This window comes from Paraburkholderia caffeinilytica (assembly GCF_003368325.1).
Taxonomy (GTDB): Bacteria; Pseudomonadota; Gammaproteobacteria; order Burkholderiales; family Burkholderiaceae; genus Paraburkholderia; species Paraburkholderia caffeinilytica.
This window is the reverse complement of record NZ_CP031466.1, coordinates 573,153-688,495: the sequence shown is the minus strand read 5'-3', so window position 1 is coordinate 688,495 and position 115,343 is coordinate 573,153. Positions and strand designations below refer to the sequence as shown.

At 63.0% G+C, this 115,343-nt stretch carries 100 protein-coding genes and 2 pseudogenes (2 of these 102 cut by a window edge); 37 read left to right on the top strand and 65 right to left on the bottom strand.

The features are described 5' to 3' along the window. Positions 1 to 115: the 5' end (the start) of a MocR-like pyridoxine biosynthesis transcription factor PdxR gene (pdxR, locus tag DSC91_RS03080; protein WP_115776775.1), read on the bottom strand. The gene continues 1,364 nt to the left of window position 1, outside the view; the window shows 115 of its 1,479 coding nt (coding positions 1-115); its start codon is at positions 113 to 115; its stop codon lies beyond the left edge, outside the window. Between the two features lie 160 nt (positions 116 to 275). Then, positions 276 to 1,817: a peptide MFS transporter gene (locus DSC91_RS03075; protein WP_115779663.1), complete on the bottom strand. Its 1,542-nt coding sequence runs from the start codon at positions 1,815 to 1,817 to the stop codon at positions 276 to 278. Positions 1,818 to 2,785: 968 nt separating this feature from the next. Here DSC91_RS03075 and DSC91_RS03070 point away from each other — a divergent pair. The 9 genes from DSC91_RS03070 (at position 2,786) to DSC91_RS03030 (ending at position 11,062) form a co-directional block, all read left to right on the top strand. After that, positions 2,786 to 3,358 carry a cupin domain-containing protein gene (locus tag DSC91_RS03070; protein WP_115776774.1) on the top strand — a complete coding sequence of 191 codons (573 nt, stop codon included), beginning with the start codon at positions 2,786 to 2,788 and terminating at the stop codon, positions 3,356 to 3,358. A 181-nt stretch (positions 3,359 to 3,539) separates the two neighbouring features. Next, positions 3,540 to 5,156, top strand: coding sequence for a peptide ABC transporter substrate-binding protein (locus DSC91_RS03065; protein WP_115776773.1), 1,617 nt, complete (start codon positions 3,540 to 3,542; stop codon positions 5,154 to 5,156). Positions 5,157 to 5,172: 16 nt separating this feature from the next. Next, complete coding sequence (locus DSC91_RS03060; protein ID WP_115776772.1) at positions 5,173 to 6,111, top strand: ABC transporter permease subunit; 939 nt, start codon at positions 5,173 to 5,175, stop codon at positions 6,109 to 6,111. 3 nt (positions 6,112 to 6,114) lie between these two features. Further along, positions 6,115 to 7,029: an ABC transporter permease gene (locus DSC91_RS03055; RefSeq protein ID WP_115776771.1), complete on the top strand. Its 915-nt coding sequence runs from the start codon at positions 6,115 to 6,117 to the stop codon at positions 7,027 to 7,029. Position 7,030: 1 nt separating this feature from the next. Next, the gene (locus DSC91_RS03050; protein WP_115776770.1) at positions 7,031 to 8,026 is read left to right on the top strand and encodes an ABC transporter ATP-binding protein; all 996 of its coding nucleotides are present in this window, start codon (positions 7,031 to 7,033) and stop codon (positions 8,024 to 8,026) included. Further along, complete coding sequence (locus tag DSC91_RS03045) at positions 8,023 to 9,099, top strand: ABC transporter ATP-binding protein (RefSeq protein WP_115776769.1); 1,077 nt, start codon at positions 8,023 to 8,025, stop codon at positions 9,097 to 9,099. Before DSC91_RS03050 ends, DSC91_RS03045 begins: the two co-directional genes overlap by 4 nt. Positions 9,100 to 9,314: 215 nt before the next feature. Beyond that, entirely contained in the window at positions 9,315 to 10,124 is an 810-nt protein-coding gene (locus tag DSC91_RS03040; RefSeq protein WP_115776768.1) for a hypothetical protein, read from the top strand. Between the two features lie 21 nt (positions 10,125 to 10,145). Continuing rightward, entirely contained in the window at positions 10,146 to 10,613 is a 468-nt protein-coding gene (locus DSC91_RS03035) for an Imm50 family immunity protein (protein ID WP_115776767.1), read from the top strand. A gap of 83 nt (positions 10,614 to 10,696) precedes the next feature. Continuing rightward, on the top strand, positions 10,697 to 11,062 hold the full coding sequence (locus tag DSC91_RS03030; RefSeq protein ID WP_162831322.1) for a hypothetical protein: 366 nt from the start codon (positions 10,697 to 10,699) through the stop codon (positions 11,060 to 11,062). Between the two features lie 142 nt (positions 11,063 to 11,204). On the opposite strand, the gene DSC91_RS03025 is transcribed toward DSC91_RS03030, so the two are convergent. After that, on the bottom strand, positions 11,205 to 12,083 hold the full coding sequence (locus DSC91_RS03025; RefSeq protein WP_115776765.1) for an IclR family transcriptional regulator: 879 nt from the start codon (positions 12,081 to 12,083) through the stop codon (positions 11,205 to 11,207). A gap of 303 nt (positions 12,084 to 12,386) precedes the next feature. Here DSC91_RS03025 and DSC91_RS03020 point away from each other — a divergent pair, with 303 nt between their 5' ends. From DSC91_RS03020 to DSC91_RS02990, 7 genes and pseudogenes are all read left to right on the top strand, one after another. After that, positions 12,387 to 13,478: an ABC transporter ATP-binding protein gene (locus DSC91_RS03020; protein ID WP_115776764.1), complete on the top strand. Its 1,092-nt coding sequence runs from the start codon at positions 12,387 to 12,389 to the stop codon at positions 13,476 to 13,478. Next, the gene (locus DSC91_RS03015) at positions 13,471 to 14,385 is read left to right on the top strand and encodes an ABC transporter permease (RefSeq protein ID WP_115779662.1); all 915 of its coding nucleotides are present in this window, start codon (positions 13,471 to 13,473) and stop codon (positions 14,383 to 14,385) included. Before DSC91_RS03020 ends, DSC91_RS03015 begins: the two co-directional genes overlap by 8 nt. Before the next feature lie 51 nt (positions 14,386 to 14,436). Beyond that, entirely contained in the window at positions 14,437 to 15,231 is a 795-nt protein-coding gene (locus DSC91_RS03010) for an ABC transporter permease (protein ID WP_115776763.1), read from the top strand. A 23-nt stretch (positions 15,232 to 15,254) separates the two neighbouring features. Next, a pseudogene (locus DSC91_RS38135) lies at positions 15,255 to 15,584 on the top strand ((2Fe-2S)-binding protein); the annotation flags it as partial. A 182-nt stretch (positions 15,585 to 15,766) separates the two neighbouring features. Then, the gene (locus DSC91_RS03000) at positions 15,767 to 17,200 is read left to right on the top strand and encodes an FAD/NAD(P)-dependent oxidoreductase (protein WP_115776761.1); all 1,434 of its coding nucleotides are present in this window, start codon (positions 15,767 to 15,769) and stop codon (positions 17,198 to 17,200) included. Then, positions 17,193 to 18,320, top strand: a complete 1,128-nt coding sequence (locus tag DSC91_RS02995; protein ID WP_115776760.1) for an NAD(P)/FAD-dependent oxidoreductase — start codon at positions 17,193 to 17,195, stop codon at positions 18,318 to 18,320. Before DSC91_RS03000 ends, DSC91_RS02995 begins: the two co-directional genes overlap by 8 nt. 78 nt (positions 18,321 to 18,398) lie before the next feature. After that, positions 18,399 to 19,445, top strand: coding sequence for an ABC transporter substrate-binding protein (locus tag DSC91_RS02990; RefSeq protein ID WP_115776759.1), 1,047 nt, complete (start codon positions 18,399 to 18,401; stop codon positions 19,443 to 19,445). A gap of 117 nt (positions 19,446 to 19,562) precedes the next feature. Here the strand turns inward: DSC91_RS02990 and DSC91_RS02985 are convergent, their stop codons facing one another. From DSC91_RS02985 to DSC91_RS02920, 14 genes are all read right to left on the bottom strand, one after another. Then, positions 19,563 to 19,862, bottom strand: coding sequence for a hypothetical protein (locus DSC91_RS02985; RefSeq protein WP_115776758.1), 300 nt, complete (start codon positions 19,860 to 19,862; stop codon positions 19,563 to 19,565). Between the two features lie 60 nt (positions 19,863 to 19,922). Continuing rightward, a complete protein-coding gene (gene panE / locus DSC91_RS02980; RefSeq protein WP_115776757.1) occupies positions 19,923 to 20,858 on the bottom strand; it encodes a 2-dehydropantoate 2-reductase in 936 nt (311 codons plus the stop codon). Between the two features lie 204 nt (positions 20,859 to 21,062). Next, positions 21,063 to 22,028, bottom strand: coding sequence for a nucleoside hydrolase (locus DSC91_RS02975; RefSeq protein WP_115776756.1), 966 nt, complete (start codon positions 22,026 to 22,028; stop codon positions 21,063 to 21,065). Continuing rightward, a complete protein-coding gene (locus tag DSC91_RS02970; RefSeq protein ID WP_115776755.1) occupies positions 22,025 to 22,414 on the bottom strand; it encodes a cytidine deaminase in 390 nt (129 codons plus the stop codon). The genes DSC91_RS02975 and DSC91_RS02970 overlap by 4 nt, the downstream gene beginning before the upstream one ends. Positions 22,415 to 22,429: 15 nt before the next feature. Beyond that, on the bottom strand, positions 22,430 to 23,707 hold the full coding sequence (locus tag DSC91_RS02965) for a NupC/NupG family nucleoside CNT transporter (protein WP_115776754.1): 1,278 nt from the start codon (positions 23,705 to 23,707) through the stop codon (positions 22,430 to 22,432). A 201-nt stretch (positions 23,708 to 23,908) separates the two neighbouring features. Further along, positions 23,909 to 25,093 (bottom strand): thiolase family protein, encoded by a 1,185-nt coding sequence (locus tag DSC91_RS02960; protein WP_115776753.1) that lies wholly within the window; start codon positions 25,091 to 25,093, stop codon positions 23,909 to 23,911. A 48-nt stretch (positions 25,094 to 25,141) separates the two neighbouring features. Further along, positions 25,142 to 26,572, bottom strand: coding sequence for an efflux transporter outer membrane subunit (locus tag DSC91_RS02955; RefSeq protein ID WP_115776752.1), 1,431 nt, complete (start codon positions 26,570 to 26,572; stop codon positions 25,142 to 25,144). A gap of 10 nt (positions 26,573 to 26,582) precedes the next feature. Next, positions 26,583 to 28,154 (bottom strand): DHA2 family efflux MFS transporter permease subunit, encoded by a 1,572-nt coding sequence (locus DSC91_RS02950; protein ID WP_115779660.1) that lies wholly within the window; start codon positions 28,152 to 28,154, stop codon positions 26,583 to 26,585. 7 nt (positions 28,155 to 28,161) lie between these two features. After that, on the bottom strand, positions 28,162 to 29,253 hold the full coding sequence (locus DSC91_RS02945; RefSeq protein WP_175171880.1) for an HlyD family secretion protein: 1,092 nt from the start codon (positions 29,251 to 29,253) through the stop codon (positions 28,162 to 28,164). A gap of 88 nt (positions 29,254 to 29,341) precedes the next feature. After that, complete coding sequence (locus DSC91_RS02940) at positions 29,342 to 29,764, bottom strand: MarR family winged helix-turn-helix transcriptional regulator (RefSeq protein WP_115776751.1); 423 nt, start codon at positions 29,762 to 29,764, stop codon at positions 29,342 to 29,344. A gap of 80 nt (positions 29,765 to 29,844) precedes the next feature. Then, positions 29,845 to 30,267: a MarR family winged helix-turn-helix transcriptional regulator gene (locus DSC91_RS02935; RefSeq protein WP_115776750.1), complete on the bottom strand. Its 423-nt coding sequence runs from the start codon at positions 30,265 to 30,267 to the stop codon at positions 29,845 to 29,847. A 90-nt stretch (positions 30,268 to 30,357) separates the two neighbouring features. Next, positions 30,358 to 31,248 carry a transglutaminase family protein gene (locus DSC91_RS02930; protein WP_115776749.1) on the bottom strand — a complete coding sequence of 297 codons (891 nt, stop codon included), beginning with the start codon at positions 31,246 to 31,248 and terminating at the stop codon, positions 30,358 to 30,360. After that, a complete protein-coding gene (locus DSC91_RS02925) occupies positions 31,245 to 33,920 on the bottom strand; it encodes a circularly permuted type 2 ATP-grasp protein (RefSeq protein ID WP_115776748.1) in 2,676 nt (891 codons plus the stop codon). The genes DSC91_RS02930 and DSC91_RS02925 overlap by 4 nt, the downstream gene beginning before the upstream one ends. A gap of 46 nt (positions 33,921 to 33,966) precedes the next feature. Beyond that, positions 33,967 to 37,455 (bottom strand): transglutaminase family protein, encoded by a 3,489-nt coding sequence (locus DSC91_RS02920; RefSeq protein WP_115776747.1) that lies wholly within the window; start codon positions 37,453 to 37,455, stop codon positions 33,967 to 33,969. Positions 37,456 to 37,778: 323 nt separating this feature from the next. Between DSC91_RS02920 and DSC91_RS02915 the strand changes: the two are divergent. After that, a pseudogene (locus DSC91_RS02915) lies at positions 37,779 to 38,843 on the top strand (zinc-binding metallopeptidase family protein); the annotation flags it as partial. A 380-nt stretch (positions 38,844 to 39,223) separates the two neighbouring features. Here DSC91_RS02915 and DSC91_RS02910 read toward each other — a convergent pair. The 3 genes from DSC91_RS02910 to phaP all read right to left on the bottom strand — a co-directional run bounded on the left by DSC91_RS02910 (position 39,224) and on the right by phaP (position 42,015). Next, positions 39,224 to 40,498, bottom strand: coding sequence for a DUF3443 domain-containing protein (locus DSC91_RS02910; RefSeq protein ID WP_115776745.1), 1,275 nt, complete (start codon positions 40,496 to 40,498; stop codon positions 39,224 to 39,226). Positions 40,499 to 40,509: 11 nt separating this feature from the next. Continuing rightward, complete coding sequence (locus tag DSC91_RS02905; RefSeq protein WP_115779659.1) at positions 40,510 to 40,959, bottom strand: DUF2844 domain-containing protein; 450 nt, start codon at positions 40,957 to 40,959, stop codon at positions 40,510 to 40,512. Positions 40,960 to 41,586: 627 nt separating this feature from the next. Continuing rightward, complete coding sequence (gene phaP / locus DSC91_RS02900; RefSeq protein WP_115776744.1) at positions 41,587 to 42,015, bottom strand: phasin family protein; 429 nt, start codon at positions 42,013 to 42,015, stop codon at positions 41,587 to 41,589. A gap of 354 nt (positions 42,016 to 42,369) precedes the next feature. Between phaP and DSC91_RS02895 the strand changes: the two genes are divergently transcribed. Together DSC91_RS02895 and DSC91_RS02890 are read left to right on the top strand one after the other, a co-directional pair. Further along, positions 42,370 to 42,825 (top strand): tetratricopeptide repeat protein, encoded by a 456-nt coding sequence (locus tag DSC91_RS02895; RefSeq protein WP_115776743.1) that lies wholly within the window; start codon positions 42,370 to 42,372, stop codon positions 42,823 to 42,825. A 590-nt stretch (positions 42,826 to 43,415) separates the two neighbouring features. Continuing rightward, positions 43,416 to 44,186 (top strand): DUF4410 domain-containing protein, encoded by a 771-nt coding sequence (locus DSC91_RS02890; RefSeq protein ID WP_115779658.1) that lies wholly within the window; start codon positions 43,416 to 43,418, stop codon positions 44,184 to 44,186. 119 nt (positions 44,187 to 44,305) lie between these two features. Here the strand turns inward: DSC91_RS02890 and DSC91_RS37325 are convergent, their stop codons facing one another. Genes DSC91_RS37325 through DSC91_RS02875 form a run of 4 tightly spaced genes read right to left on the bottom strand, consistent with a single transcriptional unit; the run spans position 44,306 to position 47,383 of the window. Beyond that, on the bottom strand, positions 44,306 to 44,482 hold the full coding sequence (locus tag DSC91_RS37325; protein ID WP_162831284.1) for a hypothetical protein: 177 nt from the start codon (positions 44,480 to 44,482) through the stop codon (positions 44,306 to 44,308). Further along, the gene (locus DSC91_RS02885) at positions 44,470 to 45,804 is read right to left on the bottom strand and encodes a sensor histidine kinase (protein ID WP_308422866.1); all 1,335 of its coding nucleotides are present in this window, start codon (positions 45,802 to 45,804) and stop codon (positions 44,470 to 44,472) included. The genes DSC91_RS37325 and DSC91_RS02885 overlap by 13 nt, the downstream gene beginning before the upstream one ends. 45 nt (positions 45,805 to 45,849) lie before the next feature. Next, positions 45,850 to 46,545 (bottom strand): response regulator transcription factor, encoded by a 696-nt coding sequence (locus DSC91_RS02880; protein WP_115776741.1) that lies wholly within the window; start codon positions 46,543 to 46,545, stop codon positions 45,850 to 45,852. Positions 46,546 to 46,555: 10 nt separating this feature from the next. Next, on the bottom strand, positions 46,556 to 47,383 hold the full coding sequence (locus DSC91_RS02875) for a MipA/OmpV family protein (protein WP_115776740.1): 828 nt from the start codon (positions 47,381 to 47,383) through the stop codon (positions 46,556 to 46,558). A gap of 231 nt (positions 47,384 to 47,614) precedes the next feature. Here DSC91_RS02875 and DSC91_RS02870 point away from each other — a divergent pair, with 231 nt between their 5' ends. Further along, a complete protein-coding gene (locus tag DSC91_RS02870) occupies positions 47,615 to 47,956 on the top strand; it encodes a hypothetical protein (protein ID WP_115776739.1) in 342 nt (113 codons plus the stop codon). A gap of 42 nt (positions 47,957 to 47,998) precedes the next feature. Here the strand turns inward: DSC91_RS02870 and DSC91_RS02865 are convergent, their stop codons facing one another. From DSC91_RS02865 to DSC91_RS02840, 6 genes are all read right to left on the bottom strand, one after another. Continuing rightward, positions 47,999 to 48,610, bottom strand: a complete 612-nt coding sequence (locus tag DSC91_RS02865; protein WP_115776738.1) for a glutathione S-transferase family protein — start codon at positions 48,608 to 48,610, stop codon at positions 47,999 to 48,001. Positions 48,611 to 48,773: 163 nt separating this feature from the next. Then, a complete protein-coding gene (locus tag DSC91_RS02860; protein ID WP_115776737.1) occupies positions 48,774 to 49,751 on the bottom strand; it encodes a zinc-binding dehydrogenase in 978 nt (325 codons plus the stop codon). A 214-nt stretch (positions 49,752 to 49,965) separates the two neighbouring features. Next, positions 49,966 to 50,556, bottom strand: a complete 591-nt coding sequence (locus DSC91_RS02855; RefSeq protein ID WP_115776736.1) for a TetR/AcrR family transcriptional regulator — start codon at positions 50,554 to 50,556, stop codon at positions 49,966 to 49,968. 492 nt (positions 50,557 to 51,048) lie between these two features. Further along, positions 51,049 to 51,759 carry a hypothetical protein gene (locus tag DSC91_RS02850; protein WP_115776735.1) on the bottom strand — a complete coding sequence of 237 codons (711 nt, stop codon included), beginning with the start codon at positions 51,757 to 51,759 and terminating at the stop codon, positions 51,049 to 51,051. Positions 51,760 to 52,001: 242 nt separating this feature from the next. Next, positions 52,002 to 52,568: a hypothetical protein gene (locus DSC91_RS02845; protein ID WP_208645730.1), complete on the bottom strand. Its 567-nt coding sequence runs from the start codon at positions 52,566 to 52,568 to the stop codon at positions 52,002 to 52,004. 56 nt (positions 52,569 to 52,624) lie between these two features. Beyond that, the gene (locus DSC91_RS02840; RefSeq protein ID WP_115776733.1) at positions 52,625 to 53,215 is read right to left on the bottom strand and encodes a 2-hydroxychromene-2-carboxylate isomerase; all 591 of its coding nucleotides are present in this window, start codon (positions 53,213 to 53,215) and stop codon (positions 52,625 to 52,627) included. Between the two features lie 144 nt (positions 53,216 to 53,359). Here DSC91_RS02840 and DSC91_RS02835 point away from each other — a divergent pair, with 144 nt between their 5' ends. Then, on the top strand, positions 53,360 to 53,929 hold the full coding sequence (locus tag DSC91_RS02835; RefSeq protein WP_115776732.1) for a TetR/AcrR family transcriptional regulator: 570 nt from the start codon (positions 53,360 to 53,362) through the stop codon (positions 53,927 to 53,929). Positions 53,930 to 53,963: 34 nt separating this feature from the next. Here DSC91_RS02835 and DSC91_RS02830 read toward each other — a convergent pair whose 3' ends face one another. The 4 genes from DSC91_RS02830 to DSC91_RS02815 form a co-directional block, all read right to left on the bottom strand. Continuing rightward, positions 53,964 to 54,704 (bottom strand): SDR family oxidoreductase, encoded by a 741-nt coding sequence (locus tag DSC91_RS02830; protein WP_115776731.1) that lies wholly within the window; start codon positions 54,702 to 54,704, stop codon positions 53,964 to 53,966. A gap of 331 nt (positions 54,705 to 55,035) precedes the next feature. Beyond that, positions 55,036 to 56,064 carry an alpha/beta hydrolase gene (locus DSC91_RS02825; RefSeq protein WP_115776730.1) on the bottom strand — a complete coding sequence of 343 codons (1,029 nt, stop codon included), beginning with the start codon at positions 56,062 to 56,064 and terminating at the stop codon, positions 55,036 to 55,038. Positions 56,065 to 56,101: 37 nt separating this feature from the next. Then, positions 56,102 to 56,527 carry an organic hydroperoxide resistance protein gene (locus tag DSC91_RS02820; protein WP_115776729.1) on the bottom strand — a complete coding sequence of 142 codons (426 nt, stop codon included), beginning with the start codon at positions 56,525 to 56,527 and terminating at the stop codon, positions 56,102 to 56,104. A gap of 199 nt (positions 56,528 to 56,726) precedes the next feature. Continuing rightward, positions 56,727 to 57,293 carry a TetR/AcrR family transcriptional regulator gene (locus DSC91_RS02815; protein ID WP_115776728.1) on the bottom strand — a complete coding sequence of 189 codons (567 nt, stop codon included), beginning with the start codon at positions 57,291 to 57,293 and terminating at the stop codon, positions 56,727 to 56,729. A gap of 245 nt (positions 57,294 to 57,538) precedes the next feature. Between DSC91_RS02815 and DSC91_RS02810 the strand changes: the two genes are divergently transcribed. The 5 genes from DSC91_RS02810 to DSC91_RS02790 all read left to right on the top strand — a co-directional run bounded on the left by DSC91_RS02810 (position 57,539) and on the right by DSC91_RS02790 (position 63,609). Further along, a complete protein-coding gene (locus tag DSC91_RS02810; protein WP_115776727.1) occupies positions 57,539 to 58,447 on the top strand; it encodes a LysR family transcriptional regulator in 909 nt (302 codons plus the stop codon). A gap of 233 nt (positions 58,448 to 58,680) precedes the next feature. Continuing rightward, entirely contained in the window at positions 58,681 to 59,115 is a 435-nt protein-coding gene (locus DSC91_RS02805; protein WP_115776726.1) for a MarR family winged helix-turn-helix transcriptional regulator, read from the top strand. A gap of 129 nt (positions 59,116 to 59,244) precedes the next feature. After that, positions 59,245 to 60,753: an efflux transporter outer membrane subunit gene (locus tag DSC91_RS02800; RefSeq protein ID WP_115776725.1), complete on the top strand. Its 1,509-nt coding sequence runs from the start codon at positions 59,245 to 59,247 to the stop codon at positions 60,751 to 60,753. A gap of 65 nt (positions 60,754 to 60,818) precedes the next feature. Beyond that, complete coding sequence (locus DSC91_RS02795; protein WP_115776724.1) at positions 60,819 to 61,979, top strand: HlyD/EmrA/EmrK family protein; 1,161 nt, start codon at positions 60,819 to 60,821, stop codon at positions 61,977 to 61,979. Positions 61,980 to 62,052: 73 nt separating this feature from the next. Beyond that, entirely contained in the window at positions 62,053 to 63,609 is a 1,557-nt protein-coding gene (locus DSC91_RS02790; protein ID WP_115776723.1) for a DHA2 family efflux MFS transporter permease subunit, read from the top strand. Positions 63,610 to 63,795: 186 nt separating this feature from the next. On the opposite strand, the gene DSC91_RS02785 is transcribed toward DSC91_RS02790, so the two are convergent. The 8 genes from DSC91_RS02785 to ansP all read right to left on the bottom strand — a co-directional run bounded on the left by DSC91_RS02785 (position 63,796) and on the right by ansP (position 76,575). Beyond that, positions 63,796 to 64,797, bottom strand: a complete 1,002-nt coding sequence (locus tag DSC91_RS02785; RefSeq protein ID WP_115776722.1) for a transglutaminase family protein — start codon at positions 64,795 to 64,797, stop codon at positions 63,796 to 63,798. A gap of 10 nt (positions 64,798 to 64,807) precedes the next feature. Further along, the gene (locus DSC91_RS02780) at positions 64,808 to 67,405 is read right to left on the bottom strand and encodes a circularly permuted type 2 ATP-grasp protein (protein ID WP_229758275.1); all 2,598 of its coding nucleotides are present in this window, start codon (positions 67,403 to 67,405) and stop codon (positions 64,808 to 64,810) included. A 224-nt stretch (positions 67,406 to 67,629) separates the two neighbouring features. Then, the gene (locus DSC91_RS02775) at positions 67,630 to 71,100 is read right to left on the bottom strand and encodes a transglutaminase family protein (RefSeq protein ID WP_115776720.1); all 3,471 of its coding nucleotides are present in this window, start codon (positions 71,098 to 71,100) and stop codon (positions 67,630 to 67,632) included. A gap of 206 nt (positions 71,101 to 71,306) precedes the next feature. Beyond that, a complete protein-coding gene (locus DSC91_RS38130; RefSeq protein ID WP_425272029.1) occupies positions 71,307 to 71,561 on the bottom strand; it encodes an ElaB/YgaM/YqjD family protein in 255 nt (84 codons plus the stop codon). Positions 71,562 to 71,669: 108 nt separating this feature from the next. Beyond that, a complete protein-coding gene (locus DSC91_RS02765) occupies positions 71,670 to 72,503 on the bottom strand; it encodes a transglutaminase family protein (protein ID WP_115776718.1) in 834 nt (277 codons plus the stop codon). Positions 72,504 to 72,511: 8 nt separating this feature from the next. Continuing rightward, positions 72,512 to 73,453, bottom strand: a complete 942-nt coding sequence (locus DSC91_RS02760; RefSeq protein WP_115776717.1) for an alpha-E domain-containing protein — start codon at positions 73,451 to 73,453, stop codon at positions 72,512 to 72,514. A gap of 139 nt (positions 73,454 to 73,592) precedes the next feature. Then, complete coding sequence (locus tag DSC91_RS02755) at positions 73,593 to 75,008, bottom strand: circularly permuted type 2 ATP-grasp protein (RefSeq protein ID WP_115776716.1); 1,416 nt, start codon at positions 75,006 to 75,008, stop codon at positions 73,593 to 73,595. Positions 75,009 to 75,078: 70 nt separating this feature from the next. Further along, a complete protein-coding gene (ansP, locus tag DSC91_RS02750) occupies positions 75,079 to 76,575 on the bottom strand; it encodes an L-asparagine permease (protein WP_115776715.1) in 1,497 nt (498 codons plus the stop codon). 464 nt (positions 76,576 to 77,039) lie between these two features. Between ansP and DSC91_RS02745 the strand changes: the two genes are divergently transcribed. After that, positions 77,040 to 77,993 carry a LysR substrate-binding domain-containing protein gene (locus DSC91_RS02745; protein ID WP_115776714.1) on the top strand — a complete coding sequence of 318 codons (954 nt, stop codon included), beginning with the start codon at positions 77,040 to 77,042 and terminating at the stop codon, positions 77,991 to 77,993. 145 nt (positions 77,994 to 78,138) lie between these two features. After that, complete coding sequence (locus tag DSC91_RS02740) at positions 78,139 to 78,762, top strand: LysE family translocator (RefSeq protein WP_115779657.1); 624 nt, start codon at positions 78,139 to 78,141, stop codon at positions 78,760 to 78,762. A 65-nt stretch (positions 78,763 to 78,827) separates the two neighbouring features. On the opposite strand, the gene DSC91_RS02735 is transcribed toward DSC91_RS02740, so the two are convergent. Next, positions 78,828 to 80,243, bottom strand: coding sequence for an aminotransferase-like domain-containing protein (locus tag DSC91_RS02735; protein WP_115776713.1), 1,416 nt, complete (start codon positions 80,241 to 80,243; stop codon positions 78,828 to 78,830). A gap of 238 nt (positions 80,244 to 80,481) precedes the next feature. Here DSC91_RS02735 and aptA point away from each other — a divergent pair, with 238 nt between their 5' ends. The 3 genes from aptA (at position 80,482) to DSC91_RS02720 (ending at position 82,943) form a co-directional block, all read left to right on the top strand. Then, positions 80,482 to 81,810: an omega-aminotransferase AptA gene (gene aptA, locus DSC91_RS02730; protein ID WP_115776712.1), complete on the top strand. Its 1,329-nt coding sequence runs from the start codon at positions 80,482 to 80,484 to the stop codon at positions 81,808 to 81,810. A gap of 299 nt (positions 81,811 to 82,109) precedes the next feature. Then, complete coding sequence (locus DSC91_RS02725; protein ID WP_115776711.1) at positions 82,110 to 82,361, top strand: hypothetical protein; 252 nt, start codon at positions 82,110 to 82,112, stop codon at positions 82,359 to 82,361. 315 nt (positions 82,362 to 82,676) lie between these two features. Beyond that, entirely contained in the window at positions 82,677 to 82,943 is a 267-nt protein-coding gene (locus tag DSC91_RS02720; protein ID WP_162831321.1) for a hypothetical protein, read from the top strand. Between the two features lie 346 nt (positions 82,944 to 83,289). Here DSC91_RS02720 and DSC91_RS02715 read toward each other — a convergent pair whose 3' ends face one another. From DSC91_RS02715 to DSC91_RS02665, 11 genes are all read right to left on the bottom strand, one after another. Beyond that, positions 83,290 to 84,498, bottom strand: a complete 1,209-nt coding sequence (locus tag DSC91_RS02715; RefSeq protein ID WP_115779656.1) for an ABC transporter substrate-binding protein — start codon at positions 84,496 to 84,498, stop codon at positions 83,290 to 83,292. 143 nt (positions 84,499 to 84,641) lie between these two features. Further along, positions 84,642 to 88,253 carry a molybdopterin cofactor-binding domain-containing protein gene (locus DSC91_RS02710; protein WP_115776710.1) on the bottom strand — a complete coding sequence of 1,204 codons (3,612 nt, stop codon included), beginning with the start codon at positions 88,251 to 88,253 and terminating at the stop codon, positions 84,642 to 84,644. After that, positions 88,250 to 88,756 (bottom strand): (2Fe-2S)-binding protein, encoded by a 507-nt coding sequence (locus DSC91_RS02705; RefSeq protein WP_115776709.1) that lies wholly within the window; start codon positions 88,754 to 88,756, stop codon positions 88,250 to 88,252. The genes DSC91_RS02710 and DSC91_RS02705 overlap by 4 nt, the downstream gene beginning before the upstream one ends. A gap of 31 nt (positions 88,757 to 88,787) precedes the next feature. Then, positions 88,788 to 89,987 (bottom strand): amidohydrolase family protein, encoded by a 1,200-nt coding sequence (locus DSC91_RS02700; RefSeq protein WP_115776708.1) that lies wholly within the window; start codon positions 89,985 to 89,987, stop codon positions 88,788 to 88,790. A 73-nt stretch (positions 89,988 to 90,060) separates the two neighbouring features. Continuing rightward, positions 90,061 to 90,774 (bottom strand): ABC transporter ATP-binding protein, encoded by a 714-nt coding sequence (locus tag DSC91_RS02695; RefSeq protein ID WP_115776707.1) that lies wholly within the window; start codon positions 90,772 to 90,774, stop codon positions 90,061 to 90,063. Next, on the bottom strand, positions 90,771 to 91,580 hold the full coding sequence (locus DSC91_RS02690; protein WP_115776706.1) for an ABC transporter ATP-binding protein: 810 nt from the start codon (positions 91,578 to 91,580) through the stop codon (positions 90,771 to 90,773). The genes DSC91_RS02695 and DSC91_RS02690 overlap by 4 nt, the downstream gene beginning before the upstream one ends. Further along, positions 91,577 to 93,517, bottom strand: a complete 1,941-nt coding sequence (locus DSC91_RS02685) for an ABC transporter permease (protein ID WP_115776705.1) — start codon at positions 93,515 to 93,517, stop codon at positions 91,577 to 91,579. The genes DSC91_RS02690 and DSC91_RS02685 overlap by 4 nt, the downstream gene beginning before the upstream one ends. Positions 93,518 to 93,535: 18 nt before the next feature. Then, positions 93,536 to 94,120 (bottom strand): amino acid synthesis family protein, encoded by a 585-nt coding sequence (locus DSC91_RS02680; protein ID WP_054043300.1) that lies wholly within the window; start codon positions 94,118 to 94,120, stop codon positions 93,536 to 93,538. Positions 94,121 to 94,240: 120 nt separating this feature from the next. Further along, a complete protein-coding gene (locus DSC91_RS02675) occupies positions 94,241 to 94,831 on the bottom strand; it encodes an amino acid synthesis family protein (protein ID WP_115776704.1) in 591 nt (196 codons plus the stop codon). Beyond that, on the bottom strand, positions 94,807 to 95,748 hold the full coding sequence (locus tag DSC91_RS02670) for a UPF0280 family protein (protein ID WP_115779655.1): 942 nt from the start codon (positions 95,746 to 95,748) through the stop codon (positions 94,807 to 94,809). The genes DSC91_RS02675 and DSC91_RS02670 overlap by 25 nt, the downstream gene beginning before the upstream one ends. Before the next feature lie 61 nt (positions 95,749 to 95,809). After that, entirely contained in the window at positions 95,810 to 97,417 is a 1,608-nt protein-coding gene (locus DSC91_RS02665) for a 6-hydroxynicotinate reductase (protein WP_115776703.1), read from the bottom strand. Positions 97,418 to 97,809: 392 nt separating this feature from the next. Between DSC91_RS02665 and DSC91_RS02660 the strand changes: the two genes are divergently transcribed. Beyond that, on the top strand, positions 97,810 to 98,511 hold the full coding sequence (locus DSC91_RS02660) for a TetR family transcriptional regulator (RefSeq protein ID WP_115779654.1): 702 nt from the start codon (positions 97,810 to 97,812) through the stop codon (positions 98,509 to 98,511). A gap of 159 nt (positions 98,512 to 98,670) precedes the next feature. On the opposite strand, the gene pcaC is transcribed toward DSC91_RS02660, so the two are convergent. The 6 genes from pcaC to DSC91_RS02630 form a co-directional block, all read right to left on the bottom strand. Beyond that, a complete protein-coding gene (pcaC, locus tag DSC91_RS02655) occupies positions 98,671 to 99,069 on the bottom strand; it encodes a 4-carboxymuconolactone decarboxylase (RefSeq protein WP_115776702.1) in 399 nt (132 codons plus the stop codon). Next, a complete protein-coding gene (gene pcaD / locus DSC91_RS02650; protein WP_115776701.1) occupies positions 99,066 to 99,857 on the bottom strand; it encodes a 3-oxoadipate enol-lactonase in 792 nt (263 codons plus the stop codon). The genes pcaC and pcaD overlap by 4 nt, the downstream gene beginning before the upstream one ends. Positions 99,858 to 99,862: 5 nt before the next feature. Continuing rightward, a complete protein-coding gene (locus DSC91_RS02645) occupies positions 99,863 to 101,242 on the bottom strand; it encodes a 3-carboxy-cis,cis-muconate cycloisomerase (protein WP_115776700.1) in 1,380 nt (459 codons plus the stop codon). Between the two features lie 76 nt (positions 101,243 to 101,318). After that, positions 101,319 to 101,633: a hypothetical protein gene (locus DSC91_RS37320; RefSeq protein WP_162831320.1), complete on the bottom strand. Its 315-nt coding sequence runs from the start codon at positions 101,631 to 101,633 to the stop codon at positions 101,319 to 101,321. A gap of 58 nt (positions 101,634 to 101,691) precedes the next feature. Then, positions 101,692 to 102,351 (bottom strand): 3-oxoacid CoA-transferase subunit B, encoded by a 660-nt coding sequence (locus tag DSC91_RS02635; protein WP_115776698.1) that lies wholly within the window; start codon positions 102,349 to 102,351, stop codon positions 101,692 to 101,694. A gap of 10 nt (positions 102,352 to 102,361) precedes the next feature. Then, the gene (locus tag DSC91_RS02630) at positions 102,362 to 103,066 is read right to left on the bottom strand and encodes a 3-oxoacid CoA-transferase subunit A (protein WP_115776697.1); all 705 of its coding nucleotides are present in this window, start codon (positions 103,064 to 103,066) and stop codon (positions 102,362 to 102,364) included. A gap of 734 nt (positions 103,067 to 103,800) precedes the next feature. On the opposite strand from DSC91_RS02630, the gene DSC91_RS02625 reads away from it, so the two are divergent. Together DSC91_RS02625 and folE are read left to right on the top strand one after the other, a co-directional pair. Beyond that, complete coding sequence (locus DSC91_RS02625) at positions 103,801 to 104,730, top strand: LysR family transcriptional regulator (protein WP_115776696.1); 930 nt, start codon at positions 103,801 to 103,803, stop codon at positions 104,728 to 104,730. A gap of 124 nt (positions 104,731 to 104,854) precedes the next feature. Further along, on the top strand, positions 104,855 to 105,493 hold the full coding sequence (folE, locus tag DSC91_RS02620) for a GTP cyclohydrolase I FolE (RefSeq protein ID WP_115776695.1): 639 nt from the start codon (positions 104,855 to 104,857) through the stop codon (positions 105,491 to 105,493). A gap of 192 nt (positions 105,494 to 105,685) precedes the next feature. Here folE and DSC91_RS02615 read toward each other — a convergent pair whose 3' ends face one another. After that, positions 105,686 to 106,591, bottom strand: a complete 906-nt coding sequence (locus DSC91_RS02615) for a DMT family transporter (protein WP_115776694.1) — start codon at positions 106,589 to 106,591, stop codon at positions 105,686 to 105,688. Between the two features lie 343 nt (positions 106,592 to 106,934). Here DSC91_RS02615 and DSC91_RS02610 point away from each other — a divergent pair, with 343 nt between their 5' ends. Further along, positions 106,935 to 107,972 (top strand): VTT domain-containing protein, encoded by a 1,038-nt coding sequence (locus tag DSC91_RS02610; RefSeq protein WP_115776693.1) that lies wholly within the window; start codon positions 106,935 to 106,937, stop codon positions 107,970 to 107,972. 18 nt (positions 107,973 to 107,990) lie between these two features. Here DSC91_RS02610 and DSC91_RS02605 read toward each other — a convergent pair whose 3' ends face one another. Further along, the gene (locus DSC91_RS02605) at positions 107,991 to 108,866 is read right to left on the bottom strand and encodes a CHAD domain-containing protein (RefSeq protein ID WP_115776692.1); all 876 of its coding nucleotides are present in this window, start codon (positions 108,864 to 108,866) and stop codon (positions 107,991 to 107,993) included. A gap of 432 nt (positions 108,867 to 109,298) precedes the next feature. Between DSC91_RS02605 and DSC91_RS02600 the strand changes: the two genes are divergently transcribed. Then, complete coding sequence (locus DSC91_RS02600) at positions 109,299 to 110,885, top strand: inorganic phosphate transporter (protein ID WP_115776691.1); 1,587 nt, start codon at positions 109,299 to 109,301, stop codon at positions 110,883 to 110,885. Positions 110,886 to 110,989: 104 nt separating this feature from the next. On the opposite strand, the gene ppk2 is transcribed toward DSC91_RS02600, so the two are convergent. Both ppk2 and DSC91_RS02590 read right to left on the bottom strand, forming a co-directional pair. After that, positions 110,990 to 111,916 carry a polyphosphate kinase 2 gene (gene ppk2, locus DSC91_RS02595; RefSeq protein ID WP_115776690.1) on the bottom strand — a complete coding sequence of 309 codons (927 nt, stop codon included), beginning with the start codon at positions 111,914 to 111,916 and terminating at the stop codon, positions 110,990 to 110,992. A 192-nt stretch (positions 111,917 to 112,108) separates the two neighbouring features. Beyond that, complete coding sequence (locus DSC91_RS02590; RefSeq protein WP_115776689.1) at positions 112,109 to 112,552, bottom strand: VOC family protein; 444 nt, start codon at positions 112,550 to 112,552, stop codon at positions 112,109 to 112,111. Positions 112,553 to 112,829: 277 nt separating this feature from the next. Here DSC91_RS02590 and DSC91_RS02585 point away from each other — a divergent pair, with 277 nt between their 5' ends. Beyond that, on the top strand, positions 112,830 to 113,876 hold the full coding sequence (locus tag DSC91_RS02585; RefSeq protein WP_115776688.1) for a S1C family serine protease: 1,047 nt from the start codon (positions 112,830 to 112,832) through the stop codon (positions 113,874 to 113,876). Between the two features lie 193 nt (positions 113,877 to 114,069). On the opposite strand, the gene ggt is transcribed toward DSC91_RS02585, so the two are convergent. Beyond that, positions 114,070 to 115,343, bottom strand: the 3' portion of a protein-coding gene (gene ggt / locus DSC91_RS02580) for a gamma-glutamyltransferase (RefSeq protein ID WP_115776687.1). The gene runs 460 nt beyond the window's last position; 1,274 of the gene's 1,734 nt are visible here — the last part of the coding sequence; its start codon lies beyond the right edge, outside the window; its stop codon occupies positions 114,070 to 114,072.

Genomic DNA, 115,343 nt, shown 5'->3' with positions numbered 1-115,343 from the left:
TGGAAGGCAAGCGCGTACCGCCTGCGAGGCGCCCTTCGAGTATGCCGGCACGCAGCTGGCGGTAGATCTGTCCGGACAGATCGTGACGGCCGTCGACCGCGATATGGATGTCCATCCGAGTGGTTACCTAAAATATCCGGGGGAATGGTTATTCCGAAAGACCAACGCCGACCGTAAGCTTACCTCCGTCGCCGCCATCGGAGCGGGCATAAAATGCAAAATGGCGCGCCTCTGTAATACGAGGCGCGCCATTTTTGTTGTGCCACCAGGAGCGATTACTCCGTCGCCACCCCGTTCAATGCAGCGGCTTCCCGCGCGTTTTCACGCGCTTCGTCGCTGCAGCGCTGATGTTCACGCGAGAGCTTGCGCATCATCGGCAACAGCAGCACGGCAACCAGCGCCCCCACTGCCGCGAGCCAGCCCAGGCCCGTAAACAGCTTGGTGTACAGCGGCAACGATTCGAGCGGGTCCATATCGCCCGCCGGCATCTGCGCGAAATTCGCGACCACGCTGCCCAGATACTGCGACACGCCGGTTGCCACGAAGTAAGCGCCCATCATGAAGCCGCTCATCCGCGCCGGCACGTAGCGCGCGATCATCGCGAGACCGAGCCCGCTCACCAGCAATTCGCCGAGCGAATACAAGCCGTAGCCGCCCACCATGAACCACGACGAGACGCGCCCGTTCACCGCGTAGTTGCCGCTCGCCGCATACACGAAGAAACCGGCCGCCACCACCGCGAAGCCGAACGCGTATTTGACCGCCACCGGCACGTCCTTGCCGCTCTTCGCAAGCTTCGTATAGAGCAGTGCGAGCACCGGGCTCAGCAACATGATCCAGATGGGATTGAGCGCCTGGAACTGCGCGGCGCTCCACGTGAACAGCGTCTCGCCGAACAGCATGAAGCGCGGATCGACGTTGCGCAGCGCGAACAGCGTGAGCGACGTCGACATCTGCACATAGAACACGAAGAACAGGATCACCTGCGCGGTCAGAATCAGCGCGGCAACCAGACCCGAGCGTTCCGAGCGTTCGCACTTCACCAGCATGTAGCCGAAGATCGCCAGAATCGCCACGCCCGCCGTGTACACGCAGGCCACCGCGATCGCCTTGTGCTGCAGCACGAACATCGTGACCGTGCCGAGCACGATCCCGCCCAGCGCGACCGCGCCGACGCGCTTCCAGCGGATCGGCGCGGCGTCCGGCGCGGAGCCGATATGCGCGAGCGTGCGAAACATAATGAAGTAGTTCAGCACCGACAGCAGCATGCCCGCGCAGCAGACCGCGAATGCCGTGTGCCAGCCCCAATGATCCTTGATCCACGGCGTCGCGAGCATCGACGCCGTCGAGCCGATGTTGACCGCCATGTAGTAGATCGTGAATGCGCTGTCGATGCGCGCGTCGTCACCTTCATAAATGCGGCGCACGAGGTTCGCGGCGTTCGCCTTGAACAGCCCGTTGCCCACCACGATCACGCCGAGCGACGCGTACATGTAGCTCAATTGCTCGTTGGGCAGCGCCAGCATGAAATAGCCGGCCGCCAGCACGCCGGCGCCGAAGATCATCGTGCGGCGCGCGCCGAGAATCTTGTCGCCGATCCAGCCGCCGATCGACGGCGATGCGTACACCAGCGCCGTGAACGCGCCCCACGTGAGGGTGGCGTGGCTGTCGGTGAAGTGCAGTTTGTCGATCATGAACAGGACCAGCAGCGCGGCCATCCCGTAGTAGCCAAAGCGCTCCCACATCTCGATCAGAAAGACCGTCGAGAACGAACGGGTCTGCGAGACCGGTGCGCCGCGCGGATTGGATGAATTCATCATGTACCTCTTGTTCTTACGGTTGCAGCGGCGCGTAGACCGGCCACGCGCCGCGAAAAACTGGATCTGGGACAACGGTCGACGGAGCACGCACGACGCACACACGCATCGGCATGTGCCTGGTCAGCGGCATTTCGTCTACACGTTCGCGTGCGCGCTCATTTGCAAACCAGGCTGCAAAGCGAGGCGCGTGCATCAGCGGAAAAACCAGGGGATAGGATGGAGGCCCGCCACGCGGGACGCCCCGAAGGAAGCGCTCTTGGGGAGCGCTGCGCCACATCGGGCTCGGGGTCCGGCAAGTTCCGGCAAGCGGAACGGGCTCAATGATAAAGCATGGTGCGGAACCGCCATCCGGCGGACGGCGAGCGGCGGATGGCGGCCGCGCCGGGCGGCGAGCACGAAACCCGCGGCGGGAAAAATCGGCAGTGATAGTCATATCCTCATGCCGGCCAGCGTTCTGATGGAACGCGCCGAACAATGCTCCGCCGCGCAGGATCGCTGCGCGCGGAATGAAAAACGGCGGCCGGCGTCGCGTCCGATACGAACGCGTGCGCCCATCCGCCAAGCGGGGCAGATTCTGCAAACAGAAGCCCGGCCCGTCACTCAGGGAATTCACTGATGCCAGCCCAATTACCTGCTCTTACATGCCATATGGCTTCGTTGCGCAGTCGCGTGTGACTGAAAATAGTCTTTGATGTCATGCCTTTAACGTCTCCTGATACTCAACCTGCACCAATCCGGATACCTTGTGCATACAGAATTCTTTACCGCATTCGCCTTCAGTTTCTGGCCGATCACCGGTCAAAACGGCTGATGAGAATTTCGGTTCTGGCAACATAGAGCGTTGTCTCGAAAATGCGGCCCCTTGCACGACCGGGCGCTGAACGGCCCGCCACCCCGGCCTGGACCGCAATCAAACCATATTTACTTATATCAAACAAATTTTGACGGGCTAATTTCCTCCTGCTATGGTCACGACAATTCAAAAGACGAATCCGGCACTCGAACTCGGCAGTAAGATCCGCGCGCTGCGGCAACGGCTCAAGCGCACGCTGGACGACACGGCAACCGCGGCAGGCATTTCCAAGCCGTTTCTGTCGCAAGTCGAACGGGGGCTGGCGTCACCGTCCATCACTTCGCTGGCCGGGATTGCCCACGCACTCGGGGTGACGGTGCAGTATTTCGTCGACACGCCAAGCGAAGAACGCTCGGTGTGCCGCGGCGATCAGTTGAAGTTTTTCGGTTTTGCGGACTCGGCCAATCTGTTTGCACGGCTGACCAATCTGACGGGCGGCCGTCAGCTCGAAGCGATCCTCGTGAGGATGCCGCCCGGGCAGAAACGCTCCGAAGTGACCACGCATGCCGGGGAAGAGTTTGTTTATGTGATCGACGGCGAAGTGTCGTTGACGCTGGAAGGCAAGACGTTCGTGTTGCATGCGGGAGACAGCGCGCATTACGAATCGACGGTGCCGCACAGCTGGGTGAATACCGCGCGCAAGGAATCGGTAGTCGTCTGGGTGGGCACACCGAGACTGTTCTAAGAAGCGGGCGCCTTTTCCGGTTGATCCGGCCAGGGTTTGCCTGCATTACGAAATGTAAGGAATCCTGCATGCCGCGCAACAAGCACGGGCAACAAGGGCCGCCCCGGCCCGAGCACCGCGGATAACCGGGCGCTCTGGCGCCAGCGCGTTCCTCTCTCGACTTTTCCTGCGATCTCAACCGATGAAAACCCCGCTCGCCTACGCGACGGCGCTGACCGCGCTCGTCCTTACGTTTCAGCCCTCCGCCTTCGCCGTCACGGTGCCCGCCGGTGTCACGCTTGCTGCCAGCCAGGAGATGACCCGCCAGGTCCCGTCCGAAACCGAGTCGCTCGACCCCGCGCATATCGAGTCCTGGACCGGCGACACGATCGCACTCGACATGTTCGAAGGTCTGACGCGAATCGACGCGGCCGGCGCGATCGTGCCGGGCGTCGCGCAATCGTGGACGCGCACCGGTCCGACTACGTGGGTTTTCAAGCTGCGTCACGACGCACGCTGGAGCAACGGCCAGCCAGTCACGGCGGCTGATTTCGTCTATGCATGGCAACGCGTGCTCGATCCGAAGACAGGTTCGAAATACACGATACTGCTCGAGTTCGTGAAGAACGCCAAGGCGATCCTCGCCGGCAAGGCGCCGCTCTCGAGCCTCGCTGTGCGCGCCGTCGATCCGTACACGCTCGAAGTCACCACCGAAGTGCCCGCCGCCTTCTTCCCGCAACTGACCGCCATGCCGGCCATGGTCCCGGTCAATCGTGAGACCGTCGCCAAATTCGGCGCCGACTGGACCCGGCCTGGCAACTTCGTCGGTAACGGCCCGTATGTGCTGACCGACTGGCAGCCGAGCAACCGCCTGGTCGCATCCAAAAGCAGCACATACTGGAACGCCGCCAAGGTCGTGATCACGAAAGTGACCTATTTGCCGATCGAAAACGACGAAACGGCAATGCGCATGTACCAGGCCGGCCAGTTCGACTACACCTATTCGATTCCGTCCGGCATCTACGCGCAAGTCAGCAGGCAGTTCGGCTCCGAACTGAAAACCGGCCTGCAGATCGCCACTTATTACTACAGCCTGAACAACGACGACCCGGCGTTCAAGGACAAGCGCGTGCGCCAGGCGCTGGCGATGGTGCTGGACCGCGACCTGCTGACCAAGCGCCTGACGGCCGACGGCGAAGTGCCGATGTACGGCCTGATCGCCAAGGGCACGGAAGGCGCGAACGTCTTCACGCCTGAGTGGGCAAGCTGGCCGATGGCGAAGCGTGTCGACTACGCGCGCAATCTTCTGAAAGCCGCCGGCTATTCGGACGCGAAGCCGCTGACGTTCACGCTCACCTACAACACCAACGACCTGCACAAGAAGGTCGCGCTGTTTGCCACCTCGGAATGGCGCACCAAGCTCGGCGTGACCGCAAGGCTCGAAAACGTCGAATACAAGGTACTGCTCAAGCAACGCCACGACGGCAAGGTGCAGGCCTCGCGCGACGGCTGGTTTGTCGACTACAACGACGCCAACTCGTTTTTCGACCTGATACGCTGCAACAGCGTGCAGAACGATCAGCGCTACTGCAACCCGCAGGTCGACAAGCTGGTCGACGAAGGCAACCAGCAGCTCGACGACGCGAAGCGCACCGCCCTGCTCACGCAGGCGCACGATCTGGCCATGAACGACTACCCGCTGGTGTCGCTCTTCCAGTACTCGGCGGACCGGCTGGTCAAGCCGTATGTCGGCGGCTACACGTCGACCAATTACGTCGACCAGCGCGCCACGCAAGACATGTATCTGATCAAGCACTAAGCGCGGGAGCACCGTCATGCTGGCTTACACGCTGCGCCGCACGCTCTGGGCGATCCCGACGATTCTCGCCGTGATCACCGCGTGCTATCTGCTGCTGCACCTCACCCCGGGCGGGCCGTTCGACACGGAGAAACACCTGTCGGCGGCCGTGCTCGCGAACCTCAACGCCAAGTATCACCTCGACGAACCGCTGTGGCTGCAGTACCTCCACTATCTCGGCTCGTTACTGCACGGCGATCTCGGTCCGTCGTTCCGTTACGCCGACTGGTCGGTCAACGACCTGGTGTGGAAGGCGTTGCCGGTGAGCCTCGGGGTGGGCGGCGTGTCGGTGCCGATCGCGCTGGTGATCGGCGTCACGCTCGGCACGCTCGCCGCAGTGCGACGAGACCGCTTCATCGATCACTTCGTGATGGTGCTCGGCAATATCGGCAACGTGGTGCCGCCGTTCGTGCTCGGGCCGGTGCTGGTGTGGGTCTTCGCGATCCTGCTGAAGACTTCCGAAGGCCACGGCTGGCTGCCGGCCGGCGGTTGGGGCGAAGGCGAGTGGCGCTATCGCGTCCTGCCGATCGTGCTGCTCGTCATCATCAACGTCGCCGGGATCGCGCGCGTGATGCGCGGCAGCATGATCGAAGTGCTGTCGGGCAACTTCATCCGCACCGCGCGCGCCAAGGGTCTGCCGGGCCGCACGATCGTGTTGCGCCACGCGATGAAGCCCGCGCTGATGCCCGTCGTGTCGCTGCTTGGCTCGATCTGTATCTCGTCGATCACCGCGGCCGTGGTCACCGAATCGGTGTTCGCGCTGCCGGGTCTCGGCCAGCTGGTCGTCAACGGCGCGATCAATCGCGACTACACCCTCGTGCTCGGCCTCGTCGTGCTGACGACCGCCGTCGCCGTGCTGTTCAATCTGCTGGTCGACCTCGCGTATGCATGGCTCGATCCGCGCATCCGGTACTGATCCATGGCCCGCTCATTCCAAACGACTGCCGCGGCGCTCGATCCGCTTGCGGCCATTGCCAACGCACCGCGTTCGCGCGGCCCGCTCGCCACGGCTGCCGCGCGCTTCGTGCGCAACCGCGCGGCCTTCACTGGCTTTGTCGTCTTGCTGCTGATCGTGATTGCCTGCGTGGCCGGTCCGTGGTTCCTGCCGAACAACCCGATCGACAGCGACTGGAGCGCGATCAGCCTCGCGCCGACGCTGCAAAACATGCACTGGTTCGGCACCGACGAACTCGGCCGCGACCTGCTCGCGCGCACGCTGCAAGGCGGGCGCGTGTCGCTGGAAGTCGGCCTGCTCGGCACGCTGGTGTCGGGGCTGATCGGCGTTGCGTACGGCGCCACCGCCGGCTATCTGGGTGGCCGCGTCGACGCGGTGATGATGCGTGTCGTCGACATGATGTACGCGATCCCCTACATGCTGATCGCCATCCTGATGATGACGCTGTTCGGCCGCGCGTTCTATCTGGTCGTGCTTACCATCAGCGCGTTCTCGTGGCTCGACATGGCGCGCGTGGTGCGTGGCCAGACGCTGTCGCTGCGCTCGCGCGAATTCATCGACGCCGCCCGTGCCATCGGCGTGAGTTCGCGTTCGATCATCGCGCGCCACATCGTGCCGAATCTGTTCGGCGTGGTGGTGGTGTACGCGAGCGTGACGGTGCCGAATATCGTGCTGACCGAATCGGTGCTGTCGTTCCTCGGCCTCGGCGTGCAGGAACCCATGACGAGCTGGGGCGTGCTGATCCAGGACGGCGCGCAGAAACTCGATTCGATGCCCTGGCTGCTGTTGTGCCCGGCCGTGATGCTGTGCATCGCACTGTATTCCGTGAATTTCGTCGGCGATGGTTTGCGCGACGCGTTCGACCCGAAGGACCGCTGACATGCCGCTACTCGAAGTCAAAGACCTGAGCGTGCGCTTCACGCGCCGCGAGGGCGCGCCCGTCGACGCGGTGCAGCGCGTATCGTTTTCGCTCGAAGCGGGCCGCACGCTCGGCATTGTCGGTGAATCGGGCTCGGGCAAAAGCCAGACGGTGATGGCGCTGCTCGGCCTCCTGGCCGGCAACGGCAAGGTGTCGGGCGCCGCGACCTATCGCGGCGAAAACCTGCTGACGATGAACGAAGCCGCGTTGAACAGGATCCGTGGCGACCGCATCGGCATGATCTTTCAGGATCCGATGACCTCGCTCAACCCGTTCCTGACGATCGAACGGCAGATGACCGAGACGCTGCAACTGCATCGCAAGATGTCGCGCCGCGAAGCGCGCCGCCGCGCGATCGAAACGCTCGAATCGGTGCGTATTCCCGATGCCGCGCGGCGCATCGGCATGTATCCGCACGAGTTCTCCGGCGGCATGCGGCAGCGCGTGATGATCGCGATGGCCCTGCTCTCCGAGCCGGAAATCCTGATCGCCGACGAGCCGACCACCGCGCTCGACGTGACCGTGCAGGCGCAAATCATCGAACTGCTGCGCGAACTGAACCGCGAACGCGGCACCGCGATCATTCTGATCACGCACGACATGGGCGTCGTGGCCGGCTTGTGCGACGACGTGATGGTGATGTATGCCGGCCAGACCGTCGAGCAGGCGAACGCCGCTACGCTGTTCGCCGCGCCGACCCATCCGTACACGATCGGCCTGTTGAACGCGCTGCCGCGCCTGACCGACGACGATGACCGCCCGCTGCAAACCATTCCCGGCAACCCGCCGTTGCCCGGCGAAGTCGGCGAGGGTTGCGCATTCGCGCCGCGCTGCGCGTATTGCTCCGATCGGTGCCGCGAGTCGCGGCCGGTGCTCACGGCGTCGCCGACGGCCGCCGACGCGTTGCGCGCCTGCCACCGGCCGGTGCGGGAAATCATGGAGGTACAACACGTATGAACACCACTTCCATTGCAATCCACGGCCAAGGCCAGACTCCGGCAACGCTGTTATCGGTCGACAATCTCAAGGTGCAATTCGGCGTGCAGCGTGGCGGCTTTCCGTGGTCCGGCAAAGCGACGCTGCGCGCGGTGGACGGCGTGTCGTTCACTGTGCGGCGCGGCGAAACCGTGGGGCTGGTCGGCGAATCGGGTTGCGGCAAGTCCACCCTGGCGCGCGCAATCATCGGCCTTGCGCCGGTGGCGAGCGGCAGCGTGCGCTGGCTCGACAAGGAAACCGTGCTCACAGGCACGCGCCGCGATACCTCGCGCTTGCGCCGCGACGTGCAGATGATTTTCCAGGACCCACTCGCCTCGCTCGATCCGCGCATGACGATCGAACAGATCGTCGCGGAACCCTTGCTCACGCATGGCCAGGACATTGCCCGCACCGACGTGCAACGGCGTGTCCTGACGATGCTCGAACGCGTCGGTCTCAACGCGCAGCATCTGCGCCGCTATCCGCATGAGTTTTCAGGTGGCCAGTGTCAGCGCGTCGGGATCGCGCGCGCGCTGATCGGCGAACCGCAACTGGTGATCTGCGACGAGCCGGTGTCGGCGCTCGACGTCTCGATTCAGGCGCAAATCGTCAACCTGTTGCGCGATCTGCAGCGCGAGTTGTCGCTGTCGCTGCTGTTCGTCGCGCACGATCTCGCGGTCGTCAAGGCGATCAGCCACCGTGTACTGGTGATGTATCTGGGACGCGTGATGGAGTTCGGCGACAAGCGCGACGTGTATGGCACGCCGCGTCATCCGTACACGCGTGCGTTGCTGTCGGCCGTGCCGGTGCCCGATCCGGTGGTTGAACGCGCGCGCCGTCATCTGCTGTTGCGCGGCGAGATTGCGTCGCCGCTCAGCCCGCCCTCCGGTTGTGCGTTTCGCACGCGCTGCCCGGATTCGATCGAGGCCTGCGCCAATGAGATTCCGCAGCCTGTCACGCATGGTGCGAGCGCGACACGCGTGGCGTGCATTCGCGTGAACGATGCGCCCAAAGAAGTCCTCGTGGCGGGTCGTCGCGAACCGACAGTAGGATAAGTTCGAACCCACGCCGCCCATTTAGCCGCGGTACGCAAGGACGCGGACCTTCCGCGCAAATTCGCACCGCGAGCGTCGGTTAAGCAATTTGTGAAGGCGCCGCCCATTTTTTCAGGTAACAATCTTCCGCCCGGAACAAGCCGGCGAATATCCCAAAAACATGGACGTCCAGCAATCTGCTAGGTCTACGCCGTCACACGCGACAGGACCAGGCAATGGGCGGCACTGAACTAAAAACGGATTCGCTGCAACGTTGGATGATGTATAGCAAGGATGCCTACGCGAGTGGGCATATCTTTCTTACTCCCGTGCAAAAACAGGCGGTTGAAGAAGGCAAGAAATTCTCGCAAAACGCACATGCCGATATATGGGCCCTCGATGCCGCACTCGTCCAGCGCGTACGCGCGTTCCTCGGGACGAACTTCCATTGGCACCAGCGGTTGGCGGCGAACAGCGCTGACGTCGAGGTTATACAGACCTTGCAGTCCATGATTCGCGGCGAAAGTGTTGTCCTCGTTGCTGAGCAATCGCGGACAGGCGGCGCGCGGATCGATCCAGCGCCTAAACCCAAAGGGTTTCCCAGCTTCCGTGAGGCGTTAATGACGAAGTTGGGTATGTCGTACGACGCTGCAACGGCCTACATGGACCGCTACGACGACATGGTGGACGAGGTTAATACGGTTGCGGCCCGTTATGCGAACGGGGCCGCTGCGTCATTGGCCGATGCCGCGAGCGATTTAACGGAAACCACTACGCCGCTAGGCGATGCGCAACCTTTCGAGTACACGCCGGGCGCGCTCGGTGGCGATACAGAGGAGGTCGCCGCACGCGGGGTTCGCATGACAGGTAATGAAGCGGGCGGGTACCGCGTCAACCCGAATGGCCTCGATGTAGACTACTTCGATTCACGCGGCAACCTTTGCGCCCAATACCACGAGAGCCACGGGAAAGCGCACGGTCATAATTTTGATACCGGGGTGAGAGATGACATTCATCTGCCAATGTCACCGATCAACTGCAGGTAGAGCCTATTGCAAGGGGAAACAATGAGCATCGAAGGTAAGACGTGGGGCTGGGAACTGGCGAGGAACAGCGGCTTGCTCGTTAAGATTTTTGGAGACTACCCATCCTTTCACGACTCCGCCGTGACGACGTTCTCGTTGCAGAGAAAGCGACGTTCATGCGATGGCCTGGACTCAAAGCCGCTGCCGACTGGCCGCGCGCGTTATTTAGTCGATCTCCAGCTTGAGGTGCTGCACGATCGCTATGCGGCTCCTCGCATTGATGGAGGTCCCGACTATCTGGTCGTGTTAGATATCCTGGATATCCGAGGTTCGGAGATCGATGTAAACGCCATGCTCGAAGAAGCCTCGATTATGGAGATTTCTTTATCCGATGCGCTCGACGATTTGATCCGATTCGACCTTGAGCCCAATATCGGACTCGATATCCGCTTAACCTGTAAAGAGGTCGTCGTCAGCGCTATCCGACCATACAGTCGCAGTGAATTTTAAGCCTTGCAGCTGGTACACGCCGGGTTAGCCGAAGGGTAATCCATTCGATCTGGTAAAGACCCCGAACAACTGCGAGCTGGTACGTGATGATCAAAAAACATGAGTCGTTCCACGACTGGTATTTGCTGGGCGTTGCCGCCGACCTGGACATCGGCGAGGTGGAGCTACGTTTGATGTTCGACAACAAGAAGGACTACGCACGCGTGATTTTCAAAGGGGCATCGAGGTGTCTCGTGAACGATTTTCTGATACAGAACATCATTTACTCGATGGAAGTGCTAACAGATTTTGAAGCGGACGAGTATAAGCAAGCGCTCGGTGCACTCGATAACTCGTACTCCTGGGGACGCAATAAACCCAGGAAGAACATCGCGGCAATCACAGCTACGCTTGGCGCTGAGTTGTTCATTGAGTTTGATTCGCTCGCGGTCGAATCCATCCCTCGCTGATGTTCGAAGGATTGTGCTCCGTATGGCAACCGCAGAGGTCAGGATAGGCCTATGTTCAACGTTCTTTTAGGGCGGAAGATGGGTCTGTCCGCACGCTCCCACATCACGTTTCGACTCAACGTGACGCCCTTTTCGTCTCCGCCTACCCCGTGATCCGCTCAGTCGTCATGGTGCGCGACAAACCATGCATAGGCCGGCGCAACGCGACATCGAAGGGATTGGTTTGCGGGCCGATCGCGTCCGCCTGACGGCGCAGCAACTCGACCACCATCGGCAGGCGATCGTCGCCGAGACGCGCCGCCAGCGTGCCGACGCTCAACGCCGCCACCGCCACGCCGGTGCGATCCAGAATCGGCACCGCCACCCCCGCCATGCCGTCGAGCACCCCGCTATTGCGGCCCGCGTAACCGAGTTGGCGCACGCGTTCGATCTCGGTGCGCAAATACACTTCGTCGAGCACGCCATAGCCGCGAATGCGCGGCACGTTAAAGCGAATGATCTCCTCGCGCTCCGCTTCGGGCAGGAACGCGAGAATCGCCAGGCTCCCCTGACCCACGCCCAATGCGACGCGCCCGCCGATATCGCCAGTGAACGAGCGAATCGGAAACGGCCCTTCGCAGATGTCGAGACACACCGCGTCGAAACTGCTCTTGACCAGCAGGAAAATCGTGTCGCCGAGACTCGCGCACAGCCGCAGCAACGCGGGACGGCACAGCGTGCGCATGCCGCTGGGATTGCCGGCCTGCGCGGCGAGCGCAAAGAAATCCACACTCAGCCGATAGAGCTTCGAAGTCTCGTCCTGCTCGACGATGCCTTCTGCGATCAGCGCATGAAGAATGCGGTGCACCGTGCCTTGCGTCAGACCCACCGCTTTCGCGAGACGCGTGACGCGGCCGCCGTCGGGTTGCGCTTCGGATAACGCGCGGATCACGGCGAAAGCGCGCTCCAGCATCCCGGGGCCAGGCGCACTGCCCGCATCGCCCAGCGCAGGATCGGCATCTCGTTTAGCGGCAGCATTCATCTCGGGTGCTCCAAAATATTTCATTGAACGGAATACTATATAGGGTTTTATCCCTGAGTGGAATATTCCCGGCACATCCGTTCCATTTGCGCTTCGCTCTAAATCATAGGGATTTTCCTAAGACCATACAGCGGAACAGTTGCAGTTAGCCCCATCCGATATCTTCCATCCAACGGAATTTATTCCAATCTTATATCGCTAAACGGAATTTGAAATTGACGCCACGTAATTTGGCTGGATAGAGTCGGCTTCATCGAGGCAGTTGCCGATTGAACCGGTGTCGATCCATCCAAAGGCCAGATCATGTCGTTCCTCACACTCACGGACGTTGCGAAATCGTTCGGCGATCTGCAGGCAGTCGCCGACGTGAACCTGTCGGTTGAAAAAGGCGAGTTCGTTTCGCTGCTCGGACCGTCGGGCTGCGGCAAGACCACCACGCTGCAGATGATCGCGGGCTTCGTCGAAACGACGCACGGCCGCATCACGCTCGACGGCCGCGACATCACGCACATGAAGCCGAACAAACGCGGCCTCGGCATCGTGTTCCAGAGCTACGCGCTGTTTCCGCACATGTGCGTCGCGGACAACGTCGGCTTCGGTCTGGAGATGCGCAACATCGACAAGACCGAGCGCAAGGAGCGCGTGCGCGAAGCGCTTTCGCTGGTGCGGCTCGATACGCTCGCGCACCGCTTCCCGCGCGAGTTGTCCGGCGGTCAGCGGCAGCGCGTGGCGATTGCCCGTGCGATCGTGATCGCGCCGCCCGTGCTGCTGCTCGACGAACCGATGTCGAATCTTGACGCCAAACTGCGCGAGGACATGCAGTTCGAACTGCGCGCCATTCAACGCAAGATCGGCACGACCACCATCATGGTCACGCACGACCAGTCGGAAGCGCTGTCGATCAGCGACCGCGTGGTGGTGATGGAAGCCGGCCGCATCACGCAGATCGACACGCCGTACGAAGCCTACGAACGGCCTGAAAACAGATTCGTCTCGCAGTTCATCGGCAAGGCGAACATGCTGGCGGGCAAGGTGGTGGCGCGCGACGGCGACGCGATCCGCATCGACCTCGGACACGACCTCGCCGAGACCGGCCACACCGCGCAACTGCCGACGCGCGAACGTGCGATCGGCGTCGGCGATGCGGTCACGATGTGCATTCGTCCGGAAAAGCTGCGCCTGTGCGCGCCGGACGCGGGACGTCTGGCGGCCACGGTGACGAGCCGCTTCTTCCTCGGCAGCCAATGGCTGTACCGCGTGGACAGCCGGCTCGGCGAAGTGCTGGTCTGCTGCCAGAACGAAGGCACCGAGCCGCTGCTGGAAGGCGCGGCGGTCGGTGTCGACTGGAACAGCGAGGCGATCCGCTTCATCCAACGGGATGCGCATCATGGCTAGTACGCTGCCCGCTTCGAACGACAACAGCATGAAAACCGGCACTGCGCGCCGCGCGCCGTGGCAGGCGTTCCTGCCGTTGTGGCTGATGTGCGCGCCGGCGTTCCTGCTGTTTGCGACGCTTGTGCTGGTGCCGCTCGTGATGACGCTGGTGCTGACCTTTTACCGCTTCGATCCGGCGAGTGGCCCGCTCGCCGCATTCCAGCTCGGCAATTACGCGGAAGTGCTGAACTCGTCGTATTTCCACACGATCTTCCTGCGCACCTTCGGCATCGCGTTTCTGACCACCCTGCTGTGCATTGTGATCGGCACGCCCGAAGCGTACGTGCTGTCGCGCATGCGCGATCCGTATCGCTCGATGTTCCTGCTGATCATTCTCGCGCCGCTGCTGGTATCGGTCGTGGTGCGCGCGTTCGGCTGGAGCATGCTGCTCAACAGCAACGGCCTCGTGAATCAGGCGTTCGGTCTCGTCGGACTGGGACCGTACAAGCTCGAATACACCACCTTCGCGATCGTCATCGCACTGGTGCATGTGATGCTGCCGTTCATGGTGATTCCGGTGTGGACCGCGTTGCAGAAGCTCGACCCGCAAACGGAAAATGCCGCGCTCTCGCTGATGGCATCGCCCGCCACGACCTTGCGCCGCATCGTGCTGCCGCAACTCACGCCTGGCATCCTGTCGGGCAGCCTGATGGTGTTCGGTCTGTCGGCGAGCGCATTTGCGATTCCCGGCCTGCTCGGCGGACGGCGCCTGAAAGTCGCCGCCACCGCCGTCTACGACGAATTCCTCGGCTCGCTGAACTGGCCGCTCGGCGCGACCATCGCGCTCCTGTTGCTGGTCGCGAATCTGATCGTGATGCTCACTTACTACCGGGTTCTGGAACGCAAGTACGCCAGGAGCCTGGGTTAATGCATCGGCTCGTTCTTCGGCCCATTCATCTGCTCACTGAGTAAGATCATCATGAGAAAAAACGGCCCCATTGCGCTGATTTTCCACACGCTCGTCATTGCGTTCGTGCTTGCGCCGCTGGTGATCGTGGTGCTGGTCGCCTTCACGCCCGACGAAACGCTCACGCTGCCCACCCACGGCGTATCGCTGCGCTGGTTCCGTGCGATCCTCAACTACCCAGACTTCATCTCGGCGTTCTTCAACAGTCTGAAGCTGGCGTTTGCCTCGGCGACGCTGTCATTGATCGTGGCCTTGCCCGCGGCGCTGGCGATCGGCCGTGCCCGCTTTCCGGGCCGCGGTTTCCTCAACGGCTTACTGCTGTCGCCATTAGTGATTCCCGGTCTCGTGCTCGGCATCGCCCTGTTGCGCTTCTTCGCCCTGATCGGCGCGACCGGTTCGTTCGCGTGGCTCGTGCTCGCGCACATGATCATCATCACGCCGTTCGTGATGCGGCTCGTGCTGGCCTCCGTCAGCGGCTTCGACCGCAGCGTCGAACATGCCGCGCACTCGCTCGGCGCCGATGCATGGACCACCTTTCGCCGCGTCACCTTCCCGATGATTCTGCCGGGTATTACCGGCGGCTGGCTGCTCGCGTTCATCAACAGTTTCGACGAGCTGACCATGTCGATCTTCGTCACCTCGCCGCAGACCGTCACGCTGCCGGTGCGCATGTATATGTACGCAACCGAATCGATCGACCCGATGATGGCCTCGGTCTCCGCCCTGGTGATCTTCATCACGGCCGGCGCGATGCTCTTGCTCGATCGCGTGTATGGGCTCAACCGGATTCTGATCGGCCAGCACTGATGTCTTCTACCGCCCTCTCTCACATGCCGTCGAGTTTGCCGTCCTCCGAACCCGCCGCGCCGACACGTGATGCGCAATTCGTTCGCGTTGCGGAGACGCAGCGTGAACCGCTCAGCTTCTTTATCGACGGCCACGAGGTCGCCGCGCTGCGAGGCGATACGCTGCTGACCGCCGTCCTGATGCATCAACGTCGCGTGCGCGAAAGCGAATTCAGCGGCGCGCCGCGCGCCGGCTTCTGCCTGATCGGCGCGTGCCAGGACTGCTGGATGCGGACCGAAGAGGGTCTGCGGTTGCGCGCGTGCTCGACACTGGTGACGCCTGGCCTGCGGGTGGTCACGCGGTTTGCTGAAGCGGCTTCTGTTGTTGTTCCTGCGGCTGTTCCTGCTGCTGTGCCCGCTGCTGTGCCCGCTGATGTGCCCGCTGCCACTGCGCCGGCCGCTGCCGTCCCGTACGCCTCTACCGCTTCTGCCGCGACTGCCGCGACTGCCGCTACCTCTGCCGCTACCTCAGCCTCAGCCGCAAACGGAGACCCGCAATGAGCGGCGAACACCGCGTGGTTATCATCGGTGCGGGACCGGCGGGCGTGCGCGCCGCCGAGACACTCGTCGCAGCCGGCGTCAGGCCGATCGTGCTGGATGAAAACGCCCGCTGGGGCGGACAGATCTATCGTCAACCGCCAGAGAATGGCGCGTTCCAGCGCTCGAAGAAAGCGCTCTACGGTTTCGAAGCGCATAAGGCCGACGCGTTGCACACGACGATGGCCGCGCTGCTTCCGCACCTCGACTATCGCCCCGACACACTGGCGTGGGCCTGCGCGCCGGGCCGCCTCGATGCGCTGCACGCGGGACGCGAAATCGGCGTGCCGTTCTCGCATCTGATCATCGCGAGCGGGGCCACCGATCGCGTGCTGCCGGTGCCGGGCTGGACCCTGCCCGGCGTCTTTACGCTCGGCGCGGCGCAGGTTGCCCTGAAGGCGCAGGGTTGCGCGATCGGTCAGCGCGTGGTGCTGGCAGGTACGGGGCCGCTACTCTATCTCGTGGCCTATCAGTACGTTAAAGCGGGCGCACAGGTGGTGGCCGTACTCGATACGAGTCCGTTGTCGCAACAGATCGCCGCAGCGCCGAAACTCGCACGCCAGCCAGCTACGTTCGCCAAAGGGCTCTACTACGTCGGCTGGCTGACAATGCGCGGCGTACGGATCGAGCGCGATGTGAACCTGATCGGTATTCGTGGCGAGGAAGGCGTCAGCGCCATCGAATGGCGTTCTTCAAGCGACGGCTCGAAGAGCGACACACTCTCGTGCGACGCCGTGGGCATCGGCTTCGGGTTGAAACCTGAAACCCAGCTCGCCGATCTCGCCGGATGCCGTTTCCGCTTCGATGCCCACAATCGTTGCTGGCTACCCGAACTCGACGCCGCCGGCCGCAGCTCCGTGCGCGGCATCTATCTGGCGGGCGACGGTGCGGGCATTGCCGGCGCCGACGCCGCCGAACTCGCCGGCCGGCGCACCGCGCTCGCGCTACTCGACGACCTCGGCATCGCGCATCCACGTGGCCCCGGCATGCGCAACGCAGCGTCGCTCGCGCGCAGCCTGCAACGTATCGCGGTGTTTCGCCAGGGTATCGAAACGGCCTTCGCCCCACCCGCAAAATGCGCGACGCAATGGCCCGACGACATGACAGTGTGCCGCTGCGAAGAAATCGACGCAGGCACCTTGCGGCGCTGCATTCGCGGTGGCGAGGCGAACGAGATCAATCGTCTGAAAGCCCTCACTCGCGTCGGCATGGGCCGTTGCCAGGGACGCATGTGCGGCGAAGCGGCACTCACGCTGCTTGCGGAAGAAACCGGCAAGCCGCTCGGCGCCGTCGGTCGCTTGCGCAGCCAACCGCCTGTCAAGCCGATTCCACTATCGCCCGCGATGATTGCCGACGACGTCGCCGACATTCCCGAGGAGGCGCGCGATGAGTGACACCTTGCACTACGACGTCGCGATCGCGGGCGGCGGCCTGGTCGGCTCGTCGGCGGCATTGGCGCTCGCGCGGCGCGGCTTGCGCGTGGGCCTGTTCGAGCGGCGCTATTGCGGCGCCCAGGCAAGCGGCGTGAACTACGGCGGCGTGCGCGTTCAGGGACGGCCGGCCGAACAGATGCCGCTCGCCATGCGTGCACGGCGCATCTGGGACCGCTTGCCCGAGCTGATCGGCATCGACGGCGAATTCACCGTGTCGGGACATTTGCGGCTCGCGCGCAGCGAAGCCGATCTTGCCGCGCTCGAAGCCTGGGCGGCCATGGCACGCGGCCATGGCCTGCAAGCGCAGGTACTCAGCGGCGCCACGTTCCGGCAACGTTATCCATGGCTGGGCGCGGCGGCGATCGGCGGCTCGCTTTGCGCGACCGACGGTCACGCGAATCCGCGCCTCGTGTCGCCCGCGTTCGCGCGTGCCGCGCGAGCCGCGGGCGCGGACGTACGCGAACAAACCGCGCTCACCGAGATCCATCACGACGGCACACGCTTCCAGTTACGCGCGGGCAATACGCGCATCAGCGCCGACTGGCTGATCAATTCCGCCGGCGCATGGGCGAATACAGTCGCCGGCTACTTCGGCGAAACCGCACCGATGAAGCCGATCTATCCGAACATGTGGGTCACCGAGCCGCTGCCGCACTTCATCACGCACAACCTCGGCGTGTACGGCGGCGGCATCTACGCGCGGCAGGTGGCGCGCGGCAATTGCGTGATCGGCGGCGGCCGCGGACATGGCGACGGCGAATACGGCCAGCCGTCGACGGAAACCACCCGTGCCGTGATGCGCGATGCCTGCGCCCTGCTGCCGCCGCTGCGCGAGGCGCTGCTGATCCGCACATGGAGCGGCGTGGAAGGCGAAACGCCCGACAGCAATCCGATCATCGGCGCGAGCCGCGCGGTGCCGCGCCTGTTGCATGCATTCGGTTTTTCGGGCGGCGGGTTTCTGCTGGCGCCAGGCGTCGGCGACCTACTCGCGGATCTCGTGATCGACGGCGCGACAGCCACGCCGCTGGACGCTTTCTCGATCAATCGCTTTGCTGCTGTTGCCGCGCGATCCGCCGTCTAGTTCCCGCTTATCGACTTGCTATCGCTTATCGCCTTGTCGTCGCCTCGTTATCGTTCAATGAAACCCAGGAGCCTCTCAATGAAACTGTTCAAGACGATCGCGGCGCTGGCCGCATTGTGTGCATTCGGTGCGGCCGCGCCGGCTTGGTCGGAGACCAGGACCATTTATATCGGCATGAACGGCGGTCCGATGGAAAAGGCTTATACGAGCCAGGTTCTGCCCGACTTCGAGAAGGCCAACGACGTCAAGGTGGTCGTGGTGCCCGGCACTTCGTCGGACATTCTCGCCAAGCTGCTCGCCAACAAGGCCAATCCGCAAATCCACGTGGTGTTTCTCGACGACGGCGTGATGGCGCGCGCGGTCAGCATGGGCGTGTGCAAGAAGCTCGACGACTCGCCGGTGCTCAAGGAGCTCTACCCGTTCGCGCGCATGAAGGACGACATGGGCGCGGGCGTGCAACTCGGCATGACCGGCATCGCGTACAACAAGAAGCTGTTTGCTGAAAAAGGCTGGGCGCCGCCGACTTCGTGGATGGACTTTGCCGATCCGAAGTACAAGGGCAAGGTGGTGTTCCAGTCCGCGTCGAGCAGCACCTTCGGTCTGCACGGCTTTCTGGCAATCAACCGTTTGATGGGCGGCAGCGAGCAGAACGTCGAACCGGGCTTCACGAAGTGGGCCACGACGGTTGGTCCGAACGTGGTCGAGTATGTGCCCAACTCGGCGAAGATTTCCGAAATGGTCCAGACCGGCGAAGCGGGCCTCTTCCCGTTGACGCCGACTGCCGTGGGCGATCTGCAGGACAAGGGCATTCCGGTCGGCTATGTGAGTCCGAAGGAAGGTTCGGTCCTGCTGCTGGTCGATCTGTGCGTGGTCAACAACAACCCCGATCCGCAACTGGCGCAGAAACTCGCGCAGTTCCTGCTTTCCGCGCCGGCTCAGACCAAGGCCGCCGAAGCCGGCAAGCAGATTCCGACCAACCGTCTCGCGAAGATGACGCCGCCGATGCAACAAAGCCTGGGCAACGTCGACGATCTGGTGAAGAAGGTAACCGTGGTGGATTGGGACACGATCAATGCGCATCGCGCGCAGTGGGATACGCGCTGGAACAGGCAGATCGAGCGTTAAGCCTGCTGGCGCATTTCGGCGTGCCGGCAATCGGCATGGCCGCGCTGCGCTTCTCCGCCTCCACGAGACGCGCGCCTTGTTGGCTTCAAGGCGCGCGCTTTCGTTTCTGGCGTTGCATCAGAAGATCACCGAAATCGCCACGCCCAGCCAGATCGACAGGACGCCGGCAAGAAACATGTGCCTCGCAATACGGATGCGGGCGTCACTGGTTTCCGGTTCGACCGGGCTGGTCGCCATCCACGGCACGAGACCGAGGCAGCCGAAGCCGATCATCGCAAACACGAAGACAAAGACGTCGGATACATGCCATTTCGACTGTTCGTACAAGCCCCAGTAGCCGAGAAAGACGATGCCGATCGAGAAGATCGTCGCTGAGGCAGCGCTGAGCGCGGGTACGGATCCGGTTGGACTCGGCATTGCTTCACCTCCGAAACGTTAGCCTGCTGTGGCCGTCCCCATTGCCCGCGTTCTAGTCATTCAGGATGTGCGGGTCTGCCTCACTTCATACGTCTTCAGATGACTATAGGCGATGCGCAACAGCGACAAGCCGTGCTCGCCCTTCTGTGCATCGCCGCCGCGCGAGATCAGATCGCCGAGGATGTGATCCGCCTCGGTATGCGAGTGGTTTTCGACGTCGCGCAACATCGAAGCCGTCAGCGGCGACGGCGTAAAGAGCGTTTGGGTCGCCCGCGCGTCGAAGTCCGGGCCCATCGTAAAGCCGTTGTGCTCCGCGACGCCGCGGCACTCGCCAAGCAGGTTTTCGACAATGCGCTTGCCGTCCGGCGCAGCCAGAATATCGCCGACCGAACCGCGCATCAGGCACGTACTGGCCGCCAGCGTGGCCAGGAACACCCACTTCTCCCACATGCGCAGCAGGATGTTGTCGCTCACCACCGTATCGAAATTCGCAACGGCCATCGCGTCCGCGATCGCCTCGACGCGCTCGGACGTGCCGCCTTCCAGTTCGCCGAAGGTGATCGCGTGCGTTTCGTTCAGATGCATGATGTGCTGCTCGGGACTGAGTGTCGCCGCGATCACGCATTGACCGCCGAGCACGCGCGACGCACCGAACTTTTCCTTGAGCACGTCGATATGGCGCATGCCGTTGAGCATCGGCAGAATCAGCGTCGATTCGCCGACCAGCGGTGCGAACGAATCGATCGCGTCGTCGAGACTGTAGGCTTTGCAGCTGAGCAGCACCAGATCGAACGGCTCCGCGCCGACACCGGCAAGTATCGTCTTGACGTCAGGCAGCGTGAGGTTGCCGCGCACGCTGTTGATCACGAGACCGTCACGCGCGAGCTTTTCCGCGCGGCCCGGACGCACGAGGAAGGTCACGTCCTGGCCCGCCGCCGCGAGACGTCCGCCGAAGTAGCCACCCACGGCGCCCGCCCCTACTACTAGAATTCGCATCTTTTGCCTCTTGATAGATGTGGATCACGCGCGCCGCGCCAGTGTGCAAAGGCTTCGAGGACCGCGTGTGCAGCACGTCTGCAGAAATGTAGCAAAGATTGACTATATGCATCGGCCACAATGCCCGGCCGGTTTGCTGCATTGCACTGCGGCCGCACCGCACTTACGTCAGATCAATCGCCTCGGCAACTTCGCGAGACCGTCCTACAGCGTGCCGCAAATGGTGCGCTCGTAAAGCGCGAGCATTCCGGGCACATCCACGCCGAGGCAGACTGCGCACTCGGGCCGGCCGTCCCAGTCCGGCGCGGGCACCGGCATCGTAGAAGGCTTCTGGATGGCCTGGCCCACCGCGATGCCATCCGTCAGCACGCGCACCGGGCCGCTGCGGGTCGTATAGAGATGCGGCGCCAGCACATAGGCGACCGCCGACGAGTCGTGCACGTAAATGCCCTTGAGTTGCGCGCTTTGCTCGTGAAACGCTTCATAGTGCCGCGACACGTCCCACACGAACTGCCCTGCCGCACCGCCACGATCGCGCAGCGACGCCAGATAATCCTGGCTCATGATGGTGCGCTGCGTGACGTCGAGCCCGACGATCGCGACCGGCCACGGCGCACCGAGCACAATGTCGGCGGCATCGGGGTCGCCCAGGATGTTCGCTTCGGCGGCCGGCGTCACGTTGCCGAGCACGCCGTCCGTGCCGAACGCACCACCCATGATGACCACCTGCTTGACGAGCAAGGCGATCTGCGGATCGTCGGCCAGCGCCAGGGCCAGGTTCGTGAGCGGGCCGACTGCGATCAACGTCACTTCGCCAGGATGCGCGCGCACTGTGTCGATGATGAAGCGATGGGCGGGGCGCGCGTCGAGCGGCGCCTCGAAATCGGCTTCGATTGCGATGTTGCCAAGCCCGTTATCGCCGTGAATCCACGCAAGCGGCTCGGGTGCCGCGCGCTTGAGCGGTGCGGCGGCGCCCTGCGCGACCGGCACGCCCGGCGCGAACCGTCCGGCCAGGAAACGCGCGTTGCGCGTGGTGGTCCCGATCGTGGCATTGCCGAATACGCTCGTCAGACCGAGCAATTCGATGTCCGGATGCAGCGCCTGAAACACGAGCGCCATCGCGTCGTCCACACCGGGATCGGTGTCGTAGATCACCTTGTGCTGGCTCATAGATAGAACGCGTCCGGCAATTGTTCACGCGCGGTGGTGTCGCGAGTCGCGCCATGCAGATTGCCGAGGCGGATCGGCAATTCCGGGCCGCCCAGTTCGATGATCACCTGACGGCACGCGCCGCAGGGCGCGATCGGTCCGTCCGTGTCGCCGATCACGGCAAGCGCGGCGAACTGGTCGCGCCGATAGCCCGCGGCAATCGCGCTGAAAAACGCGGTACGTTCAGCGCAATTGCACAGCCCGTACGAGGCATTCTCGACGTTGCAGCCGTCGAATACCGTGCCGTCTTTGGTCAGCAGCGCGGCACCGACCTTGAACTTCGAATAAGGCGCATAGGCCTTTTCTCGCGCGACACCCGCGCGTTCCAGCAGTTGTTCCATGTTCATGCAACGATCCTCAATTCAATTCAGCGTCAGGAACATGCCCGCAATCGTGGCGCTCATCAGGTTCGAGAGCGTCGCGGCGAGCACGACGCGCAGGCCATAGCGCGCGACCTCGGCACGGCGATCCGGCGCGACGGCGCTAAAACCGCCCGTCAGCACCGCGATCGATGCAAAGTTCGCAAAGCCGCACAACGCAAACGAGAGAATAGCAAGGGTACGCGGATCGAGCGCCTGCAAGCCGGCCGCGCTCACGCTTGCGGCATCTTTCAGATACGGCGACAGCGACGCGTAAGCGACGAATTCATTCAGAATGATCTTCTGGCCGAGAAAATTGCCGGCGATGGCAGCCTCGCTCCACGGCACGCCAATCAGGTACGCGAGCGGGGCGAAGACCGTCCCGAGCACCGACTGCATCGACAGTTGCGGATGCCCGAACCAGCCGCCTATCCCGCCCACAATGCCGTTGAGCAACGCGATCAGACTGACGAACGCGATCAGCATGGCACCGACCATCACGGCGATTTTCAGGCCCACGGTCGCGCCGGAACTTGCCGCTTCAATCACATTCGCGGGGCGCTTTTCGTCGAAGCTGAGGTCCTCGAGTTGCACGCGGCTCGCTTCGGTGGTCGGGTGAATGATCTTGGCGAACAGCAGGCCGCCTGGCACTGCCATGAACGACGCGGCCAGCAGATATTCAATCCGCACCCCGAGACCGGCATAGCCCGCCAGCACCGAACCGGCAACCGCCGCCATGCCGCTCGACATCACCGCGAACAGTTCGGCCCCGGTCATGTCGCGCGTGAACGGTTTGACCACGGCCGGCATTTCGCTTTGGCCGAGGAAGATCGTCGTGACGGCTGAGAACGACTCGAGCTTCGATACGCCGAGCAGCTTCTGGAATACCGTGCCGAGCACGATCACGATCCAGCGCATCAGGCCGATGTAGTACAGCACGGAAATCAACGCGGTCACGAAGATGATGGCGGGCAGCACCCGCACGGCGAACACGAAGCCGCCGTCGCCGAAGACCTGGAACATCTTCGATTGCACGAGGCCGCCGAACAGGAACTCGATGCCCGCGTTGCCATAGCCGAGTACGTGATTGACGCCGGACGCGGCCGCCGCAAGGACTGTCTTTCCGACTGGCACGAAAAGAATGAACGCGCCGATGCCGATCTGCGCAAGCAGCGCCGCGCTTACAGTCCGTAAGCGAATGGCGCGCCGGTTGGTCGAAAAGATGAAAGCGATGAGTAGCAGGACAGCAATACCGAGGATGTTCCGAGCGATCAGTGCCATGTTTCGTGGTCTTCTTGTGAAAGTGGCAATGATGCTAAACGAAACTGGCGCTGGAGGAAAAACTTTAAATATGACGCGGCGACCGTTTGCCAGGCAGCGTCGCGAGATTGATGCACGCCGCATCTAAGCGGCATCTAAGCGGCATCGAAATGGCCGCGGCACGTTAGCGGTTCCGCGCACCGCAACGTGCCGCAGCCGACCTCAGATCACTTCCAACGCCAGCGCGATCCCCTGCCCGCCGCCGATACACAACGTGACGACGCCGCGTTTCAGGCCGTCGCGGCGCATCGAATGCAGCAGGCGCGTCGTCAGGACCGCACCGGTTGCGCCGATTGGATGGCCGTGCGCGATCGCGCCGCCTTGCACGTTGATCAGTTCGTCGGCGATGCCGAGTCTGCGCGCCACCGCGATCGGCACGGCGGCGAAGGCTTCATTGATCTCGAAGCGTTCGACGTCCTCGAGTTGCCAGCCTGCGCGGGCGAGCGCCATGTGCACCGCCGGCACCGGACCGAGGCCGAACATGCCGGGCTCGACGGCGGCGACGCCATACGCCGCCAGCCGCGCGAACGGCTCGATGCCGCGCGCCTCGGCAAACCCGCGTTCAGCGACCAGCATGGCGGCTGCGCCGCTGTTCAATCCCGGCGCGTTGCCCGCGGTAATCGTGCCGTCCGGACGGAATGCCGGACGCAGTCTGGCGAGCGTTTCGACGGTGGTATCCGGGCGCGGCTGTTCATCGCTCGTAAAGTGCTGCGGACCTTTGCGCCCCTGGATTTCGACGGCGACCAGCTCCGCGTCGAAGTCGCCGCGCACCTGCGCCTCGGCAAAACGCTGCTGCGAACGCGCGGCCCAACGGTCCTGCGTTTCACGCGTCATATCGAACTGCGCGACGAGATCCTCGGTATGCCAGCCGGAGTGCTCGCCGGAAAACGCGTCGTTCAGGCCGTCGCGCAGCAGGCTGTCGTGGATTTGCGCGTTGCCCATCCGGTAGCCCCAGCGGCTGCCGTCGAGCAGATACGGCGCGCGGTCCATGTTTTCCATGCCGCCGGCCACAGCGGCGTCGCCGAGGCCGAGCCAGATTTCCTGCGCAGCGGACGCAATCGCCTGCGCGCCCGAGCCGCACACGCGATTGACCGTCAACGCGGGCACGGCCACCGGCACACCGCCGCCAATCGAAGCCTGACGCGCCGGATTCATTTTATTGCCGGCCTGAATCACATTGCCCAGCACCACCGAGGCCAGCGCAGCCGGATCGAGGCCGCTGCGCCGCAGCGTCTCACGCACCGCGACCGCGCCGAGTTCGGTTGCGGGCACTTCTTTCAGCGCTCCGCCGAATGCGCCAATCGGCGTTCTCACCGGATTGCAGATCACCACTTCTCGCGTACTCATCGTTCATCTCCAGTTGGACTACTACTTTCGCGGCCACATCCACATGCATCAATTCGCCGACGCGGCCGTGACCGTTTCCGGGACATCCCAGCCGCCGCCGAGCGAGCGATACAGCGCGACGGCTGCGAGCGCATGCTCGCGTTTGGCCTGATTCAACGACTCCGCATCGCGCAGATAGGCCTCCTGCGCGGTAAGCACATCGAGGAAATCGGTCGCGCCGCCCTTGTAGAGCTCACTCGACAGACGCAGCGCATGGTTCGATGCGTCGAGCGCACCGCCCAGGCGTTGCACCTGCACCGCGCCGCTCACCAGGTCGCTGCGGTTGTCCTCGATCTCTTTCAACGCCTGCAGCATGGTCTGCTGCAAGCCGAGTTGCGACTCGCGCATCCGGCTCTCGCTCGCGTCGATATTCGCGGTGATGCGGCCGGCGTTGAAGATCGGACTCGTTGCGCTCAATGCGGCGCTGAAGAGGTTGTCGGTCAATGTCGGCAAGCCGAGGTAGGACGAGGCCAGCAAGCCGTCAGCGAGATTGAGCCTGAACTGCGGATAGCGCTGCGCCTTTGACACGCCCACTTCCGCCGCGCGCTGTTCGACCGTGGCATAGGCATTGCGCACGTCGGGCCGCTGCAGCAGCGCCTCGGACGGCAGCGTCTGCGGCACGCTTTGCGCGGGCACCGGGATGTCGCGTGCGTTGGCGAGCAGCAAGCCGTCGACGCTCTCCGGCGTGCGCCCCGAAAACACCGCGATCAGACTCAGTTGATGCTGCACGGCCGACTGAATACGCGGAACCTGCGCCTGCAAATCCTCCAACTGGTTCTGCGCGCGTGCGACGTCGAGTTGCGTCGACAGTCCGTAGTGCAAACGCTCCTGCGTGAGCTTTAGCGCACGGGCACGGATCTGTTCGTTGTCGCTGAGAATCTGCAATTGCGATTGCGCCCAGCGCAGATCGATATACGCCGCCGCTGTGTTCGCCGCGAGCGCCAGACGCAGTTGATTCAAAGCCGCCTGCCGACCCGACACTTGCGCCTCAGCGGCGAGAACAGCAAGACGTTCGCCGCCGAAGACGTCCGGCGTCCAGCTCGCCGTCAGGCCGACGCCGGCCTGACGCACGTAGCCGAGCGGTGGGGGTGTGTTCTGCCGGGAATCGGATGCCGTCGCGCTAGCGTTCAGTTCCGGCAGCAAGGCCGCGCGATTCTGCTTTGCGAGATCCTGCGCCTGCCTGACGCGCTCCACCGCGGCCTGCACGTCGAGATTGCCCGTCAGCACGGATTCCACCAGTTGATGCATGACAGGATCGCCGAATTGCGCCCACCATGCATCGGCGCTCACGCTGTCTTGAGGGGCATCGACATTCCACGCCGCCGGCGCGACGGTCTGAACCGTATGCTGCAGGTCCGCGTGCGTTTCCGGTTGCACCGCACACGCCGCGAGCGTCAGAAGCGCCGCGCTCGCCAGTACTTTCATAACGATTGGTTTCATGCTGAGTTCCTCAATGAGCATCGGGCGGCGGCGCGCTATTGCCAAACGGGCGCGAGAACAGCACGCTCAACAAACCGACGACGAAACAGAGCGACAGCGCAAAGAACGTGTCGGAAAACGTGAGCACGAGCGCTTCGCGCATCAGCAGCGCATGCAACGCCCCGAGGCCGGCATTGGCCGCATTCAGCGCGTCGCCGCCCACTGCCGCGAAGTGCGCGCTTTGCTGCTGCAAAATCGACTCCACCACCGGACGGCCCGCGCTCAGATGTTCGTCGAGTCGCTCGTAGTGGAGATTCAAACGATCGTTGAGCATCGTGCTGCTCACTGCAATGCCGATCGCGCCGCCGAGATTGCGCATCAGGTTGAACAGGCCGCTTGCGGAACGAAGCCGCGACATCGGCAACGAACCCAGCGCCATCGTGACAATGGGTGGAATGCAGAACTGCTGGCCAATGCCGCGCAACGCCTGCGGAATCAGCAACTCCTGCCAGCCCCATTGATTGGTCAGCGGCACATACAGATAACAGCCCACGCCGAACAGCACCAGGCCGAACACCAGCAAAATCCGCATGTCGATGAAACGTGCGACCACCGAATAGGCGACCATCGCCAGCAATTGAAAACATCCGACCGACAGCAACGCCACGCCGATCTGCAACGAATCGAAACCGCGCACACGCGACAGAAACACCGGCGTCAGGAACACCGCGCAGAAAATCCCGATCCCGGTGATGAACGACAGCAGACTGCCAATGCCGAAGTTGCGGATCGCCAACGCGCGCAAATCGACGATCGGCTCTTTCGCGGTGAACGCACGCACGACGAACAGGAATCCGCAGATCGCCGCCACCCACGTGCATGTCAGGATCACGTGGTCGCCGAACCAGTTCTTGCGCGGGCCTTCCTCCAGCACGTACTCAAGGCAGCCGAGAAAGCCGGACATCAGCAGGATGCCGAGGTAGTCGCCCTTTTTCAGCAGCGACAGATCGACGTTGTCGAAATGCACGTACTTCGGCACCAACAACGTGACGGCGACGCCGGGCACCAGGTTCAGATAGAACAGCCAGTGCCACGACCATTGCGACGTGATCCAGCCGCCGATCACCGGACCGATGGTCGGCGCGAGCGTGGCAAGCGCGCTGATGGTGGTGGACGCGATCAGGCGCTGCTTGCCGGGGAACAGGACGAACGCCGTGGTAAACACGGTTGGGATCATCGCGGCGCCGAGCGCGCCCTGCAACCCGCGGAACAGGATCATCGAGTTGATGTCCCACGCGAGACCGCACAACATGCTGGTGACCGTGAAGCCGAGCGCGGAAAACGCGAACACCCAGCGCGTCGAGAACACGCGGGTGAGCCAGCCGGACATCGGAATCACCAGAATCTCGGCGATCAGATACGAGGTCTGCACCCACGAGAGTTCGTCCTGGCTCGCGGACAAGCCGCCGCCGATATCCTTGAGCGACGACGCCACGATCTGAATATCGAGCGTCGCCATGAAAAACCCGACGCACATCAACGTGAACGCCAGGACCTTGATTCGTGTCGGCAGATCGGCGGGGTTGGCGAGAACTTGAGTCATGATGGGCTTATCCGCGCGCAGCGGCATCGAGATGCACCTTCACCGTCGCGGAAAGGCCCGGCCGCAGCACGCCTTGCATGTCCTTCGGCACCTCGAGACGCACGCGCACCGGCACGCGCTGCACGATCTTCGTGAAGTTGCCGGTGGCGTTCTCCGCCGGCAGCACGCTGAACGTCGCGCCGGTCGCGGGCGCGAGACTCTCGACCACGCCGTGAATCGGCTTGCTCGACGCGTCGAGATCGACGTCGACGCCGTCGCCGACATGCATCTTCTTCAACTGGTCTTCCTTGAAGTTGGCGTCGATCCACAATCCGCTCGACGGCACCACGGTCAGCAGCGACACGCCCGTGTTCGCCAGCAGGCCGACCCGCGCGGTGCGATTGCCGACGTAACCGTCGATCGGCGAGCGGATCGTGGTGTATTCCACATTCAATGCCGCAACCCGCTGCGCCGCCTGTGCGGTGGCGATGCGCGCCTGCGCGTCGCCGATCTGGGCGTCCAGCACGGCGATCTGCCGTTGCGCCGCGATCAAGGCTGCGCTGCTGCGGTCGACCGCGGCATGCGCCTTGGTCAGATCGGCGTTCGCGCGTTCCACGACCTGGTTCGATACCGCATCGTCCTTCACCAGTTCGCGATAGCGCGCCTGGTCGGCGGCGCTGCGCGTCAACTCGGCGCCGGACGCCTGGACCTCGGCGGCCTGCTCGTTGATGGTGGCCAACTGCAAGGACTTCTTCGCCTGCAACTCGGTGATCGCCGCCTGCGCGCTCTCGACTTCCGCGCTGGCCTGCGCGAGACGCGCGTCGTAATCGCGCGCATCGAGCCGGATCAGCACCTGATTCGCATGCACGAACTGGTTGTCGCGCACCAGCACGTCCGTGACGAAGCCGTTCACCTTGGGCGACATCACGGTCACATCGCCGCCGACGTAGGCATCGTCCGTCGATTCGACAAAGCGGCCGACGAAGAACCAATACGACGCCGCAAGCGCCAGCACGGCGAGCACCGTGATGATCGCGAGCAGCATCCACGGAATGCGCCGTGCCGGTTTGGCGGCGTTTGCCACGCTGGGCGGTGCGATAGTCGAGGGTGTAGTGGACATGATGTTCGTATGTGCGTATGCACTCGTTGAGCTGAAAAAATGGCGCGTTGGATTGCGCCGGGCTTGGTCCGCTTCGCGCGGGTCTGATTCAAACGGAATCGCTTGTGATGGCGAACAACTCGGAGCGCAATGCCGCCGCGCGCTGTTCGCCGAAGCGGTCTTCGAATTCGGCTTGCGCCGCATGCCAATGCTTGCGCCCTGCCTGCAACCGCTCTTCGCCGGCCGCCGTCAACGCGATCGACAACGCCCGCGCGTCGGCCCCGAGTGCTTCGCTCGACACCAGTCCGTTGCGCCGCAGCGGCTGGATCGTGCGGACCAGCGTGGTGCGCTGCATGCGCATGGCTTCGGCCAACTGCTTCATGCTCATCGGACCCACGCGCTTCAGGCGCCCCATCAGCGAAAACTGCGTGATGGTGAGGCCGACATTCTCAAGGTGGCGGTCGTAGAGTTGCGACACATAGCGTGCGGCCTGGCGGATCGCAAAGCAGTCGTCGTCGATAAGCCCGTCCATCGCTGCGCTTCCTTTTCGTGAGTGCGTATGCACATTATCAGACGTACCAAAGCTCGTCGAAACGAGCTCATGTGTCTGGTCTATCCGGTGATGTTGAACAGCTCGGAACGCAGCGCCTTGGCACGTGCGCGGCCGAACTTTTCTTCGAACTCGTCTTGCGCGGCACGCCATGCGATGGCCGCCTGATCGAAGGTCGTTTCGCCCTTCTCCGTGAGACTGAACAGAAACGTGCGGCCGTCGTGCTCCGCCGATTCAGCGACCACCAAGCCGTCGCGCTGCAACGGTTTCATGGCGCGGACCAGCGTGGTGCGCTCCATGACCATGGCGTCCGCGAGGTCCACCATCGGCAGGTTCGGCGTGCGCGCGAGCTTGGCGAGAATCGTGAACTGCGCAGCCGTCAGCCCTACCTCGCCGAGATGGCGCTCGTAGATCTGCGTGACGTGCCGCGCCGCCTGGCGCAGCGCGAAACAGTTGCATTCGTCGTAGGAGAGAGGACGGGTCATGTTGGGCAGTGTATATGTGCATACACACAGAGTCAAGTTTTTGTGCCCGTTCCAGATGAAATAAAGGCGACGACCGTCGAAGGCAGCAGGCTAAAGCGCCAACACCGTCACCCCCACCTCCACCCGATGCGCCCCGCCTCCCAGAATCATCCCGCGCAGCAACGACACGTCGCTGTAGTCACGCCCGATTGCGAGCGTCACGTGATCCATATCGGCGAGCACGTCATTAGTGGGGTCGAGATCGATCCAGCCACTCTCCGGGCAATACACGGATACCCACGCATGCGAGGCGTCCGCACCGATCAGGCGCGGCTGCCCGGGCGGCGGATCGTTGCGCAGATAACCGCTCACGTAGCGCGCCGGCAACCCCAGCGAGCGCAAGCAGCCGATCATCACCTGCGCGAAGTCCTGGCATACCCCGCTCTTCAATTCGAAAGCGCGCTCGGCGGGCGTGTCGAACATCGTTGCCGAAGGTTTGTATTCGAAGTCTTCGTGAATCCGGTGCATCAGATCGATCGCTCCCGCCACGATCGGCATGCCGGGCGGAAAACTCGCCAGCGCATAAGCACGCAGGAACGGCCGCGGCACGATGTTCGGCGACGCGAAGCAGAACTCCACCTCGGGCCGGAACTCGCCGCCTACCCTGAAACGCAACGTGTCCGCCACGGCTTCCCATTCAGGCGTTTCATCGGGATCGAGGTCGGTCCAGCGCGGCATGAGCGCCACCGTGGTTTCACTGACGAGTTGCAGGCGCTCGTGCGGGGCGTCCAGCGCGAAGTACAACACGTCGTTGCCGAATGCGTCGATGCGGCTGGTCTGATACGACGGTTCCGGCTCGATCTTTTCGCTGTGCGAGACCACCCGCTGCCACGCGCAGGCGATCGGCCGGATCGTCGCGAGATGCTGGGCGGTCTCCACATACGTGGAGTAGTGGTAGGTCGTGCGATGCGAGACGGACAACACGGTCGGCGCGTTCTTCATGGCCACACCTGCAATGCCACCGTACTGGCATGACTGAAATAGCGCGCGCTGATCTCGTGCGCCGCCGCGCCGACATAGCCGCCAATCTGATCGCACACCGCCATCAGATTGGCGTATGAATCGTTTTCGTCGATGGCGCACAGCGCTTCGAGCGTCGGCAACGATGCGGCGGGCGGCATCAATTCCGCAAACGGACGATGCCGCACGCTGCCCGCGGCCACGGCAATCTCGTCGAGCTTCTTGCGCAGACGCTCATACACGCCATAGACGCCGCGCGGATTGGTGGGCTCGATCGCCAGCAGGTCGAGCAAGGCCGGCACTTCGAAACGGCCCGGATAGAGCGAGCGATAGGTCAGCGTGCTGTCGAACAATTGCAGCAGCAGATCGAACCCGGCGGGTGTCGCGAGCTGGCCTTTGTCGGCGACCACGCGCAAGAACGACGCCATCGCCGAGACGCGTTCGATGTGCCGCCCGACGAATAGCAGACGCCACGCTTCGTCGCGTGTCATGCGGTCGCCTTGCGCGCCGCTGATCGCCGACAATTGCACCGACAGGCGTTCGAGCGCGTTCATCAGCGTTACACGGTCATAGCGGTCGTAGCGTTCACTGCGCTCGGCGCGGCCGTTGCCCTTCGCGCCGCCCTGCGGTGAGCCGCCACTACCGCTGCCGCTACCATTCCCGTTGCCGTTGGAGCCCGCAGCCGGCATCAAGGTCTGCAATGCATCGCGGAAATCGTTGCGCGCCGCGAGAATCGTGCGCCAATGATCGTTCGACAAACGCCCGCGCACTTCGCCGTTCGCACGCGCCTGGTAGTTCAGGTTCTGGCCGATGCTCGCAGCGCCCGTGCTGTCGCTCAGATTCGCGACCAGCGCGCGCTCGAATGCTTGCGGCGAATACGGCGAGGCCATGTCGCCGGATTGCACGAGACCGCAATGCATGGCGAGCTCGACCAGCGTGGGGAACATCGCGTCGGCGTCGTTGCCTTCCAGCGAGCCGAGAATCAGGCGCAGCAGCCGCACATTGTTTTCGGCGCGTTCGCCATAACGTCCGGCCCAGAACAGATTTTCCGCCGCACGGCTCGACACGGTGCGATGCTTGCGCGCGAGGTCGGCGGGTTGCATCGGCGAAGGCAGCAGCGTGAAAGTCGACGTCGGCTGGCTCGACAACACCCACGTATCGACACTGCTGCCGCCGTATTGCATCGACACCGTCGCCTGGCGCTCGGCGGCCATCCGCGTGAACCCGCCCGGCATCACATGCCAGCCCCCGTTGACATCGGCAATCGCATAGACGCGCAGCACCGACGGACGGCGGCCAATGGTGCCGTCTTCGTAACGCGGCGTGCAGGAAAAGCGCTGCGACTGCTGGATCGTATAGGTGTCGGGCATCGCTTCGATGCGCTCGCGCCATGTCGCGAGCCGTTGCCTGCCCTGCTCGATCCCGGGCGGCGCATCGCGCGGCGCGACCGGCCACGTCGGCACGATGAACGCCTCGTCCAGCCGTGCGAACGCGTGTTCGCGCGCCGCCTCTTCGCCGCACCACCAGGTCGCCACGCTCGGCAGCAAGAGGTCTTCGCCGAGTAAAACCTCGGCGATGCCCGGCAGAAATCCATGCAAGGCCGGCGATTCGACAAAGCCCGAACCCGGCACGTTCGACACGATCACATTGCCCGCGCGCATCACCTGCAACAGGCCCGGCACGCCGATGCTCGAATCCGCCCGCAGTTCGACCGGATCGCAGAAGGCATCGTCCAGACGGCGCAGCACGACGTGCACCCGTTCGAGACCGGCGAGCGTCTTCAGGTACAGCATGTCGTCGCGCACGGTCAGGTCTTTGCCTTCGACCAGCGTGACGCCGAGATAGCGCGCCAGAAACACGTGCTCGAAGTAGGTTTCGCTATAGGGTCCAGGCGTGAGCAACGCGATATGCGGCAAACCGTCGGCGCCCGAACTGCCGGGCGCCATCGTGGCCTGTGCAGCCCGCGCGAGCGTCGCGATCAGTTGCGAATAGGTCGGCGCGAGGCGGCTCACGCGCATCGCGCGGAACGGTTCGGCGAACAGCGTCGCCACGATCAGCCGGTTTTCCAGCGCATAACCCAGGCCGGACGGCGCCTCGGTGCGGTGCGCCATGACGGTCCAGTCGCCACCGGGCGTACGCGCCAGATCGACGGCGACCACCTGCAGATATTGCCCGCCAGGCGGCGTGAAGCCCTTCACCGAGCGCAGATAACCCGGATGCCCGAACACCAGCGCCGGCGGCAACTGGCCACGCTCGAGCAAGGTCTGCGGTCCATAAATATCGGCGACGATGGCATTGAGCAGATGCGCGCGCTGCGTCACGCCACGCTCGATATGCGCCCACTCGGCCTCGCTGATCAGGAACGGCAGCAGGTCGAGCGCCCATGGCCGCGGCTCGCCGTTATCCGCGTAGACGTTGTAGCTGATGTCGTTGTCGCGGATCTGCTGCGCGACCGACGCGCGGTGATCTTCCAACCGCGCGATGCCGTCCTCGCCGAGCTGCTCGAAGAATTGCCGCCACGGTTCGCGCAACGCGCCGGAGGTGTCGCGTAACTCGTCCCAATGTCCTTCGTAAGCCGGCAACAGCCGCAATAAGGAAGAAGCGTCCGCGTGCGCCGCGGACGTTTCGAAGGGAAAAGTCGATTGAAAGGCCAAGGTCGTGTCGTTCTTAAAAGTATGCCGCCGCTTTCAGTCTACCAGGTTACCAGTAGCGCAGGTCCAACGTAAACGGAAACTCGAGGCTGCGCTGCGGTACCCCGACCGTGAGCGGCCCCGGTGTATGGCCGGATGCGAAGAAGCGTGCGCGCCGCCGGCTTTCCGCCTCGTAGGCGTTGACCGGGAAGGTCTGATAGTTGCGCCCGCCCGGATGAGCGACATGATACTGGCATCCGCCGACCGAGCGGCCAGTCCATGTGTCGATCAGGTCGAAAGTGAGCGGCGCATCCACGCCGATGGTCGGATGCAGCGCCGACGGTTGCGACCAGGCGCGAAAGCGCACCCCGGCCACATATTCGCTGACGCGGCCGGTCGGCTGAAGCGGCACCGGCACTCCGTTGACAGTCACCACATGGCGGTTGTCGTTCAACCCGAGCGCGCGCACTTCGAGCCTTTCCACCGACGAATCCACGTAGCGCACCGTGCCGCCCGCCGAGCCCTCCTCGCCCATCACGTGCCAGGGTTCGAGCGCGTTGCGAATGGTCAGCGAAACGCCGTTCACCGTGGTCTCGCCGACCAGCGGGAAGCGGAATTCGAAGTGCGGCGCGAACCAGCTGCTCTCGAAAGCGAAGCCCGCCTGGTTGAGTTCGCCCAGCACGTCGTCGAAATCCATCTTCGCGAACGTGCCGAGCAGAAAGCGGTCATGCAGTTCCGTGCCCCAGCGCGTGAGCCGCTGCGTGTAGGGCGTGTGCCAGAAGCGCGCCACCAGCGCGCGCAGCAGCAATTGCTGCACGAGACTCATGCGCGCATGCGGCGGCATTTCGAAACCGCGCAACTCGAGCAGGCCGAGACGGCCGGTCGGACCGTCGGGTGAATAGAGTTTGTCGATGCAGAACTCGGCGCGGTGCGTATTGCCCGTCACATCGATCAGGATGTTGCGCAGCGAGCGGTCGATCATCCACGCCGGCAGGTTCGCGCTGTCGCGGCCGCCGAGCAGATCGATCTGCCGCTGCAGCTCGCGAAACGCCACCTCCAGCTCATACACCTGATCGTTGCGTGCCTCATCGACGCGCGGCGCCTGGCTCGTCGGCCCGATAAAGAGGCCGGAAAACAGATACGACAGCGACGGATGGTTGTGCCAATACGCGATCAGGCTGGCCAACAGATCGGGACGGCGCAGGAACGGACTATCGGCCGGCGTCGCGCCGCCGAGCACGAAGTGATTGCCGCCGCCGGTTCCCGTATGCCGGCCGTCGGTCATGAACTTCTCGCTGCTCAGATAGCTCTCGGCCGCGGACTGATACAGGTACTCCGTGTTGTCGACCAGCTGTTCCCAGCTCGACGCAGGATGAATGTTCACCTCGATCACACCCGGGTCCGGCGTCACCTGCAAGACCTTCAGACGCGCATCGCGCGGCGGCGGATAGCCTTCGAGCACCACCTGCATCCGCAATTCGGCGGCCGTCGCTTCGATCGCCGCGAGCAGGTCGAGATAGTCGTCGAGTTCGGTGAGCGGCGGCATGAACACATGCAGCAGCGAGCGGCCGCTGTCGAACGCTTCGGTTTCCGCTTTCGGACCCGCGGCACGTTTCGGATCGCGCGCTTCGACGCAGATCGCCGTGCGCAGCGTTTCCTTCGACGACTGTCCACGCGCCGGCGGCGACTGATCGCCCGTGCGAGGGGCAAAGGCCAGCACGCCGCTGCCCGCCATGCCGCTCAGCAAGTCCGCCGCTGACGACGACAACGCCGCCGCATGCCGCGCATCGGCGGCGCTCATGGTACGGCGGGATTCGCCGGCGCCGGCGCCGTCGTACTGGATGCGCAGTTGCGCGGCCGGGCGCAACGGCACCGGCGGGGCAAACGGATCGTGCGCGTGCTGATACGGATAGTCGGTCTTCGACACCCACGGCAGCGAGTCGAGCGGCAAGCGGTAGCCCATCGGCGAATCGCCGGGAATCAGGAACATGCGTTCGTCGCGCAAGAACCAGCGGCCGCTGACCCACTTCGGCGCTTCGTTCGGCACGTCGCGTTCGCGTGCAAGCGGCAGAACATAGCCGGTCACGCCGCCCAGTCCCGCATCGAACACGCGCCGCAGACGCACGCGCTCCAGTTCGTCGTCCAGACGCGCATCGAGCGGATCGACGTTGACCGGCAAGCGGCGCTCGCGCCACAGGTAGTACCAGACGTCTTCGAAGCCGGGCTGGATGCAGTCCGTGTCGAGCGCCAGCTTGGTCGCCAGATGCGAGAGGAAACGTTGAGCGTCGGCGGCCGTGTAGGTGCCCGGCTCGCGCTCGTCGGCGAACAGCGTGGGGTCTTGCCAGCATGGCTCGCCATCGGCGCGCCAGTAGAGCGACATCGCCCAGCGCGGCAACTGTTCGCCCGGATACCACTTGCCCTGGCCGATATGCAGAAAGCCATTCGCGCCGTAGCGTGAGCGCAGCTTGTCCATCAGCGCGACCGCGTAGCCGCGTTTGGTCGGGCCGAGCGCGTCGGTATTCCATTCGGCGGCGTCGCGATCGCGCACTGACACGAAGGTCGGCTCGCCGCCCATCGTCAGGCGCACGTCCATCTCGGTCAGGCGCTGGTCGACCTGCGCGCCCATTTTGAGCACGTCGCTCCACACTTCTTCGGTGAAGGGCCGGGTGACGCGCGGCGTCTCCAGTACCCGTTCGATCGACATGGTGTGCTCGAACTCGACTTCGGATTCGTCGACCGCGCCGGAAATCGGCGCCGCGCTACCGGGTTCGGGCGTGCAGGCGACCGGAATATGGCCCTCCCCGGCGAGCAGGCCGGAAGTCGGATCGAGGCCGATCCAGCCCGCGCCCGGCAGGTACACCTCGCACCATGCGTGCAGGTCGGTGAAGTCGACTTCGGTGCCGCTCGGGCCGTCGATGGATTTGACGTCGGGCGCGAGCTGCAGCAGGTAGCCGGAGACAAAGCGCGCCGCCAGCCCCAGCTGCCGGAGGGTCTCGACCAGCAGCCAGCCCGAATCGCGGCACGAGCCCGAGGCGTTCACCAGCGTTTCCTCGGGCGTCTGCACGCCGGGCTCCATGCGGATCAGGTAGCGGATCTCGCGTTGCAGCCGCTGATTCAGTCCGACGAGGAAGTCGGCGGTGACCATCGGCTGGCGGTCGATACTTGCGACGAACTCGGCGAAGCGCGGCGTCATCGGCCGCTTGACGAGATACGGGGCGAGCTCCAGCGCGAGGCCGGGCGCATACTCGAACGGAAATTTCTCCGCCGACGGTTCGAGAAAGAAGTCGAACGGGTTGTAGACCGCCATCTCGGCGACCAGATCCACGGTCACCTTGAATTCGCGCGTCTTCTCGGGAAATACGAGGCGCGCCTGATAATTGGCAAACGCGTCCTGCTGCCAGTTGATGAAGTGTTCCGCCGGTTCGACCCGCATCGAATAAGACAGGATGGGGGTCCGGCAATGCGGCGCAGGCCTGAGACGCACGACCTGGGGCGACAGCGCAACCAGCCTGTCGTAACGGTAATGTGTGACATGATTCAACGCGACGCGAATGGACACACCGGACTCCTGGACAAGGGATGGCAGCCCGCCAAAAAGCAAGCTTCATGCCGTTTATGAAACAAGCCCGAAAAACCACGTGAACTGACTGTACCGCCCGGATGACCGCCTGCTGCGAAGTTTGCCGCGTCTGCCGACCGTCCGGTCGATCGATCAGCGCGCCTTTCCACCGCCTTTTCGACGGCCGCGCACCAAAGCGGCGCAGCGCCGATGCACAATCATGCACGTAATGTGCGTTAAACCAGTGACGTCTGGCAAATGCGGCATGAGGATTGCGCGTTGGCTTCGCTCCGTGACCGCCACCCACCACCCGGGTTCGATCGATGAAAACCTTCCACTGCAATCGCTGTGCGCATCTCGTGTTCTACGAAAACGTTCGATGCGAACGGTGCGAATCATTGCTCGGATACGTGCCCGAACTGGCCGAGATCAGCACCTTCGAAGAAGCCGACGAAGGCCGCTGGCGCAGCCTGCATCCCCGTGCCGGGGGCGCGCTGTTCCGGCAGTGCCATAACTACGCGGTCGAAAATGTCTGCAACTGGATGATCCCCGCCGACTCGCCCGACACGCTGTGCCGCGCCTGCCAGCTCACGCTCACGATTCCGAACCTGAGCACGCCGGACAACCGGTTCTACTGGTACCGGCTGGAGACGGCGAAGCGGCGTCTGCTGTACACGCTGGCCGCCCTCGGGCTCGACGTCCCGTCGCGCCAGGACGACCCGGAGCATGGCCTGGCATTCGAATTCCTCGAGGACGGCGACGACGGCGAGCAGGTCATGACCGGCCACGACAACGGCCTCATCACGCTGAACATCGCCGAAGCCGACGACGCCTACCGCGAAAAGGTGCGCAGCGCGATGGGCGAGCCCTATCGCACGCTCCTCGGCCACTTCCGCCATGAGACGGGCCACTACTACTTCAGCCAGTTGATCGAGAACGAGCTGCGCTGGCTCGCGCCCTTCCGCAAGCTGTTCGGCGACGAACGTGCCGACTACGGCGAAGCGCTGACGGCCTACTACCGCGACGGCGCACCGAAGGACTGGCAGGCTTCGACGATCAGCGCCTATGCGACGATGCATCCATGGGAAGATTGGGCCGAGACGTGGGCGCACTACCTGATGATCGTCGACGTGCTGGATACGTCGACGTCTTACGGCCTCGCCTTGTTGCCCGACGACCCGAGCGAGCCGACGCTGACCGACCGCACGCCCGTCGAAGATGCGAGCTTCGAGAATCTGATGAAGCGCTGGTTTCCGCTCACGTATGCGCTGAACAGCCTGAACCGCAGTCTCGGCATGCCCGACGGGTATCCGTTCACGCTGGCCGCGCCGGTCGTGGACAAGCTGCGGTTCGTGCATCGGGTGATCACGGCCGCGGGCGACAAGACGCAACCGCGCGAAGCGGTGAAGCCGGCTCGTAAAGCTGGGACGAGGCAGGCGCCGTTAAAGACGGCGCAGGCTGGCGCGTTGCAGGCGGTGGCGCCGGTCGCGCAACCAGCGCCACTGTCTGCGCCACAACCGGTCGCACAACCTGACATGTCACAAGAACCGGCGCAGGCGCCCATGCTGGAGACAGCCCCACCGTCAGTGCCGCCTTTGCCATCCGCACCCACCGCCGCCAAAGCGGCCCCCGCCAAGCGGGCCGCACGCCGGCGCTAGTCCAGTCGCGGCACCCGCCGCACGCGGAACGCGTCGAGAACCCACAAAAAAGCCCGCTGCCGAACCGATCGGCAGCGGGCTTTCCCATCGGAGCCCAATCCGGCGATCGCTCAATACGCGACGTAAGGCCCCGTGCCGCCAGGCGTCGTCTGCTGCTCGACTGCGGCGTACACGTTACGTCCGTAGAAGAACGGCAAGCCCCAGTCGAAAATCGACGACGTCACGAAAGCCGGTCCGGCCAGCAGCGGCAACGCTGAATCGCCGCTGTACGTCTGCGAGATCGTCGTCGCATTGCCGACGCTGAAGTTCACCGTGCTCGTCGTGCCGTTCACTCCCTGGATCATCGCACTCAGCGACTCGGTCGACGCTGGGCAGTAGTACGCGCTATTGGGACTCGCGCAGGTCGGCAACGCACTGGTCTGGAAGAACAGGCCCGTGGAGCCGGAGTCCAGGATACTGCTCGAATACGTCGTGCCGTTCTGCACCGTCGTAAAGGTGCCGCTCGACGCACTCACGCCAATCACCTGCGCGCTGCCCAGCGCATTGTTGCTCTGCGTGCCGATGCCGAACACCAGTTGCCCGCTGACCGTCTGCGCGCCGCCCGACACCGTCGGCAGGCTCAACATCGAACCGTTGTTGTCGGCCGCGAAGTACGGAATCGGATTGGCGACCTGCAGCGCTTCGGCAAGCGGAATCGACGTGCAGGTCGTGCCGCTGCAGCCGTAATACGTGCCGGCCACCGCCTGTTGCACACAGTTCGCGCCGCAATCGTGCTTGAACACGCCGATGCCCAGAATGCCGTTGGCCTGCAACGTACCCGGCGTGTTGCGCGATGCGCCCACGCTCGCGCAATCGGACGGCACCGAAGCGTAGTTCGGGTCGATCACCTGAATCGGCAGCGAGGCCGCTTTTTCACCGGCGATCTGCAGGTCCGCGAGCTTCACCGAACCCCACGTGTAGCCGTCGAAAAACTGCATGCATTCGGCAACCAGATTGCCCGAGGCGTCCTTCTGTTGCGGCAGCGTCATCGACGCGGGCAATTGCGAGGCGAACACGCGCACGCCCCACGAACCGGTATCCACCAGAACGTGATCGATGGTTTGGCACTGGCTGGTGCCGGGCGCGCAAATCGTGATGCTGACGAACGGCATGTTCGGCACGTTGCTCACGCCGGCGTCGACCGTCACGCGCACTGCGTTGGCGGCCACCACTTGCGGCGAAGGCGAGGTGTTGGTGACGGTGGGACCGGCCGACAGGCTGGTCGTGCCGGAACTCGCCGAGGAGCCGGAACCGCCGGAGCCGCCGCCTCCGCCGCCGCAGGCACTGACCAGCAACGCGAGCAGCGCCGCGCACAACAAGGTTACGAACGAAGACGTATGACGCATGATTCGCTCCGTTATTGAATGACGCCGACATCGACGCCCGCGGGCACCGCTTGCGGCAGATAGGCATGGCCGGCAAACGCACGCAGGTGGCCGCCGGAATAGACCACCAGATCGCTGCTGGACACCGCGAGCGGCGTGCCACGCCGGGTTGCGGTAGCGGCGACGTATTGGTCGAACGACGTGCCGAGCATGGATTGCAGATCCGGCAGCGTCGGGCCCTGCCATGCGACACCGAAGACGATGCCGTTGGGCGCGACGTACTCGCGCACCAGCGTGCCGGACGGCATGGTAATCAGGTGTACCGAATACGCGCTTTGCGTAGTGACCGTATGGGCCACTGCGTGAAGCCGCGTCTGATCGCTGTCGACGGTACTGACGTTCTGGCCGAGCGTGGCATGCGCGGCAAACGACAGCGCGCAGCTTGCCCCGAGCATTGCGCGAGCAATGCTTGTAGAAAGCATCGGTTTCAAGAGATTTCCTTCGAGGTGAAACGCTCGTGGCCGGCGGCTGAGCCGATCAGGAACGGGAATCCAGGGGGCGCACTCCTGACCGGCGGTGCCGGTTCTGCATTCACACCGGTTGGGTTGCGTGAATGCGTCTACGGAGTGGCAGCGCGAAACTTTAGCTATCGCGAAGGGGCATGGCAATCGTTTGCGGGACGATTTAAACCTTCTACGCGTCCAACGCCGTTCGAACCTGTTTGAAATTTGAGGACAGGATCACCAAGGGGCGTCGCTTGAGCGCAGATTTTTCCGATACGTCCTGTTTAAAGCGAACACACGCATGAAATAACGGGGACGCAGCGAAAAAATATCGATACGTGTCGCATGTGGCGTGCAATGTAAGCGCCCGCCGAATAACTTGCGCCGAATGGCCTATTTCATCTGATAATTGCGGCGTGCGCAGACTGCTTTTGTGTGAAGAGAAAATCGCGGTATGAGCAATGGCATAAACAATTAGAAGCGGCAAAAAAATGCCGCGGATAACTTGATGGTCATCCGCGGCACCGGTTACTTCATTACCGCTTCATTGCGATTTCCGCGAGCCGCGCCGGATTCGAATCGGGCGATTCGACGCGGCAACGTCCGTTATTTCTTCTGCTGCTGTTGCAAGAGCGATTTAAGCTCCTGCACGTTTTCTTCCACGCGTTTTGCGATCACCGCATACGACTCGGCTTGCGTCTGATAGGCGGCTTGCGCCAACTGCTGCATGTCGGCGAGCGACTTATGCAGGCTTTGCTGGATCAGTTCGGCGGCTTTCGCCGGAGGCGCGGCGCCGCCTGCCGACAATTGCCCCGTGAGCGACTGCAATTCGCCCAACGTGGCGCGCAGCATATCGGTCTGTTTCTGCGCGAGCGACTGCATGCCCTGGAATGCCGTCTGATTCGCCTGAACCAGTGCTTCCACGTCCTTGCGTCGCGCTTCCATGATGGCGGGTACGTCGAAGCCGGGAAGCTTGAACTGCTCCAGCATTTTGGTGAAATCGCCAAACGGATTGGCGGCGTCAGGTTGGCTCATGCGAAATCCTCCTCAACGATTGAATACTCGCCCACGGTGCATCGCCGCGATGGGGTTGCCGGGCATCTGCACCCGTGGCGTCGTGTGCGCCGCATCGCCCGCCGTGGCGTGCTGCTTCTGGGGTCGGACGGCACATTGCGTCAATCATGCGCCATCCGGCCATATTGCGCCAGCGGGCACACCCTGGCGTCGACGGTCTCGCGGCCGGCCCGTTGTGCGGCTTGGGTCGCGCAAGATGCAAGGCTCCGTAAGGTACAGGACAGCTTCAGTAACCCGGCAAAACGGCATGTCGTCTATCGTTCTCGATGTACCGGCGCGCCGTTGCGCCGGTGCTGTCTCAATGGGAGCGACATCATGAAAAAAGGATTGGTGAGCGCGGCACTGGCCGCCGTTTTGACCGTGGCCGCGACCGCCGCACTGGCACAGGAAGCGGTAGCGCCGCCGCCCGCTCAGGCCGCTGCGCACGGCGAGCCGCATCACGGCGACGGGCCTCACGAACCTCACGAGCCGCCCGGACCGATGGGTCCCGGTTTCGCGGTGGTCAACGACCTGGAGCAATTGCGCCGCCTGTATGCCATGAGCGGGCGCGAAGGCGAGATCATCGCCGTGTATCACGAGGTGTTGAACAAGACGCAAGATCCGATGCTGCGCCACTACGTGTATGACTCGCTGGCCCGCGAGCAATTGAAGCCGGCCAATACCGATCAGGCGATTGCCACGCTGCGCACCAGTCTGTCGGAAGATCTCGTGTTCGTGAACAAGCTGCCGCACGGCATGCCGGCAGGGATGCAGCCGCCTGCTTCGCAGTAAGGCGCGGACTCGATCATCAGGTAATCGAACGACGGCAATCCCGACCCAAGGCGAGGGACGCGGCAATGCGTCCCAATACAAAACCGGTTGGAAGCGCTTCCGTCGAAATGCAGCGCAGCCGTTCGGCGCGCTGCGTTCGCTTTCGCACATTGCCGCCTCACTGCCCACTTTTCATCTTCCCTCAGGTGATTAGGATGAGAGCACCGCAACGCTCATGCCTGGTGAACAATGCGCTATCCGCTCAATATGGCCGTCGCCGCAGCTCTGCTCGTCTTCGTTCTTTGCTGCATCGTCAAACTTGCCCTGAGTTGACACCCTGCGGCCGCTGTCACCCCGTGCCCTGCCCGCTGCGCGGCTGCACGCCGCGCCGTGACATTGCGCGAAATAATTGTTGAATGGAGTTCGGGAAGCGACTCGCCCATACTTCGTTTCGCTGCCGGTGCGTACGAAAAAAGACGCATGAGATCAAGGGTGCTTGCGTGAAAACGCGCGTGCGAATGCCATCCCGATGATCAACGATCCCACGGTTGCCCGATCATCGGAAGATGCATTCGAAGCTAACGGCACCGCGTGCCGACGACAGGATGAACATGTTGACTTCAGTGAGTTTCCTCAAAAAGAACGCCGCTCGTTTTGCATGCGTCGCAATGGTCTGCTGCAGCGCGCTTCTGACCGGTTGCGCCGGCGGCAGCATCAGCAACGCGACCCAGACCAGCGCAGAGCCGCAAGTGCGCCCGGACAACATTTATGTCTACACCTTCGACAGCAATCCGGATCAGGTGAAACTGGACAACGGCGGCATGCTGAAGAAATTGAAGTCGCACCTCGACGGCTCGTCCGCCGCTGACAAGCAGTCGGCCGATGCGATCGCCGTGCGTGAGCAGGTCGCCAACGAAATCGTGCAGCAATTGCAATCGATGGGGCTGCGCGCGATTCGCTCGGACGTCCCCGCTCCCGCCGACCAGAACGTCCTGCTCGTGCAAGGCAGCTTCGACACGATCGACGCGGGTAATCGCCGCCGCCGCGTGCTGATCGGCCTGGGCGCCGGCAAGAGCGAAGTCAGCAGCTCCGTGCAGATTCTGTACAAGCCGGCGGGCGGCACCGCGCGGCTGGTGCAAAGTTTCAGTGCCACCGGCGACAGCGGCAAAGCACCCGGCGTGGTCGAAACTGCCGGCGTGGGCGCCGCGGTCGGGAGCATCGCGACCTCGGCAGCGGTGGGTGGCGGCTTGCACGCCGTATCCGAAACCAAGAAGGCCGGTGTTTCATCGGATGCCAAGCGCCTCGCCGACGCCGTCGCAAAACAGGTGGCGCAGATTGGCGTAAGCGGGGGCTGGCTCTCGACGGAGCACATCAAAGGATAAGTAACCCGCAGCAGGCTTGAACGGCAAAAAGCGCGTGGCAGAGTGAATGGAATTCACACCCTGCCGCGCGCTTTTTTATGTTTTCACAGCCTTCGCATAACGCACGCGTCGTGCCGCGCTCAGGCGACAGCGTAACGTTCGAGCCAATGCGCGTACGGCGCGGGCAGCGTCCACGACGGACGTTCGATACCCAGCTTGCGTGCCGCGGCCAGGGTTTCCAGCAGGAAGCGGGGCTGGTGCGCACGCGCGTTGCCGGCACCATGCATCAGAATTCGCTGCGGCGTTACGAGAACCACACCGCGAAACGCGTGCCCGATAGCAGACTGCTCACGGTCAGGCGCCACTCGTGAGCTGTTGCGATCTCCTTGCAGATCGCAAGACCGAGCCCGGCGCCGTCATGCCGGGCATCCGGCGCGCGCCAGAACCGCTTGAAGAGAAACGGCAGGTGCTCCTGCCTGATTCCCGGCCCTTCGTCCTGAACCTGCACCGAGACGGCATCGACGATCAGAACGATCGCGCCATGCGCCGGCGAGGCGTTGATTGCGTTCTCGACTATGTTCTTGAGCAGAATGAATAGCGCGCTTCGGTCGGCCCAGATCGACGGCGGCGCGACGCTGGTTTCGAGCCGGAGCGTCACCTTCTTGCGGTCGGCCTTGCGTGCGAGATAAGCCACCACGTCCTGCACCACCTCGACGATATTCACTTCGCCGAAACTGAAGTTCTGCGACTCGCTGACTTCGGCGAGATGCAGCAGTTGCCGAACCTGACGCGCCATCAGATCGATTTCGCGAAACAGCAGTTCCTTGTCGTCGATCCCGGGTTGCAGTTCGATCTGGCCGCGGATCAAGGTGAGCGGCGTCTGCAACTCGTGCGCGGCGGACGCAAGAAACTGCTGCTGCACGGCGAAGCCATTTTCGAGTCTGTCGAGCGCCTCGTTGAAGGCGTGGATCAGCGGCTTGATTTCACTTGGAATGCCCTCGATGGAAAGCCGCGTGGTCAGGTTGCGCGGCGTGATGCGGGCAGCCGCACGCGATGCCTCCCGAAGCGGCCTGAGCACGCGATGCACGGTAAAGGGGAAAGTCAGGCCAAAAATGATCGTGGCAACGACAATGATCGTCTTGATGATCGCCGGCATCGGCTTGACCTTGCTGCCTATGAGCGCGTCGATGAAACGCTCGGCCGTTGCGGTCTGGACGTAGAAAACCGCTGGGCCGTGCTCAACTCGCAGCGTCAGGATCTCGAATGGCTTCGCAGCTATATCCACCCGCTGGATTTTGCCGACGGACCCGGATAGATCGTCCGCAATCCATGCTTCATCGCCTTGCGCGCCTTTCGAAGCCAGCAACACGCCGCCGCGTTCGCCAAGCACACGGTACTTCAGTTCCGTCGGCAGCACCTCGAAGATCCAGGCCGTCTGCGTGGGCAACTGCACGGAGGCCGGACGGCCGGCACTGTCGAACCGGAGTCCGCTCACGATCGCCGTCGCGCTTTCCATCTCCTCGTGCCGCCCGAGCATCTGCTGGGGGAAATGACTGAATGCATAAGTGGCGGCCGTCGCCAGCACGGTCAGGCTGATCGCGAGAGCAACGATGCTGGTCAGCCAAAGCCGCGCGGACAAACTGCGAATCCAGTGATTGAGCATGGTGAGCAATGGGCCGTTGATTCAGTGCTGGCCGGTGGACGCGGCGGCCAGTTGGAACGCGAAGCCCGCACCGCGAATATTGGCGAGCCGCGTCGTCGCGCCGACCGCGTTCAACTTCTTGCGCAGACGATGCAGCGTGACTTCGAGCGCGTTGGGCGTGACGGCTTCGCCGAGTCCCCACGCGGCATGTTCGAGCGCCGCATGCCGCACGGTGGCGCCCGCCGCCTTCACGAGGCACAGCACGATCTGCAACTCGGCAGGCGCCAGCAGAACGGACTGCGCGCCGCAGCGCATGGCGCGTTGCCGCGGATCGACCGTGATGTCGCCAAACGAAATCACCAGATCCGTCAGCGCCACCGGACGACGCATCAGCGTACGCACGCGCGCGACCAGCTCACTCATGGCGAAAGGCTTGGTCACGTAGTCGTCCGCGCCGTTTTCCAGACCGTCGACGCGGTCGTGCAGCGCGTCGCGCGCCGTCAGCATGAGCGACGGCGTCATCTGCCCTGCCGCGCGCAATGCCCGCAGCAAAGTCAGGCCGTCGCCGTCCGGCAACCCGCGATCGATAATCAGCACCGCGTAGTCGGCCCGGCTCACGCCATAATGCGCCTCCGACAGGGTGCCGAACACATCGGTCTCGATGCCCGCAGCCGAAAGCGCCTGACGGATCATGCCGGCCAGGCGTTCGTGGTCTTCGATCAGTGCGATTCGCGACATGCGGTAATGCTCATTTGAATTCGTAAAGGTAGCCGACCCTGGCTTGCGGAATATAGCGCTTGCCCACCAGCGGACTGTCGGTGATGCCGCTCCCAAGGTGCGCAACACCGACGTCCAGGATCAGGATCTGATGGCGCGTGAACTTATAGTCGATACGCGTTCCCACCGAGATGTCGTAAGTCGCCTTGCCGGCATATGCCGGGCGCCCGGCGCGCGCTTCGGACGAGCGCACGCCGTAATAGTAATCGACATATTTGCGGCTCAACCAATCCACGCCGGCGTGCGGCTCGAACTCGAATTTGCCGTACTCGAAGGACTTGCTGAAGTCGATCGCGGCTTTCTGCCCCCTGTTTCCGCCCTCCAGAAAATCGCCCGAAAGCGTGCCGTATGCGGTGTGCCATGCGAGCGCCGGGCCGTACCAGAACGCACCGTTGCGGTTCTGCATGCCGCTCAGAATCGGCGCATCGGACGCTTTGTAGCCGTCGCCGATCGCGTATTGGCCACGCAGCGCGAGGCTCACATTGCTCCACTTGCCGATCTTCAGATCGACAGCCGTGCCAAATGCGTGGACCCATTTGTTGTCGAACGAAATCAGCGGAATCGGCGTGTATTTCGTGCCGTAGCCTTTATAGGGCGCCTGCTGGATGCCCGCGCCAACGCCCAGACCCCAATGCGTCACGTTGGTGGAATTGTTCAGCACGGTGAAGCCCGTGTCGTCCGCCGTGGGTGGCTCCGGGCTCTGGCCGTCGGCCCAGGCGGCGCCCGAACACGCGCAGAATGTTGCGAACGATGCGATAGCCAGTAACAGCCTGTGCTCACGGCGAAGCGTTTTTTTCACGTCGAGTCCTTCGAGTCCTGAGTGGATGGATGAAGCGCCATCGACTCTAGAACCATCGGACTTACTCGTTACTTACTCGAAGCGGTGAGAACAGGCGTGGTATGAGACAGGACGTGGGATGGGGAACGATCGTTGTTTTAAGGCTGCCGGGAAGACTCGACGGTCGTAAGTGTCGGGTAAGTCATGCGAGCTCAGCATCGAGGCCGCTATCCGATCGCCGGACCTCACTCGATGAAACCCACTACGACGACCGCGCTGCGTGCAAACGCCGTGCTCCTCTGCCTCTCGACATGCATCGCCACCATGCCGGGCCTGATCCTTTCAGTGCTATTCGGTCTGTTCGACGACAACGCGCCCTTGCTGCCCTATCGGGGTGCCACGATCGGACTTGGACTGCTCGTCATGTTTTCGCTGAGATGGGCAGCACGCCGCGCGTTCGACGTGGCTTTGGCGGCACATCAGGTGAGATTGCTCGACGAGCCATGCGACCAGGCATCGATAGACGCGTATTGCGCGCGTGCGTGGCTCGTGCAGTTGCATCTGGAACTGCACGGGCGTCACTGCATCGATTGATCGATCTGGAACTGCGCTGGGGGAGCGACGGCCCGCGGTCGCTTACGCGCCGCCCTTCTCCATCGCACGCTGGTACGCGGGGCGCGTCTCGATGCGATCGACAAACGCAGTGATATTCGGGAACGCATCGCGCCCACAAAACTTCAGGCACGTCTGCGCGACGAACGAGAGCTGAATATCGACGCCCGTCAATTCATCGCCCATCAGATAATCGCGGCCGGCCAATTCCTGATTCAGAAAACCGAGGTGATTCTGCAGCTCACTTTCGATTCTCGGTTGCAACGGAGCCGCACCGTCGCCAAGACGGGCCGTGTACACCTTCAGCATCAGCGGCAGCATGGCGCTGCCTTCCGCATAATGCAGGAACTGCGCGTAACGATCGTACTCGTCGGTTCCGTATGCGGGGGCCAGGCGGCCGTTGCCATAGCGACGAATCAGATAGTCCACAATCGCGCCCGACTCGAAAATCACTTTCTCGCCGTCGCGAATCACGGGGGCCTTGCCCAGCGGATGGATCGCCACCAGTTCCGGCGGCGCAAGACGGGTCTGCGGATTCCGCTGGTATTGAACGAGCGTGTAGTCGAGACCGAGTTCTTCCAGCAGCCAGGTAATGCGGCGCGAACGGGATTCGTTGAGGTGATGGACTTCGATCATGGAATAGATTGTTGAGTCGGTGAGAGAAAGTGCGGCCAACGCCTGCCCCGAAACCGTTCGACGATTCACGTGGGCAGGCATGGAAAGGATCTCGCGAGCTGGCATCGGCATGACACCGCGCGGCACAAACTGGTGCGCCGATGCAGCAACGCGCCTCTGCTCGTCAGAACCGCAACAGCACCTTGCCCTTGCGCGCGCTCTTCGCGCTCACCGCTGCCGCTTGCGCCGCGTTCTCGACATCGAAGACGGCTTCCACTGGCAGCTTAAGCTCGCCGGATGCAGCAAGCCTAAGCAATTCGCCGATCATCCGTGCTTTATCCACACCCGAAGTGACCTCGAAAATCTTGCTCGCCCAGAAACCCTTGACCGTCGCCTGCTTGAAGATTGCATCGCCGGAGCTGAGGCGCATAGGCTCATTGGACATCGCGCCGAACGACACCAGGGTGCCGTTTTCGCCAAGCAGACCGAAGATGTCACCGCTGGCGTCGCCACCCACTGAATCGACACCTGCCAGAATCGGTGCATCGCCGACGATCTCGCGAACCCGTTTCTTCCAGCCATCGCTTTCAGTCGACACTGCATTGCCGATGCCAACCTCGGCCAATTCCGCAATGCCCGCCTCGCGCCGGACCAGATTCACCCCATTGATGCCACGTGCGTTGGCCAACATCGCCAGAGTCTTACCGACCGCACCGTTCGCGGTGTTCTGGATGAACCACTGACCGGACTCAAGGTGCAGATATTCGAGCAACATGACCGCACTCAGCGGCATGGCGATCAGTTGGCAACCTACTTCGTCGCTGATCGCGTCAGGCAGCGGGACCACCGCTGCCGCCGGCGCCAGAACGTAATCGGCCCAGCCCTCGTAGATGCCGGCCACCACCACGCGCTGACCGGGCTTCAGGTGTTCGACACCTTCGCCGATCGCGTCGATCACGCCGGCAACTTCGGTGCCGCCCACGGCCGGCAGTTTCGGCTTATAGCCATACTGACCGCGAATCGTCCAGAGGTCGTGATTGTGGATCGGCGACAAGGTCGATTTGATGCGCACCTGGCCCGCGCCGGGATTCGGCGTGGGACGTTCCGCGACCTGCAGCACCTCGGCGGGATTGCCGAAAGAGGAATAGATAACGCTACGCACAGTCGATCTCCTGGGATATGCAACGATGTGAAGGCTCCGTTCTGCGCGGAGCCAGTGGTTATGCGAGTGGTTCTGTGAGTGCTTATGCAAACAGTTCTGTGAGCGCTTTTCTCAGTGCTTTTCTGAGTGCTTCTTCCAGGGTTTCTGCTAGCGCTTTGGCTTCTGCTTCTGCTCGATAAACTTCAACAGCACCACGGCCTCGGCCGCCGCCATGTCATGCCGCGCGCAGTACGCTCCGTGTGACCGCCATGGCTTGCGCCATCGCACTGCCATCCCGTCGCAGCTTGGTGACGAGCGCCGCGCCAAGCCACATGTGATACAGAAGTTCGGCCGCTTCTTTAGCCCGGATCTCCGGCGAAAGCGAGCCATCCGCCTGACCCTCCTCGATCACGGACGCGAGGCGCACCATCAAGCGGTCGACGCCGTCGCGCAATACCACGCGCATCTCATCGGACAGGTCGCCTACTTCCGCGCTGAGCTTCACGACCAGACACTTTTCGTCGCCGTCCTGATCGAGTTGTTCCCTCTGCCACGCGCCCCAATAGCTCAGCAGCTTGTCACGGCCGTTGACACCGGGCCGACCGAACAACTCGTCGAGGCGTGCCGCGTAGTCGGCAACGTATTGCTGCAGCAACTCGCTACCGAACGACTCCTTCGAGCCGAAGTAGTGATAGAACGATCCCTTGGGGATCTCGGCAGTCGCCAGAATCTCGTTCAGCCCGACCGCGACGAAGCCTTTGCGCGCAATCAGCGTGCGCCCGGCTTCGAGGATGTGCCGGCGAATGTGGGGATGGCTAGCTCTCATAGGGAGGAGATTATGGCCTCAATTAGACCAGTCGTCTAGAGCGTATCCATACGACTCTGATCTGACAACACGGGTCAAACACCTATCCGGGCGGCGGCTGTTGCTCAAGCGCGTGTAACCGCGTGCTACCGCGATGGATGGCCTGCCGCGATGTCAAGCTGACATTAGCGTGCAGTAGGCGTCAGTGCTTACGGATTGTGTCGTCGCCGCGTTGCGATCGCGTGTCTGAATCGATTTACAACCGGATTGCAGTCGCCGTTCGCGCACTTTCCGTGCACTGCCCGATCGGTTTGCCAGGCGGATTCGTTGGGAAGCTGCGGGTGGCGCGTCGTAATTTGTCCGTCACCTGCCAGCAATATGGCGATGTCATGATGATGCTTCGTACCCGCCCCTGCGGCTCGAGAACTTGCAGCCGGATGCGCTGCAGTCCGACACCGCCCGGGCGGGCACGCCTCCCGCTGGACCCTCTTGCATCGAACCTCGATGCAAGGTTTAGCCCTTTGCGGGACGCCCCGTCTTCACCGTCTCCAGCGACGACACCGCGGCAAGCAGGCGCTGCGGCGCGGCCGACTCCAACATGATCAGGCCTGCTCGCAACAGCTCGCTCTTCTTCACCTGAACGCCGGCGTCGAGGCATTTCTGCTTGAGAGACGCGATCTTGTCGTAGTCCGATTTCGGCATCGTGAAGCTGTCGCGCACGACCTTCTCTTTCTTCGGCTGCTTGGCTTTCTTTGCTTCGGGAGCGCTGGCAGGCGCAGCTTCCGCGGTTGCCGAACGCTTCGGCTTGGCTGCTTTCTTGACCGCTTGCGCCGCTTCGGCAGTCGCCGCTGGTTTCGCTTTGGGCGCTTTCTTGACGACAAGGGCCGCTTCCGCTGCGACCGAACGCTTTGCTTTAGCTGCTTTCTTGACGACCGGCTTTGTTTCCGTGGCGGCCGACTGCTTCGCTTTCGCAGGTTTCTTAACGGCGGGCTTCGCTTCTGCGGTCGCCGCGCGCTTCACTTTTTTGGTTGCCTTCTTGACGACAGCCGCTGTTTCCGCAGTGGCCGCGCGCTTCGCTTTGGACGCCTTTTCGACGACAGGCGCCGCGTCCGCCGGCTGCTCCGGCGCGGCTGCCGGCTCCGCACCATCTACCGCATGCCTGGTCGAACTCTTGGGGAAGTGGAACGCCTTCTTGGTGTGCTCTTTCGTGACGGGTGTTGTCATATGCTTCTCCGCGTTGATAACCGTATAAACAGTATATACCGTTTATTTTGCTATCGGACATGGAGCGACCCCAATATCGAAACCCACGCGACAGGCAATCAGACGTTTACGACGACTCGCGACATCCCTCCTTCTCTCTACGCCGAATACCGCGAACTGTTGCCTACTTCAGCCCCTTTCCGCCCGTTGCCGATGACGGCCACGCGCCATCGCGGCCAGGCGACTTGCACCTGGGATTGTCCTTATCTGCGCAGCAACGGAATCTGCAGGTTGGCGGGCCGGTTCTCCTCGCTGTCGAAGCCCCGTCCATCCACGTGGCGTGCGCCCCAAAACAGCGTGTTGCCGGCTAGGTAGACCAGGTCGTATTCCATGAAGTTTTTGCCCTCGGTCAGACCGAAGGGTGCGAAGGCCTTGCCGAACACACTCTGCGTTTTGCCCACCTCCCACGCGGCATGGCCCCCGGATGCCGCTTTGTTCAGTACGTCCACAAAGCCTTGTACAAGGGGAGTCACTTCATAGGCCTCGTCGGCCACAAAATCCACCTTCTGCGCGCCCGGGACAATCAGATGTTCGCCACGCCATTGCACGTGGCCTTTGATCAGGATGCGCGTGAGCGGCACCTTACCGTAAGGATCGGCGAAGTTGACGATCGCAAGCACGAAGCTGTCGCCCGCCAGATAAGTGAAATTGCGCTGCAAGTAGAAAGGTTTAAGGGTGCCGTCCGGGTTCTTTGCAGCACTGGGCCTGATTTCGGGTGCGATGCTAATCCATTCGCCAACGAGACCTTGCTTGATCTGTTCCAGGTTCACCGGGAGCTCCTTCATTCGGGTTGAGGGTAAGTGATTACGATCTTCTGAATGTGCCGCTAACGCAGCGCCTCCTTGACGAAATCGAGGCGGTCCTGCCCAAAGAACATCTCGGTGCCGACAAACATCGTCGGTGCGCCGAAGAGACCTCGCGCAACAGCCGCCTCTGTATCCGACTTCAATTTTTCCTTCACGGCGGGGTTCGCAACGAGCTGAAACAGGAAGGAAGAATCGAACCCGGCCTCGTCGAGGACAGCCTGTACCGTGGGCAGGTCGCCCATATTGCGGGGCCGCTCCCACATGGCTCGAAATACAACGTCGACGTAACGCAGGAACAACTTCTCATCGTGCATCTGAGTGCCAGTCGCGCCGCGCATGAGCAATAGGGTGTTTATCGGAAAATGCGGGTTGTTGGTGTACTGAACGCCATAGCGCCGTGCAAAACGCGCAAGGTCCAATTGCATCCACGCGCCTTTCGCAGGAATTGTGGCGGGTGAAACATTGTTCGTGGCCTTGTGTATGCCGCCCAGAAGGACTGGCCGGTAGACCAGAACCGCCCCTAACTCCGCCGCAATGCCGGGAAGTTGTGTCCAGGCCAGGTAACTGGCCGGACTGCCGAAGTCGAAGTAAAACTCAACCGTTTTCACCATCTCTTTGTCTCCATGACACCGCTTTTCTGAGTCCCGACTCTGACTCGCATCAGACGCCTTGTGAAGGTCAATAGTGAAGAATCGTTAACTTAACGAAGGTTATGCTATGCTCGAATCGACCTTCACTTCCCCTCAAAATCGACCATGCGTTATTCAAGCTCGCATAAAGAAGAAACGCGACGCAAACTTATCGAAAGTAGTCGCGCTATCGCGAAGGAAGATGGCTTTGCGTCCACCAGTGTCGATGCGCTGATGGCGTCGGTTGGGCTCACGGGAGGCGCGTTCTACAATCACTTCCCTTCGAAGCAGGCGCTCTTCGATGCGCTGATCGGCGAGGAAGCATCCAACAGCGCCGACCTGCTTGCTGTAGACAACGGCACGCCCGGCGGCGATCTCGGCAAACGCCTGCGAAGCTACCTGAGCACGTATCACGCCCTGCATCCCGAGTCGGGCTGCGCACTGCCTACGCTCGGGCCGGAGATAGCGCGTGCAACGCCCGCCGCGCGCAACGAAGTCGAAAAATCGCTCAAGCGAATTCAGAAGAGCTGGAGCGCACACATCGACGAGCCGGATGCCGCCTGGGCGGTCATGGCGCAATGTGTCGGCGCCCTTTTGCTCGCGCGCACCGTGGAAAGCGAGCGCACACGCCGGGAAATCCTCAGCTCCAGCCGGCGTTTCCTCGGCGAAGCGCTTGGAATCGATACATTGAAGTGACGTTCGCATTTCGTGCTCGCCCAGGATCGACGACTTACCAACGCTCCATATACGGACGCAGATCCAGCTCAAATGTCCACGCATCACGCGGTTGCTGGTGCAGATACCAGTAGTTTTCGGCAATATGCTCCGGACGTAGAATGCCGTCCTGGTCCTTCAGGGCGTAGCGTTCCGGAAACGTGGTGCGAATGAAGTCGGTGTCAATCGCGCCATCCACCATGACGTGCGCGACGTGAATGTTCCGGGGTCCCAACTCCCTGGCCATGCTTTGTGCGAGCGCTCGAAGGGCATGCTTCGCGCCGGCGAACGCGGCAAAGTTCGACGCTCCCCGAACGCTGGCGGTCGAGCCGGTGAACAAAATGGTGCCGCGTCCTCGGGACACCATGCGCTTTGCGACCTCACGGCCATTGAGAAATGCACTGAAACAAGCCATCTCCCAGACCTTGAAATACTTTCGCGCCGTCTCTTCCAGAATACTGCAGGGCACGTTCGCCCCGATGTTGAACACCATCACCTCGATCGGACCATGTTCAGCTTCGACACGTTCGATCAGCGCGACGACATCCTCTTCTTTGCGGGCGTCGCTGCCGTAGCCGAATGCCTCGCCGCCCTGCTCGCGAATCCGGGCGACAAGAGGTTCCAGTTTGTCCGCCGATCTCCGTGTCACACAGGCGACGTACCCCTCGCGAGCGAATCGCATGGCGATGGCTCCCCCTGTGGCATCTCCTGCCCCAATCACCAGCGCAACTTTCGGTTGCGCACGGTCTGATTGCATACGGCCTCCTTTTAACGAACGATCGTTCAGTTAAAGGACGTTAATTAATTGAACAGGCCTTGTCAATCAGATTTTCTTCAGTATCTTCCGCACAAAGACCGGGGGGAAACGCCGCCACGCGTTCCACAGAACGGACACAGCGCCCTCATACACAGAAAGCTTGCAGGGGCACCCGAAGGAAAGCTTGTCGGCGAACTCTCAGCATGCATGCGTGCCGACAGCCATCCATCATGCACCAGGCGTTTCGCACTTCAGCACTTCAACGCCTCGTCATTCTGATAACCGCGGCGCGATGCTGTCATGCAAGGCGCCGCGGTCAAGACTGCACGACTTACTTCAGACGCGCTTGCAATTCGTCGGCAAGCTGCCTGGTTGCGGCCTTGGTCGGCGCGTCGTTGGCGAGTGCGTTAAGCAAGCCAAAGTCGTGGATCGTGCCGTTGTAGCGAACCGTCATAACTTCGTCGCCCGCTGCATCGAGCTTGCGGCCGTAAGCCTGGCCCTCGTCGGTCAACACGTCGAACTGCGCGACCTGAATGAGCGCAGGCGGCAGACCCTTCAGTTGCTCCACGGAGGCGCGCAGCGGCGACGCATAGATTTCATTGCGCTGTTTCGGATCCTTTGTGTACGCGTCCCAGAACCACTTCATCGACGCACGGCTGAGGAAGTAGCCATCCGGAAAGCTGTTGTACGAGCCGTTGTTGAAGTTGTTGTCCGTAACGGGCCACATCAACCCCTGAAAACGGATCGCCGGTCCTTGCTTGTTCCTGGCCATCAAGGTGACGACTGCTGCCATGTTGCCGCCCACGCTGTTGCCGACGACCGCGAGGCGGCTGCCGTCCACGCCGATTTCATTGCCGTGCGCCGCGACCCATCGGGTGGCCGCATACGCCTGATTGATCGCCACCGGGTAGCGCGCTTCGGGTGACGGCGTGTAATTGACGAACACAGCAACAGCGCCCGATTGCACGACCAGATCGCGCACCAACCGCTCGTGGGTCTGGAAGTCGCCAAGAATCCAGCCGCCGCCATGGAAGAACATGAAGACCGGCGGCGTACCCGTGACGCCTTGCGGCTTGACGATGGTAATCGGCACGCTGACGCCGTCCTGCTCGATCGTCCGGTTGGACACGTCGATACCCGACAGATCCACCTTGACGCTGCGCTGCGCATCGATCAACACCTGACGGGCCTGCGCAGGCGACAGGGCGCTGAGCGCCGGTCCCTTGCTGCTGTTCAGCGCCTTGAGGAACTCGCTCGTCATCGGATCCGGCGTGGCGGAGGCGACCGGGGTCGCGGCGTTGGCCAGGACACTGCCGGCAGCAAGTGCAACTGCGAGTAGCAAAGGCTTGAAGGTCTTCATGATTGTTTCCCGGTTCGTGACAGTGAGAGGCTGAGGCTTAGACGATCGTCAGGGTGACGTCGATGTTGCCGCGAGTCGCGTTCGAGTAAGGGCAAACGATGTGCGCCTTGTCGACCAGCGTTTGCGCCGCTTCGCGCGGCATCCCGGGCAGCGAGATCTCCAGTTCCACTTCGATGCCAAAGCCATTCGGGATCGGGCCGATGCCGACGCTGCCGTCAATCGAGACGCCAGCGGGAATGGCGATCTTGTCGCGGGCGGCGACGAATTTCATCGCGCCGAGGAAGCAGGCGCTGTAGCCCGCCGCGAAGAGCTGCTCCGGATTGGCACCCTCGCCGCCCGCGCCGCCCAGTTCTTTCGGCGTGGTCAGCTTGAAGTCGAGATTGCCCGCGGGCACCACGGCACGGCCATCGCGGCCACCGGTGGCATGAGCTTGAGCGCGGTAGAGGACTTTTTCGAGTGACATGATGAAGCTCCTTACAGAAGAGTGAGTGATTGAACTTACTATCTACTACTAGATAGATTCGTCGGCGAAATTAAACAGACGAACCAGGCTTTTTCCAGCTATTTCACATTTTCCGCCCATCTATCTACTCAAAGATAGATGGGCAGACCAAACAAAGAGGCGGCGTACCGCCTCGTACCTGACAGCCGCGACGCGAGCTTTACCGCGCGATCCGCACCGTCGCCTCGACGTCTTCGAGCCGGGCCTTGGTGTGGAACAGACGGCTTGCGAGCACGCTGCCCTGAAATGCCGCGTACAGCGCACGCGCCGCGTTTTCCGGTTTGCCGTTCACCGCCAGGGTCTTTTCTTGCACGCCTTGCGCGAGAACCTTGGCGAGCCAGTTTTCGTTCGCCTTGAAAAACGCCTGCACGGCCTGGCGAATGTTGTCGGGCAGCGATTCGATGTCCGCTGCCAGCATGCCGCACAGGCAGATCTGGTTGCCGTCGCCGAGGGTCCTGCCAAACAGCTTCGCGTACTTGCTCAGCTTTGCATCCGCCGGCAACGAAGCGTTAATGCCTTGGAGAGCGTTTAATACCTCGCTGCTGTACGCATTGACCGCCTCCAGAACCAGATCGTCTTTCGACGGAAAGTAGTAATGGATGCTCGAGGTTTTTACGCCGACCAGGCTGGACAGATCACGGTAGCTAAAACCGTTGTAACCACGCAGCATGATGAGCGTGATTGCGTGGTCGAGGATCTGTTCGCGCACTGTCGTTGTCGGTTCCATGGATCGAACTTTATCTACTCATAGATAGACTGTCAAGCGATTTTCGAGCGGTCTACGCAATGCGACGTGACGATCGGAGAAGGAAGACGGAGCCGCTATGGCATAGACTGCTTTCTGTCGCCGGCTCGAGCGTTGCCTACTCTACGGAATACCGTGGGAGACATCGTCCGCAACTGGAACTTCCTGCGGCGCTGAAAACGGCATTCCGTCAGTCCTTTCTTTCCGCTGGTCGAAGAGATCTCATCATGGAATATATCGAAAGCCTGCGCATTTTCCGGTCGGTGGTCGAACTGAGGAGTTTCACCCGCGCGGCGGATATTCACGGGCTGGCTCGCCCAGCGGTGTCGCGGGCAATCGCGGGGCTGGAAGAGCGGATCGGATGCCGGCTGTTGAACCGGACGACTCGACAGGTCTCGCTCACCGAAGCCGCGGAACGATTCTACGAAGGCTGCGTGCGTATCCTGGACGATCTGGACATACTCGAAGCCGACGTGGCCAACCAGACACGGGAAGCAGGTGGCGTCTTGCGCCTTGTCGCCCACACGACGGCGACGGTAAGCCGGCTGGTTCCCCTGATCGCCGGGTTCAAGCGTGCCCATCCGAAGGTCACGCTCGACGTGACGTTGACGGAGCGGCCCGTCGATCTGGTCGGCGACGGGTTCGACCTAGGCATCATTCTTCCGCACATGCTGACGAGCGAAACGACGGTTGTGCGTCTGCTCGAGCGCATTCCGGTTGTCATTGTCGCGACGCCGCAGTATCTGCGGGCATCGTCAACACCAGGAGATCCATCGGAACTCGCCGATCATCTTTTTGTGTCGATGTCGCCTTCCATTCGTCGCCCTGTCATCGGTTTCCGGATCGGCGAGGACGAGCTGAACATTCCGCTGCGCTTCGATGTTTCGTCGAACAGCCCCGCCTTCAATCTGGAAATGGTGCTGCAGGGTTTCGGAATCGGTATCGTGCCGGCAGCCCTTGTAGAAAAAGAACTGGCCTCGGGGAAGCTCGTGCAGCTGCTCACCGATTCACAGCTTGTCGACGACAGCGTCGAAATCCAGCTCGCTTACAGCAACCGGACACTGCTGCCTGCCAAGGTGCGTGCGTTTATCGACTACGCGGCGACCTTCTTCGAGACGCTGGCGACAGCGCGCTAGTGCGGAAAAACGACCTGCAAAATCGACCTGCGAAGCGCGTCGGAAATATAAAGGGCAGCATCGGCCGCCCTGTCCGGTGACAAGGCCGACCGGATCCGGACCACGCTGCGCGGGCCCGGCCGGCGCCCGGCCCAGTTCCTAGTTGTTCCGCGAGCAATTGGTACACGAAACGACAACAAACTGATAACCCGGCCAGCATCGCATCCCGGCGGGGGCCGGATTACTCTGTGCGTATGCACTCAAACGATCTTCCGGACGACGACTGTTTTGCCCTGCGTCAGGCCTCTCGACATATTTCAAAGCTTTACGAACGTCATTTGTCCGAGGCGGGCATCACGCCGACGCAGTTCAGCGTTCTCAGGACGCTGAGTCGTTGTACGAATCTGACCATGGCCGAACTGGCCAAAGCGATGGTGATGGACAGAACGACCCTCGTTCGGGCGCTTAAACCCTTGCTCAGGCGCGGCCTCGTGGTTGCCCCTGCCGAGCGGCAAAGCAATCGGCGGCTGCGAGTCGTGCTCACCCGAAGAGGGATAGCGAAGCTTGACGAAGCGGCCGCTCATTGGGCAACCGCACAGGCCAGTTTCGAACGTAGCTTCGGCCAGCAACAGGCGACTCATCTGCGAAGCGAACTGTTTCGCATGACGAGCTACCTGTCCGAAAGGTAACCACAACGCAACAAACCTGTTCATCTCGCAGATCGATAAGTGACGCTTTGAACGCTAATGTGTGCATATGCACTTCAAGCAATGCGAAGACATATAACCCAGGTAAGCCAAAGGAGAACGGAAACCATCATGAAACACTACCGACCCCAGCTTCGAGCGAGCGCATGGTTGGCCTCGATAGCCGCGGCGTTAGCGGCGCTCGGTCTGGCCGGATGCGTCAACTACGCCGGCATCAAGAGCGACAAGCAGATCGAGCCTCCCGCAAAGCTCGAGACGAAGCAAAGTTTGCCCGCCGAAGGCGGACAGTGGCCCGCAATGGATTGGGCCAAACAGTTTGGCGACCCGCAACTGCCGGCCTTGATCGACGAGGCGTTACAGGGCAATCCGACAATCGACCAGGCTCGTGCCCGCATCGAGAAAGCGTCGTCATATGTGGGCAGCGCCAACTCGACTCTCTACCCGAACGTAACGGGCAGCTACGCGTGGACGCGACAGCTTTACACCGGCAATGGCATCGTTCCGCCTCCGTACGGCGGCACGTGGCAGAGCGAGAACAACGTGCTCGCCAGTGCTTCGTTCGACCTCGACCTGTGGGGCAAGAATCGGGAGAAGCTTCGTCAGGCCATCTCGCAGGAAAAGGTGGCCGACGCCGAGGCCGAGGAGGTGCGCATCTCCGTGGCCGCTTCGGTGGCAAGCGCCTACAACCATCTTGCGCAGCTCTATGCGTTGCGCGATATCGAAGTCCGGGAAGTGAAGAATCGCGAGGACATCGGGCGAATCACGGATGGGCGTGTTGGCGCGGGACTCGACACCAACGTGGAGCGGCAGACCGCCTATGGCGAAACCGCAACGAGCCGCTCCAGCGTCAGCGACCTCGACGGCCAGATTACGACCGTGCGCTACCAGCTGGGGGCCCTGCTTGGCGCGGGGCCGGACCGCGGTCTCAAGATCGCCAATCCGTCGCTCGGCGAAGGCGCCGGCGTCGCGCTTCCCGACAACCTGCCCGCCGACCTGCTCTCGCGCCGCCCGGACATCGTTGCGGCCTACTGGCGGGTGGATGCGGCAATCCACGACGTGAAGGAAGCGAAGGCTGAGTTCTATCCGGACGTCAACCTCTCCCTGGCGGCGGGACTTGACGCGTTTGGCTGGGGCCGGCTCCTCACGGCCGGAAGCCACCAGCTTCAGGCGGGACCGGCCATCCATCTTCCTATCTTCGATGCCGGCGCCTTGCGCTCGCAACTGAAGGGCCGCTATGCCGATTTCGACTACGACGTCGCAACGTACAACCAGACGTTGATCAACGCTTTGTCCGACGTCGCCACGCAGGTCACGCAGATCCACTCGGCCGACCGTCAACTGGTCGACGCACAGCAGGCACTGGATGCGCAATCGCAAGCCTATCAATTGGCGCTCGTTCGATACAAGGCGGGTTTGAACCAGCAACTGCAGGTGTTGAACGCGGATGACAACCGGCTCGCAGCCGAAACGGCCGTCGTCAACCTCGAAATGGATCGCCGCGGCATGCAGATCGGACTGGTCAAGGCACTCGGCGGCGGATTCGACGCTTCGCACGCCGGCCTTGCCGCGAATGCGGAGACACCGATTCCCGCGCAGGCCCACGGCACGGCAACTCACTGAACGACCCGATCGGCGCTCAGGCGTAACGGCCTGAGCGCGCACCTCAAATTTTACTGGAGCTACACATGAACGCACCTCAGTCACCGTCGGATAAAGAACCGGAAAAGAAGCCTGGCAAACGCAAACTGCTGCTCTCGCTGCTTGCCGCTTCGCTTGCGATCGCCGGCGCTGCGTATGGCGCCTTCTACTTCCTCGAGGCCCGTTTCCACGTGGATACCGACGACGCATACGTCAACGGCAACGTCGTGCAAATCACGCCGCAGGTCACGGGGACCGTCATCGGTGTCAATGCGGATAACACGCAGATCGTCAAGAAGGGCGAACCGATCGTCCAGATCGATCCCGCTGACGCCAGGATCGCATTGCAACAGGCCGAGGCCAATCTGGGGCAAACCGTTCGCCGGGTTCACGGGTTGTATGCCGACGACGACCGATACCGTGCAGATATCGCCGAACGCCAGTCGGATCTTTCGAAGGCACAGGACGATCTGAAGCGCCGCCTTTCCACCGGCATGACGGGGGCTGTGTCGGACGAGGAAATCTCCCACGCACGCGACGCGGTCAGCTCGGCTCAGGCCGCGCTCGAGGCGGCCCGGCAACAGCTTGGCGCCAATCGCGCGCTGACGGCCAACACGTCGGTCGACAAGCACCCGGACGTCCTGGCAAGCGCCGCCCGCGTTCGTGACGCCTACCTGGCTTATGCGCGCACCACGTTGCCGTCCCCCGTGACCGGCTATATCGCGCAGCGCTCGGTTCAGGTCGGGCAGCGCGTGTCGCCCGGCGCATCGCTGATGTCCGTGGTGCCGCTCGAGCAGGTCTGGGTCGATGCGAACTTCAAGGAATGGCAGCTTCGTCACATCCGGGTCGGACAACCTGTCGAGTTGACGGCCGACGTCTATGGCTCCTCCGTCGTCTATCACGGCAAGGTGGTGGGCTTTACGCCAGGCACGGGTTCGGCACTGGCGCTGTTGCCGGCGCAGAACGCGACGGGCAACTGGATCAAGGTGGTGCAGCGGCTGCCGGTGCGCATCGAGATTCCACCCGCGGAACTGGAGAAGCATCCGTTGCGTGTGGGTCTGTCAATGAACGTGGATGTCGACGTCAAGGATCCTGCCGTTGCCCAACTCGGTACGGAATCCACGTCGACCTATAAGACCGACGTTTTCGCGAAGTATGGCGACGAGGCTGATGCCGCGATCGCGCGAATCATCGCCGAAAACGAATGAGCCCCGCTCATTGGACCGCGGCGCGTGAAAGACGCCGCGCCTTTCTTGCCAGACACAGGACAGCCGTATCACCATGACCACCCATCATCCGAATCACCCCCCGCTTACGGGGGCGACACTCGCCCTGGGCTCGCTAAGCGTGGGCCTCGCGGGTTTCATGACCGTGCTCGACTCATCGATCGCCAACGTCGCTATTCCGACCATCTCGGGAAACCTGGGCGTCTCGGTCGATGAAGGCACATGGGTCATCACCGTCTTCGCTGCCGCGAATGCAATCGCGATCCCATTGACCGGCTGGTTGACGCAGAGGCTGGGGCAGGTTCGCCTGTTCGTCGGTTCGATCCTGCTGTTCGTATTTGCATCGTGGCTGTGCGGCATTGCGCCAACGTTGCCGATCCTGCTTCTTGCCCGCGTGTTGCAGGGCGCCGTGGCCGGACCGCTGATTCCGATGTCCCAGGCACTGCTGCTCAGTTCGTGGCCAAAAGCGAAGTCCTCGCTGGCACTCTCGCTATTCTCAATGATCGTGGTGACCGGGCCGATTGTGGGGCCGGCACTCGGCGGCTGGGTGACGGATAGCTACAGCTGGTCATGGATCTTCTATATCAACATCCCGGTCGGGCTATTCGCCGCCGCGATGGTCTGGATTCTCTATCGCAAGCGCGATACGCCGGCTAAAAAGCTGCCCATCGATGTAGTCGGACTCGTGCTGCTGATCGTCTGGGTCGCGGCGCTTCAGGTGATGCTGGACAAGGGCAAGGATCTCGACTGGTTCTCGTCGAACACGATCATCGTTCTGACGATCGTAGCCGCTGTGGGCCTTGCGCTGTTCATTGTCTGGGAGCTCACGGAGAAAAACCCCATCGTCGACCTCACCCTCTTCAAGCAGCGCAACTTCCTTGGCGGCACGGTTTCGATTGCCGTCGCGTATGGCATCTTCTTCGGCACGCTAGTGTTGCTTCCGCAGTGGATGCAGGAGTACCTCGGTTACCGGGCAGTCGATGCGGGGCTCGCGACCGCGCCGCTAGGTATTTTTGCGGTGATCGGCGCACCGATCATGGGTAAGATCCTGCCGCGCTCGGACGCGCGCATCATCGGCACGTTTGCGTTTATCGGCTTCGCGATCGTCTACTACATGCGCTCGTATTTCTACACGGATCTCAGCGAGGGATACATTATTCTGCCGACCCTGCTGCAGGGTATTCCGATGGCGCTGTTCTTCGCGCCGCTGACCGTGATCATCCTGTCGGGGCAACCGCCTGAAAAGGTGCCCGCTGCTGCCGGCCTGTCCACTTTCGGACGCATGTTCTTCGGCGGCATCGGCACCTCGCTGGCCGGCGTCGTGTGGAACAACCGGACGATCATGCACCATGAAATCCTGACGCAGCAGTCGAGTCCGACCAACCCGATATTCAATGCGCAAATCAACACCTATCACTCCGTGCTCGGCCTGAGCCAGCAAGCATCGTATGCGTTGTTCGATCATACGGTGCAGTCGCAGGCCGCCATGTTAGGGCTGAACGACGTGTTCTATGGCGCGGCGATCGTCATGATCATCATCATCCCGCTCATCTGGATCACGAAGCCTGGCAAGGCTGGCGGTTCGAGCGACGCAGCGGCGGGTGCGCACTGATCGACGGCTGGTCCAGCTGTTGGGAACGACGCGTGGCCCAATTAGCTCCTCCCGTGTCACAAGCATGGTTGCCCGCTTCGGCGGGCTTTTTCTTTGCCGCTACCAAGCCAGATGCCTTCGTGCACTTGAATGGAACCGCCGACGCAGTCTGAACCAAGCCGCCATGCCTTTAGGGCCGCTGACCTCTCACGCATCCAACGACTCGTCGAGCGGATCGACCGTCACGCCCACCGTGAGCGCATGCTCACTGCCGCCACCGCGGATCACGCCGCGCAGCGGCGCCACATCCGCATAGTCGCGGCCGGTCGCGAGCACCACGTAATCGTCGCCAGGCGCGCGGTTGTTGGTCGGGTCCAGTTGCAGCCAGCCGCCGTCCTCGGGCCACGCCGGATCGTAGACTTCGGCCCAGGCATGCGAAGCGTCGGCACCGATCAGCCGCGGCTTGCCGGGCGGCGGCTGAGTGAGCAGATAGCCGCTGACATAGCGTGCCGCAAGGCCGAGCGAACGTAGCGCGCCGATCAGCACATGCGCAAAGTCCTGGCAGACTCCACGCCGCATCGCCAGTGCGTCGAGTGCGGTCGTCGTCACCTCGGTGCTATTCGACGCGTAGGTGAAGTCCTCGTGAATACGCTGCATCAGCTCCCAGGCCGCTTGCACGAGCGCGCGACCTGGCGTGAAACTGGGCGCCGCATAGCGAGCCAGTTCAGTGTGGCGGGCGACATAGATCGAAGCAAAAGTGAATTCGCTGGCGGGATCGTACGCTTGCCCCGCACGATAGCTAAGTCTCGATCGGATGGTTTCCCAGGCACTGGCGTTGCAGATCGAGGGATCGACGATCGCCGGCGGCCGCTCGCCGGATGCGGCTGCCGCCAGTCGCGGCGACAGCACGCGGACCAGACTGCGACTGCGCACCAGCAGTTCGTCGTGCGGCTGGTTGAGCGCGAAGAAGTAACGCCGATTGCCGAAAGTGTCGATCTCTGTGTTGATCAAATCCGGCGAGGGTTTGACGTCGAGCGAAAAATCCAGCACCTGCTGGCGAGACGTTTCGCGTGGATGCAGCCACGACTGATGCTGCGCGTATTCGACCCGTGCAGAGTATTGATAGTGCGTATCGTGCGTTACACGCAGCAAGCGCCCTTCATCGCCATGCTGATCCTCGCGAGCGGATAGTTCGGATATGTCCATCATTAATTTCTCATTAGCCCCACAGCGTCGTTTCGGCTTCGCGCACATGGCTGAAATAGCGCTCGCCGATACGGTCGGACAGTTTCCAGACCGCCTCGCAACATGCGTTCAGGCGATCCAGCAGCGGTCCGTAGAGACCGTCTTCGCCTGGATTGCACAATTCGCGCAGCGGCCAGCTCGCAACGTCCGGAATGATTCGAGCCAGGTCCGATAGCGCGTGGCGGTCAGCGCGCTCCACCTTGGATAACCGTCCGCGCAGCGTCTGTGCCACCCAGGCCAGCGAGCGCGGGTTGTCGGTGTCCAGCACGAGCAGGTCGATCAGCGGCGCAACGTCAAAGCGTCGCTGGAATTGCGAGCGAAACGTGATCGAGCTGTCGAACAGTTCGAGCACCAGTTCGAAGCCGTCCTGCTCATGAACCGCGCCAGTTCTAAATGCCGTTGCGAGGACGGTGCCGAGGAACTCCAGACGATCGATCTGCCGCCCGATCGACAGCAAACGCCAACCGTCGTCGCGCGTCATGTGATCGGTCTGCGCGCCGGTGATGGCGCCCAGGTGTATGTTCAGGCGCGCCAGCGCGCGCAGCGTCTCGTGACTGGACGATTCACGCTCGCGGCCTCCGGTTTGCCCCGACTGACTGAAGTGCTGGCTCGCCTCCTCGATCAGCCGCCATTGTTCGACAGACAGGCGCTCGCGGATCGCCGTCGCCGTGGAGCGCATGCCCCGCAGGCTGAATGCGACGCTGGTCAGCCCTTCGTCACTGCTCACCAGCGCCTTGCGCAGCGCACGCTCGAATTCGCGCGGCGCCTGCGGGGCAGGCAAGGTCTCGCCAGGAATCATGCGGTTTTCCCGGCACAGCGCATCCAGAAGATGCAACTGCGCCGCGCCTTCCTCGTCGGCCTCCACACTGAGGCGTTCGAGCGCCGCGCGCGCGAGACGGGCACTGTTCGCCGCGCGCTCGGTGTAACGCCCGAGCCAGAACAGATTCTCGGCAGCACGGCTGGAAACGGTACGCGATCGCGCAATCAGGTCGTCGGGGCCGAGATGTTCGCGCAGCATCGTCGTCGCATCGACGGCGCCCTCGGTCATCACCCACGTGTCGACACTGCTGCCGCCTCGCTGCATCGACACATTGGACAACCTATCGCGGCTCGCAATACGCGTGAGCCCGCCCGGCACCACACGCCAGGCGCCTGGGCCGTCCGAAATCGCGAAGACGCGCAGCATGGCCGGGCGCGGCACGATGCGCTCATGCGCCGCGCTGTCCGCCGCGTCATGGCTCTGCCAGGTGGGCGCCTGCGAGAACGGCAAATAGGTCTGCACCGTGTAGTTGTCCGGCTGCGCGGCGATGAGCGCGCGCCACTCGTTGAGCATCGGCTCCGACAAGGTGCCGCCGATGACCGGCTCGAACCGGCCACCGCATTGAACACCGGCCGGATACGTCGGCTTGATCACGCACTGCGAAAGCTGCGGCATGGCTTCGTCGTAGGCGAGCCGCTCGCCGCACCACCACGTCGGCACCGCCGAAAGGAGCAGCGGCTCGCCCAGCAGACACTCAGCAAGCCGCGGCAGGAAGCCCAGCATGGCGGGAGACTCGAGGAAGCTCGAGCCAGGCGCATTGGCGAGCAGCAGATTGCCGGCGCGCACCGCCTGCAGCAGTCCCGGCACGCCCAACGCGGAATCCGAGCGCAGTTCCAGCGGGTCGAGATAGTCGTCATCGAGGCGCCCGAGCACGCCATGCACGGGCTCCAGCCCCTGCAGTGTCTTCAGGTACAGACGATTGTCGCGCGCGGACAGATCGCTGCCCTCCACCAAGGTGAGCCCAAGGTAGCGGGCAAGGTAAGCATGCTCGAAGTAAGTTTCGTTGAGCGGTCCCGGCGTCAGCAGCACGATGCGCGAGTTTCGCCCCGCCGGGCTCATGTCCTGCATGCTCTGCAGCAGAGCACGATAGCTGGCGGCGAGGCGCTGCACGCGCAGACTGTGAAACGGCTGCGGAAACAGACCGGAGACAATCAGACGGTTCTCCAGCAAATAGCCGAGCCCCGATGGCCCCTGGGTGCGTTGCGACACCAGGCGCCATTCGCCATCCGGTGCACGCGCAAGATCGAACGCGGCGATATGCAGCCACGTTCCTCCCGCGGGACGCACACCGTGCATCGGCCGCAAATAACCGGGATGCCCCGTCACCAGCGCGGGTGGCAGCAATGCGTCGCGCAGGATGGTTTGCGGCCCGTAAAGATCGTCGAGCATCGCATTGAGCAGCCGCGTACGCTGCAGCACGCCGCGCTCGATGCCGGCCCAGTCCTGCGGCGTGATGAGCAGTGGAAACAGATCGAGCGACCACGGCCGCGTGGCCCCGTTGCTGACATCGGCATGGACGTTGTAGGTGATGCCGTTGTCATGCACGCGGCGGCGCAGCGCCTCGACGCGCTTGTCGAGGCCGGCGAGGCCCTCGCCGCCCAACTGCGTGAAGAATTCGCGCCACGGCGGCGTCAGCGGTGTGGTCTGCGTCGCGTCCGCGCTGCCACGCAGTTCATCGTATTGACCGGCTTCGGCGACGCGAGCCCGATCGGCGGCCGATCCGGCGACACCCTGGCCTGAGCCGGTCTGAATCGGCGCCGCCCTTGAGCTACCGTCGGACGCCGGACCATTTGCTTGGGTAGAAAGCACTTCCAACATCTCGTTTTGTCATTGTGGTGGTTCACGCGCAACGCGTGCGACTCCCGCTGCGCACGCAGCCGGCGAAGCCGCTCGCGCGCCGGCCTGGCCCGCATGGGCCCGCCCTATTCGCGACGAGGGCCGACGTCTCCGGCCGGTCCTCGCGCGATGCAACTCACTCAGCGCCCCGTCTGGCTCGTCTGGCTCGTCTGGCTCGTCTGGCTCGTATGCCGAAGGTCCAGGGTGAACGGGAACTCCCGGCTCGGCATGGCCGGCTCGACCTCCATCCTGCCCGGCGTATGGCCCATGTTGAAGAAGCGCGCCAGGCGCCGGCTCTCGGCCTCATAGGCATTGACCGGCAACGTGTCGTAGTTGCGGCCTCCCGCGTGCGCGACGTGATATTGGCAACCGGCCAGCGAGCGCTTCATCCACGTGTCGACAATGTCGAAGGTCAAGGGCGCATGCACGCCGATGGTCGGATGCAAGGCCGACGGTGGCGCCCATGCCTTGTAGCGCACACCCGCCACGTATTCGCCGACCGTGCCGGTCGGCTGCAACGGCAGCGCCTGCCCGTTGACGGTGACGACATGGCGATTGTCGTTGAGCCCGCTCACATGCACTTCCAACCTTTCGAGCGACGAGTCGACATAGCGCACCGTGCCGCCGGGCGCGCCCTCCTCGCCCATCACGTGCCACGGTTCCAGCGCACCGCGCAGGCTGAGCTGGATGCCGCGCGCCGCCACCTGCCCATACAAGGGAAAGCGGAACTCGAAGTGCGGCGCGAACCACGCCGGGTCGAACGGGTAGCCGGCTTCATTCACCTCGGCGATCACGTCGTCGAAGTCCATTTTCAGGAAAGCCGGCAACAGGAAGCGGTCATGCAGCTCCGTTCCCCAACGCGTCAAGCGCACCTTGTAGGGCTGCTTCCAGAAGCGCGCGATCAGGGCGCGCAGCAGCAGTTGCTGCACGATGCTCATGCGCGCGTGCGGCGGCATCTCGAACGCGCGCAACTCGAGCAGGCCGAGGCGCCCGGTCGCCGAATCAGGCGAGTAGAGCTTGTCGATACAGAACTCGCTGCGGTGCGTGTTGCCCGTCACGTCGATCAGGATATTGCGCAGCACCCGGTCGACCAGCCAGGGCGGCATGTCGGCGCCAAACAGCAGCTTGTTGCGCTCGATTTCCTTGAACGCGAGCTCCAGTTCGTAAACCTGATCGTTTCGCGCCTCGTCCACGCGCGGCGCCTGGCTTGTCGGGCCGACGAACAACCCCGAAAACAGATACGACAGCGACGGATGGTTGTGCCAGTACGCAATCAGACTGGCGAGCAGATCGGGGCGGCGCAGGAACGGACTGTCGGCAGGCGTCGCACCGCCGAGCACAAAGTGGTTGCCGCCGCCCGTGCCGGTGTGACGGCCGTCGACCATGAATTTCTCGCTGCACAACCGCGACTGGTAGGCCGCTTCATAGAGAAACTCGGTACGCTGCACCAACTCGTTGAAGTCATGCGCCGGATGGATGTTGACTTCGATGACACCGGGGTCCGGCGTGACTTGCAGCATCTTCAGCCGAGCGTCGCGCGGCGGCGGATAGCCTTCCAGTATCAGGCGAACGCCCAGTTCCCCGGCGGTCAGTTCGACCGCGCCCAGCAGATCGAGATAGTCTTCGAGCGCGGCAAGCGGCGGCATGAAGACGTACAGGTGCCCCGCGCGGGCTTCGACACACAGCGCCGTGCGCGTGATCCACGCGGCCGATTCGTGGTGTTGCGGATAGCGTGTGTCTTCGTCAGCTCGTCCCGGCCCCTCAGCGTCGCGACCCACGCCGCCGCGCAGCGGCTGCATCAGCGTGCGCGTGCTCATGCGCTCGTCTCGTCCCGCCGCCCAGGACGTCCCGCCGTCTACACCGGCCGTGCCTGGATAGCGTGCGCGCAGCGCCGCCGTGCCCGGCAACGCGGTGCGCGGCGCGAACGGATCCTGTTCGACCGTGTACGGATAGTCGCTCTCGCTCACCCAGGGCAGCGAGTCCAGCGGCAAGCGATAGCCCATCGGCGAATCGCCCGGATACAGATACATGCGTTCGTCGCGGAAGAACCAGGGTCCGGTCTGCCAGCGCGAACCACCGAGACCCGGCGCCTTCTCCGAAGGCTTGAGCGGGAGCAGGTAGCCGACCACGCTGTCGAGTTTCTGCTCGAATACCTTGCGCAGGCGGGCACGTTCGAGTTCGTCGTCAAGACGTGAATCGAACGGGTCGACGTTGACCGGCAGCCGGCGTTCGCGCCACAGGTAGTACCAGACATCCTCGTAACCCGGCTCGATGCATTCGCCGTCGAGGCCAAGACGGGTGGTCAGCGCCGCGATGAAACGCTGCGCATCGGCTGCCGTATAGGACGAAGGTTCACGCTCGTCGGCGAAGAGCGCCGGGTTGTTCCAGGCCGGCTGACCGTCCTCGCGCCAGAAGATCGACAGCGCCCAGCGCGGCAACTGTTCGCCCGGATACCACTTGCCCTGGCCGAAATGCAGGAAACCGCCTTGCCCGTATTCCGCGCGCAGCCGCTGCACCAGTTCGGTCGCGTAGCCGCGCTTGGTCGGACCCAGCGCCTCGGTGTTCCACTCGGCGCCATCGCGCTCGTCGATGGAGACAAAGGTCGGCTCGCCGCCTTGAGTCAGGCGCACGTCGCCGGCCAGCAGATCCGCGTCCACCGCTTGCCCGAGGGACAGCACGTCCTGCCATTGCTGGTCTGCGTAAGGACGGGTCACGCGCGGCGATTCATAGATGCGCGTCACGTTCATCTCATGCGAAAACGTTACCTCGCATTCGTCGATCAAGCCTTCAACCGGCGCCGCGCTCATCGGCTGCGGCGTGCAAGCGAGCGGAATGTGCCCCTCGCCGGCCAGCAAGCCGGACGTCGGGTCGAAGCCGATCCAGCCCGCGCCCGGCAGGTAGACCTCGCACCACGCATGCAGGTCGGTGAAATCGACCTCGGTGCCGCCCGGGCCGTCGAGCGATTTGACGTCGGGCTTGAGCTGGATCAGGTAGCCGGATGCGAAGCGCGCGGCAAGGCCAAGGTGACGGCATAGCTGCACCAGCAGCCAGCCGCTGTCGCGGCATGAGCCGGAACCCAGTTCGAGCGTCTGAACCGGCGTCTGCACACCGGGCTCCATCCGCACGAGGTAGCGGATGTCCTTCTGCAGCTTCTGATTGAGCGCCACGAGAAAATCTATCGTGCCCTCGATCGACCGGTCGATGCCCTCCAGATAGGAGCGAAACACCGGCGCAGCCGCTGCGACCGGATCGCATGCCAGGTACGGCGCCAGTTCCTGGCGCACCGAACTGTCGTACTGGAACGGAAACGTCTGGGCACTTTCTTCAAGGAAGAAATCGAACGGGTTGTAGACCGACATCTCGGCCACCAGATCGACCGTGACCTTGAAGCCGCGGGTTTTCTCAGGGAATACCAGGCGCGCCATGTAGTTGGCGAACGGATCCTGCTGCCAGTTGACGAAGTGCCCAGCGGGTTCGACCTTCAGGGAATACGACAGGATCGGCGTACGGCAATGCGGTGCGGGACGCAGCCGCACGATTTGCGGACCGAGGTTGATCAGCTTGTCGTAGCTGTAGTGGGTGACGTGATGGAGCGCGACGTGAATGGACATGGAAGATGCTTCTATTTTTATTCGACGGATGGATGTGCCGGACCAGCAATCTCTCCGGGAGCGCAGCGCGCACGCTTGCCTCACCCCGGGGTCTGGCGTCGCGAATCTCAAGACGCACCGGGCCCTGCAGCCGGAGGTGCCGAATCAGGCTCCGTCCCGTTGCATCGAGGCCCGGCGGTGTCGCTATGTGCCAGTTACCCGGCGGACTATTTTCGACCGATCAAGACGCCGATCAGCACGCCGATACCCAAGGCCACACCGGCCGTCGTCCATGGACGGTCATGCGCATAGTCGTTGGCGGCCCGGGCAGACTTGCGCCCCTTTTCGATGACGATGACCTGCGCATCGGCCGCCTTCTGTTTCGCGCGCTTGAGACGCGCGCGCACTTTGCCGGACACCGGCTCCGCGTCCAAGTTGGAAGCGTGTGCAATGTCTTCCGATGAGCCGTTGATCTCGCTCACTGCGCTACCCAAATTTGACATACCGCCTCCCTGAAAGCGTGGTTAAAAACAAATACGCATACCTCACCAGCGCAAGCGCTGATAAAGCGTTACATCGGTCCGTCAGTTTTAGCTCTGGCGCTGGCTTTGACTCTGGGATGCCTGGGACGGCAACACGCTGATCTCGACAGTCAGCGTCTCGGCACCCTGCCCGGTGTGAATCCCGGATACGGGCATCGCGCCGCGATAGTCGAGGCCGGTGGCGATGCGCACATAGCGCTCGTCCGGACAGGTGTTGTTGGCCGCATCGAAGCCGACCCAGCCGAGTCCGTCGAGATACGCCTCCGCCCATGCGTGGCTCGCCGTCTGCTTCGCGACGCCGTCCATCAGCAGATAGCCCGAGACGTAGCGGGCCGGCACATTGAGCGCCCGCGCCGCGGCGATGAAGACGTGCGCGTGGTCCTGACAGACGCCCTGACGGTTGAGCAACGCCGTCTCCGCATCCGTGCTCACCTCGGTCGTGCCGGGCTGATAAGCGATCCGGTCGTGGATCGTACTCATCAACGCATGCATCGACTGAAGCTGCGCGCCTTCGGCGCGCAGGTCGGCAGCAAGCGCTTTGACTTGTTCGCCTGCCCGGGTCAACGGCGTCTCGCGCTCGAAGATCCAGGGCGGAACAAGACCGTCGACCGTGCCGAAGATCCCGGCCCGGTCCTCCGTGTCGACCGTTCCCGCCGCCACGATGGCGATCTCGCGCATGTTGCGTTCGTAGCGCACGAAATCGACATGGTTACCCAGACCGTCCACGTAAGAGACGGTCGGCTCGACGCCGTCGACCGTGACTTGCCAGTCGAGAACGGTCTGGCCGGGGCAGGACTGCGGACGCAACCTCAGGCGTTGCAACGCATAAGGAACCGGCTGATCGTACTGATAGTGCGATGTGTGGCGAATAGCGATACGCATGGCCGGTCTCAATCGAAGTTGTAGGTTTCGGCGATTTCAAAACCGAGCCGGTTGTTCTGCCCGATGAAGCCCTCGAGAAACTCGTGCAGGCCCTGGGCAAAGATCTGCTTGACCGTGTTGTCCCGGAGCGTGGCGAGCGTAATGTCGGCTGTCTTGTGGCAGGCATGCGTGGCGCCGTAGTCTTGCGCCAGATACCCGAGGTTCTCGACGATGCTCAGGTAGCAGAAGTTCAGCGAGCGCGGCATGCGGCCGTTGAGGATCAGATAGTCGGCGATATTGGCCGGCTTGTACTGGGCGTCGTAGACCCAGCGATAGGACCGATGCGCGTCGACCGAGCGCAGGATCGATTCCCACTGGTAGTTGTCGAGCGTCGTGCCCACATAGGACACCGCGGGCAGCAACAGGTGGTATTTGACGTCGAGAATGCGCGCGGTGTTGTCGGCGCGTTCGATGAAGGTGCCGATGCGGGCGAAATCGAAAATCTCGTTTCTGAGCATCGTGCCGTGAAAAGTGCCGCGAATCAGCGCGGTCTGGCGCTTGATCTGATCGAGCACGACTGGCAGTTCACTCGCCGCAACGGGCTTTGCCAGCACCCGCTTGACCACCATCCACGCTTCGTTCACGCTCTCCCACGCCTCGCGGGTAAGCGCCGTGCGCACCATGCGGGCATTCGAGCGCGCCGCCTCGATGCACGACAGGACGCTCGACGGATTGTGGCCGTCGCGCAGCAGATAGTCGGAAACGGTGCTGGCGGTATAGGCGTCGTGTTTCTCCCGGAAACCCTCTTCCATGCCGGAGGTTACCACCACGGACGACCACGTTGCCTGCGCATCGGAGGTTCTGGTCAGCGCCATGCGCAGCCCGGCGTCGACGATCCGTGCAATGTTTTCCGCGCGTTCGATATAGCGGTGCATCCAGTAGAGCCCGCTTGCTGTGCGTCCAAGAAGCATGTCCTGTCCAACTCCAGTGTCTGTCTTTTGCTATGCGCCAGTCCTGTATCGGACTGGCGGCCTTCCGGGTTCCTGCGCGTCCAGTCTCTTCGAGCGGCCCTCGGACGACATGCGGCCGTCAGTCGGCCCTCAGTCGCCCTCAGTCAGCCAATACCCACGTATCCTTGGTGCCGCCGCCCTGGCTCGAATTGACCACCAGCGAGCCTTCCTTCAAGGCGACGCGCGTCAGGCCGCCCGGCGTGATGCGGATGCGGTCCGACACGAGCACGAAGGGCCGAAGATCCACGTGGCGCGGCGCGAGACCCTTTTCGGTCAGGATCGGCGTGGTCGAGAGCGCCAGCGTCGGTTGCGCGATGTAGTTGTTCGGACGGGTTTTGAGCTTGGCGGCAAAATCCTCGCGCTCCTTCTTCGACGCGGCGGGCCCGACCAGCATGCCGTAGCCGCCCGATCCGTGGACTTCCTTCACCACCAGTTCGTCGAGATGGTCCAGCACGTATTTCAGGCTGCCCGGCTCGGAACAGCGCCAGGTCGGCACGTTCTCCAGGATCGACTTGCGACCCGTGTAGAACTCGACGATTTCCGGCATATAGGAATAGATCGCCTTGTCGTCCGCGATGCCGGTGCCCGGTGCGTTGGCGATCGTGATATTGCCCGCGCGGTAGACATCCATGATGCCGGCGACGCCAAGCACGGAATCGGGCCGGAAAGTCAGCGGATCGAGGAAGGCGTCGTCGAGCCGGCGATACAGCACGTCGATGGCGCGGAACCCTTCGGTTGTGCGCATCGCCACGCGGCCGTCCACGACCTGGAGATCGCTGCCCTCGACCAGATGAACCCCCATCTGGTCGGCGAGGAACGCATGCTCGTAGTACGCGGAGTTGTGGATGCCGGGCGTCAGCACCGCGATGGTCGGATTCTCCTGGTTGCCGCCCGGCGGGCACACGGCGGCCAGCGACTCGCGCAGCAGTTGCGGATAGGCTTCGACCGGGCGCACCTTGACTTGCTGAAACAGCTCGGGGAAAAGCTGCATCATCGTCTCGCGGTTCTCCAGCATATAGGAGACGCCGGAGGGCGTACGGGCATTGTCTTCCAGCACGTAGAACTCGTTTTCGGCCGTGCGCACAATGTCCACGCCGATAATGTGCGTGTAGACATTGCCCGGCGGCCGGAAGCCGATCATCTCCGGCAGGAAGGCCTCGTTCTGGGCAATCAGCTCCTTCGGGATACGCCCGGCGCGCACGATCTCCTGACGATGATAGATATCGTCGAGAAAGGCGTTGAGGGCGATCACGCGCTGTTCAATGCCTTGCGACAGGCGCGTCCATTCCGGACTGGAAATGATGCGCGGGATGATGTCGAACGGAATCAGACGCTCGGCGGCCTCTTCCTCGCCGTACACGGCAAACGTAATGCCCGTCTTGCGGAAGACGCTTTCCGCGTCAGCCGCTTTCTGCGCGAGATTCGCAGGATTCTGGGCATCGAGCCATTGCTTGAGCAGCGCATAAGGCGCGCGGACCCCGTCAGCGGACGTCAGCATCTCATCGAATGGCTTCACTTCTGTTCTCCGTCGTTGTCGCTATGGTTGCTGTTGTTGTCGATGCAAAAGGCAGGAGCGACACGCCGCGTTAGCCCGCGTTGTCCTCGAGCACGCTCTGGGTCAGCGTGACCGACGGGATTGTCGGCCTCATGAGCGTGCTCGCGCGGCGGCGCACTCCGTACCAGCCGGCGACCAGGATCAGGGCCACGACCGGAATCGAGGCAACCGTCCACGTACCGTTAGGATAATCGAACGCCATCAGTACCAGCACGCCGATCAAAAATGCCAGCGTCAGCCAGGACGTCACCGGCGCGCCGGGCATTCTGAACGTGACCGGCTCAGCCTCGCCGCGGGCCACCGCCTGACGGAACTTCATCTGGCAAACCACGATGAATCCCCAGGTGCTGAGAATGCCGAGCGACGCCACGTTGAGCACGATTTCGAACACGCTCGACGGCACGAAATAGTTCAGCACGACGCCCACGATGTAGATCGCCACCGTCACCAGAATACCGGCATACGGAACCGACTGCGAGCTCATGCGCGAAAGGAAATGCGGCGCCGACCCGCCCATCGACAGCGCCCGCAGCACCCGCCCGGTCGAATACAGCCCGGAATTCAGGCTCGACAGCGCCGCCGACAGCACGACGACATTCATGACCGAGCCGACGCCCGGCACGCCAAGCGCGCCGAAGAACGTGACGAACGGACTCTGTCCCGCCTTGTAGGCACTCCACGGCAACAGACAAACCAGCAACACAACGGCGCCCACATAGAACACGGCAATCCGCCAGATCACGCTGTTGATGGCGCGCGGCAGCACCTTGCGCGCATCCTTGCATTCGCCCGCCGCCGTGCCGACCAGCTCGACGCCGGCGAACGCGAACACGACGCCCTGCACGAGCACCAGCGCAGGCAGCAGACCGTGCGGGAACAGCCCGCCGTTCTCGCTGATCAGATGCACCCCGGTGGAATGCCCGCCAACGTGCACCCCTGTACCCAGAATGATCGAACCGATCACAAGGAACAGCGAGATCGCGGCAACCTTGATGAGCGCGAACCAGAATTCCATTTCGGCAAACCATTTCACGCCGATCAGGTTCATCGCCGCGACGATGCAAAGTGCAATGAGCGCGAATATCCATTGCGGCACGGACGAGAACGCCGCCCAGTAATGCATGTACAGCGCGACAGCGGTGATGTCGACGATGCCGGTCATCGCCCAGTTCAGGAAATACATCCAACCGGCGACATACGAGGCTTTTTCGCCAAGGAACTCCCGGGCATACGACACGAAGCTGCCGCTGCTCGGCCGGTGCATCACCAGTTCGCCCAGCGCGCGCAGAATCAGAAACGAGAACACGCCACAGACCAGATAGACGACAGCAAGCGAAGGACCCGCTATTTGCAGGCGCGCGCCCGCGCCGAGAAAGAGGCCCGTGCCGATCGCCCCGCCAATGGCGATCATCTGAACCTGACGATTACCCAGCGTTTTGTGATATCCCGCTTCGTGCGATTCCAGCCAGCTTTTCTTATCCACGTCGCCAGTGGATACTGGGGAATTCTGGTTTTGCAGTGTGGACATAATCAGTTCGATCCTTTTAATCCGGGCACTTGACTTCGTAATCCCGGGAACATAGACGGAAGGATGTATGCGCAATGGCGCATCGACCAGGCTACAAATCAACAACAGGCCTCGCGGTGCGGCCGTTCGGCATGGCGCACCGGACTGATGTTTCTTTCGGAAAATTTCAGGCGCCCGGGCATCGCCGGTGACTCGGCGACCCTTGTCTGCGAACACGCATCTATGCGATCACTCATGTTTAAGCCTTGGGAGACCAAAGGCGGTTTTTATCAAGTCACCACTTCGTTTTGCATGGCCAGACAGACGAAAGGTATGTAGCCCAATTTATGGGAGCAACGCTCATGCATATTTCGACTAACACCTATCGAAAAAAAACATCGGTATTCTTGCAATGAGTAACGGTAGGCTAGCGTTGCCGCGTCGCACGGGTGCGGTTGTCGATTTACCCAACACAAGTGATAAATATGGAAGCAAAGTGGTTGGAAGACTTTCTCAGCCTCTCGGATACGAAGAGTTTCTCCCGGTCGGCGCGCAGCCGGCATCTCACCCAGTCAGCTTTCAGCAGACGAATCGTGGCGCTCGAAACGTGGATGGGCACAAAGCTCGTCGATCGCAGCGTCAACCCGGTCACCCTCACGCCCGCCGGACGGATGTTTCGCAGTCTTGCGGCGGACATCCTGCGCAGCATGCACGCGGCGCGCAATCTGGTGGGCGGATATGAACAGTTCGCCGAAAACGACCATGTGGTCCATTTCGCGGTTGCCCATACCCTCGTCTTCACGCTTTTTCCCGACTGGCTCAAGCGCCTGACCAGCGAGTTCGGCCACATCATGGCCCGGGTTCAGGCGGTCAACGTGCCCGAAGGTGTGCAACATCTCGTGGCAGGCGACTGCGACCTGCTGATCGGTTATCACCACCCGCAATTGCCGATCGCGCTCGATCCCAATCACTTTCCGTTCCTGACGCTCGGTGTCGAGCGCATCGTGCCTGTCTCGGCCGTGGGCAAAGACGGCCGGCCGCTCTTCGAGCTGCCTGGCAAGAGCAGCAGACCGCTGCCCCTGCTCGCCTATTCCTCCGGCGCATTCCTCGGCAACGTGGTCGAAATGCTCTTGATGAACGCGACGGAACCGTACGCCCTGTTCCGCTGCTTCGAAACCCACATGTCAGAGGCATTAAAAGGCATGGTCGTGGCCGGCCACGGAATCGGCTGGCTTCCGGAAAGCTGTATCGCCAAGGAGTTGAGCGAAGGAACTCTGGTTCGAGCAGGCTCGGACGTTTGGGCAACTGAGCTGGAGATACGCCTGTACCGCCCGGTCAAGGAGCGAGGCCAGGCGGCCGAGCAGCTTTGGGCTTTCATCAGCAACCAGCTGGTCGAGCCGAGGATTGTCAGATTGCCGGACATCATGACTGCGGCGTGAGCCGCGATCGCGGCTTGCGGCAAATCGATGCGCATCCATCGCCCGTACCGGACACCATTCCACAAACCGTACAGGTACTGTACCGGCCTGGTTCGTTAGAATGCTCCAAAGGTCCCATCGACCGACACCGGAGCCCCGCATGTTCATGTCCTATCTCAGCCTCAGCGCGCTGCCCGCCGGCATTCTGTTCGCGCTCGTCGCCACCATCACGCCCGGTCCGAACAACACGATGTTGCTGGCCTCGGGCGTCAACTTCGGCTTTCGCCGCACGCTGCCGCATGTTTCCGGGATCAGTGCCGGAGTCGTGCTGTTGATGCTGTCGGTCGGGATCGGTCTGGGTGAAGCTTTCGTGCATTTCCCGATGCTGTACACGGTGCTCGAAGTGGCGAGCGTCGCGTACCTGCTGTACCTCGCGTGGAAAATCGGCACGTCGGGCGAGCTGAAGCTCAGGAACGGCGATCGCCGGCCCATGAAGTTTCATGAAGCCATTGTGTTCCAGTGGGTCAATCCGAAAGCATGGATGATGGTGCTGACCGCCGCCACGACCATCCACGTCAGCGAAAGCGCCAGCATGAACGCCATCGCCATGGCGGTGATCTTCTACGTGATCGGCTTTCCGTGCATCTGCCTGTGGGCGGGCTTCGGTACCGCGATGCGCAAAGTGCTGTCGGACCCGAAGCGGCTGCGCATTTTCAATGTGGCGATGGCGCTGCTGCTGGTGCTCTCGCTGTATCCGATCGCGCTCAAGCTGCTCGGTCAGTCCGCCTAGGATTTCTCTGGCCGCACCCGATCGCGCTCAGGCTGCTCGGCCGGTCCGCTTGAGATCGGGCACGGCTAGATCGCACCCTGCCCGACTCGCTCGATGAAGCGCCACAACGCGTCGTCGGTCGAGTACGGCGCATTGAAACGGAACCAGGCGCTCGGCGCGTCGTCGGGACGAAAATAGGAGCCGGGCGCAAGCCAGATGCCGTGCTGGAGCGCGGCGGTCGCCACGTCCCCCGCGCGCTCCGCTTCGATCGGCAGCCGCGCCCACAGAAACAGGCCGGCTCGCGGCCGGTGAAACAGTTCGAGGCCGAGCGAGTCGAGCCGCTCTTCGACGGTCGCATGCGCGAGCTTGAGGCGCTCGTTGACGGTTTCGACGTGACGCGCATAGCGCCCTTCGAGCAATACCTTGTCGACGATCCGCTCGATCGCTTCCGACGAGGTCAATCCCACCGCCATCTTCGTGCGCGCCAGTTCGCGCAGGACGGCCCGCTCGGCGACCACGTAGCCGCAACGCAGCCCGGGCGTCACCGTCTTCGAGAAACCGCCGACATACAGCACGCGCTGCAAGCCTTCCATCGCGGCAAACAAAGGCGCGCCGGACGGCGCCAGTTCGCGGCTGACATCGTCTTCGATCACCCACATGCGCTGACGCTCGGCGATCTGCAATAGACGGAACGCCGCCGACATGCCGAAGGTCGCGCCGGTCGGATTCTGCAACGTGGTGTTGACGAAGATCGCCTTCGGCTTGTGCTGCGCGACCAACGCTTCGAGCACGTCGGTATCGATGCCGGCCGGGGTGCGCGGCACCCCATGCACCACCAGCCCCGCCAGCTTGAGAATCTGCAGCAGGTTGCAGTAGCCGGGATCTTCGACGATCACGGCGTCGCCCGCGCGCAGCAGCGTCCGGACGATCAGATCCAGCCCTTGCGTCGCGCCCTGCGTGAGCAGCACGTTGGAGACGTCCACCGGCAAACCGCGCCGGTCGAGTTGCTCGGCGATCCGCTCGCGCAGCGGCGCGAAACCGTACGGATGCCCATAGTCGCCGAGGCGCGCCGCCGGCACCCGGCTCATTGCCCGCAGCGCGTGCTGCAAACCCGTCTCGTTGATCCACTCGTTCGGCAGCCAGCCGCCGCCCGCCTTGATCGGCACCGAATGGTCGGCGAACACGTCGGACAACAGCCAGGTCGCGGTCAGGCTCGGCGGTTGCCAGTCGGTCGGGGCGGCTCGCGCAGACTGCCCGCGCGCCGCCACGCGATAACCGGAACCGCGCCGCGCCACCACGAGCCCCATCGACACAAGACGGTTATAGGCCTCCGTGACCGTGAAGGTGCTCAGTTCGTGGCTTTGCGCCAGTTGCCGCACCGACGGCAGCAGCGCGCCGGCGCGCAGCGACTGCGCCTCGATGGCGCGCGCGAAGCCCTGCACGACCTGCTCGACGAGCGTGGGTGCGGCGCGCCGGTCGCGCTCGAGTTGTAGTTCGATCATGGTTTGGACAGAGAAATCTCTCGCGACAGCCGGCTAAGCTATCAAATAGATGGCCAGGAAGGCGTCAGACAAAGCGTCGAATTGCCTCAGGGCGCGATCGACACAGTTACCGCATTTCCACCAACACAGTTAGCACCACACTGCGTCAACTGTTTATGCCGCCATTAAACCGCGAACGCTACAGTTTTGGCTATGCCCCAAAGGAAGTCCCTTGGGGGACCACTTCGAGGAGAAAACCATGACTTCGCGCCCCGTCATCGACGATCTGTCGTCTTTCTGGATGCCCTTCACCGCCAACCGCCAGTTCAAGGCCGCGCCGCGCCTGCTGGAATCGGCCAAGGGTATGTACTACCGCACCTCGGACGGGCGCGAAGTGCTCGACGGCTGCGCGGGTCTCTGGTGCGTGAACGCCGGCCACGGCCGCGAAGAAATCGTCGCCGCGATCACCCAGCAACTGTCCACGCTCGACTTCGCGCCGACCTTCCAGATGGGCCACCCACTGGCGTTCGAAGCGGCCACCAAAGTCGCCGAACTGATGCCGAACGGCCTCGACCGCATCTTCTTCACGAACTCCGGCTCGGAATCCGTCGACACCGCCCTGAAAATCGCGCTCGCGTATCACCGTTCGCGCGGCGAGGGTCAGCGCACGCGTCTGATCGGCCGCGAGCGCGGCTATCACGGCGTGGGCTTCGGCGGCATTTCGGTCGGCGGCATCGCACCGAACCGCAAGACGTTCTCCGGCGCGCTGCTGCCGGCGGTCGACCATTTGCCGCACACGCATAACCTCGAGCACAACGCGTTTTCGAAGGGCCAGCCCGCCTGGGGGGCGCATCTCGCCGACGAACTCGAGCGCATCGTCGCGCTGCACGATGCATCGACGATCGCCGCCGTGATCGTCGAACCCGTGGCCGGCTCGACGGGCGTGCTGATTCCGCCGCAAGGCTATCTGCAGAAGCTGCGCGAGATCTGCACGAAACACGGCATCCTGCTGATTTTCGACGAAGTGATTACCGGTTTCGGCCGCGTCGGCAAGGCGACCGCGAGCGAATATTTCGGCGTCACGCCGGACCTGATCACGATGGCCAAGGCGATCAACAACGCCGCGATTCCGATGGGCGCGGTGGCCGCGAGCCGCACGATCCACGACACGATCGTCAACAGCGGCGCGCAGGGCGCGATCGAGCTGTTCCACGGCTACACCTATTCGGCCCACCCGGCCGCGGCGGCCGCCGCAGTGGCGACGCTCGACCTGTATCGCCGCGAAGGCCTGTTCGAGCGCGCGGCGACGATGGCGCCGAAGTTCGAAGCCGCCGCGCACTCGCTGCGCGGCGCGAAGCACGTGAAGGACGTTCGCAACCTCGGCATGATCGCGGGCGTCGAACTCGAGCCGCGCGACGGTGCGCCGGGCGCGCGTGCTTATGAAGCGTTCGTGAAGTGCTTCGAGGCCGGCGTGCTGGTGCGCTTTACCGGCGATATCCTCGCGTTCTCGCCGCCGCTCATCATCGACGAAGAGCAGATCGCGCGCATCTTCAAGACGGTGGGCGACGTGCTGGCGACGGTGCAGTAAGCGTCATGGAGGGATGTCGCGCCTGAAGTGGGTGAGCCGTGCCTCACTCGTCTGCGGCACTCCCTCCCTACGACTAGCGTCAGTGCGACGCAAGTGAGGTGCGTGCACCGCGCTTCACTCGCCCGCGTCACGCCTTCCAGAGCGCTGGTGACAGTGACGTGCGCGGTGAAAATTCAGGGTGCCCGTTGCAGTGCAGCGAAACTTCAGAAAATTACCCGACAAGGCTCGCGCCGGGCACCGGGACGGCGTATGGTGACAGCAAGGGTTGGCGCCGTGGTCCGACCTGACGGGAGACATCCATGAAGATACCTACCGTTCGCGCAGGCGCGCATATCGAAGGCGTGCATTGGATCGCCGAATACGCCGAAGACGTTCACGAGATTCGCGTGTTTCGCGAAGGCCAGGAAGTGGATGTCCACAATGCACCGTCCACGTTGTTTGGCGACGAGGAAAATTCCGGGTCGAAGAGTACCGCTGATCATCGGGCTGTTGAAGCCGCCGTGCTGGCTTATTTGCGGCGGTTTGTGATTGAGCATGATGCGGAGGAGTGAGGTTTTTTTTGTTGCCTGCGGCGCCGTTTTTTTTGTTTGTGCGCTTAGGGTGGGGGGCTTTGCTTGATCTGGGTTTTGGGCTGTGTGTCTGCGGTGTTGGCCTTTCCTTGATCTGGGTTTTGGGCTGTGTGTCTACGGCGTTGGCCTTTCCTTGAATTGTTAGTGGTCTATTAGCGTTCGCCCCTGTGCGGGGCAGGCACTCACTTCTCTTTGCCGCCGCAAAGAGAAGTAAGCAAGAGAAAGCGGCTCACACCGCTCCTGCTAAGTGGGTCCCGCAGCCCACAACAGGTAGTGGTGCATCTGGAATCTGTGTTCGTGCCCCTGCTTGTGCTAGTGACAAGGGCGTCATACTTCCGGCGGCGCTACGCGCGCCGAAGCGTACTTCCGAAAACCGATCGCTGCGTTTTCGCGCTCACGCCTCCTTCGGCGCAGTGGCCTGGCGTTTCACCTCTGTCGCATCTGTCGCATCTGTCGCATCTGTCGCATCTGTCGCATCTGTCGCATCTGTCGCATCTGTCGCATCTGTCGCATCTGTCGCTCTGGTGCGTCGCCGAGGCGAAGCCGATGGCCCCACTGACCTGAACCGAAGCCGCTGGTTTCCCATGCAGACCCGTCCGCGACGCACGCAGTGCGGAGTGGGAGCTGATGAGTCCTTTGTCACTGGCGCGTGAAGGTGCGAGGGCACGGATTCCAGATGCACCACTACCTGTTGCAAACCACGGTGCCCGCTTAGCATTGGCGGTGTGAGCCGCTTTCTTTGCCTACTTTCTTTGCGGCGGCAAAGAAAGTAGGTGCCTGCCCCGCACAGGGGCGAACGCTAATAGACCACTAGCAATTCAAGGAAAAGCCAACACCGCAAGCGCACAGACAAAGACCACAAAACAAAAAAAACACCAACAATTGCCGCCGCCAAAAAGCAAACCAACACTTACTCAGAGGCCCTCAACTTCTTAACCTCCCCATCCGACGGCTGCACACTAGCGCCGTCAATATACCGATAGGAAGTCATAACGCCCTTGCCATCCTTGAGACCGGTCACGCCGACAAAAGCCCCCATTGTCGACTGATTATCCTGAGCGCGATAAGTAATCGGCCCGAAGGGCGTCTCCACCCCTAGCCCCTTGAAGGCAGCAGCCAGCTTATCCGAATCAGCAGACCCAGCCTTCTTGATCCCAGCCGCGATCGACATCAGCGCCGAATACCCAACCACCGACCCCAGTCGCGGATAATCGTGATACTTCGCCTGATACGCGTCGACAAACTTCTTGTTCGCCGCCGTATCGATCGAATACCACGGGTAGCCCGTCACGATCCAGCCCGTCGGCGCCTCCGCACCCAACGGATCGAGATAGTCCGGCTCACCCGTCAGCAACGACACCACGCCGCGGTCCTTGAACAACCCGCGCGTATTGCCCTCGCGCACAAACTTGCCGAGATCGGCGCCAAACAGCACGTTGAAAATCGCATCCGGCTTCGCGTCGGCGATCGCCTGCGACACCGCGCCCGCATCGACATTGCCCAGCGGCGTCGCCTGCTCGGCGACAAACTCCACGTCCGGCTGCGCTGCCGTCATCAGCTTCTTGAACGTCGCCACCGCCGATTGCCCGTACTCGTAGTTCGGATACACGAGCGCCCAACGCTTCTTCTTCAGCTTCACCGCCTCCGGCACCAGCATCGCCACCTGCATATACGTCGAAGGCCGCAGACGGTACGTGTATTTGTTGCCGTCGGCCCACACGATCTTGTCGGTCAACGGCTCGGCCGCGAGGAAGAAAATCTTCTTCTGCTTCGCGAAGTCAGTCAGCGCGAGACCGGTGTTCGACAGGAAACCGCCGAACAGCAATTGCACCTGCTCTCGCGCAATCAACTCCTGCGCGACGCGGATCGCGTCGCCCGGATTGCCGTTGTCGTCGCGCGACACCACTTCGAGCTGTTTGCCGAGCACGCCCCCCGCCGCGTTCACCTGCTCGAGCGCGAGATTCCAGCCATTCTTGTAAGGCCCCAGAAAGGCGGGCTGCGCCTTATAGCTGTTGATTTCCCCGATCTTGATGGTCTGCTGTGCACTCGCGCCAAAGGCCGCGAGCGATAGAACCGTTGAAATCGTGAGGCGAGAGATCCATCCTGCGCGCGTGGTCATGCGTTTCTCCGTTATCAAAAAGGATTGCGGGAATGCGGTCGTTTTTATCAAGCGTTGAAGCGTTGGCGATTCGTTCCGCGAGCCGTGTCGCGCGTTGTGCTGCAAGTGGTGCTGCGAAACGTGCTGCAATGCGTTCGGCGATTTCACTCTGCCGGCGGCGTCGCGCGGATTCTGGCGACGCTCGCCGTGACGTCCTGCCATGCCGGCTTGCCGCCGGCGAATTGCCGGCGCAGGTATGACACGAGTTCGGCAACCTGGGCGTCGTTGAAACTGTCGCGGTAAGCCGGCATCGTACCGAGTTCGGGCCGCGCAGGCGAGCCGATACCGTCGAGAATCACGCGAATCAGGTTATCAGGCGTCGTGCTGTGCAAATTCGTGTTGAGCGCGAGCGACGGATGCGCGCCGAACAATTGCGGCCCATTGCCAGTGTGATGACAGGCCGCACACGCGCCGTCGAAGAGACGCGCACCGAGGCCGGCTGCCGCACCGGTCATCGTGCTGGCCTGCTCGTATTGACGCGCCATCGCCACAGGATCCGCATTGGGCTCAAGGGGATTCAACGACGCCAGGTACGCAGCCATCGCGCGAATGTCGCTGTCGGGCAGCGCCGCCAGATCGCCGACGACCGGCGCCATCGGCCCGGCCGCGACGCCATGCAGCGGCGCGTGACCGTAGCGCAGATAGCTGAAGAGTTCGTCTTCGCTCCAGGGCACGGGCGCGTTGGAAAGCGTGGACAGCGCGGGCGCTTCCCATCCTTCCGCCATACCGCCGCCCATGAAGGCCGCACCGGTTTTCTCGGCGCCGAACGCATTGCGCGGGGTATGACATGCGCTGCAATGGCCGAGGCCGTTCACGAGATACGCGCCGCGATTCCATTGCGCGCTTTGCGTCGCGCTGGCGGTAAACGTGTTGCGTCCGAGGAAGAGTCCGTTCCATGCGGCCATCAACGGACGCACGCTGAACGGATAGGCCAGCTTCGTTTCGGGCGGTCTGGAGCGCACCGGCGTTTGCGCCATCAGATACGCGTAGAGCGCCTGCAGATCGTCGTCGGACGTATTCTTGAACGACGTGTAAGGGAACGCGGGATACAGGTGGTGCCCATCCCGGCTGATGCCTTGCCGCATCGCCCGCACGAAAGCCTCGAGCGACCATGTGCCGATGCCCGTCTGCCCATCCGGCGTGATGTTCGTGCTGTAGACGGTGCCGAACGGCGTATCGAGCGGTTTGCCGCCGGCGTTCGGCACGCCGTTGTGCGCGGTATGGCAAACCGCGCAATTGCCAAGCGCCGCGAGTAGCTTGCCGCGCGCGACCAGTTCCGGCGCGAACGCGCTCGCAAGCGGTGGCGTAATCGGCGCAAGGGCTTGCGGCGTCAAAGCCAACGCACCTAGCCAGCCGGCCGCGCCCGCTGCGATTGCGCCGAAAAAGCCGAGCCGCCAACGTTTCTTTTTACGCGCTGCCGCTTCTTCCGCCTGCGCATCGGCGAGCGCGGCGCGAATCGTCTCCGGCGTGAACGGCGGCCTGCGAAAACGCACACCTGTTGCGTCGTATAGCGCGTTGGCGATCGCCGCGGCGCCAGGCAGCGACGCCGATTCGCCCGTGCCCATCGGCGGCTCGCCGTGACGCGGCATCATCACCACATCGATCACCGGCACTTCGCGAAACGTCAGGATCGGATACGCGCCCCACTCCTGACTCGTGACAGCGTTCTCGCCGAACGTCACCCGTTCTTTCAGCGCGCGACTGGTCGCCTGAATCACGTTGCCGTGTATCTGATGACGGACGCCGTCGGGATTCACCATGGTGCCGGTGTCCTGGCCGACTACCACGCGTGTCACCGCAAGCTCGCCGCTCTTGCGATTGACTTCGATGTCGGCCACCCACGCGGCCCATGCCGCACCGAAACCGGGGAATTTGCTATGCACGTAGCGGGCATAGGCAAAGCCTCTGCCGCGCGCAATGTCGCCCTCGTCCGGGTCATCTTTCAAGGCGACGTTGCGCGGCGACCAGCCGGCCTTCTCAGCCACTGCCTTGACGAGATCGATCGCGCGCGGGTCGGTCAGGTGCTTTAACCGGAACTCGACCGGATCCACGCCCGCCTCGGCCGCGAGTTCGTCGATAAAAGATTCATGCGCGAAGGTGTTCGGCAAGGCCGACACGCCGCGCAGCCACGACGCGCGCACGATCGGCGGCGTGTCGTCGCAGACGATGCGCATGGTCCGGTAGTCGTACGGCGGCACGGCCGTGCGGTCGCCCATTTCGAAAACCTGGGGCTGCGCGGAGAGGGTGCCGGTGAGCAGCAGCGCCAACGTGGGGGCGTCGTTCGACGGATAACGCGTCGCGAAGTCGTACGCCGCGAGTTCGCCCTCGGCATCCAAAGCGCCGCGTACATCCATCAATTGCGCGGCGCCTTTGGGCTCCCATGCATGCTCGTCTTCGCGCGAAAGTTGCACGCGCACCGGGCTGCCGGTTGCGCGCGATAGCAGCGCGGCGTCGGCGGCGACATCGTCCGCGCAATTGCGGCCGTAGCACCCTGCCGCGTCCATCCGCACGATTTCGATGTGCGCTTCATCCAGCGCCATCAGCAAGGCGAGATCGGCACGCAACGAATGGGGATTCTGCGTGCCCGACCAGACTTTCAGCCTCGCATCCCGGTAGTCGGCCACCGCACACGACGGTCCGATCGACGCATGCATCTGAAACGGCCATACGTAGGTGCGTTCCAGCGTTCGAGCAGGGTCTTGCGCGAGTGCCGCGTCGATATCGCCTTCGATCACCAGATCGCGTCGCCTGGCCGGATTCGCCCTGAGTGCCGCTTCCACTTCCTCGCTGGTTTCGAGCGGAGGCAAACCCTCCACTGCTTTCCATTGCACCTGCAAGCGCTTCACCGCCTGCTGCGCGACTTCTTCGCGCTCGGCCACGATGCCGACAAAATCGCGGATCACCACCACCTTGACGATGCCAGGCATGTCACTGATCGACGCATCATCGACATGCAGCAAACTGTTGCCGACGAATTCGCCCTGCGCGACACCGGCATAGGGTGGACGAACAACGCGCCCGTGCAGCATGCCGGGCACACGCACGTCATGCACGAAACTCAGTTCGCCGGTTGCCTTCGCCGGAATATCGACACGCGGCGTGCTCTTGCCGACGATCTTGTATGCATCGGGCGATTTCAAAGGCGCATCGGCGGAAAGGTCCAATTCGATGTGCCGTCCGGTGATCAATTCGCCGTAGCCAATGCTTTTTTCCGTCCCGCCATCACGCGTGAAAACTACGCCGTCTCGCACGTCGAGTTGCTCTGTGCTTACGCCGAGGCGCGCCGCCGCTTCGGCCAGCAGAAATTGCCGAGCTTGCGCCGCTGCGTGCCGTAGCGGCACCGCCGATATCTGGATCGTCGCGCTTGCAATCGTCGGCCCTTGATTCGGCGCTTCACTGGTGTGGCCGAGTACGACGGACACGCGCGTCAACGGCACATCCAGTTCCTCCGCGACGATCTGCGCGAGCGCGGTGCCGATGCCGGTACCGAGATCGACGTGACCGTTGAACGCCACCACGCTGCCGTCGTCGCGCACCACGAGGAACATGTCCGCCTCGGTGGGCACGAACGACGAACGCGACCCCGGCTGGCCGATCGCGGGCTTCACGGGTGCTTGCGGCGGCCGCGTGATGATAAGCACGCTCTGCGCGTCATAGAGCTGTCGTCGTGACGGCGGCGGAGAACGACGATCGACGCTGAAATCGGGCCCCGTCATGCGCGCACTCCTTGACGCACGGCAGTTTGCGCGGCGAGCAGTTCAGCCGCGCGCTGCACCGCGCGCACGATCTCGACATGCGTGCCGCACCGGCAGAGGTTGCGCGACAGTTCCCGCCGGATCGTCTCGACGCCCGGATGCGGATCGCGATCGAGCAATGCCTTGGCGGTCATGATCATGCCGTTCAGGCAATAGCCGCACTGCGCGGCCTGCTCTTCGATGAACGCCTGCTGCACCGGATGCAGTGCGTTACGCGTACCCAGTCCTTCGAGCGTGGTGATCTCGCGCCCCAATGCAACCTTCGCGGTCGTCACGCACGAACGCGTCGGCACGCCGTCGAGCAACACCGTACATGCTCCGCATTCGCCGAGCCCGCAACCGAACTTCGGGCCGTTCAGCGCGAGATCGTTACGCAGCAGATAAAGCAGTGGCGTGTCGGCAGCGGCGCTGACGAGATGCGTCGCGCCGTTGACGTGCAGCGCAAGAGGCGCCGGGCGGTTCATGACAATGCCGGCGACGCCGTGCGGCGCGCGTTCAAAGCACCACCGGCACTTCGGTCGCCGGCGGTGTATTGCGGCTGCGCCGGCAGCGGATCAAACCGTCGATCATCACCATGCCGACACCGGGAATATCGCCAAGTTGCACGCTCTCCAACAGAGTATCGGCGGCCGTGTGCTGTGCACGGTCCATGAAGACGAGGTCGGCGGGACGGCCCACTTCGATCAGCCCTTGCCGCAGATTGCGTTGCCGCGCGGTATTGCCAGTCGCGAAGCAGAAGGCGATTTCCGCGGGGATGTCGGCGAGACTGGAGATCAGCGCGATCATCCGCAGAATGCCGAGCGGCTGGACGCCGGAACCCGCCGGACTGTCGGTGCCGAGAATGATCCGATGCGGACACTTCAATTCGATCGCATGACGCGCGGTGAGCAAGGCGATCCGTTCATTGCCGTTGTGGACGATCTCCAGCGCGCGGCTCGACTGCTCGCACAGATCGCATACGTGCCGATAGGAAAGCGACGTATGCCCGCCATTGATGTGGCCGATCACATCCGCATCGGCGGCAAGCACCACGTCCCGATCGATCAGGCCCGAGCCCGGAATCGATGGGCCGCCTGTGTGAATCGTGCTTTGAATGCCGTATTTGCGGGCCCACGCAACCATCTGCGCCGCTTCCTCACCGCCTTTCACGCTGCCGAGACCTACTTCGCCCAACAGCTTCACGCCCGCTTCCGAGAGTTCCCTGAAATCCTCCTCCACCATGCCCTTCTCGATCACCGGCGCACCCGCCATGACTTTCACGCCACCGCCGACACCCGCGCCGCGCATCCCTTCGAACGAACGTTGAGCCGTGATGGCAAGCGCCTTGACGCCGATCACGTCTTTCGGACGGCCAGGCAAATGCACTTCGCCGGCGGAGATCATCGTCGTCACGCCGCCGTTCAGATTCGATTCGATCCAGCCCATCTGATTCTGGCGCGGCGTCCAGTCGCCGAATACCGGATGCACGTGCGAATCGATCAGGCCCGGAGCGACCGTGGTGCCTTTGCAGTCGACAGTCGTCCGCGCGCCTTCGAGATCGCAATCTTTCTCGCGGCCGATTGCGACGATCACGCCGTCGTCGATCACCAGCGTGTTCGCGTCGAGAATCGGCTGGTCGATATCGCCGGATAACAGCAGGCCGATATTCGTCACCGCGACCTTGCCCGACAAGCCTGTCAACGTCTCTGCTGCCATCTGCCTCTCCTTTCGCACCGACTGCCCGGCATCGCACGTGTACACACCCCGCACGCATGCGATGCCAATGGAATCACACGCTCAGATAAGCGCGCCTGACCGTTTCGTTCTTTGCGAGTTCGCCGATCGTGCCGCTGAAGCGGATCTGCCCTTTTTCGAGAACATATGCGCGGTCGCTGACCAGTTCGGCGAAGTGCAGATTCTGTTCGGACAACAGAATCGAGAGCCCTTCGCGCTTGAGTTCGAGAATCATGTTGGCCATTTGCTCGACGATCACGGGCGCGACACCCTCGGACGGTTCGTCGAGCAGCACCAGATACGGATTGCCCATCAGCGTGCGTGAGACGGTGAGCATCTGTTGTTCGCCGCCGCTCATCTGGCCGCCGGGACGTGCCGGCATTTCGCCGAGATTGGGAAACAGGCGGAACAGCTTGTCCGGCGTCCACTCAGGCGCCCCGTCACGCGGCGGTTGACGGCCCGTATCGAGGTTCTCCATCACGGTGAGATCGGAGAACACGCGGCGGTCTTCAGGAACGAAGCCCATCCCCATGCGGGCGATCCGATACGGCGGCAGCGCCGTGATGTTCTGCCCGCGAAAGCGCACCTCGCCTCGACGGTGCGGCAGCAACCCCATCACCGCTTTCATCGTCGTCGATTTGCCGGCGCCGTTGCGGCCCATCAGCGCGACCACTTCGCCGCGGCCGACTTCGAGGCCGACGTCGAACAGAATGTGCGCGCGGCCATAGAACGCATTGAGGCCGGTGACTTTCAGCATCGGCTCGCTCATTGCAGCGCTCCCTGTCCTTGATGGCCGCCTGCCGCGTCGTGCAGCGGGGCGCGTGGCTGAAAAGTCTTGCCGGTGCCGAAATAGACTTCCTGCACGCGTGCGTCGTTGCGGATCGTTTCGGCGTCGCCCTCGGCAATCAGCTTGCCACGCGCGAGCACGATCATGCGATCGGCGTACGCGAATACAACGTCCATGCTGTGCTCGGTAAACAACACCCCGATTTTGTGCTCGCTGACGAGACGCTTGGTCAGCGCCATCAGTTCGTTACGCTCCTTTGGCGCCATGCCGGCGGTAGGTTCGTCCATCAGCAGCAGCTTCGGGCGGTTTGCCAGCGCGATGGCGAGTTCGACGCGTTTGACGTCGCCATACGCGAGCACGCCGCAGGCGCGTTTCGCGTCGGCGCCCATGCCGACCTGTTCGAGCAGCGTCATGGCTTCATCGGCATAGCGAGAGCCCGCGGGTTTCCAGAGGCCGAAGGTTTTCCGTTCACGCGACACCAGCGCCATCTGCACGTTTTCGAGTACGGTCATCGAATTGAAGGTCGCGGCAATCTGAAACGTGCGGCCGACACCCAGACGCCAGATGTCGCGCGGCCGCATGCCGACCAGTTCATGATCGTCGAGGCGAATCGAACCGGAGGACGGCTGCAGTTGCCCGTTGACCATGTTGAAGCAGGTCGACTTGCCCGCGCCATTCGGACCCAGCAAAGCCAGCAGTTGACCGGCTTCGAGATCGAAGGAAACATCGTCGACCGCTTTCAGGCCGCCGAACGATTTGGAGAGGCCGGACACGCGCAGCAAGCTCATAGCCCCTCCTTGATCGCCGTTCCCTGCGATGGCGACGGAACACGCTCTTCCGCCTTGTCCACCGCATCGTCGCCAAAACGCTCGCGAATGAAACCGACGATGCCCTGCGGAAACGCAATCACCAGCAGCAGGATGGTGACGCCCAGCAACGCCTGCCAATAATCCGTTTGCCGCGCGACGGTGTCCTGCAGCCACGTGAACACCGCTGCGCCGACGATCGGACCCGTCAACGTCTGCAAGCCGCCGAGCAGCACCATCACGAGGCCGTCCACCGAACGGCTGACGCTGATCACCTCCGGTGAAATCGTTCCTTTGGAGAAGGCATAAAGCGATCCGGCGAGTCCGCAAAACAACGACGCGACGACGAACGCCGCCCACTGCACGCGTTTCACGTCGATGCCGATCGCCTCGGCGCGCAGCACCGAATCGCGCGACGCCCGCATCGCGTAGCCGAGCGGGGAGAACAGCATCTTGCGCAACAGCCACACGCCGATTACCGCGCAAGCGAGCGTCAGATAATAGAAAGCCACCGGCGACGACAACCAGTTCGACGGCCACAAGCCGAGAATGCCGTTACTGCCGCCCGTCACGTCGTCCCACTGGAACACGACTGACCAGACAATCTGCGCGAACGCGAGCGTCAGCATCGCGAGGTAGACACCGGAGAGACGCACGCAAAACCAGCCGAACACGAGCGCGCCCGCTACGGCGAGCAAGGGGCCGAGCAGCAACGCGGCTTCCATCGGCAGATTGAGAACTTTGAGAAACAGCGCGGCGCCGTAGGCGCCCAGGCCGAAATACGCGGCATGGCCAAAAGAATGCATGCCGCCGGGGCCCATGATGAAATGCAGACTCGTCGCGAACAACACGGCAATCAGGATCTCAACGAGCAGCACAGGCATGTATGGAAACGCATTGGCCGCCAGCGGCGCGAGCACCAGCACCAACAGAACGAGTGCCGCCAACCACTTCAGGCGCTTGCCTGCAAGCCGCAATGGCGCTTCGGGCGCGGCCATGCCGCGCACTGCGGCACTCGCCTTCCCCAGCAAGCCCCAGGGCCGCACGACCAGCACCACCGCCATCACGACGAACTCCGCGACGAGCGTAAAGCGGCTCAGCGACAAGCCGATACCGAACACCGACACATGGCCGATGCCGATGCACAGCGCCTTGATCTCGGCGATCAGCAGCGCCGCGATAAACGCGCCCGGAATCGACCCCATGCCGCCGACCACGACGACGACGAACGCATTGCCGATGGTCTCCAGATCCAGCGACAGATTCGCCGACATCCGCGGCCCTTGCAGCGCACCGCCCAGGCCGGCGAGAAACGCGCCGACGAAAAACACGCCGGTGAACAGCCACGCCTGGTTGATGCCGAGCGCGCCGAGCATCTCGCGATCCTGCGTCGCGGCACGCACCAGCGTGCCCCACCGCGTACGCGTCAACGCGTACCAGAGCAGCAGCAACACCACCGGCCCGATCACGATCAACGCGATATCGTAGGTCGGCAGCGGATGGCCGAGAAAATCGACGGCGCCGGCCAGATGCGGCGCACGCGGACCGAACAGGTCTTCCGGACCCCACAGCCACAGCGCGGCGTCGCGAAAGATCAGCACCAGCGCAAATGTCGCCAGTAAGTGAAACAACTCGGGGGCCTGGTAGATGCGCCTCAACACGATCATTTCGACCAGCGCGCCGAGCACCGCGACAACCAGCGCGGCAGCCAGCACCGACAGCCAGAAGCCGCCCGCCGTATGGCCGAAACGGCTCGCGATGCTATATGCGACGTAGATGCCGAACATATAGAACGAGCCGTGCGCGAAGTTGACGATGCGCGTCACGCCGAAGATCAGCGACAAACCGGCGGCGACGAGAAACAGCGTCGACGCGTCGGCGAGTCCGTTGACCAGCTGTACCAGCAAATTCGAAAGCATCGCGACCCTTAAAGTAACTCAGCGCAAACCGTCTTCGCCTTTGATCTCACTCACCTGCAAGCCGCCGATACGCGGTAAGGGCCGGCCCGAGGCCGTCACCGCGACCGCCACGACAATTTCATTCGCGCGCGGCGCGTCCGACACGCGCGCTTCGATTGCATCGAAATGGCTGCGCACGAAGGCGGCGTCCTTGTGACCCAGCGGCACGTCGATCGCGGTACCGAGCGTACCCATTTTTTTCGCCGAGGGCACCAGTGCCGCGCCTTTTTCGACCGCGACCCGCAACGGCGCGCCGAGCTTGGGATGCAGAATCGCCGCCGCATGCTCGAGCTCGCCCGCCTCGCCGACGATCGCCGCCTTGCCGTAGCTTTGCGCGTCGCCCGGCTTGATGCCGAGCGCTTCCACACACTTGTTGCCGAGCAACGCACCCAGTTCTTCACCGGCTTCGATCAGCGCGTCCAGCTTCGCTTCATAGCGGCCCGCGTAGGGATTATCGATCACCGCAATCGCGACTGCACGACGTGTCGGCGGCTCGATGGCCTGCCCCATTTCAATGCGCGTTTCATCGACCTGCACGACCAGCTTGCGAAGCTTGATTGCCATTTCGATCTCCGGGTTTCGATGCGTGTTGTGCCTGACTGCTTCAGCTTATTGCTTCAGCACAGTGCTTCAACTCATTGTTTCAGTTCGACGCTTCGGCGCGTTGCGTGAATCGGGCGCCGCTCAGCGCAAGCCGTCCTTGCCCACAATCGCCTCTTTCGCCAGCCCGCCGACGCGCGCGTGCACGCGCTGGCCCGTGCTCATCACGAGGATGACCACCAGTTCATCCGCGGCGGGTGCGCCGGGCACACGCACTTCGATCGCGTCGAAATGGCTGCGCACGTAGCTTGCATTGACATGCGTCAGCGGCACGTCGAGCGCGGTGGACGGTGCGCCGACCTTCTTCGTCGACGGCACGATCGCGTTGGTCGGCACGCCGTTTTTCTCCAGCAGTTCGCGCATCGCATAGCCGCCGGGAACATGCCACAACGCGCCATGCTCGAGCTCGCCGCGCGAACCGACGATCGCGCCCTTGCCGTAACTTTCGATCGACGCGTGCGGCACGGCCATCGCCGCCAGCAGCCGTTGCGCCATGTCGAGGCCGATCGGCTTGAGCGCTTCCATGGCCGCCTCGATTCTGGCTTCGTAGCGGCCGGCGAACGGATTCGTCATCACCGCGGCAATCGCGCCGCGCCTGAGCGGCTGCGCGGGTGCGGGGCCGAACTCGTGGAAAATGTCTTCGACGTGCGTCAGCACGCGGCGTATTTCGAACACGGAGCCTCCGTTATTATGCGGGTGCGCTGCGCAAACAGCGCGCCATTCCGATCAGTACCACCGGTCACGCGCGCCTCGCCTTGCAGGAACAGTGCGGCGCCTTCGATCAAACCTTGTTCGTGCAAACGCTGCGCCGCGTCGACGCCGCGTGCCAGCGCGAAATCGATCAGCGGTTGCGGCAAGGGCGGCACGTCGACAGTCACGAGCAGGTCGCCGAGATCGCTATCGTCCTTCAACGAGGAAGCCGGCCTGCGCACGATACCCGCATGGTCCAGATTGACCGCGTTGGCGATCATCGTCGCGGCGGCATCGGCGGTGGCGGCGTGGCGGGCGAGCACGGTCACGCTGTCGGCGATCCCCAGGCTGAAGCTGCGGCCCCGCCAGCCGCTGGTCGCGACGCCGCGAATCGGCATGGCGGCGTCGAGCGTCAGGTTTGCGTCCAGAGCCAGACCGCCTGACGCCTTCTCACTGGAGAACATCGCCAGATCGGCGAATACGCCCACCCGGTACTGCTGTCCTTCCGTCAAATGAAGCGCGATGTCGCCGCCGTTGTTGATGAAGGCGCGCGAGATGCCTTCGCGCGCGAACGCCGCGATCAATTCGTCCGCGACGCTGCCTGCAACGGCCGCCATCGGCGTGATATAGCGCGCGCGGTGCGGATGACATGCACGCCACATGCGGCGGGCCACGGCGCCTTTCAATACGCAATCGCCATGCGCCGCATCGCTCGGCACAGGCTGCCGAAGCAGCTTCAACTCGCCGACCAACTCGGGCAACACGTCCACAAAGCGCGCCCAGCATGCCTCGTAAGCGGCCTGCACCGCCGAGGGCTCGCCGTCCGCGCTGAGGATCAGATCGATCGGACCATGCTGCCAATGCCAGCGGGTCGCGTCGAGCCGGGTTCGGGTTGCGTTCATCGTGTGCGTCGCGTGCGTCGTGTCGATTGTGCCGGTGGTGGTGCCGATGATGACGTCGCCGTCAGCCTGGCATGGGCGGCATGGCCGGCGGCCACGGGTTGTCGGGATGACGCGCGAGCGTCCTGCGCGCGAGCGGTGCGCCTTCCGTATGCTCCGGTCCATTCGCCAGCACGCTTTCCAGTGAGCGCACCGCGTCGAGATGACCGCCGAGATCGCGATACGCGTCATACGTCATGGTGAATTCGATCGGCGCGACGATCGCGGGCGTGGGCACGCTGCCGAACGATCGATCGGGCATGCGCGAGACATCCACCATCACGGTGATGCCGCCGCCCGGCCACACATAGGCTGGCGCGCCGCCGCATGTTACGTTCACCCGTTTCTGTTTGATCGCGCGAGTGAGCAGGACCGGGTTCTCCGTTGCCCCCGCACGCAGGCTGCCGCCCGCGCCGCCGAGAAACAGCACCGTAGCAAGCGACGGCTCGCAGTTTTCGCCGATTCGTTCGACCGTGCGGCGCACGGCGTCCGGCATGGCGGCGATGCGCGGCACGAGGTCCTGATCGAGTTCATACCACTGCGCGTGTTCGCCGGTGGTCGACACCATCAGCAGGCGCATGCCCGGTTTCGCCGCCGCCGGATCGAAGCCTTCGACGATCGCCAGCGGGTCCTGAATGTCGGTGCCGCCCCAACCGATGCCCGGATTCGCCACCTGGAAGTAGCGGCCGGGCGTCGATTTGCGTCCGCGAATCTTCAGACCTGAGCGCGTCATGCCGAGGCAACGGCCCGCCTGGTGTTCGGTGAGCACACCGGTGATGTGGTCGTCGACCACCACCACTTCGTCGACATGACCGAACCACTGTTTGGCAAAGATACCGATGGTGGCCGACCCGCAGCCCACCCGCATGCGCTGCTCTTCCACGCCGTCGACAATCGGCGCCGCGCCCGCGCGAATCACCAGACTCGCACCGCCGTCGATGGTCAATTCCACCGCTTCCTTGTTGCCGAGCGCGAGCATCATGTCGCACGTCACGCGGCCTTCCTTCTTGCTGCCGCCCGTCAGATGATGAACACCGCCGAGGCTCAGCATCTGCGAGCCGTATTCCGCCGTGGTCACATGGCCGACGATCTCGCCATGGCAGCGCACATTCGATTGCTCCGGCCCAAGAAAGCGGTCGGTATCGATCTTCACCTTGAAGCTGCAATAACTGAAAATGCCCTCGGTGACGACGGTGACCATGTCGACGTCGTCGAGTTTCGAGGAGACGATGAAAGGCGCGGGCTTGTAGTCGGGATAGGTGGACGACGCGCCAACGCCGGTGACGAACAGCGCCTGTTCCGCGGCGGGATCGTGCACCTCGGACGACGCACCAAATTCGACCGTGGTATCCGCATTGCCTGCGATCGCTTCAGGCGAACCCGCGGCGCGCGAAAGAAACACCACAGGGTCGACGCGAATCAGCCGGCCATCCGCATTCGCATAACGATCGCATGCGCCGGTGCGGCCTTCGGAAATCTGGCACAACACCGGGCACGCATTGCATTCGATCTTGTTCGACGCCATCCGCTCGCTGCGCGGCGCCGCTTTCTCGAGCACGGTCGGACCCGGCGTCGAGGCGGTTTCGCCGTCGACGCGCTCCGCACCGAAATCGACCTTCGTATGCTCTGTCATGGTGGGGTTTCCATACGACGACATTACAATCGGTCCTGCCCGGCTGACAAATAGCCCCTGTTTGAAGGGACTTTTGCGTGGCCCATGTTTTTCCATGTTGCAGCCACTCACCGTTCGTGTAGCATCCACTACACCAAACTTGCTTGAAATCTACTCGATCAAAATAGACTGCGCAACGAGTTTCCCGGTAGTTTCCCGGCCGCGTCTGAATGCTGCGGCGCGGCATCCTTTCGGGAATCACGATTCAATCTACGCTGAAGCCCATGAGCTTGCAGAGCATTTCGTCGCGCGTGACAGCGGCTGTATGATGAAGGCGCGCCCTACCTGAGCGCACCAGGCGGCTGCCGCGCATGCCGTTCAACCTGACGCTAACAAAGAGATCCGAGACCGCCATGAGTCCCACTGCCGCCCGCAAGCCGGGCGCTATCGGCATCCGAGCGAAGCAGGCGCAAGACACGCGCGCCAAGATTCTCAAAGCGGCAATCAAGGTCTTTGCCAAGCAAGGCTATGCAAGCGGCCGGGTCGAAAGTATCTCGAAGGCCGCGCGTTCGCACGACCGGATGATCTATTACTACTTCGGCAGCAAGGAACAGTTGTTTGTCGAAGTTCTGGAGACGATCTACACACAGTTCAACGAGGCCGAAAGCAAGCTCGATCTCGATCTGGACGATCCCGTGCACGGCCTCGAGCAGATGGTCGAATTCGTCTGGCAGTATTACCTCGATCACCCCGAGTTCGTCACCCTGCTGTCGAGCGAGAATCTGCATCAGGGCAAGCACGCAAAGAAATCCTCAAAGCTGAAGGAGATTTCGGGCTACGCGATTTCGGTCGTGCAGAAGTTGCTGGACGCGGGCAAGGCGCAACACGTCTTTCGTGCCGACGTCAAAGCGCGTGACGTGTATTTGATGATCGCGTCGCTCGGTTATTTCTATAACGCCAATCAGTACACGCTGGGCGCGTTTCTCGGTGAACCGCTGATGGACAAGGCCGCACTCGCGCATTGGCGCGAAGTCATCAAGGATACGGTGTTGCGCGCGGTGCGCTTGCAGTTGCCGGCGGACACGGCAGCGATGAATGAAAGCAGGATCGCCTGAAGCGCGTTTCGTCTGACGTACGCTTCAGGCTGCGCATCGCGCTTTGGGCTGTTTCTTTCGGACGGGAGGTGGGAGGCAAGATCCGCGGGACGGTGCAAGGTCCTGGCATACGGCGAATGCGCTGGCTCGGCGAGACGCCGAGCCAGCGCCGCGACGTCGTTATGACTTTGCCGCTGCCGCGGCGTCGTCTTCGCGGAACAGCTTATCGGCCAGATGGAACGCCGAATTGGCTGCCGGCACGCCGCAATAGATTGCGGTTTGCAGCAGCACTTCCTTGATCTGCTCACGCGTCACGCCGTTGTTCTTCGCGGCGCGCAAGTGCAGTGCGAGCTCTTCGCTGCGATTGAGCGCCACCATCATCGCAATGGTCAGCAGGCTGCGCGTATGACGCGGCAAGCCCTCACGCGTCCAGATTTCGCCCCATGCGTAGCGGGTGATGAAGTTCTGGAACTCCTCCGTCAACTCGGTGCGGTTCGCGAGCGACCGGTCGACGTGCGCGCTGCCCAGCACTGCGCGCCGCACCCCGAGTCCGGCTTCGTAGCGGTCTTCGTCGTTCATTTCTGCTCCGTCAGGAAGTCGAGCACGGTCTTCGTGAAGATTTCAGCCTTCTCGATGTTGGAAATATGCGAGGCGTCCAGTTCGACATAACGCGCGCCCGGAATCGCTTGCGCCAGTTCGCGGCCTTGAGCCGGCGTTGCGGCCAGATCGTGCGTGCCGCTGATCACCAGCGCAGGCACCTTGATGCCGGGGGCTTCGGGGCGCAGATCGGTGGCGTCGATGGCATCGCAGTTCGATGCGTAGCCTTCCTTGTCGGTGTGCACGAACACGTCGCGGATCATTGCCAGCACCACCGGCTCACGCTCAATGTAGTCGGCGGTGAACCAGCGCGGCAAGACCGCGTCCGCCAGCGCGAGCATGCCTTCGGTGCGGGCTTTGGCCGCGCGCGGCACCCACACTTCCGGCGAACCGATGCGCGCCGCCGTATTGCTCAGCACGACGCGCTCGAGACGATTCGAATGACGCGCGGCCAGCGCGACGCCCGTGAGGCCGCCCATCGACACGCCGCAGAAATTCGCGCGCGCGATCTTCAGCGTATCCATCAGGCCGAGCACGTCGCCGGTCAGTTGTTCGATCGTATAAGGACCCTTCGGCGCTTCCGAGTGACCATGACCGCGCGTGTCGTAGCGCAGCACGCGGAAGTGCCGGGACAGCGCCGCGACTTGCGGCGTCCACATCGACAGATCGCTGCCGAGCGAATTCGACAACACGATCCACGGTGCATTGCCGTGACGGTCACCGTCGATTCGATAGTGCAGCTCAGTACCGTTGACTGCGGCGTAGGGCATGCCGGTTACTCCTTGGAAGTGGCGCGCCTCGCGCGCGCGTGATGAAGGGCCAGCGCGGCGTCCACATAAGCGTGCGCCTGGCCGACGTATTGAGCGGGATCGAGCAGTTGCGTGAGGCGCTCGAGCGAAAGATGTTCGGTTACGGCGGGGTCCGCCGAGAGCACGTCGAAGAGCGTCTTGCGCTCGGCGATTGCGGCTTTCGATGCGCGCTCGACCAGATGATGCGCATCGAGCCGGCCGATGCTGTCGCCGAGCGCGAGCATCACCGCTTCGCCGAGAATCAAACCGTGCGTGACATCGAGATTCGCGGCAAGGCGCGGGACGTTCACGTTGAGACCCGTGGCGATCTGCTCGATGTTGGCAAGCGCTCCGCCTGCAAGGCGAGCGAGGTCCGGCAGCGCGTCCCACTCGGCTTGCCAGCCGCCGAGCGCGCGCTCGTGCTCCTGCACCATGCCGGCAAACACCGTGGCCACCAGCCCCGGTGCGCGTGTCGCCGCCGTCAGCACCGCCGCGCAGCCGACCGGGTTGCGCTTGTGCGGCATCGTCGACGAACCGCCCTTGCCTGCCGCGGCGGGCTCGGCCAGTTCGTCGATTTCGGTTTGCATCTGCAGGGAAATATCGCGCGCGATCTTGCCGAGTGTCCCGATCAGCATGCCGAACAGCGCCGCGGTTTCAGCGATGCGATCGCGCTGCGTGTGCCACGGCAAGGTGGGCACAGCGAGCCAGAGCTCTTGCGCCAATGATTGCGTCACTTGTGGCGCCGCGTCACGCAGGCTCGCCAGCGTGCCCGCCGCGCCGCCGAATTGCAGCACCAGCACACGCGCACGCAACGCATCGAGCCGCTCACGATGACGCAGCAACGCGTCGAGCCATTGCGCGAATTTCAGGCCGAGCGTGATGGGCAGCGCCTGCTGCAACCAGGTGCGGCCGATCATCGGCGTCGCGCGATGGGTCGCCGCGAGTTTCGCCACGGCATCGCATGTGGCTTGCAAGCCGCTGTCGAGCAGATCGAAGGTGTCGCGCAGCTGCAGCACCGTTGCCGTATCGATGATGTCCTGGCTTGTCGCGCCCCAATGGACGTACTTCGACGCTTCCGCATCCGCCGCCTTGACGCGCGCGGTGAGTTGTTTGACGAGGGGAATCGCGAGGTTGCCGCCGAGCGCCGCGTCGCGTGCGAGTGCCGCGGCGTCGAGTTGATCGGCCTGGCAGGCGGCCTCGATCGCGGCCACGGCGCTGGGCGGAATCACGTTATGTGCCGCTGAGGCACGCGCGAGCGCCGCTTCGACGTCGAGCATCCGCTGCAGCGTGGCACGCGGCGCCCAGATGTCGTTCATCGGTTGCGTGCCGCAAAGAAGGCCGGTCAGACGGGCGCTGGAGTCGAGCATGATGACGTCGATAATGAGATCGGAAGTGAGGATTTCGCGGCGCGATCTGGACGCGCTGCGAGCTGCGCCCCTGGCGCTATCTATCGAGAGCGTACCGCACACGGCGTTGCGGCGCATTGTGTGCCGAATGCTGCTGCGACGGCTCGCCGTATTCACCTTGGCGTCGCACTCTGGCGTCGCGCCCTGGCATCGGTTTGAGCGCGTTCTGACAGGGGCGGCGGCACGCTTGCGCGGTGTGAGCTTCGGCTTCGGCTTCGGCTTCGGCTTCGGCTTCGGCTTCGGCTTCGGCTTCGGCTTGCAAGTATTCGACCGCGCGCGAGCCTTCGTGCGGACGGCGGCGCGTCTGGACGTAGGCTGCACGAGCCACCTGAGTGCCGCCGATCAACGACACGACGGAAAGCGTTTGACTTCGCTGCGAACCTTCGCGCAGACGGCTGCCGCGCCTGTGCTTAAGCTGCGCGAGCCGCCTGAGTGCCGTCGATCAACGGCACGCCGGTCAGTTTGTGCAGCGCATCGAAGTCGATGTCCGAGAAGATCTCGCGCACCACGAGGCCCTGGTCGGTGACGTCGATCATCGCCAGATCGGTATAGATGCGGTTGACGCAGTTCACGCCCGTGACCGGGTACGAGCATTCCGCCGCGATCTTGCTTTCGCCCTGCTTGGTCAGGTGCTCCATCATCACGTAGACCTGCTTCGCGCCGATGGCGAGATCCATGGCGCCGCCGACAGCCGGAATCGCGTCGGGCGCGCCGGTGTGCCAGTTCGCCAGATCGCCCTTCGCCGACACCTGGAACGCGCCGAGCACGCAGAAATCCAGATGGCCGCCGCGCATCATCGCGAACGAATCCGCGTGATGGAAGTACGCGCCGCCCGTGAGCAGCGTGACGTGCTGCTTGCCGGCGTTAATCAGTTCGTCGTCTTCCTCACCTTTTGCGGGTGCCGGGCCCATGCCGAGCAGGCCGTTTTCGCTGTGCAGGAAAATCTCCTTGTCGGCAGCGAGGTGGTTGGCCACCAGCGTGGGCACGCCGATGCCGAGGTTCACGAAAGCGCCTTCAGGGATATCCTGGGCAACGCGCTTGGCCATTTCATCGCGGGTCAGTTTTTTCATGTCGGTCTCCTCAGGCGGCGGTCACGGATGCAAGCTCGGCTTGATGCACAGCTTGCGGCACTTCGACCACGCGTTGCACGAAGATGCCAGGCGTCACGATGTTTTCCGGATCGAGTTCACCGAGCGGCACCACTTTCGACACCTGCACGATGGCCGTTTTCGCCGCGCTCGCCATGATCGGGCCGAAGTTGCGCGCGGTCTTGCGGTAGACCAGATTGCCCCAGCGATCGCCCTTGAACGCCTTGATCAGCGCGAAGTCCGCATGCAGCGGCGACTCCAGCACGTAATGCTTGCCGTCGATCAAACGGGTTTCCTTGCCTTCGGCGAGCTTGGTGCCATAGCCGGTAGGCGTGAAGAAACCGCCGATACCCGCGCCTGCTGCACGAATGCGTTCCGCGAGGTTGCCTTGCGGAACCAGCTCGAGTTCGATTTCGCCGGCGCGATAGAGCGCGTCGAACACATACGAATCGGTTTGACGCGGGAACGAGCAGATGATTTTGCGCACGCGTTTGGCTTTGAGCAGCGCCGCGAGGCCGATGTCGCCATTCCCGGCGTTGTTGTTGACGATGGTGAGTTCGCGCGAGCCCTGTTCGATGAGCGCGTCGATCAGTTCGGACGGCATGCCGGCCGTGCCGAAGCCACCGATCATGACGGTCGCGCCGTCGTGGACATCGGCAACCGCCGATTGAAGTGACTCGAAAATCTTGTTGATCATGTCGAATTTCCTTTTGAGGCGCTGCGTGCCGACAGGCTTTTGGCCTTTGCAGGCAAAGGCTTGTGCGGGACGGTCTCCAGGCCGGTGCTGGCGGCGGCTCGCCGATTGGAGGTGCGGGCTGGCGCCTTTGGTTTGTTCGCCTTCGAATTGTTCGTTATGTGAACATGGATTCGTTTAGCGAACGTTCAGCGGATTATGGTTGCCCTTTGGGCAGGTTGTCAAGGCTGGGGATTGCCCTTAATCATAGGTTTTTTTGCCTGCCCGGCAGGATGGGTTCTGGCTTTCCTGAACGGTAGCTTTTTTTGATCTGTTTGCCTTGCGCGGTGCTTTTTGTTTGTTTTGCCTGCGGCGTTGGGCTTTCCTTGATCTGGGGTTCGGGGTGTGTGTCTGCGGCGTTGGCCTTTCCTTGATCCGAGGTTCTGGTCCTGTGCTCGCGGCGTTGGCCTTTCCTTGTATTGTTAGTGGTCTATTAGCAAATCAAGGAAAGGCACCAAATCCAGATCAAGGAAAGCCCAACACCGTAAGCCCACAGAAAAAGACCACAAAACAGGCAAGCAAATCAAGAAAAAGCCAACGCCGTAAGCAAACAAAAAAGACCCACACCACACGCACCCAGACAAACAAAACGCCGCACAGGCAAAAAAACACACTATCCCAAACCAAGATTATTAAACTACCCTTTATCCACATCCCGAATACCCAAACCCCCAAGCGCCGCAGGCAAAAAAAGCAGCATGTCCGACACAAACCTAGATCTAAACCTGATCCCCTACCTGGTCGCAATGGAGGACACGCGTAATGTCAGCCGCGCAGCGGAACAACTCGGCGTCAGCCAACCCCGCGTCAGCACCGCGCTAGGCCGCCTGCGGGAATACTTCGACGATCCGCTCTTCGTTCGAACATCGAAAGGCATGGAGCCCACGCCGCGCGCGCTGGCCATCCTCCCCGCCGCCCGCGACGCGCTTCTGCGTATCGAAAAAGGCATGCTCGACGTGCAGGACTTCGATCCGGCCACCAGCACCCATACCTTCTCCATCGCGCTCTCCGACGTCGGCGAAATCGTCTTCCTGCCGCGGCTTCTGCAACTCTTCGCCGAACGCGCGCCCCATGCGAATCTGCGCTCGGTGTCGCTCTCGCCCTCACATGTGGAACGCGGACTCGAATCGGGCGACGTCGATCTCGCCGTGGGTTATTTCCCCGATCTGTCAGGCAATAACTTCTTCCAGCAGCGGCTCTTCACCCATCGATTCATCTGCCTGATGCGCACGGGGCACCCCCTCGCGAAGGCCCCCCTCACACTGCCTCAGTACGTGGCGTCGGGCCACGCCGTCGTGCGTGCCGAAGGGCGCAGCCAGGAAGTCCTCGAACATTTTCTGGAAAAGAAGCGCATCAAGCGCCGCGCCGTACTCGAAACGCCACACTTCATGAGTCTGCCGTTCATCCTCGCGCGCACCGACCTGATCGCGACGGTGCCGCACGCCATCGGCTTCGCGTACGTGTCGGAGCATGCGTCGATCACGCTGGTCGAGCCGCCGCTGCCGTTGCCGCGCTTCGATCTGCGGCAGCATTGGCATCGCAAGTTTCATAACGATCCGCGGGGGAGCTGGCTGCGCGGCATCGTCGCCGAGCTCTTCAACGACGATATGGACGAGTGGCCCAAGTAAGTCCACGCCCCGACCGCGAGAGGGGGCATCGGCACGATGCGGCGCAAAACATGGAACAATGGCCGCACTCATTGAACCCGCGCGCTCCGTTGAGCGCCGACGCGCAATTCCAGAGGAGCGACGGATGGCCAGCAGCAAAGCAAAGAAAACCAAACCCGGGGCCGCGGCGGAGCGCCCCAGCCGCGAAGAAGCTGAAGCAGCGGTACGCGTGCTGCTGCGTTGGGCCGGCGACAATCCCGAGCGCGAAGGCCTGATCGATACGCCATCTCGCGTGGTGCGCTCCTATGAGGAGTTCTACGCGGGTTATCAGATCGATCCGCGCGAGATCCTCGCCCGCACCTTTTCCGAAGTGGACGGCTACGACGAAATGATCGTGCTGAAAGATATCCGCTTCGAAAGTTATTGCGAACACCACATGGTGCCGATCATCGGGCGGGCGCACGTTGCGTATCTTCCTGGGCATCGGGTGGTCGGCATTTCGAAGCTGGCGCGCCTCGTCGATGCGTTCGCCAAGCGTCTGCAGATCCAGGAAAAGATGACCGTGCAGATCGCCGATACGCTGAACGACGTGCTGCAACCGGCAGGCGTCGGCGTGATTCTCGAAGCCGCGCATCAGTGCATGTCCACCCGGGGCGTGCACAAGGCCGGTGTCACGATGGTCACCTCGCGCATGCTGGGTACGTTCCGCACCGATCCGTCGACGCGCCGCGAGTTTTTGTCGATCGTGGGCAATCCGGGCGTGGTGGCCATTCCCAATACTTAATAGCGGTTTGGTCGAACCGTGAATCAGGCTGCAGCGGCGTCCGCCGCCACTGCACGCCGGCTGGCTTCGCGCTGCATTCTGTGACTGAGGCTGCTGCGCTGCATCCTGCGACCGAGGCTGCTGCGCTGCCTCATCCGGCCTGGTTTCATGCCGCCGCGGCGAACCGCAGCGCGCTGCCCGCAGGCCGCTGCCTCACGCCGTGCCGGGCGCGGTACGCATCTGGCCGAAGGTGGCCAGCAACACGGCGCCAAGCACGCATGCAACACCCGCAAGTTGCGCCGCACTCACAGACTCCCGCAACACGACAGCGGCCAACGCCACCGCGCTCACCGGCACGAGCGCGGTCATGAGCCCGGCTTCCGCGCCGCTGATGCGCGCAGCCCCCGCATACCAGAGAACGAAACCCGCCACGGTCGGCACAAGCGCGTAGTACAGCACACCGGTCATGGCGTCCGCATTGAACGGCATACTCCAGGGTCTCTCGAAACATGCCGGCACGAGCGCCACCGCGAAACCGATACCGCACATCAACGCCGATAGCGGCAGCGGCGCAACCGTCGAGTGCAACTTGCGATTGAGCAGGATAAAGAGCGCCTCGCAGACGATCGCCGCGAACACCAGCGCGTTGCCCGCCAGCGAGCTGGCCGCATGCGGCGCGGTGAAATCGTCGACGCGCACGGTGCACACCAGCACGCCCAGCGTGGCGAGGCCGATCGCCCCGATCAACGCGGGCGCGGGGCGCTCACCCAGCGCGAGCATGGCGACCACGGCCGACACCGCCGGCAGGGTGCCGGCAATCACGCCTGCATCGGCGGCCGAGGCGAGCTTCATGCCACTGATGAGCAACACCGTATAGCCGACGCTGCCCGCCCCCGCCTGGGCGATCACGAGCAACGTATCGTGCCGGTCGAGACGTGGCCAGCGCACGCCACGCCAGCGCATCACCAGCGCAAACAGGGGAAACGCGATGGCAAAACGCAATGCGGTCGCGCTGAACGGCGGCAATCCGCTTGCAATCGATTTGCTGACGACAACCGTGCTGCCGACTCCGATCATCGCCAGCGCGCAAAACAGGTATCCGATGTACCGTGAGTTCATACTGCTGTCCTGTTCCGTTGAACGAGCAGACACATTAGCGGCGGCGAACATGCGCGGTCTTGAACGAAATTGCAGAAAAGGCGCCGGTCAAAGGGACGAGGCGTACCGTCAGGTCGAACAGGCGGGCGGCTTCATGTCATGCCGGCGCGAATCGGACTTGTGCTCAGGTACGACATCCCGGCGCCGTACCCAGGTCCATCGAGTATCCTGATCGAAACGGGATCCCCTTGGACGCGAACCGAACGCGCGCGTAGACAAACGCCCCCGCGAACACCCTTTGCGGCCCGGCAAGACAAACGCCCGCCGCAGTACGCGCCCAACCGTCACAACAGGAGTTCCGCAATTGGTAGAGTTTCCGTCGTCAGCAGTGTCGACCTGGGGCGGCGTGTTCGTTTTTGTGAACGTCCTGTTGACACGGCTCGGCCTGCCGATCCCCGCTGTCCCCGTGCTGCTCCTCGCGGGCTCGGCGATTGCCGCCGGCACATTGTCTTTCTGGACAATCCTGTTCGCCGCCGTGCTTGGCGCGCTTATCGGCGACGGTACATGGTTCGCCGCCGGCCGCATCTATGGCCGCAAACTGATCGCCGCGCTCGGCCGCATCTCGCCAGCCGTCGATTCCAGAGTCGACAAGGCCCGCTCGCTATTCGAGCGTTTCGGCGTGGCGCTCGTCTCGATCTCGAAGTTCGTCCCCGGACTCGGGCTCATCACTCCGCCGCTCATGGGCACGACCGCAGTGGACAGCCGCATCTACGCCATGTGGGACCTCGCCGGCGCGTCGATGTGGGCCACCTTCTGGCTACTCGGCGGCGCCGCGGCGGAAAGACAGTTGCATATGCTGCTCGCGTTCGTCAAAGCGCGTGGCGGCACGGTAGTCGACGTCCTGCTGGCGGCGGCGTTGGCCTATCTGCTGTACCGCCTGCAGCAGCGACGCCGCGAACGACGCCGTTTCGCGGATGCGGCCTCCGCGACTGCGTTGCATGCGACACCCGGTGGATGGCGCCGCATCACGCCGCCCAAAATCCTGGATGCCCGCCCATCCGCATCGGCTGACGAAGCGCCGCGACCCATTCCCGGTGTGCAGGCGCTCGACCCGCACTCGCCTGAGCAGATCGATGGCGCGCTGCTCGTCCATGACACGGTGATTTACTGCATTTGCCCTGACAGCGCGACCGCGGTCGAGATCTCGCAACGGATGCGCCTGAGCGGCTACACGCGGATTCGCGCACTGAGGGGCGGCCTCGACGCCTGGCAAAGGCGCGGGTTCCCCGTCGAACCGCTCGAGCAAGTGGACGCCCCGGTCGCCCGAAAACGCCCACCCAAGCAGTACGGTGAAGTACCTGGCACGGTGACGCTGCGCGGGTTCGCTCCCCGGCGCAGCTAAAGCAGCGAGGCAGCCGCATCACAGTTTGCGCAACAGTCCCGCCGCCGCGCGCATCCGGCGCTTGCGCTCCTTCCTGAACCAATCCAGCGCTGCATCCGTATCGCTGGACCCGGCCAGCAAGCTCGCATTGTCGCGCAGCAGCATCTCGCTCGCGACAATATCGTTCAGCGTACCGAAACGCTTCTGAATCTGCTTTAACCGCTTCAGGATACGTTTGTGGCTGCCGCTGAGAACCGGCTCGAAAAACTCGAGCAGATAACGCACTTTTTTTCCCGCCTTCCTGACGTCGTGAAATGCGGTGTAGTTGGAGCGCTTCGCGTGCGACGCGCGTTTTATGCGTTTATTCAGCGAACGTTCGGAAACGGCCACGCGTCTGTCGACGAATTTTTGCAGCGGCACGCGCTCATGGGCCATGTTCAATTCCTTGTTGGCGCTGGTCAGTGCGTCTTGCAGCAGATGCTTGACGTCCGCGTTCGACAGCGTTTCACGGCTCGTTGCCAGCGCGCCGCCGCGCGCCGCCTGGAGCTTCGGCGCCATCTCGTGCGCAATGCGCTCGTTCTGTGCGATCAGTTCGATCAGAATGTCCCAATCGCGCGTCTTGCCGGCTGCCGTCGCCAGATATTTATACAGCGCCCGCTGGCGCGTGTTCTCACCTTTGTCCAGCAAGGGTTCGAACGCCCACCACAACGAGCGCAACCGCCGCAGCGAGACGCGCAATTTGTGCAGCGCTTCCGGCGACGCGTCTTCGCGCACCGCGTCGGCGTGTTCGATCGCCTCATCGACGAGAGGCGCGGCGTACGACGCAAAGGCCGCCTCCGCCGACGGTTGCGCGTCCGCGCCGGCCGGCTTGCTGTCCGCAGCCTGTTTGTCGATTTTCCGGCTCGCTCGCTTCATCGGACGTCCTTCTGAAGGCACCTTTTGTGTCAGCCTAGCAAAAAAAGGTCCCGGTGGATATCCGGCGGCGCGTCGCCTAAACTGCACGAGGATCACTGCAAAAAAATGCGCATTGCATGGAGCGCAATGCGCCGCACGTCGTGGCCGCCTTAGTCTCGCGCGTGCACGCATGTCTGTCTGTTTGAACACGATCTTGGCGGCAGTCAAGCCGGAAAATCTGCTAGGCTGCCTTGCCACAGTTGCGCGCATAGTTCTTTTCGGAGCGCTTATCGTTTCACGCCGCCGCGCAGGCGGCAGCCTTTCCTGTACCGCCAATCTGTACTTACCTTTCCGCGAACGCCGTCCCGCATAACGGTCACGCCATTGTCATCATTGCGACATATAGGCACAGCAGGATCGGCAGTTCCGCGACAAACTTTTGGGGCTCATGCCATGCCGGAACTTTCGTACCCACAACCGGGCGCTGCAAGTGGAAAGGGGCGCAGTATCGGCCTGATCGTCTTCCTCGTTGTGATTGCGATCGGCGCTGCTTATTGCGCCATGCATCTGGCCGACGATTTGCAACCGGTTCGCGAAGCGTCGTTTTTGCCCTACCTGCTGCTCGGCATTGCGCTCGTGATCGCGCTCGGCTTCGAATTCGTCAACGGCTTTCATGACACGGCCAACGCAGTCGCCACGGTGATCTATACGCATTCGCTCGCACCGAACATCGCGGTGGTCTGGTCCGGGGGATGGAATTTCCTCGGCGTGCTTACTTCAACGGGCGCGGTCGCGTTCGGCATTCTGCAGCTCCTGCCCGTCGAACTGATTCTGCAAGTGGGCAGCAGCGCGGGCTTCGCAATGGTCTTCGCCCTGTTGATCGCGGCGATCATCTGGAATCTGGGCACCTGGTATTTCGGGTTGCCGTCGTCGAGCTCGCATACGCTGATCGGCTCGATCATCGGCGTCGGTCTGATGAATCAGATGTTGCACGGCGCCAACGGTACGAGCGGCGTGGACTGGAATCAGGCGCTCGGCGTCGGCAAATCGCTGCTGTTTTCGCCGCTGGTCGGTTTTCTCGCCGCCGGCTTGCTGCTGCTGATCCTGAAGGCGGTGGTGCGGGTCCCCGCGTTGTATGCCGAGCCTAAAGGCAAGGAACCGCCGCCGTTCTGGATTCGCAGCCTGCTGATTCTGACCTGCACGGGCGTTTCGTTCGCGCACGGCTCGAACGACGGGCAGAAAGGCATGGGGCTCATCATGCTGATCCTGATCGGCACGGTGCCGACGGCCTATGCGCTGAACAAGGCGGTCACGCCGGCGGAAACGCAGACCTACCTCGCGGTCGCCCATCAGGCTTCGGCCACGCTTGCCAAGTACACCCAGGGCGCGGCGCCGTCAGCCAATCCGCGCGCCGATGTCGAAGCGTACGTGCGCACGCGTCAATTGACGCCCGCCACCTTGCCGGCCCTGGTGCAACTGACCGATCTGATCGGCAAGCAGGTCGGCGAGTCCGGATCGATCTCATCCGTGCCGCAAGACATCGTCGATAACGTGCGCAACAACATGTACGTCACGTCCGAAGCAATCCGGCTGATGGCGAAGGCCAAGCAGCCGGCCTTCGCGCCGGCGGACGCCAAGGCGATCGACAACTTCAGGGCGCAAACCGATCACGCCACCAAGTTCATTCCGACGTGGGTGAAGGTCGCCGTGGCCATCGCCCTGGGTCTCGGCACAATGGTCGGATGGAAGCGCATCGTGGTCACCGTTGGCGAGAAGATCGGCAAGCAGCATCTGACCTACGGACAGGGCGCGTCGGCGGAAGTGGTGGCGATGCTGACGATCGGCGCGGCCGACATGTACGGCTTGCCGGTCTCGACGACGCACGTGCTGTCCTCAGGCGTGGCCGGCACCATGGCGGCCAACGGTTCCGGCTTGCAATGGGGCACCGTGCGCAGCCTGATCCTCGCGTGGGTGCTGACGCTGCCGGTCTCGATCGCGCTGGCCGGAGGCTTGTACTGGCTGTTCCGGATGGTGTTCTGAAACGGCTGAAACCACGGCTGCCGGGAGCAAACCCGGCAGCGGCGGCGAAACAAAAAAGCGCGGCCTTGCCGCGCTTTTTTTGATCTCACCGAACCAGCGATCGATCAATACACTTCGGGCACGATCATCTCCGACGGCACCGGTTGGCGGCTGTATTCGTCGTGATGGACCCGGGCGGGCAACTCGACGCGCGAATGCTCGACCTCGTGATACGGCACCTGGCTCAGCAGATGGTGAATGCAGTTCAGGCGCGCGCGCTTCTTGTCGACGGCCTGCACGACCCACCACGGCGCCTCGGGAATGTGGGAACGCTGCAGCATGACTTCTTTCGCCTGCGTATAGGCTTCCCAGCGGCGCCGGCTTTCCAGATCCATTGGACTCAGCTTCCACTGCTTCAGCGGATCGTGGATGCGGTTCTGAAAGCGGATTTCCTGTTCTTCGTCCGTGATCGAAAACCAGTATTTGAGAATCTGCACACCGCTGCGCACCAGCATCTTTTCGAATTCCGGCACCGAGCGGAAAAACTCTTCGTACTCGTCGTCGCTGCAAAAATTCATCACACGTTCCACGCCCGCGCGGTTGTACCAGCTGCGGTCGAACAGCACCATTTCGCCGCCGGCCGGCAGATGCGACACGTAACGCTGGAAATACCATTGCGTGCGTTCACGATTGTTCGGCGCCGGCAACGCCGCCACGCGGCACACGCGCGGGTTGAGCCGCTGCGTGATGCGCTTGATCGCGCCGCCCTTGCCGGCCGCGTCGCGTCCTTCGAAAATCACCACGAGCCGATGGCCGGTCTGCACGATCCAGTCCTGCAGTTTGACAAGCTCGCCCTGCAAACGGAACAACTCGCGGAAGTACATCTTGCGCGCCTCGCGATGCTCGGGCGTGAAGCCGTCCGCGCCGTCGATGATACGGTCGTCGACCTCCATTTCGAGTTCCTCGTCGTACGCATCGATGAGGTCCTCCTCGAAACGGCGTTGCCGTTCTGCCATGACTTCGGCCTCGGGTCTCGGATCCAGCTCTTTCATTGCGACTCTCCTGGCAGCGGAAATAGTTAGGCGCGCGGCGCATGCGCGTCGCGAACGGGGTCGATTATCGAAGCGCCAAGTGTCAGCCGTGTTACCGGCACGGCAGCAACGCCATCGGGCTTCGAGTGCTCACTGGCGGCTTGTGCGCCTGATGGCCATCCACGATAGCGAGTTTAGCGCGACCGCCGGGCGCTAACGCAATGGCTTCGCGAAGCTGAGTTCGTGGCCGTCGGGATCGGTAATGTGGAAATAGCGCTCGCCCCACGGCGCATCGGACGGTTCGAGCGACGGTTTCAATCCCGCCGCCAGCGCCTTCCGGTAGAGCGCGTCGACGTCCGAGACATACATGATCACGCGGCCCCACCAGTTGACTGGCGCGCGCGTATCGACGATCAGATTCAGGTACGAACCGCCGAATGCAAACGAGGTAAATGCTTCCTGCGAACCGCCGAATCTGAGCGGAAAACCGAGCGCTTCGTAAAACAGCACGGCGCGCGGCATATCGCGGGTGGCGAGCGTGATGGCGCTGAGGGACTCGATGCGCGGCCCGGTTGGCTCTGTCGAGTCGGTCGGCGCGCTCGCTGCACTCGACGAGGCGGAGGCTGCGGCTGTGCCTGACGTGGCGGGTGAGTTCATGGTGGCTGTCTCCTTGGCACGGCGGCGCCTGGCGGGTTCGCGTGGCATCTGCCCGAGCGCTGCGGCAAAACGCGTGGACATTGGCGCCGACATTGACCCGGGCGTTGGCCGGCGCCTCAGCCAGGGTAGCGACTCCCCGACTCCCCGACTCCCGCTTCGGCGTGGGCCGACACACTTGAAAGTGTCTCACAAGCAGCCTCGCGCACGCCGCCCCGCCCGCACTTGAAAACCCGTCCGCCGCCCCGCATCTGGATTCCCGTCCCTCCGGAGCATCGCCATGGGAAGCCGTCCACGCTTCATCGATCACCTGTCGCGCGCCGCATCCGACGCCCCCGGGTCCGATCCACATAACGCTCTATCCGACGACGCCCTGCTCGACACCTATTCCCGCACCGTGATCGGCGCGCTGGAACGCGTTCAGCAGGCGGTCGCCTTCATTGCCGTCGAACGCCGGCTGCCCGGCGCGCCTTCCGGGCGCGACAGCCGCGGCGCGCGCGGCGGCACCGGTTCGGGTTTTCTGTTCACGCCCGACGGCTATCTGCTCACCAACAGCCACGTCGTGCACGGCGCCACGCATATCACGGTGACGCTCGCCGACGGCGCGAAATTCGACGCCGATCTGGTCGGCGACGACCCGGGCAGCGATCTGGCCGTCCTGCGCATCGGCTCGCCGGAGCCGTTGCCGCACGTCGAACTCGGCGAATCGTCGAAGCTGCGGGTTGGCCAGATCGCCATCGCGGTCGGCAATCCGCTCGGCCTCGCGCAAACCGTGACGACCGGCGTGGTCTCGGCACTCGGCCGCTCGCTGCGCTCGAATTCGGGCCGCATGATCTACGACGTGATCCAGACGGACGCCGCGCTCAATCCCGGCAATTCGGGCGGCCCGCTGATCAATTCGGCTGGTCAGGTGATCGGCGTGAACACCGCGATCATTCCCGGCGCGCAGGCGATCTGCTTCGCCACCGCGATCGATACGGCCAAGTGGGTCATCATGCAGATCTTCGCGCACGGCCGCGTGCGGCGCGCATACATCGGCGTGGCGGGCACCACGAGACCGCTATCGCGCCGCATGCAGCGCTATTTCGGCCTGAGTTCGGAGAGCGGCGTGCATGTCATGGAAATCGTCAAAGGCAGCCCGGCCGCGCTTGGCGGTCTGCGTACCGACGATACGATCGTCGCGATCGATGCGCTTGCCGTCCAAGACGTCGATAGCCTGCAACGCACGCTCGATGTGTCGCGTATCGACAAGCCGGTCAACATGACCGTGCTGCGTGGCGCGCAACGGCTCGAATTGACCTTGACGCCCGTCGAGCAGACAAGCTGATCCGCTCGACGACCTGCGGCGGCAAACGCCTCGCGCTCAAGCGAGCCCGGGGATAAACGATCTCTCACGCCCGGTCAATTTCGGGGATAAAAAAGAAAGCCTCGCGCCCGGTTGAGCGCGAGGCTTTCTTTACATGCGGCGCATCCGCAAAGATGCGCCGCTACGATGCACCTGAACGATTCAGGCCAAACGCTTACTGGATCACTCGCGTCACACCACGACCGCGCGGATCGGCTGCGGCTTCCGGCGTATCGCCATTCACCTTGATCGCCTGGATGTCGCCGCTGAAATCCTGCCCCTTCAGGTTGTAGCCCTTGGCTTCGATCTGCTTGGCGAGCTCGCCGTCGATCGGCTTGTACGGCTCCCAGAAAATCGTGTTCGGCGGCAACAGCTGGTGATGGAAACGCATCGCGCCCACAGCTTCCTGCAACGGCATGTTGAAGTCGTAGACGTTGTTGATCACCTGGAAGATCGACGTGAAGATGCGCGAGCCGCCCGGCGTGCCGATCACGAGCGACACCTTGCCGTCTCTCGTCAGAATCGTCGGGCTCATCGAGGACAACGGGCGCTTTTTCGGATCGATCGAATTCGCGTCGCTGCCCACCACGCCAAACTGGTTCGCAACGCCCGGCTTCGCGGAGAAATCGTCCATCTCGTCGTTCAGCACGATACCTGTGCGATCGGCCACCACGCCCGAGCCGAAGTAGCCGTTGATGGTGTACGTGTTCGACACGGCATTACCCCACTTGTCGATCACCGAGAAGTGCGTGGTTTCCGCTTTCTCCGGCATCGACGTGCCGAGACCGGCCTGAATGCTCTTCGTATCGGTAGGCGAGTTCGGATTGACTTCAGCGGCACGCCTGGCGATATACGCATCGTCGGTCAGTTGCGCGACCGGCACCTTGTAGAAGTCCGGATCGCCGAGATACTGCGCACGATCGGCGAACACGCGCTTCTCGATTTCAGCAATCAGGTGCACGTACTGCGCGGAATTGAGCTTGACGTCCTTGAAGTCGGGCGCAATGTCGGCCTTCATCTTCAGCAACTGCACGAGACCGATGCCGCCCGAGCTGGGAGGCGGCGCGGTAATCACGCGATAGCCGTTCCAGTCCGCCTGGATCGGCTCACGCCACACCGCCTTGTACTGCTGCAGATCGGCCTTCGTAATCAGACCGTGACCGCGCATGGACGCTGCAATCAGATCAGCCGTCTTGCCCGAATAGAAGTCTTTCGCTCCCTGATCCGAGATGCGCTGCAGCACGGCGGCGAGATCCGGTTGCTTGAAGTTGACGCCCTGCTTCAGGTTGCCGAAGTAGGTGTCGAAGTTGGTCTTGCCGGCAAAGTCTTTCGCGGCGTCGTCGCGGCGTTGCTGCAATTGCTCGCTGACCTCGAAGCCGTCGCGCGCGTAGTGAATTGCCGGTGCGATCACCTGCTTCCATTTGAGTTTGCCGAAGCGGCGCTGCGCTT

Coding starts and splice junctions, on each gene's coding strand:
- DSC91_RS03075 (WP_115779663.1), bottom strand. CDS start 1,817: ATGAATTCATCCAATCCGCGCGGCGCACCGGTCTCGCAGACCCGTTCG.
- DSC91_RS03070 (WP_115776774.1), top strand. CDS start 2,786: ATGGTCACGACAATTCAAAAGACGAATCCGGCACTCGAACTCGGCAGT.
- DSC91_RS03065 (WP_115776773.1), top strand. CDS start 3,540: ATGAAAACCCCGCTCGCCTACGCGACGGCGCTGACCGCGCTCGTCCTT.
- DSC91_RS03060 (WP_115776772.1), top strand. CDS start 5,173: ATGCTGGCTTACACGCTGCGCCGCACGCTCTGGGCGATCCCGACGATT.
- DSC91_RS03055 (WP_115776771.1), top strand. CDS start 6,115: ATGGCCCGCTCATTCCAAACGACTGCCGCGGCGCTCGATCCGCTTGCG.
- DSC91_RS03050 (WP_115776770.1), top strand. CDS start 7,031: ATGCCGCTACTCGAAGTCAAAGACCTGAGCGTGCGCTTCACGCGCCGC.
- DSC91_RS03045 (WP_115776769.1), top strand. CDS start 8,023: ATGAACACCACTTCCATTGCAATCCACGGCCAAGGCCAGACTCCGGCA.
- DSC91_RS03040 (WP_115776768.1), top strand. CDS start 9,315: ATGGGCGGCACTGAACTAAAAACGGATTCGCTGCAACGTTGGATGATG.
- DSC91_RS03035 (WP_115776767.1), top strand. CDS start 10,146: ATGAGCATCGAAGGTAAGACGTGGGGCTGGGAACTGGCGAGGAACAGC.
- DSC91_RS03025 (WP_115776765.1), bottom strand. CDS start 12,083: ATGAATGCTGCCGCTAAACGAGATGCCGATCCTGCGCTGGGCGATGCG.
- DSC91_RS03020 (WP_115776764.1), top strand. CDS start 12,387: ATGTCGTTCCTCACACTCACGGACGTTGCGAAATCGTTCGGCGATCTG.
- DSC91_RS03015 (WP_115779662.1), top strand. CDS start 13,471: ATGGCTAGTACGCTGCCCGCTTCGAACGACAACAGCATGAAAACCGGC.
- DSC91_RS03010 (WP_115776763.1), top strand. CDS start 14,437: ATGAGAAAAAACGGCCCCATTGCGCTGATTTTCCACACGCTCGTCATT.
- DSC91_RS03000 (WP_115776761.1), top strand. CDS start 15,767: ATGAGCGGCGAACACCGCGTGGTTATCATCGGTGCGGGACCGGCGGGC.
- DSC91_RS02995 (WP_115776760.1), top strand. CDS start 17,193: ATGAGTGACACCTTGCACTACGACGTCGCGATCGCGGGCGGCGGCCTG.
- DSC91_RS02990 (WP_115776759.1), top strand. CDS start 18,399: ATGAAACTGTTCAAGACGATCGCGGCGCTGGCCGCATTGTGTGCATTC.
- DSC91_RS02985 (WP_115776758.1), bottom strand. CDS start 19,862: ATGCCGAGTCCAACCGGATCCGTACCCGCGCTCAGCGCTGCCTCAGCG.
- panE (WP_115776757.1), bottom strand. CDS start 20,858: ATGCGAATTCTAGTAGTAGGGGCGGGCGCCGTGGGTGGCTACTTCGGC.
- DSC91_RS02975 (WP_115776756.1), bottom strand. CDS start 22,028: ATGAGCCAGCACAAGGTGATCTACGACACCGATCCCGGTGTGGACGAC.
- DSC91_RS02970 (WP_115776755.1), bottom strand. CDS start 22,414: ATGAACATGGAACAACTGCTGGAACGCGCGGGTGTCGCGCGAGAAAAG.
- DSC91_RS02965 (WP_115776754.1), bottom strand. CDS start 23,707: ATGGCACTGATCGCTCGGAACATCCTCGGTATTGCTGTCCTGCTACTC.
- DSC91_RS02960 (WP_115776753.1), bottom strand. CDS start 25,093: ATGAGTACGCGAGAAGTGGTGATCTGCAATCCGGTGAGAACGCCGATT.
- DSC91_RS02955 (WP_115776752.1), bottom strand. CDS start 26,572: ATGAAACCAATCGTTATGAAAGTACTGGCGAGCGCGGCGCTTCTGACG.
- DSC91_RS02950 (WP_115779660.1), bottom strand. CDS start 28,154: ATGACTCAAGTTCTCGCCAACCCCGCCGATCTGCCGACACGAATCAAG.
- DSC91_RS02945 (WP_175171880.1), bottom strand. CDS start 29,253: ATGTCCACTACACCCTCGACTATCGCACCGCCCAGCGTGGCAAACGCC.
- DSC91_RS02940 (WP_115776751.1), bottom strand. CDS start 29,764: ATGGACGGGCTTATCGACGACGACTGCTTTGCGATCCGCCAGGCCGCA.
- DSC91_RS02935 (WP_115776750.1), bottom strand. CDS start 30,267: ATGACCCGTCCTCTCTCCTACGACGAATGCAACTGTTTCGCGCTGCGC.
- DSC91_RS02930 (WP_115776749.1), bottom strand. CDS start 31,248: ATGAAGAACGCGCCGACCGTGTTGTCCGTCTCGCATCGCACGACCTAC.
- DSC91_RS02910 (WP_115776745.1), bottom strand. CDS start 40,498: ATGCGTCATACGTCTTCGTTCGTAACCTTGTTGTGCGCGGCGCTGCTC.
- DSC91_RS02905 (WP_115779659.1), bottom strand. CDS start 40,959: ATGCTTTCTACAAGCATTGCTCGCGCAATGCTCGGGGCAAGCTGCGCG.
- phaP (WP_115776744.1), bottom strand. CDS start 42,015: ATGAGCCAACCTGACGCCGCCAATCCGTTTGGCGATTTCACCAAAATG.
- DSC91_RS02895 (WP_115776743.1), top strand. CDS start 42,370: ATGAAAAAAGGATTGGTGAGCGCGGCACTGGCCGCCGTTTTGACCGTG.
- DSC91_RS02890 (WP_115779658.1), top strand. CDS start 43,416: ATGTTGACTTCAGTGAGTTTCCTCAAAAAGAACGCCGCTCGTTTTGCA.
- DSC91_RS02880 (WP_115776741.1), bottom strand. CDS start 46,545: ATGTCGCGAATCGCACTGATCGAAGACCACGAACGCCTGGCCGGCATG.
- DSC91_RS02870 (WP_115776739.1), top strand. CDS start 47,615: ATGAAACCCACTACGACGACCGCGCTGCGTGCAAACGCCGTGCTCCTC.
- DSC91_RS02865 (WP_115776738.1), bottom strand. CDS start 48,610: ATGATCGAAGTCCATCACCTCAACGAATCCCGTTCGCGCCGCATTACC.
- DSC91_RS02855 (WP_115776736.1), bottom strand. CDS start 50,556: ATGAGAGCTAGCCATCCCCACATTCGCCGGCACATCCTCGAAGCCGGG.
- DSC91_RS02850 (WP_115776735.1), bottom strand. CDS start 51,759: ATGACAACACCCGTCACGAAAGAGCACACCAAGAAGGCGTTCCACTTC.
- DSC91_RS02840 (WP_115776733.1), bottom strand. CDS start 53,215: ATGGTGAAAACGGTTGAGTTTTACTTCGACTTCGGCAGTCCGGCCAGT.
- DSC91_RS02835 (WP_115776732.1), top strand. CDS start 53,360: ATGCGTTATTCAAGCTCGCATAAAGAAGAAACGCGACGCAAACTTATC.
- DSC91_RS02830 (WP_115776731.1), bottom strand. CDS start 54,704: ATGCAATCAGACCGTGCGCAACCGAAAGTTGCGCTGGTGATTGGGGCA.
- DSC91_RS02825 (WP_115776730.1), bottom strand. CDS start 56,064: ATGAAGACCTTCAAGCCTTTGCTACTCGCAGTTGCACTTGCTGCCGGC.
- DSC91_RS02820 (WP_115776729.1), bottom strand. CDS start 56,527: ATGTCACTCGAAAAAGTCCTCTACCGCGCTCAAGCTCATGCCACCGGT.
- DSC91_RS02815 (WP_115776728.1), bottom strand. CDS start 57,293: ATGGAACCGACAACGACAGTGCGCGAACAGATCCTCGACCACGCAATC.
- DSC91_RS02810 (WP_115776727.1), top strand. CDS start 57,539: ATGGAATATATCGAAAGCCTGCGCATTTTCCGGTCGGTGGTCGAACTG.
- DSC91_RS02805 (WP_115776726.1), top strand. CDS start 58,681: ATGCACTCAAACGATCTTCCGGACGACGACTGTTTTGCCCTGCGTCAG.
- DSC91_RS02800 (WP_115776725.1), top strand. CDS start 59,245: ATGAAACACTACCGACCCCAGCTTCGAGCGAGCGCATGGTTGGCCTCG.
- DSC91_RS02795 (WP_115776724.1), top strand. CDS start 60,819: ATGAACGCACCTCAGTCACCGTCGGATAAAGAACCGGAAAAGAAGCCT.
- DSC91_RS02790 (WP_115776723.1), top strand. CDS start 62,053: ATGACCACCCATCATCCGAATCACCCCCCGCTTACGGGGGCGACACTC.
- DSC91_RS02785 (WP_115776722.1), bottom strand. CDS start 64,797: ATGATGGACATATCCGAACTATCCGCTCGCGAGGATCAGCATGGCGAT.
- DSC91_RS02775 (WP_115776720.1), bottom strand. CDS start 71,100: ATGTCCATTCACGTCGCGCTCCATCACGTCACCCACTACAGCTACGAC.
- DSC91_RS02765 (WP_115776718.1), bottom strand. CDS start 72,503: ATGCGTATCGCTATTCGCCACACATCGCACTATCAGTACGATCAGCCG.
- DSC91_RS02760 (WP_115776717.1), bottom strand. CDS start 73,453: ATGCTTCTTGGACGCACAGCAAGCGGGCTCTACTGGATGCACCGCTAT.
- ansP (WP_115776715.1), bottom strand. CDS start 76,575: ATGTCCACACTGCAAAACCAGAATTCCCCAGTATCCACTGGCGACGTG.
- DSC91_RS02745 (WP_115776714.1), top strand. CDS start 77,040: ATGGAAGCAAAGTGGTTGGAAGACTTTCTCAGCCTCTCGGATACGAAG.
- DSC91_RS02740 (WP_115779657.1), top strand. CDS start 78,139: ATGTCCTATCTCAGCCTCAGCGCGCTGCCCGCCGGCATTCTGTTCGCG.
- DSC91_RS02735 (WP_115776713.1), bottom strand. CDS start 80,243: ATGATCGAACTACAACTCGAGCGCGACCGGCGCGCCGCACCCACGCTC.
- aptA (WP_115776712.1), top strand. CDS start 80,482: ATGACTTCGCGCCCCGTCATCGACGATCTGTCGTCTTTCTGGATGCCC.
- DSC91_RS02725 (WP_115776711.1), top strand. CDS start 82,110: ATGAAGATACCTACCGTTCGCGCAGGCGCGCATATCGAAGGCGTGCAT.
- DSC91_RS02715 (WP_115779656.1), bottom strand. CDS start 84,498: ATGACCACGCGCGCAGGATGGATCTCTCGCCTCACGATTTCAACGGTT.
- DSC91_RS02710 (WP_115776710.1), bottom strand. CDS start 88,253: ATGACGGGGCCCGATTTCAGCGTCGATCGTCGTTCTCCGCCGCCGTCA.
- DSC91_RS02705 (WP_115776709.1), bottom strand. CDS start 88,756: ATGAACCGCCCGGCGCCTCTTGCGCTGCACGTCAACGGCGCGACGCAT.
- DSC91_RS02700 (WP_115776708.1), bottom strand. CDS start 89,987: ATGGCAGCAGAGACGTTGACAGGCTTGTCGGGCAAGGTCGCGGTGACG.
- DSC91_RS02695 (WP_115776707.1), bottom strand. CDS start 90,774: ATGAGCGAGCCGATGCTGAAAGTCACCGGCCTCAATGCGTTCTATGGC.
- DSC91_RS02690 (WP_115776706.1), bottom strand. CDS start 91,580: ATGAGCTTGCTGCGCGTGTCCGGCCTCTCCAAATCGTTCGGCGGCCTG.
- DSC91_RS02685 (WP_115776705.1), bottom strand. CDS start 93,517: ATGCTTTCGAATTTGCTGGTACAGCTGGTCAACGGACTCGCCGACGCG.
- DSC91_RS02680 (WP_054043300.1), bottom strand. CDS start 94,120: ATGGCAATCAAGCTTCGCAAGCTGGTCGTGCAGGTCGATGAAACGCGC.
- DSC91_RS02670 (WP_115779655.1), bottom strand. CDS start 95,748: ATGAACGCAACCCGAACCCGGCTCGACGCGACCCGCTGGCATTGGCAG.
- DSC91_RS02665 (WP_115776703.1), bottom strand. CDS start 97,417: ATGACAGAGCATACGAAGGTCGATTTCGGTGCGGAGCGCGTCGACGGC.
- DSC91_RS02660 (WP_115779654.1), top strand. CDS start 97,810: ATGAGTCCCACTGCCGCCCGCAAGCCGGGCGCTATCGGCATCCGAGCG.
- pcaC (WP_115776702.1), bottom strand. CDS start 99,069: ATGAACGACGAAGACCGCTACGAAGCCGGACTCGGGGTGCGGCGCGCA.
- pcaD (WP_115776701.1), bottom strand. CDS start 99,857: ATGCCCTACGCCGCAGTCAACGGTACTGAGCTGCACTATCGAATCGAC.
- DSC91_RS02645 (WP_115776700.1), bottom strand. CDS start 101,242: ATGCTCGACTCCAGCGCCCGTCTGACCGGCCTTCTTTGCGGCACGCAA.
- DSC91_RS02635 (WP_115776698.1), bottom strand. CDS start 102,351: ATGAAAAAACTGACCCGCGATGAAATGGCCAAGCGCGTTGCCCAGGAT.
- DSC91_RS02630 (WP_115776697.1), bottom strand. CDS start 103,066: ATGATCAACAAGATTTTCGAGTCACTTCAATCGGCGGTTGCCGATGTC.
- DSC91_RS02625 (WP_115776696.1), top strand. CDS start 103,801: ATGTCCGACACAAACCTAGATCTAAACCTGATCCCCTACCTGGTCGCA.
- folE (WP_115776695.1), top strand. CDS start 104,855: ATGGCCAGCAGCAAAGCAAAGAAAACCAAACCCGGGGCCGCGGCGGAG.
- DSC91_RS02615 (WP_115776694.1), bottom strand. CDS start 106,591: ATGAACTCACGGTACATCGGATACCTGTTTTGCGCGCTGGCGATGATC.
- DSC91_RS02605 (WP_115776692.1), bottom strand. CDS start 108,866: ATGAAGCGAGCGAGCCGGAAAATCGACAAACAGGCTGCGGACAGCAAG.
- DSC91_RS02600 (WP_115776691.1), top strand. CDS start 109,299: ATGCCGGAACTTTCGTACCCACAACCGGGCGCTGCAAGTGGAAAGGGG.
- ppk2 (WP_115776690.1), bottom strand. CDS start 111,916: ATGAAAGAGCTGGATCCGAGACCCGAGGCCGAAGTCATGGCAGAACGG.
- DSC91_RS02590 (WP_115776689.1), bottom strand. CDS start 112,552: ATGAACTCACCCGCCACGTCAGGCACAGCCGCAGCCTCCGCCTCGTCG.
- DSC91_RS02585 (WP_115776688.1), top strand. CDS start 112,830: ATGGGAAGCCGTCCACGCTTCATCGATCACCTGTCGCGCGCCGCATCC.